At 46.6% G+C, this 115,343-nt stretch carries 119 protein-coding genes, 4 tRNA genes and 2 riboswitches (2 of these 125 cut by a window edge); of the genes, 105 read left to right on the top strand and 18 right to left on the bottom strand.

Annotated features, from left to right (window positions below; translation table 11 throughout):
* The 4 genes from BLR88_RS04145 to BLR88_RS04130 all read right to left on the bottom strand — a co-directional run.
* Positions 1-197 carry the 5' portion of an STAS domain-containing protein gene (locus BLR88_RS04145; RefSeq protein WP_162265039.1) on the bottom strand. It extends 103 nt beyond the left edge of the window, so only the first 197 of its 300 coding nucleotides appear in the window; it begins with the start codon at positions 195-197; its stop codon lies off the left edge, out of view.
* A gap of 183 nt (positions 198-380) precedes the next feature.
* The gene (locus BLR88_RS04140) at positions 381-1,745 is read right to left on the bottom strand and encodes a globin-coupled sensor protein (RefSeq protein ID WP_057899471.1); all 1,365 of its coding nucleotides are present in this window, start codon (positions 1,743-1,745) and stop codon (positions 381-383) included.
* 279 nt (positions 1,746-2,024) lie between these two features.
* The gene (locus BLR88_RS04135; protein WP_057899470.1) at positions 2,025-2,966 is read right to left on the bottom strand and encodes an AEC family transporter; all 942 of its coding nucleotides are present in this window, start codon (positions 2,964-2,966) and stop codon (positions 2,025-2,027) included.
* A 101-nt stretch (positions 2,967-3,067) separates the two neighbouring features.
* A complete protein-coding gene (locus BLR88_RS04130) occupies positions 3,068-3,781 on the bottom strand; it encodes a TenA family transcriptional regulator (protein ID WP_057899469.1) in 714 nt (237 codons plus the stop codon).
* 269 nt (positions 3,782-4,050) lie between these two features.
* Here BLR88_RS04130 and BLR88_RS19375 point away from each other — a divergent pair, with 269 nt between their 5' ends.
* From BLR88_RS19375 to BLR88_RS04115, 4 genes are all read left to right on the top strand, one after another.
* Positions 4,051-4,200, top strand: coding sequence for a hypothetical protein (locus BLR88_RS19375; RefSeq protein WP_156424078.1), 150 nt, complete (start codon positions 4,051-4,053; stop codon positions 4,198-4,200).
* Positions 4,175-5,134 carry a 6-phosphofructokinase gene (gene pfkA / locus BLR88_RS04125; RefSeq protein ID WP_057900383.1) on the top strand — a complete coding sequence of 320 codons (960 nt, stop codon included), beginning with the start codon at positions 4,175-4,177 and terminating at the stop codon, positions 5,132-5,134. The genes BLR88_RS19375 and pfkA overlap by 26 nt, the downstream gene beginning before the upstream one ends.
* Positions 5,135-5,206: 72 nt before the next feature.
* Entirely contained in the window at positions 5,207-6,526 is a 1,320-nt protein-coding gene (locus BLR88_RS04120) for a glucose-6-phosphate isomerase (protein WP_057899468.1), read from the top strand.
* Between the two features lie 241 nt (positions 6,527-6,767).
* Positions 6,768-8,507 (top strand): phospho-sugar mutase, encoded by a 1,740-nt coding sequence (locus tag BLR88_RS04115; RefSeq protein WP_057899467.1) that lies wholly within the window; start codon positions 6,768-6,770, stop codon positions 8,505-8,507.
* Positions 8,508-8,569: 62 nt separating this feature from the next.
* Here BLR88_RS04115 and BLR88_RS04110 read toward each other — a convergent pair whose 3' ends face one another.
* A complete protein-coding gene (locus tag BLR88_RS04110; RefSeq protein WP_082706061.1) occupies positions 8,570-8,923 on the bottom strand; it encodes a helix-turn-helix domain-containing protein in 354 nt (117 codons plus the stop codon).
* Positions 8,924-9,101: 178 nt separating this feature from the next.
* Here BLR88_RS04110 and BLR88_RS04105 point away from each other — a divergent pair, with 178 nt between their 5' ends.
* The 6 genes from BLR88_RS04105 (at position 9,102) to BLR88_RS04080 (ending at position 14,722) form a co-directional block, all read left to right on the top strand.
* A complete protein-coding gene (locus BLR88_RS04105; protein WP_057899465.1) occupies positions 9,102-9,326 on the top strand; it encodes a helix-turn-helix domain-containing protein in 225 nt (74 codons plus the stop codon).
* Between the two features lie 15 nt (positions 9,327-9,341).
* The gene (locus tag BLR88_RS04100; protein WP_057899464.1) at positions 9,342-10,700 is read left to right on the top strand and encodes a sodium/glutamate symporter; all 1,359 of its coding nucleotides are present in this window, start codon (positions 9,342-9,344) and stop codon (positions 10,698-10,700) included.
* A gap of 158 nt (positions 10,701-10,858) precedes the next feature.
* Entirely contained in the window at positions 10,859-11,893 is a 1,035-nt protein-coding gene (locus tag BLR88_RS04095) for an ornithine cyclodeaminase (protein ID WP_057899463.1), read from the top strand.
* A gap of 144 nt (positions 11,894-12,037) precedes the next feature.
* A complete protein-coding gene (locus BLR88_RS04090) occupies positions 12,038-12,817 on the top strand; it encodes a GDSL-type esterase/lipase family protein (RefSeq protein ID WP_057899462.1) in 780 nt (259 codons plus the stop codon).
* A gap of 11 nt (positions 12,818-12,828) precedes the next feature.
* The gene (locus tag BLR88_RS04085; RefSeq protein WP_057899461.1) at positions 12,829-13,740 is read left to right on the top strand and encodes an ABC transporter ATP-binding protein; all 912 of its coding nucleotides are present in this window, start codon (positions 12,829-12,831) and stop codon (positions 13,738-13,740) included.
* A gap of 1 nt (position 13,741) precedes the next feature.
* Positions 13,742-14,722, top strand: coding sequence for an ABC transporter permease (locus BLR88_RS04080; protein ID WP_057899460.1), 981 nt, complete (start codon positions 13,742-13,744; stop codon positions 14,720-14,722).
* A 54-nt stretch (positions 14,723-14,776) separates the two neighbouring features.
* Here the strand turns inward: BLR88_RS04080 and BLR88_RS04075 are convergent, their stop codons facing one another.
* Positions 14,777-15,709: a polysaccharide deacetylase family protein gene (locus BLR88_RS04075; RefSeq protein ID WP_139184905.1), complete on the bottom strand. Its 933-nt coding sequence runs from the start codon at positions 15,707-15,709 to the stop codon at positions 14,777-14,779.
* A gap of 336 nt (positions 15,710-16,045) precedes the next feature.
* Between BLR88_RS04075 and BLR88_RS04070 the strand changes: the two genes are divergently transcribed.
* From BLR88_RS04070 to BLR88_RS04005, 14 genes are all read left to right on the top strand, one after another.
* Entirely contained in the window at positions 16,046-16,480 is a 435-nt protein-coding gene (locus BLR88_RS04070; protein WP_057899458.1) for a BrxA/BrxB family bacilliredoxin, read from the top strand.
* A gap of 282 nt (positions 16,481-16,762) precedes the next feature.
* Positions 16,763-16,856 (top strand) — tRNA-Ser (locus BLR88_RS04065).
* Between the two features lie 8 nt (positions 16,857-16,864).
* Positions 16,865-16,956: transfer RNA gene (locus tag BLR88_RS04060), tRNA-Ser, on the top strand.
* A 20-nt stretch (positions 16,957-16,976) separates the two neighbouring features.
* Positions 16,977-17,053, top strand: a tRNA-Met gene (locus BLR88_RS04055).
* 48 nt (positions 17,054-17,101) lie between these two features.
* A tRNA-Pro gene (locus BLR88_RS04050) sits at positions 17,102-17,178 on the top strand.
* A 556-nt stretch (positions 17,179-17,734) separates the two neighbouring features.
* Positions 17,735-18,367, top strand: a complete 633-nt coding sequence (locus BLR88_RS04045; RefSeq protein WP_057899457.1) for a TetR/AcrR family transcriptional regulator — start codon at positions 17,735-17,737, stop codon at positions 18,365-18,367.
* 120 nt (positions 18,368-18,487) lie between these two features.
* Positions 18,488-19,924, top strand: coding sequence for an NAD(P)/FAD-dependent oxidoreductase (locus BLR88_RS04040; protein WP_057899456.1), 1,437 nt, complete (start codon positions 18,488-18,490; stop codon positions 19,922-19,924).
* Between the two features lie 84 nt (positions 19,925-20,008).
* Positions 20,009-20,545 (top strand): response regulator, encoded by a 537-nt coding sequence (locus tag BLR88_RS04035; protein WP_057899455.1) that lies wholly within the window; start codon positions 20,009-20,011, stop codon positions 20,543-20,545.
* A 109-nt stretch (positions 20,546-20,654) separates the two neighbouring features.
* Positions 20,655-21,650, top strand: a complete 996-nt coding sequence (locus tag BLR88_RS04030; protein ID WP_057899454.1) for a BMP family ABC transporter substrate-binding protein — start codon at positions 20,655-20,657, stop codon at positions 21,648-21,650.
* A gap of 17 nt (positions 21,651-21,667) precedes the next feature.
* On the top strand, positions 21,668-23,587 hold the full coding sequence (locus BLR88_RS04025) for a HAMP domain-containing sensor histidine kinase (protein WP_091259987.1): 1,920 nt from the start codon (positions 21,668-21,670) through the stop codon (positions 23,585-23,587).
* A gap of 31 nt (positions 23,588-23,618) precedes the next feature.
* A complete protein-coding gene (locus tag BLR88_RS04020; RefSeq protein WP_057899452.1) occupies positions 23,619-24,038 on the top strand; it encodes a response regulator in 420 nt (139 codons plus the stop codon).
* Between the two features lie 9 nt (positions 24,039-24,047).
* A complete protein-coding gene (locus BLR88_RS04015) occupies positions 24,048-24,980 on the top strand; it encodes a sensor histidine kinase (protein ID WP_057899451.1) in 933 nt (310 codons plus the stop codon).
* A 55-nt stretch (positions 24,981-25,035) separates the two neighbouring features.
* The gene (locus BLR88_RS04010; protein WP_057900382.1) at positions 25,036-25,338 is read left to right on the top strand and encodes a 4a-hydroxytetrahydrobiopterin dehydratase; all 303 of its coding nucleotides are present in this window, start codon (positions 25,036-25,038) and stop codon (positions 25,336-25,338) included.
* Positions 25,339-25,729: 391 nt separating this feature from the next.
* On the top strand, positions 25,730-26,515 hold the full coding sequence (locus tag BLR88_RS04005) for a hypothetical protein (RefSeq protein ID WP_139184904.1): 786 nt from the start codon (positions 25,730-25,732) through the stop codon (positions 26,513-26,515).
* Here BLR88_RS04005 and BLR88_RS04000 read toward each other — a convergent pair.
* Positions 26,512-28,026: a long-chain-fatty-acid--CoA ligase gene (locus BLR88_RS04000; RefSeq protein WP_204244837.1), complete on the bottom strand. Its 1,515-nt coding sequence runs from the start codon at positions 28,024-28,026 to the stop codon at positions 26,512-26,514. The two genes, BLR88_RS04005 and BLR88_RS04000, sit on opposite strands and share 4 nt — an antisense overlap.
* 146 nt (positions 28,027-28,172) lie before the next feature.
* On the opposite strand from BLR88_RS04000, the gene BLR88_RS20320 reads away from it, so the two are divergent.
* Positions 28,173-28,907: a lytic transglycosylase domain-containing protein gene (locus BLR88_RS20320; protein WP_057899449.1), complete on the top strand. Its 735-nt coding sequence runs from the start codon at positions 28,173-28,175 to the stop codon at positions 28,905-28,907.
* A gap of 23 nt (positions 28,908-28,930) precedes the next feature.
* Here the strand turns inward: BLR88_RS20320 and BLR88_RS19370 are convergent, their stop codons facing one another.
* Positions 28,931-29,077, bottom strand: coding sequence for a hypothetical protein (locus tag BLR88_RS19370; protein WP_156424077.1), 147 nt, complete (start codon positions 29,075-29,077; stop codon positions 28,931-28,933).
* An 83-nt stretch (positions 29,078-29,160) separates the two neighbouring features.
* Complete coding sequence (locus BLR88_RS03990; protein ID WP_091259986.1) at positions 29,161-29,568, bottom strand: globin domain-containing protein; 408 nt, start codon at positions 29,566-29,568, stop codon at positions 29,161-29,163.
* Positions 29,569-29,969: 401 nt separating this feature from the next.
* Here BLR88_RS03990 and BLR88_RS03985 point away from each other — a divergent pair, with 401 nt between their 5' ends.
* Together BLR88_RS03985 and BLR88_RS03980 are read left to right on the top strand one after the other, a co-directional pair.
* Positions 29,970-31,187 (top strand): hypothetical protein, encoded by a 1,218-nt coding sequence (locus BLR88_RS03985; protein ID WP_139184903.1) that lies wholly within the window; start codon positions 29,970-29,972, stop codon positions 31,185-31,187.
* A 47-nt stretch (positions 31,188-31,234) separates the two neighbouring features.
* Positions 31,235-31,735 (top strand): hypothetical protein, encoded by a 501-nt coding sequence (locus tag BLR88_RS03980; RefSeq protein WP_162265038.1) that lies wholly within the window; start codon positions 31,235-31,237, stop codon positions 31,733-31,735.
* A gap of 31 nt (positions 31,736-31,766) precedes the next feature.
* On the opposite strand, the gene BLR88_RS03975 is transcribed toward BLR88_RS03980, so the two are convergent.
* Together BLR88_RS03975 and BLR88_RS03970 are read right to left on the bottom strand one after the other, a co-directional pair.
* Positions 31,767-32,765 carry an inorganic phosphate transporter gene (locus BLR88_RS03975; RefSeq protein ID WP_057899444.1) on the bottom strand — a complete coding sequence of 333 codons (999 nt, stop codon included), beginning with the start codon at positions 32,763-32,765 and terminating at the stop codon, positions 31,767-31,769.
* Positions 32,766-32,781: 16 nt separating this feature from the next.
* On the bottom strand, positions 32,782-33,402 hold the full coding sequence (locus BLR88_RS03970; RefSeq protein ID WP_057899443.1) for a DUF47 domain-containing protein: 621 nt from the start codon (positions 33,400-33,402) through the stop codon (positions 32,782-32,784).
* A gap of 257 nt (positions 33,403-33,659) precedes the next feature.
* Here BLR88_RS03970 and BLR88_RS03965 point away from each other — a divergent pair, with 257 nt between their 5' ends.
* The 7 genes from BLR88_RS03965 (at position 33,660) to BLR88_RS03935 (ending at position 37,774) form a co-directional block, all read left to right on the top strand.
* Positions 33,660-34,529: a Rossmann-like and DUF2520 domain-containing protein gene (locus BLR88_RS03965; protein WP_057899442.1), complete on the top strand. Its 870-nt coding sequence runs from the start codon at positions 33,660-33,662 to the stop codon at positions 34,527-34,529.
* Between the two features lie 71 nt (positions 34,530-34,600).
* On the top strand, positions 34,601-35,488 hold the full coding sequence (locus tag BLR88_RS03960) for a phosphatase PAP2 family protein (protein WP_057899441.1): 888 nt from the start codon (positions 34,601-34,603) through the stop codon (positions 35,486-35,488).
* Positions 35,489-35,600: 112 nt separating this feature from the next.
* A complete protein-coding gene (locus BLR88_RS03955) occupies positions 35,601-35,825 on the top strand; it encodes a DUF1659 domain-containing protein (RefSeq protein WP_057899440.1) in 225 nt (74 codons plus the stop codon).
* 36 nt (positions 35,826-35,861) lie between these two features.
* The gene (locus tag BLR88_RS03950) at positions 35,862-36,074 is read left to right on the top strand and encodes a DUF2922 domain-containing protein (protein WP_057899439.1); all 213 of its coding nucleotides are present in this window, start codon (positions 35,862-35,864) and stop codon (positions 36,072-36,074) included.
* A gap of 11 nt (positions 36,075-36,085) precedes the next feature.
* Complete coding sequence (locus BLR88_RS03945) at positions 36,086-36,232, top strand: YvrJ family protein (protein ID WP_091259984.1); 147 nt, start codon at positions 36,086-36,088, stop codon at positions 36,230-36,232.
* A gap of 177 nt (positions 36,233-36,409) precedes the next feature.
* Positions 36,410-36,841 (top strand): DUF533 domain-containing protein, encoded by a 432-nt coding sequence (locus tag BLR88_RS03940; protein ID WP_091259982.1) that lies wholly within the window; start codon positions 36,410-36,412, stop codon positions 36,839-36,841.
* Between the two features lie 135 nt (positions 36,842-36,976).
* On the top strand, positions 36,977-37,774 hold the full coding sequence (locus BLR88_RS03935; RefSeq protein ID WP_057899437.1) for an enoyl-CoA hydratase-related protein: 798 nt from the start codon (positions 36,977-36,979) through the stop codon (positions 37,772-37,774).
* A gap of 137 nt (positions 37,775-37,911) precedes the next feature.
* On the opposite strand, the gene BLR88_RS03930 is transcribed toward BLR88_RS03935, so the two are convergent.
* Complete coding sequence (locus BLR88_RS03930) at positions 37,912-38,265, bottom strand: hypothetical protein (RefSeq protein WP_057899436.1); 354 nt, start codon at positions 38,263-38,265, stop codon at positions 37,912-37,914.
* A gap of 3 nt (positions 38,266-38,268) precedes the next feature.
* Positions 38,269-38,395, bottom strand: a riboswitch (cyclic di-AMP (ydaO/yuaA leader).
* Positions 38,396-38,565: 170 nt separating this feature from the next.
* Here BLR88_RS03930 and BLR88_RS03925 point away from each other — a divergent pair.
* The 4 genes from BLR88_RS03925 (at position 38,566) to lepB (ending at position 43,382) form a co-directional block, all read left to right on the top strand.
* The gene (locus tag BLR88_RS03925) at positions 38,566-39,753 is read left to right on the top strand and encodes a hypothetical protein (protein WP_057899435.1); all 1,188 of its coding nucleotides are present in this window, start codon (positions 38,566-38,568) and stop codon (positions 39,751-39,753) included.
* A 137-nt stretch (positions 39,754-39,890) separates the two neighbouring features.
* Positions 39,891-40,775: a DUF1444 family protein gene (locus BLR88_RS03920; RefSeq protein WP_057899434.1), complete on the top strand. Its 885-nt coding sequence runs from the start codon at positions 39,891-39,893 to the stop codon at positions 40,773-40,775.
* A gap of 225 nt (positions 40,776-41,000) precedes the next feature.
* Complete coding sequence (locus BLR88_RS03915; RefSeq protein ID WP_057899433.1) at positions 41,001-42,494, top strand: aldehyde dehydrogenase family protein; 1,494 nt, start codon at positions 41,001-41,003, stop codon at positions 42,492-42,494.
* Between the two features lie 381 nt (positions 42,495-42,875).
* Complete coding sequence (gene lepB / locus BLR88_RS03910; protein WP_139184902.1) at positions 42,876-43,382, top strand: signal peptidase I; 507 nt, start codon at positions 42,876-42,878, stop codon at positions 43,380-43,382.
* Positions 43,383-43,471: 89 nt separating this feature from the next.
* Here the strand turns inward: lepB and BLR88_RS03905 are convergent, their stop codons facing one another.
* Positions 43,472-43,921 (bottom strand): N-acetyltransferase, encoded by a 450-nt coding sequence (locus BLR88_RS03905; protein ID WP_057899431.1) that lies wholly within the window; start codon positions 43,919-43,921, stop codon positions 43,472-43,474.
* A 234-nt stretch (positions 43,922-44,155) separates the two neighbouring features.
* Between BLR88_RS03905 and surE the strand changes: the two genes are divergently transcribed.
* The 5 genes from surE to BLR88_RS03880 all read left to right on the top strand — a co-directional run bounded on the left by surE (position 44,156) and on the right by BLR88_RS03880 (position 48,802).
* Positions 44,156-44,947: a 5'/3'-nucleotidase SurE gene (surE, locus tag BLR88_RS03900; RefSeq protein ID WP_057899430.1), complete on the top strand. Its 792-nt coding sequence runs from the start codon at positions 44,156-44,158 to the stop codon at positions 44,945-44,947.
* A gap of 14 nt (positions 44,948-44,961) precedes the next feature.
* Entirely contained in the window at positions 44,962-46,044 is a 1,083-nt protein-coding gene (locus BLR88_RS03895) for a hypothetical protein (protein WP_057899429.1), read from the top strand.
* Between the two features lie 90 nt (positions 46,045-46,134).
* Complete coding sequence (locus BLR88_RS03890) at positions 46,135-46,554, top strand: MerR family transcriptional regulator (RefSeq protein ID WP_057899428.1); 420 nt, start codon at positions 46,135-46,137, stop codon at positions 46,552-46,554.
* 24 nt (positions 46,555-46,578) lie between these two features.
* Complete coding sequence (locus tag BLR88_RS03885; protein ID WP_057899427.1) at positions 46,579-47,286, top strand: zinc metallopeptidase; 708 nt, start codon at positions 46,579-46,581, stop codon at positions 47,284-47,286.
* A gap of 148 nt (positions 47,287-47,434) precedes the next feature.
* Positions 47,435-48,802 carry a hemolysin family protein gene (locus BLR88_RS03880; RefSeq protein ID WP_057899426.1) on the top strand — a complete coding sequence of 456 codons (1,368 nt, stop codon included), beginning with the start codon at positions 47,435-47,437 and terminating at the stop codon, positions 48,800-48,802.
* Positions 48,803-48,838: 36 nt separating this feature from the next.
* On the opposite strand, the gene BLR88_RS03875 is transcribed toward BLR88_RS03880, so the two are convergent.
* Complete coding sequence (locus BLR88_RS03875) at positions 48,839-49,522, bottom strand: MerR family transcriptional regulator (RefSeq protein WP_057899425.1); 684 nt, start codon at positions 49,520-49,522, stop codon at positions 48,839-48,841.
* 197 nt (positions 49,523-49,719) lie between these two features.
* Between BLR88_RS03875 and BLR88_RS03870 the strand changes: the two genes are divergently transcribed.
* The 5 genes from BLR88_RS03870 to BLR88_RS03850 all read left to right on the top strand — a co-directional run bounded on the left by BLR88_RS03870 (position 49,720) and on the right by BLR88_RS03850 (position 53,205).
* A complete protein-coding gene (locus BLR88_RS03870; RefSeq protein WP_322787644.1) occupies positions 49,720-49,914 on the top strand; it encodes a cold-shock protein in 195 nt (64 codons plus the stop codon).
* A gap of 219 nt (positions 49,915-50,133) precedes the next feature.
* Positions 50,134-50,514: a rhodanese-like domain-containing protein gene (locus BLR88_RS03865; protein ID WP_057899423.1), complete on the top strand. Its 381-nt coding sequence runs from the start codon at positions 50,134-50,136 to the stop codon at positions 50,512-50,514.
* A gap of 93 nt (positions 50,515-50,607) precedes the next feature.
* Positions 50,608-51,690 carry a putative cytokinetic ring protein SteA gene (gene steA, locus BLR88_RS03860; RefSeq protein ID WP_322787643.1) on the top strand — a complete coding sequence of 361 codons (1,083 nt, stop codon included), beginning with the start codon at positions 50,608-50,610 and terminating at the stop codon, positions 51,688-51,690.
* Positions 51,681-52,373: a glycosyltransferase family 2 protein gene (locus BLR88_RS03855; protein ID WP_236781886.1), complete on the top strand. Its 693-nt coding sequence runs from the start codon at positions 51,681-51,683 to the stop codon at positions 52,371-52,373. Before steA ends, BLR88_RS03855 begins: the two co-directional genes overlap by 10 nt.
* Position 52,374: 1 nt before the next feature.
* A complete protein-coding gene (locus BLR88_RS03850; RefSeq protein ID WP_057899421.1) occupies positions 52,375-53,205 on the top strand; it encodes a hypothetical protein in 831 nt (276 codons plus the stop codon).
* A 49-nt stretch (positions 53,206-53,254) separates the two neighbouring features.
* On the opposite strand, the gene BLR88_RS03845 is transcribed toward BLR88_RS03850, so the two are convergent.
* Positions 53,255-53,509 (bottom strand): DUF2627 domain-containing protein, encoded by a 255-nt coding sequence (locus BLR88_RS03845; RefSeq protein ID WP_057899420.1) that lies wholly within the window; start codon positions 53,507-53,509, stop codon positions 53,255-53,257.
* 138 nt (positions 53,510-53,647) lie between these two features.
* On the opposite strand from BLR88_RS03845, the gene BLR88_RS03840 reads away from it, so the two are divergent.
* The 15 genes from BLR88_RS03840 to fur all read left to right on the top strand — a co-directional run bounded on the left by BLR88_RS03840 (position 53,648) and on the right by fur (position 72,061).
* Positions 53,648-55,711 carry a sigma-54 interaction domain-containing protein gene (locus BLR88_RS03840; protein ID WP_091259976.1) on the top strand — a complete coding sequence of 688 codons (2,064 nt, stop codon included), beginning with the start codon at positions 53,648-53,650 and terminating at the stop codon, positions 55,709-55,711.
* 245 nt (positions 55,712-55,956) lie between these two features.
* The gene (gene bcd / locus BLR88_RS03835; protein WP_057899418.1) at positions 55,957-57,063 is read left to right on the top strand and encodes a branched-chain amino acid dehydrogenase; all 1,107 of its coding nucleotides are present in this window, start codon (positions 55,957-55,959) and stop codon (positions 57,061-57,063) included.
* A 21-nt stretch (positions 57,064-57,084) separates the two neighbouring features.
* Entirely contained in the window at positions 57,085-58,506 is a 1,422-nt protein-coding gene (gene lpdA / locus BLR88_RS03830; protein WP_091259974.1) for a dihydrolipoyl dehydrogenase, read from the top strand.
* Between the two features lie 42 nt (positions 58,507-58,548).
* Positions 58,549-59,541, top strand: a complete 993-nt coding sequence (locus BLR88_RS03825) for a thiamine pyrophosphate-dependent dehydrogenase E1 component subunit alpha (protein WP_091259973.1) — start codon at positions 58,549-58,551, stop codon at positions 59,539-59,541.
* A 13-nt stretch (positions 59,542-59,554) separates the two neighbouring features.
* The gene (locus BLR88_RS03820) at positions 59,555-60,538 is read left to right on the top strand and encodes an alpha-ketoacid dehydrogenase subunit beta (protein WP_057899415.1); all 984 of its coding nucleotides are present in this window, start codon (positions 59,555-59,557) and stop codon (positions 60,536-60,538) included.
* 46 nt (positions 60,539-60,584) lie between these two features.
* Positions 60,585-61,919, top strand: a complete 1,335-nt coding sequence (locus BLR88_RS03815; RefSeq protein WP_091259971.1) for a dihydrolipoamide acetyltransferase family protein — start codon at positions 60,585-60,587, stop codon at positions 61,917-61,919.
* A 183-nt stretch (positions 61,920-62,102) separates the two neighbouring features.
* Positions 62,103-63,755 (top strand): acyl-CoA mutase large subunit family protein, encoded by a 1,653-nt coding sequence (locus BLR88_RS03810; protein ID WP_091259969.1) that lies wholly within the window; start codon positions 62,103-62,105, stop codon positions 63,753-63,755.
* Between the two features lie 17 nt (positions 63,756-63,772).
* Positions 63,773-64,633 (top strand): methylmalonyl-CoA epimerase, encoded by an 861-nt coding sequence (gene mce, locus BLR88_RS03805; protein ID WP_057899412.1) that lies wholly within the window; start codon positions 63,773-63,775, stop codon positions 64,631-64,633.
* 170 nt (positions 64,634-64,803) lie between these two features.
* On the top strand, positions 64,804-66,357 hold the full coding sequence (locus BLR88_RS03800) for an acyl-CoA carboxylase subunit beta (RefSeq protein ID WP_091259967.1): 1,554 nt from the start codon (positions 64,804-64,806) through the stop codon (positions 66,355-66,357).
* A 281-nt stretch (positions 66,358-66,638) separates the two neighbouring features.
* Complete coding sequence (locus BLR88_RS03795; RefSeq protein WP_057899410.1) at positions 66,639-67,760, top strand: M20/M25/M40 family metallo-hydrolase; 1,122 nt, start codon at positions 66,639-66,641, stop codon at positions 67,758-67,760.
* An 82-nt stretch (positions 67,761-67,842) separates the two neighbouring features.
* A complete protein-coding gene (locus tag BLR88_RS03790; RefSeq protein WP_057899409.1) occupies positions 67,843-68,985 on the top strand; it encodes a DUF3866 family protein in 1,143 nt (380 codons plus the stop codon).
* 52 nt (positions 68,986-69,037) lie between these two features.
* Positions 69,038-69,565, top strand: coding sequence for an NUDIX hydrolase (locus BLR88_RS03785; protein ID WP_269465341.1), 528 nt, complete (start codon positions 69,038-69,040; stop codon positions 69,563-69,565).
* Positions 69,544-70,761 (top strand): endonuclease Q family protein, encoded by a 1,218-nt coding sequence (locus BLR88_RS03780; protein WP_254778212.1) that lies wholly within the window; start codon positions 69,544-69,546, stop codon positions 70,759-70,761. The genes BLR88_RS03785 and BLR88_RS03780 overlap by 22 nt, the downstream gene beginning before the upstream one ends.
* A gap of 70 nt (positions 70,762-70,831) precedes the next feature.
* A complete protein-coding gene (gene spoIIM, locus BLR88_RS03775; RefSeq protein WP_057899407.1) occupies positions 70,832-71,491 on the top strand; it encodes a stage II sporulation protein M in 660 nt (219 codons plus the stop codon).
* A gap of 84 nt (positions 71,492-71,575) precedes the next feature.
* Positions 71,576-72,061, top strand: a complete 486-nt coding sequence (gene fur, locus BLR88_RS03770; protein WP_156424131.1) for a ferric iron uptake transcriptional regulator — start codon at positions 71,576-71,578, stop codon at positions 72,059-72,061.
* 110 nt (positions 72,062-72,171) lie between these two features.
* On the opposite strand, the gene BLR88_RS03765 is transcribed toward fur, so the two are convergent.
* The gene (locus BLR88_RS03765; RefSeq protein WP_091259965.1) at positions 72,172-74,247 is read right to left on the bottom strand and encodes a peptidoglycan D,D-transpeptidase FtsI family protein; all 2,076 of its coding nucleotides are present in this window, start codon (positions 74,245-74,247) and stop codon (positions 72,172-72,174) included.
* Positions 74,248-74,392: 145 nt separating this feature from the next.
* Here BLR88_RS03765 and BLR88_RS03760 point away from each other — a divergent pair, with 145 nt between their 5' ends.
* The 23 genes from BLR88_RS03760 to lysA all read left to right on the top strand — a co-directional run bounded on the left by BLR88_RS03760 (position 74,393) and on the right by lysA (position 93,322).
* A complete protein-coding gene (locus BLR88_RS03760) occupies positions 74,393-74,629 on the top strand; it encodes a DUF4227 family protein (RefSeq protein WP_057899405.1) in 237 nt (78 codons plus the stop codon).
* A gap of 104 nt (positions 74,630-74,733) precedes the next feature.
* Positions 74,734-75,621, top strand: coding sequence for a site-specific tyrosine recombinase XerD (gene xerD / locus BLR88_RS03755; protein ID WP_057899404.1), 888 nt, complete (start codon positions 74,734-74,736; stop codon positions 75,619-75,621).
* A 112-nt stretch (positions 75,622-75,733) separates the two neighbouring features.
* Positions 75,734-76,915, top strand: a complete 1,182-nt coding sequence (gene deoB / locus BLR88_RS03750; RefSeq protein ID WP_057899403.1) for a phosphopentomutase — start codon at positions 75,734-75,736, stop codon at positions 76,913-76,915.
* A 23-nt stretch (positions 76,916-76,938) separates the two neighbouring features.
* The gene (locus tag BLR88_RS03745; protein ID WP_057899402.1) at positions 76,939-77,757 is read left to right on the top strand and encodes a purine-nucleoside phosphorylase; all 819 of its coding nucleotides are present in this window, start codon (positions 76,939-76,941) and stop codon (positions 77,755-77,757) included.
* 82 nt (positions 77,758-77,839) lie between these two features.
* Positions 77,840-78,667: a purine-nucleoside phosphorylase gene (locus BLR88_RS03740; RefSeq protein ID WP_091259963.1), complete on the top strand. Its 828-nt coding sequence runs from the start codon at positions 77,840-77,842 to the stop codon at positions 78,665-78,667.
* A gap of 202 nt (positions 78,668-78,869) precedes the next feature.
* Positions 78,870-79,346, top strand: a complete 477-nt coding sequence (locus tag BLR88_RS03735) for an Lrp/AsnC family transcriptional regulator (RefSeq protein ID WP_091259961.1) — start codon at positions 78,870-78,872, stop codon at positions 79,344-79,346.
* 58 nt (positions 79,347-79,404) lie between these two features.
* A complete protein-coding gene (locus BLR88_RS03730; RefSeq protein ID WP_091259959.1) occupies positions 79,405-81,054 on the top strand; it encodes a peptide ABC transporter substrate-binding protein in 1,650 nt (549 codons plus the stop codon).
* Positions 81,055-81,128: 74 nt separating this feature from the next.
* A complete protein-coding gene (locus tag BLR88_RS03725; protein WP_057899398.1) occupies positions 81,129-82,058 on the top strand; it encodes an ABC transporter permease in 930 nt (309 codons plus the stop codon).
* Positions 82,058-82,987, top strand: a complete 930-nt coding sequence (locus BLR88_RS03720) for an ABC transporter permease (protein ID WP_057899397.1) — start codon at positions 82,058-82,060, stop codon at positions 82,985-82,987. The genes BLR88_RS03725 and BLR88_RS03720 overlap by 1 nt, the downstream gene beginning before the upstream one ends.
* Before the next feature lie 23 nt (positions 82,988-83,010).
* Positions 83,011-84,021, top strand: coding sequence for an ABC transporter ATP-binding protein (locus tag BLR88_RS03715; protein ID WP_091259957.1), 1,011 nt, complete (start codon positions 83,011-83,013; stop codon positions 84,019-84,021).
* Positions 84,018-85,061, top strand: a complete 1,044-nt coding sequence (locus tag BLR88_RS03710) for an ABC transporter ATP-binding protein (RefSeq protein WP_091259955.1) — start codon at positions 84,018-84,020, stop codon at positions 85,059-85,061. Before BLR88_RS03715 ends, BLR88_RS03710 begins: the two co-directional genes overlap by 4 nt.
* A 199-nt stretch (positions 85,062-85,260) precedes the next feature.
* Entirely contained in the window at positions 85,261-85,413 is a 153-nt protein-coding gene (locus BLR88_RS20040) for a hypothetical protein (RefSeq protein WP_254778210.1), read from the top strand.
* Positions 85,358-86,503, top strand: a complete 1,146-nt coding sequence (locus BLR88_RS03705; protein ID WP_254778209.1) for a D-alanyl-D-alanine carboxypeptidase family protein — start codon at positions 85,358-85,360, stop codon at positions 86,501-86,503. Before BLR88_RS20040 ends, BLR88_RS03705 begins: the two co-directional genes overlap by 56 nt.
* Before the next feature lie 134 nt (positions 86,504-86,637).
* A complete protein-coding gene (spoIIAA, locus tag BLR88_RS03700; RefSeq protein WP_057899393.1) occupies positions 86,638-86,988 on the top strand; it encodes an anti-sigma F factor antagonist in 351 nt (116 codons plus the stop codon).
* On the top strand, positions 86,989-87,444 hold the full coding sequence (gene spoIIAB / locus BLR88_RS03695; RefSeq protein WP_057899392.1) for an anti-sigma F factor: 456 nt from the start codon (positions 86,989-86,991) through the stop codon (positions 87,442-87,444). It begins immediately after the preceding gene.
* An 11-nt stretch (positions 87,445-87,455) separates the two neighbouring features.
* Entirely contained in the window at positions 87,456-88,211 is a 756-nt protein-coding gene (gene sigF, locus BLR88_RS03690) for an RNA polymerase sporulation sigma factor SigF (RefSeq protein WP_057899391.1), read from the top strand.
* 177 nt (positions 88,212-88,388) lie between these two features.
* Positions 88,389-89,003, top strand: coding sequence for a stage V sporulation protein AA (locus BLR88_RS03685; RefSeq protein ID WP_057899390.1), 615 nt, complete (start codon positions 88,389-88,391; stop codon positions 89,001-89,003).
* Positions 89,000-89,416 (top strand): stage V sporulation protein AB, encoded by a 417-nt coding sequence (locus BLR88_RS03680; RefSeq protein WP_057899389.1) that lies wholly within the window; start codon positions 89,000-89,002, stop codon positions 89,414-89,416. Before BLR88_RS03685 ends, BLR88_RS03680 begins: the two co-directional genes overlap by 4 nt.
* A 23-nt stretch (positions 89,417-89,439) precedes the next feature.
* On the top strand, positions 89,440-89,922 hold the full coding sequence (spoVAC, locus tag BLR88_RS03675; RefSeq protein WP_057899388.1) for a stage V sporulation protein AC: 483 nt from the start codon (positions 89,440-89,442) through the stop codon (positions 89,920-89,922).
* A 12-nt stretch (positions 89,923-89,934) separates the two neighbouring features.
* On the top strand, positions 89,935-90,954 hold the full coding sequence (gene spoVAD / locus BLR88_RS03670) for a stage V sporulation protein AD (RefSeq protein WP_057899387.1): 1,020 nt from the start codon (positions 89,935-89,937) through the stop codon (positions 90,952-90,954).
* Positions 90,955-90,958: 4 nt separating this feature from the next.
* Complete coding sequence (spoVAE, locus tag BLR88_RS03665; protein WP_408863291.1) at positions 90,959-91,312, top strand: stage V sporulation protein AE; 354 nt, start codon at positions 90,959-90,961, stop codon at positions 91,310-91,312.
* Between the two features lie 3 nt (positions 91,313-91,315).
* The gene (locus BLR88_RS03660; protein ID WP_057899386.1) at positions 91,316-91,918 is read left to right on the top strand and encodes a stage V sporulation protein AE; all 603 of its coding nucleotides are present in this window, start codon (positions 91,316-91,318) and stop codon (positions 91,916-91,918) included.
* Positions 91,919-91,996: 78 nt separating this feature from the next.
* Positions 91,997-93,322, top strand: a complete 1,326-nt coding sequence (gene lysA / locus BLR88_RS03655) for a diaminopimelate decarboxylase (RefSeq protein WP_057899385.1) — start codon at positions 91,997-91,999, stop codon at positions 93,320-93,322.
* Between the two features lie 51 nt (positions 93,323-93,373).
* Here the strand turns inward: lysA and BLR88_RS03650 are convergent, their stop codons facing one another.
* Positions 93,374-93,808: an HIT family protein gene (locus tag BLR88_RS03650; protein WP_057899384.1), complete on the bottom strand. Its 435-nt coding sequence runs from the start codon at positions 93,806-93,808 to the stop codon at positions 93,374-93,376.
* Between the two features lie 326 nt (positions 93,809-94,134).
* On the opposite strand from BLR88_RS03650, the gene BLR88_RS03645 reads away from it, so the two are divergent.
* From BLR88_RS03645 to lhgO, 7 genes are all read left to right on the top strand, one after another.
* Complete coding sequence (locus BLR88_RS03645) at positions 94,135-95,853, top strand: sigma 54-interacting transcriptional regulator (protein ID WP_175493553.1); 1,719 nt, start codon at positions 94,135-94,137, stop codon at positions 95,851-95,853.
* Positions 95,850-97,178, top strand: coding sequence for a 4-aminobutyrate--2-oxoglutarate transaminase (gabT, locus tag BLR88_RS03640; protein WP_057899382.1), 1,329 nt, complete (start codon positions 95,850-95,852; stop codon positions 97,176-97,178). The genes BLR88_RS03645 and gabT overlap by 4 nt, the downstream gene beginning before the upstream one ends.
* A gap of 163 nt (positions 97,179-97,341) precedes the next feature.
* Complete coding sequence (locus tag BLR88_RS03635; RefSeq protein ID WP_082706196.1) at positions 97,342-98,685, top strand: amino acid permease; 1,344 nt, start codon at positions 97,342-97,344, stop codon at positions 98,683-98,685.
* Positions 98,686-98,827: 142 nt separating this feature from the next.
* Positions 98,828-100,273 carry an aldehyde dehydrogenase family protein gene (locus BLR88_RS03630; protein WP_057899380.1) on the top strand — a complete coding sequence of 482 codons (1,446 nt, stop codon included), beginning with the start codon at positions 98,828-98,830 and terminating at the stop codon, positions 100,271-100,273.
* Between the two features lie 93 nt (positions 100,274-100,366).
* Positions 100,367-100,708 carry a DUF3870 domain-containing protein gene (locus BLR88_RS03625; RefSeq protein ID WP_057899379.1) on the top strand — a complete coding sequence of 114 codons (342 nt, stop codon included), beginning with the start codon at positions 100,367-100,369 and terminating at the stop codon, positions 100,706-100,708.
* A 385-nt stretch (positions 100,709-101,093) separates the two neighbouring features.
* Positions 101,094-102,035, top strand: coding sequence for a glutarate dioxygenase GlaH (glaH, locus tag BLR88_RS03620; RefSeq protein ID WP_091259951.1), 942 nt, complete (start codon positions 101,094-101,096; stop codon positions 102,033-102,035).
* A gap of 120 nt (positions 102,036-102,155) precedes the next feature.
* The gene (gene lhgO, locus BLR88_RS03615; protein WP_057899377.1) at positions 102,156-103,388 is read left to right on the top strand and encodes an L-2-hydroxyglutarate oxidase; all 1,233 of its coding nucleotides are present in this window, start codon (positions 102,156-102,158) and stop codon (positions 103,386-103,388) included.
* A gap of 196 nt (positions 103,389-103,584) precedes the next feature.
* On the opposite strand, the gene BLR88_RS03610 is transcribed toward lhgO, so the two are convergent.
* On the bottom strand, positions 103,585-104,028 hold the full coding sequence (locus BLR88_RS03610) for a peptidylprolyl isomerase (RefSeq protein WP_057899376.1): 444 nt from the start codon (positions 104,026-104,028) through the stop codon (positions 103,585-103,587).
* 147 nt (positions 104,029-104,175) lie between these two features.
* Positions 104,176-104,322, top strand: a riboswitch (FMN riboswitch).
* Positions 104,323-104,789: 467 nt separating this feature from the next.
* Between BLR88_RS03610 and ribD the strand changes: the two genes are divergently transcribed.
* From ribD to nagA, 12 genes are all read left to right on the top strand, one after another.
* Positions 104,790-105,884, top strand: coding sequence for a bifunctional diaminohydroxyphosphoribosylaminopyrimidine deaminase/5-amino-6-(5-phosphoribosylamino)uracil reductase RibD (gene ribD / locus BLR88_RS03605; protein ID WP_057899374.1), 1,095 nt, complete (start codon positions 104,790-104,792; stop codon positions 105,882-105,884).
* Positions 105,885-105,888: 4 nt separating this feature from the next.
* Entirely contained in the window at positions 105,889-106,545 is a 657-nt protein-coding gene (gene ribE, locus BLR88_RS03600) for a riboflavin synthase (RefSeq protein WP_057899373.1), read from the top strand.
* Positions 106,546-106,571: 26 nt separating this feature from the next.
* Positions 106,572-107,765 carry a bifunctional 3,4-dihydroxy-2-butanone-4-phosphate synthase/GTP cyclohydrolase II gene (locus BLR88_RS03595; protein WP_057899372.1) on the top strand — a complete coding sequence of 398 codons (1,194 nt, stop codon included), beginning with the start codon at positions 106,572-106,574 and terminating at the stop codon, positions 107,763-107,765.
* Between the two features lie 51 nt (positions 107,766-107,816).
* Positions 107,817-108,284, top strand: a complete 468-nt coding sequence (ribH, locus tag BLR88_RS03590) for a 6,7-dimethyl-8-ribityllumazine synthase (RefSeq protein ID WP_057899371.1) — start codon at positions 107,817-107,819, stop codon at positions 108,282-108,284.
* Positions 108,285-108,426: 142 nt separating this feature from the next.
* Positions 108,427-109,068, top strand: a complete 642-nt coding sequence (locus BLR88_RS03585; protein WP_057899370.1) for a site-2 protease family protein — start codon at positions 108,427-108,429, stop codon at positions 109,066-109,068.
* A 15-nt stretch (positions 109,069-109,083) separates the two neighbouring features.
* Positions 109,084-109,839 (top strand): segregation and condensation protein A, encoded by a 756-nt coding sequence (locus tag BLR88_RS03580; protein WP_057899369.1) that lies wholly within the window; start codon positions 109,084-109,086, stop codon positions 109,837-109,839.
* The gene (gene scpB / locus BLR88_RS03575; RefSeq protein WP_057900377.1) at positions 109,839-110,429 is read left to right on the top strand and encodes an SMC-Scp complex subunit ScpB; all 591 of its coding nucleotides are present in this window, start codon (positions 109,839-109,841) and stop codon (positions 110,427-110,429) included. Before BLR88_RS03580 ends, scpB begins: the two co-directional genes overlap by 1 nt.
* Before the next feature lie 151 nt (positions 110,430-110,580).
* The gene (locus BLR88_RS03570) at positions 110,581-111,684 is read left to right on the top strand and encodes a D-alanyl-D-alanine carboxypeptidase family protein (RefSeq protein WP_254778208.1); all 1,104 of its coding nucleotides are present in this window, start codon (positions 110,581-110,583) and stop codon (positions 111,682-111,684) included.
* On the top strand, positions 111,685-112,269 hold the full coding sequence (locus BLR88_RS03565) for a nucleoside recognition domain-containing protein (protein WP_057899367.1): 585 nt from the start codon (positions 111,685-111,687) through the stop codon (positions 112,267-112,269).
* Positions 112,269-112,802: a spore maturation protein gene (locus BLR88_RS03560; protein ID WP_091259949.1), complete on the top strand. Its 534-nt coding sequence runs from the start codon at positions 112,269-112,271 to the stop codon at positions 112,800-112,802. Before BLR88_RS03565 ends, BLR88_RS03560 begins: the two co-directional genes overlap by 1 nt.
* Before the next feature lie 265 nt (positions 112,803-113,067).
* Positions 113,068-114,519 carry an N-acetylglucosamine-specific PTS transporter subunit IIBC gene (gene nagE, locus BLR88_RS03555; protein WP_057899365.1) on the top strand — a complete coding sequence of 484 codons (1,452 nt, stop codon included), beginning with the start codon at positions 113,068-113,070 and terminating at the stop codon, positions 114,517-114,519.
* A 70-nt stretch (positions 114,520-114,589) separates the two neighbouring features.
* Positions 114,590-115,343, top strand: the 5' portion of a protein-coding gene (gene nagA, locus BLR88_RS03550) for an N-acetylglucosamine-6-phosphate deacetylase (protein WP_062731158.1). The gene runs 371 nt beyond the window's last position; 754 of the gene's 1,125 nt are visible here — the first part of the coding sequence; the start codon lies at positions 114,590-114,592; the stop codon falls past the right edge of the window.

Below are 115,343 nucleotides of genomic sequence, written 5' to 3'. Positions count from 1 at the left end.
TGAATCCAACTGATTAAGAAGCCGATTCCCGTACTGTCGATACATCGTACTTGGCGTAAATCGATAATAAGCTGATTCGGGTATTCTGGAAGCTCTACTTCTTTTACTTTTTCTTCCATTTGTCGTACAGTTTCAAAATGGATATCCTCTTGAAAAATAAATACCACTTGATTTTCCTGTACCTTATAATCAATCATTATTTTATCCCCTTTATCTTTCTTTTTCATTATTTACTTTCTTTCAAAAATGAGGCCAGATGTTTTCTAAATTTTGTAAAATTTGAATTGTTTACTTAATTTTTATTTTTTGTTATGAGGTAATTTTTTAGATAAGGGTGACGGTACTCATTCCGTGTTCCACCTATGTTCCTTCGTAATGTCCTATTCCTGAATGTTGAATTTGCCATTTAACTGATTGCTAAGCAAGCTCAATTCTTCCGCCATCTTCGCCACCTGTTCAGAAGCGGTGGCAACTTCGCTAAATGTTTGCTGAAAATCGAGAATATATTGGCTTACATTCTGGATTTTTTCGCTGTTTGCGCGCACTTGAACGGAAGAATTATTCATAATCTCCATAATAGCGTTGTTCATCTCACGGAAACGGCTTGTTTGTTTTGTAATTTGTTCAAACGAGTCTTCAAAAGAATTTACATTGTTTTGCACCATAGAAATTTGTTCATGAATATGCTCAAGCGCTGCTTGCGTCTGCATGGCCAGATTCCGCACTTCTTTGGCAACAACAGTAAAGCCGCGCCCGTGTTCGCCAGCGCGCGCTGCTTCGATGCTCGCGTTAAGAGAAAGTACATTCGTTTTATTAGAGATCGCGTGAATAACTTGTACGATTTCGCCAATTTTATTGGCGCTTTCGATTAACTCTTTTGATTTCTCGCGCGTTTCGTCCATGATTGTTGCGATGCGGTCGATTTCTTTCAGCGCCGACGAAATTTCTGCTTTTCCTTCTTCTACATCTTTCACCATTTTTTGTGATCTTTCTTGAATGTCGCGCGTGCCTTCGAGCATTTGGGTGACATGCGCCTCTTTTTCGCAAATGGAAGCGCTGGTTTGTTCTGCGGTGGCGACAAGCATCTCCGATGATTCATTGAGGCGGTGTTGAATGTGCTCGATTTCGTTTAAGCGCATCATGGAAGCAGTATACGAATCGATATAGGTGGCAATAGCGATTTGCATATCAAGCGAACAAAGGCGCTGAAAGGAAACAAACGCTTCATACGCTTCTTCTACAGAGGGCATTTCTCTAAGAAGCACAGCAAGCACTTCGTTCTGTATAAGCGTGTAAGCACCAATATACCATTCTGGAAAGAGGTTAATGCGGTTGTGCACATTGCCAATAATTTTGCGGCGTATGATATACTCTTGGCCAATTTCGCCGGATACCATATCCATCAGGTAACGTTCCAACGTCTGGCGCAACTTATCTATGGAACTGTGATGATTAATAATCGTCATGAGGTCTGGAACTTGTGACAATTTCTCGTAAAAAGCATGTACAATGTCTTTTACATTTTTACTGAAAATAGGACGAATTGAAACAAGACGCTGCAAATCTTCCACAGTAAGCCCTACAAATTTGACTTTGGAAGCTTCTGTACTATTCATCAGTTCCTTGTAGTAGCGTGAGACGTCAACGGAAGGCGACGCTTTAGACGAAGGCGATTTTGTCCCTTTTAAAAATCCTAAAGCTTTTTTTTCGTTACCGGATAAATATTCAAACGGACGTCCTTTCATTTTTCTTCTCCTTTACACGTGATATATAAAATTCTAAATAAGTCAGCGGAAGAATAGTTAAAATCAATGAAGATTATACCATGACAGTAGGTTGTAAACTCATACTTTTATACTGAAAAAGTATAATAAATTTGTATATTTCTTAAAAACTGTTTTTTTTAATATCCATTATATGTAGGTCAAAAGGGTTGTTTTGTATGTAAATTGTTGAGGGGGAAGCAATTGCTACGACGCCAGCGTCATAGTAGGCACCAGCGTCGGTGGATTGGTGAGTTGTTCTTACTTTAATACAAGGTAGAACCCTAACATTGTCATAAAAGGAATAGTAGTAATGGAAGCCAATGTGGAGAATACGGTCATGGCTGCTCCGTATTCTTCATCGCGCGAATAACGTGCAAACAAAATAGATGCCAATGTAATCGAAGGCATTGTAGATTGCACGATAATAATCTGCGCCACTTCCTTCGGCAAAGAAAGAACATAGAGCAAAAGCGCGGTGATTACAGGAAAAATGCAGAGCTTCATCACAAGCGGCATGCTGATATGATGAAGGGTAACCGAGCTTTTTTTTCTAAGCATAGAAGGAATAAGCATCCCAATATATATCATGGCGAGCGGAGAAGCGAGACTAGCAAGCGTCTCCGTTAGTTTCATGACCCCGGAAGGCGGTGTAAATTGGAAGAATGCTACAAGCATGCCTGTAAAAATAGCCAACATCGGAATATTGATGAGCGCTTTTAATGCTTGGAAATTCAACTTTTTCTCCCTTTGCAGCATGATGACACCAAGCGTCCAGATTGTGAAATCGAGTCCGGCATCAAAGATAGCGGCCAAAAGCGCGCCTTTTGGTCCGAATAGCGCCGCACAGAGAGGGATGCCAATGAATCCAGTATTTCCGAGTCCGGATAAAAGCGCCATTTCTTTCGCCTTGTCGGGTGGGACACGCATGGCCTGTGCTGCCATCCAACCGAGGAACACACCTAGGCAGTTAATGATAATGGAACCGAGAAAAGTTAGCAAGACAAGTGAAAGGAAAAAACTGTCTATCTTTGTTTGAAAAACACCGTTTAAAATGATACATGGCATTGCCACATTAATAATGATAGCAATCAATAGTTGACGGCGTTCAGTGGTAAAGGGAATGCGGTTTGCCAATAAAGCTCCGATAAGGATCATAGCCGCCATAATTAGGATAGAAGATAAAACGGCTGAAATCTCCACCTTTCTCTCCCTCTTTCTTTCTATGTTTAAATATTTTGCCGAGAATATCATAATAAAAAGCGGCCTGTTCCGGCAATAGGAAGAGGCCACTTCCTGTTGGGTTATACGCTTTTCATACGTTCATAGAGTCCATCGTAGAAGCGCGCTTCAGAGCGGGTGATGTAAGCGCCAGCGCGGTACATCAATTCTAAATCCTGTGGTGAGGTATAACGGTTGAGTACGTTCTTGCATAATTGATAATGACGCGGTTCGTGGTGATCGGCGTGTACCGTCCAGAATGTTGTGTTCAGCTTATGTTCTTTGTTGTAATTCGGGTGTTCCAGGCCTTTGCCGATAAGTTTCATCACTTTGCCGGCGAACAGTTCGGAACCGAACCCAATGGCCGCCATCGCTTCCAGCGGAGTTGCATTGCGCAGAAAGTAGATGAATGTATCCACCGCTTCTTTCGCCGCCGGAGCAACCGGGTAGTCAGGCACGTATTTTTCATTGGTCGGCACATCAGGAGCTGCAGTAATAAGAAAAGAGTGATAGAGGCGGGAATGATAGGCTTTTGGATTGCCGCGTCCTCCTTCATCCCACAAGTTGTCGACAAGCGGTACCCACCAGTCGTCTTCAGGTTTCACCGCTGCTATCGCTGCGCCAAGAATGCGCGGGAAATTGCGGCTGTAATAGCTATATTGCAATGCGAATTCGCGCACTTGCGCCTGTGTCCATTGACCGGCCAGTAGCGTTTGCATGAATGTTCCCTGAATGATTTCTGCTTCAACGATGTCCCAAATTTTTTGTTCAATTTGCTCATAATTCTTAATCGCCATCAGACAAAACACTCCCTATATAATAATCCTTTGTTTTCAGCATTGTTCAGCAGTATATAAGTGTAACTACAGCCTTATGTATTTTACATCCTATGATTTTGTGAACATAAAAACTTACTTATTATACTCATAACTATTGCCAGAAAGTCAAGGTTGTTTTGTTTTGATTTGTCGTCTGAACGCGTGGTTGGCGAGTTTCGCTTTTATTGATAGTATTAAATAGTAAGCGTAGATTTTTAGCGTGAAATATAGTATGTCATATGTGGTGTATGAACAATGTTGTTTTTTATGGAACTCTTTTGACCAATGATGTTAAGGTGGTTGGCCTAGAAAAACCGGCGAAGATAAATTTTTCAGCTTTATCTGGCGTAGGAAAAAGAAAGGATGATGATGATGCAAAAAATAGCGGTTTTAACTAGTGGTGGAGATGCACCCGGCATGAACGCGGCCATCCGCGCCGTTGTGCGGCGCGGCATTTCATACGGGATGGAAGTGTACGGTATTTATCATGGCTACGCCGGACTGATGGAGGGACAGATCGAGCCGATGAACGTAGGTAGCGTCGGCGATATCATCCAGCGCGGCGGTACGATTCTTCACAGCAGCCGTAGCGAAAAATTTAAAACGGAGGAGGGACAGCAGGAAGCGATTGCGCAGCTTAAAGCGAAGGAAATCGAAGGGCTGGTTGTCATCGGTGGCGACGGTTCATTTCGTGGCGCACAAAATTTGGCTGATAAAGGGTTTCCAACGATTGGGATTCCTGGGACAATCGACAATGATATTCCCGGGACAGAGGTAACGCTCGGCTTCGATACTGCTGTGAACACTGTCATTGAAGCGATTGATAAAATTCGTGATACAGCCACTTCGCATGAGCGTATTTTTGTCGTCGAAGTTATGGGCCGGCACTGCGGCGATATCGCGCTTTGGGCAGGCTTAAGCGGCGGTGCGGAATCGATTTTAATACCAGAAGTTGATTTTGATATGAAAGAAGTGACTTATCGCTTGCTGGAAGGAAATAAGCGGGGGAAAAAGCATAGTATTATTATTGTAGCGGAAGGCGTGTGCCCGGCTGCGGAAATCGCTCAAATGATTAAGGAGGAAGCGGGGCTGGAAACGAGGGTTACGGTGCTTGGTCATGTGCAGCGCGGCGGTTCACCGACCGCTTTCGACCGTATGCTCGGCAGTCGTCTGGGAGCCAAAGCTGTTGATTTGCTGCGCGAGGGCCAGACCGGAAAAATGGTCGGAATTCAACGCAACCGGATTGCCGTGGTCGATTTTGCCGACGTATTTAGCGGGAAGCATAGCATTGACCTAGATATGTACGAACTCGGGAAATCACTTTCCATTTAATCTATTTTTATTGCTCTAGGAGATGCTCTCCGTGTAAAATAATGGTGTTTTGTTTAAGGAAGGAGAGCTTGAATGAAAAAGCGAGTTACATTCGATTATATACAAGCGGAGCAGTTTTTCACGGAGCGCGAATTGGAACAGATGGCTCCGCAGGTACGGAAGGCGCATGAGATGTTACATACGGGCGCTGGTCCCGGTGGCGAGTATACAGGATGGGTAGAGTGGCCACACGTGTATGACCGCGGTGAATACGGGAGATTGAAGCAGGTAAGCGCGAAGATTCGTGAAAAAGCGGATGCTTTTGTGGTAATCGGGGTCGGCGGCTCTTATCTTGGGGCACGCGCTGCGCTGGAAATGCTGAAGCCCGCGTTCTATAATCAGCTGCCTAGAGCGCAGCGCGGCGGCCCGGAGATTTATTTTGCGGGCCATCAGTTAAGCGCTTCATATACAGCACAATTGTTGCGACTTTTGCAGGATAAAGAAGTATATGTAAATGTTATTTCAAAATCGGGCACTACGTTGGAGCCGGCGCTCGCATTTCGCTTGTTTCGCGCTTTTTTGGAGAAGCGATACGGAAAGAAGGAGGCGCGAAACCGGATCATTGCAACGACGGACAAGGCAAGAGGAGCGCTGAAACAATTGGCTGATGAGGAAGGGTATGAAACGTTTGTTGTGCCCGACAGTATCGGTGGACGTTATTCCGTGCTGACGCCGGTGGGTCTTTTGCCGATGGCGGTGGCAGGACTTGATACTGACCAGATAATGGAAGGTGCCGCAGATGCAGTATCTTTGTGCAGCAAGTCTGATATTTACGCCAACCCGTCTTATCTGTACGCCGCGCTCCGTAACTTGCTTTATAATAAGGGGAAAACGATTGAACTTTTTGTCGGGTACGAGCCGTCTCTTCTTTATATGGCTGAGTGGTGGAAGCAGTTGTTCGGGGAAAGTGAAGGAAAGGGCGGCAAAGGACTGTTTCCGGCCAGCTTGAATTTTTCCACTGACCTTCATTCTCTCGGCCAGTATGTGCAAGATGGTCGGCGCGATTTATTCGCTACGACGCTTTGGATCGAAGGCACGCGCGAGCGGGTGGCCGTTCCGGAGATGGAAAATGATCTGGACGGATTGAATTATTTGGCTGGTGTCACATTGGACGAGATTAACGCGAAAGCATGCGCAGGCGCGATGTTAGCTCACACGGAAGGCGGGGTTCCGAATCTGAAGGTAGCTGTTCCAGAAGCAACACCTTATTATTTCGGACAATTGGTATATTTCTTTGAAAAAGCGTGCGGCATAAGCGGACATTTGCTTGGGGTTAATCCGTTTGATCAACCCGGTGTGGAAGCGTACAAGCGCAATATGTTTCGCCTGCTGGGAAAGCCGTCCGTAACATAGTAAATACTATACCGCCGCTCCGTTTCGGGGCGGCGGTATGGTTTGTGATGATAGAAGCTGTTTGCGCATAAATGTGTATCGTTTTACTAGAATAGAAAAAAAGAAAGGTTAACGTATGACGAAGCGAGAAAGATAGCGGCATGGATGGAATAAGCTTATCTTACGCAATGAAAGGAAATAAGTGGAGTATAATGGGAGAAACGGGAGCAACCCGCAATTTACCGAATGAGGAGAGGAAAAAATGAATTGGGAGCAAAAGGTTACCAAGTGGAGAACATATCCTGCGCTGGATGAAGAAATAAAACAAGAGCTGAACAAAATGCAAAACGACCGGAAGCAATTAGAGGACTGCTTTTATCGCACTCTTGAATTCGGAACAGGGGGCTTGCGCGGTGAAATCGGACCGGGTACGAATCGAATGAATATTTATACCGTACGCAAGGCGTCAGAAGGGCTTGCGCGCTATATGGAAGAGAAGGGAGAAGAAGCGAAGCGGCGCGGTGTGGTGATCGCGTATGATGTGCGCCGCAAATCGCGGGAATTCGCGTTCGAAGCGGCGCTGACATTGACCAGGCACGGCATTCAAACATACGTGTTCGATGATATCTGTCCTACGCCGGTATTGTCATTCGCGGTGCGCCATCTTGGAGCGTATGCCGGAATTGTCATTACAGCCAGTCACAATCCTCCGGAATATAATGGGTATAAAGTGTACGGCCCGGACGGTGGACAGTTGCCGCCTGTGACAGCGGATGCTGTGATTGCCAAAGTAAATGAAGTTGAAGACGAACTGGCAGTTGAGACAGCTGATGAGCAGGCGGCGAGAGCGGCGGGCTTGTTGCGTATCATAGGCGCGGAAATTGATGACGCATACATACGGAACGTTTGCGCGCTCAGCGTAAATCCTGAACTTATTAAACGGATGAAAGACAGGCTTAGCATTGTATTTACTCCGTTGCATGGCACTTCCAATAAGCTCGTGCGCCGCGGTCTTCGAGAACTTGGCTTTACGAATGTCACCGTCGTCAAAGAACAGGAAGCGCCGGATTCGGAGTTTTCCACAGTGGCTTCCCCGAATCCGGAGGAACATGCCGCGTTTGAAATCGCCATTCGCTACGGAAAACAGATAGACGCCGATATTTTGCTCGGAACAGATCCGGACGCGGATCGTGTTGGCGTTGCGGTGAAAAATACCCAAGGGGAATATGTCGTGCTCACTGGCAACCAGACGGGAGCGCTTCTCTTGCATTATCTGCTCAAACAAAAGTGTGACAGCGGCTCTCTGCCGAAAAATGGAGTCGTACTGAAAACGATCGTAACGTCGGAAATCGGGCGCGCCATTGCCGATTCGTTTGGCCTTCAGACCGTTGATACGCTGACAGGGTTCAAATTTATCGGAGAAAAAATCAAAGAGTTTGAAGAATCGGGCGACCATACATTTGTGTTTGGCTATGAAGAAAGTTACGGATATTTAGTAGGCGACTTCGTCCGTGACAAAGATGCGATACAAGCGTGCCTTCTAGCGGCGGAAGTGGCCGCATACTATAAATCGCGCGGGATGACCATGTATGAAGGTTTGCTTGAGCTGTTTGCAACGTATGGGTATTATCTCGAAGACCTAGCATCTATTACGCTGAAAGGAAAGGAAGGACTTGCAAAAATCAGGGCGATTCTGCAAGCGTTCAGGCAACAGCCTCCTGTAGAGCTGGCAGGGCAACAGGTTACTGTCATTGAAGATTATAGGGCGGGTTTGCGGACATTTGCCCGTGAAAAGCAGAGCGAGCGGCTGACGCTTCCTTCATCTGACGTTTTGAAATATATATTAGAAGACGGGTCATGGTTTTGCCTCCGCCCGTCCGGAACCGAACCGAAAATCAAGTTTTATTTTGGCGTAAAAAGAAACTCTATGCAAGAAAGCCGTCAATGGCTGGAACAACTAAAGGCGGAAGTGATGAAGAAAGTAAATAAAATTCTTGCATAAACAGGAGCTGAAGAAGTTCCGCATTCTGAGAGAGGGGAAGCCTCTCTTTTTTTCTTATCCCCTTACTTATCCTCTTCCTCTTCTTGCTTCATGAATTTCCAAAAACGTTGTAATTCTTCGCGTTTTTCTTTCGGTGCGCTCAAATAGTCCTTAAAAAATGTATTAATTTCAGGGTCATTGATGATAGCGGAAAAATGTTCGGCTTTATATGATAAAGGATTATTGGTACGCCCGAGTAAATAGTCTGTCGTCGTATCAAAGTAATCGGCCAATTTGCTAAGCGTTTCGTAATCAGGCTGCCTTCTGCCCGTTTCGTATGCCGTGTACGCAGGTCTGGTAATTCCCAGAAATTTAGCCATTTCCTCTTGGGTCTTCTTTTTTCTTTTTCGCATATGAAGTAAACGTTCCGCTAACATCATGATTCTCCCTTATCTTTATTTACTTATTCCTATTTTACTGTAACAATATGTTACGAATAAATATCAGTAACAAATCGCTCCATTACACGACCGAACCCCCTTGACTTGTAGCGTTTCGACACATATAATAAATGTCATGATGTGTCGAATTGTTACTTAGAAAGGAGGGGAACGGGTGAGAATATGGCTCCGGGAAAAACGGATCAGCAAAAAGATGACGCAGGAAGAAGTAGCGAAAGCAGCTAATATTCAACGCGCTTACTACACGATGATCGAGAATGGCACGAGGAACCCCAGCGTTGTTGTAGCCAAAAGAATCGGAGCGGTTTTGGGCGTTGATTGGACCTATTTTTTTAAACATAAAAGTAACGAAACGACACATTATAAAAAAACAGCATAAATAAGGAGGTGCTATATGTTTCCCACGGAAAAAATCCAATCGAGTAGTATGGAAACCATACTGTTCTACTGCGCCGTCTTGGGAATATTGCTGTTTATCGGCGTAGTGTTAAGAGTGAAAGTGAAGTTTTTTAAGAAGTTTTTTATTTCGGCTTCTCTTATTGCGGGAACATTAGGGTTGTTGTTAGGGCAGTATGGTCTGGGTGTTTTACCCGCCGAAATGACGGAAAGCTGGGGTGCTTTGCCCGGCGCACTAATTACAGTCGTTTTTGCTCCGATGTTAATGGGCGTATCCATTCCAAATCCAAAGAAAATGGGGAGACTTATCGTTCCACATCTTTTATTCGGTTATATGGGTGAATGCATACAGATAGCCTTACCCTTTATTATAACCGGTCTTGTACTGATTCCGGTATGGAATGTTAATGAAATGTTTGGGTCTATTGTAGAAATCGGCTGGTCGGGTGGACATGGAACGGCTGGAGGTATGGTTGACGTATATAATCGCCTGGACTGGTCTGATGGAGGACCATTAGGTTTAACATCGGCAACCGTAGGGCTATTGGTCGGGATTATCGTCGGTATGGTGATCATTAATTATGGTGTCCGTAAAGGGTACACGTCAGTGATTAAAAATGTTCAAGAGCTTAACGTAAACCAAAGCGAAGATATTTTACCGCGGGCAAAGCAACCGTCCGGCTCGGCGGTGACAATGAATAAAGACGTGGTGGAATCGTTAGCCTTCCACGGGTCGCTAATTTCAATCGCGATTTTGATCGGCTGGGTTTTACAGAAGTTGCTCGGCGGGCTCGTTCCGGGGCTGCCATTATTTCCGATGGCGATGGTCGGTGGTTTAGTGGTGCAATTGGTCATTTCTAAAACGAAATTTGCGGAAGCAATAGACACCGGATGTTTGCATCGAATTCAAGGGCTGGCTCTGGAGTTTCTGATTATGGCGGCGATTGCTTCGATTAAGATCCCTGTTGTTATTGAATATGCGTTTCCTCTGTCCATTCTCATGGTAGTGATGACACTCGTCATGGTCTGGTATTTCTTTTGGGCCGGACCACGATTGTTCGGTAAAGATTGGTTTGAACACGCGATTGTTAATTATGGATCGCTTACTGGTGTGACAGCGGTTGCTTTGATGTTGTTGCGCACGGTTGATCCTGAGATGAAAACCGAAGCGGGCACAGGTTATGCCCTAAGAGCGCCATTTATCAGCCCGATTATTGGGGGTGGTTTGCTTACCTCAATTCTGCCTGTGATGGCCCATAATTACGGGTCGCTAAACGTTGGTGTCGTTTTTTTGATACTATTGTTCGTGTTATACATTCTTGCCAGAAGGCTTGGTTTTTGGACAAGGACGACGTGAATGAAGGTTCGTTGCTGAGAGAGTGTGGTCTGTAATAAATCGAAGCAAAGGTAATATATACTAAAATTATAAAATACTAGGGAGAGGTGAACAACCTGTTGCTTATAGCAAGATAAATAAACTGAAAATTTCTTGTATTTTAAGTAGCAGGAATCTTTATGTCGAAATATGAGTTTCTTTATTTGTCTCAGAGTGATGTGGTTGCGTGCGGAGCTTTGGTTATGGATGATGTAATTAAAGATTTGGAGTATGTGTTTACACTTCATCATGCAAACGATTATATCTTACCTTCTAAAGTGGTGTTGCGCTGGGGAGATGCAGAAAGTGAAGGAACGCGGGGAAGGATTAATGCGATGCCTGGCTATGTTGGAGGAGGTGTGGATATTGCCGGGATCAAGTGGATTGGAAGCGCGCCGAAGAACCCTCATGAATACCGTTTGCCGCGAGCATCGGCTTTGATTGTATTAAATGACCCGGAAACGATGCTTCCTCTTGCCGTTATGGATGGTACGGTCATTAGCGCGATGCGTACGGGAGGCGTAACCGGAACGGCCGCCAAATATCTTGCCCGGCGCGATTCGAAGGTGGCGGGAATGATTGGGGCCGGCACCCAAAATAGAACACAATTAATGGCGCTTAAAGCTGCGTTACCCCAATTGTCCAAGGTGAAGGTATATGATTTGTCACTTGAGCGTGCGGAATCGTTTGCGGCAGAAGTGAGCGAAACGCTAAATGTGGAGGTTATCCCTGTTTCCAGCGGAGAAAGAGCGGTTGTTGGCGCTGATGTTGTCGTTACGGCAACGACGGCAAAAGAGCCTGTTATTAAGGCGGAATGGATCAGCGAAGGCTGCTTTTACTCTCATGTTGGAGGATATGAGGCGGAGTTTTCTGTCATTGAGAAAGCGGATAAAATCGTTGTAGATGATTGGGAAGAAATTAAACATAGAGGGGTACAAACGCTGGCGCTGATGCATGCAGAGAAACAATTCCATACCGAAAACATTTATGCTGAGCTAGGTGAAATTGTTGTAGGGCATAAGAAAGGCAGGGAAAATGCACAAGAGTTTATTTATTTTAACTCCGTCGGCATGGCGATTGACGATTTAGTTGTGGCGAAGCGAATTTATGAAAATGCGAAACAAAAAGGAGTAGGAACACCTTTAACATTGTGGGATAAACCAGTATTTGTATAATGTAAGATGAAGCAAATAAGAACATCTTCTATGATGCTTTCAGGTTGTTGACAAGGTATTAAGTCAACAGCCTTTTTTAATTTTTTTCTATTATGTATATAATGAAAAAGAATTTGAACGGAGCGGACGAGGGAGGTACAGGGGATGTCATCAAAAACATTGTGGCGGGTTTTTGTCGTTTTTGCGCTTTTTTCTACTCTGTTTTTAACCGTTGGATTTTATTTAGGGGTCAAGGATATTCTGTATCCGTCCGCGGTTTCGTGGAGTACGGATAAGGGCGCGGAAGAGAAGGCAGAGACGCAGTATGAAAGAAATGTGAAAATTGTTGCGCTGGGAGATTCGCTTACACGCGGCACTGGAGATCAAGCGGGGCTTGGCTATGTAGGAAATTTGCGTGTGAAGCTGTCAGAGGCGAACGGTAGAAATGTGTATGTACTAAATCATGGGGTGAACGGATACCGAACGGACGATCTGCTTAGTGACTTGCGGAATAAAGAAGACATACGGCGTACCATTAGGCAGGCGGACATTATTACGTTGTCTATCGGTGGCAACGATTTGTTCAACGTGCAGTCTGAAGAAGTGAACCCGGAAGCAAGCAGTGCCCGTATTCCAGGGGCTGTAGTGCGGTATGAAAAAATTGTGGAGATAATTACTTCACTAAATCCGAAAGCGAAAGTGCTATATATGGGTCTGTATAATGCGTTTGGCGATTTGCCAAACGCGAAGAAAAGCTATGACGTTGTACGGCGTTGGAACGAGGAAACGGCCCGCGTGTTATATCGATACCCGAATACGATTTTTGTTCCTACGGATGATTTGTTCCGTGTAGGCGGTACGAAATATTTATCAAGCGACCATTTCCATCCGAACCAAGCTGGATATCGTCGCATAGGTGAACGGATGGCGGAAGTTTTGAAATAGGAGGAAAGACGATGGAACGGGAAATTACGCTGGAACTTGAACACGTGGAAAAAGTAATTCGTGGTAAACGTATTATTAAGGGGATTTCATTTTGTGTTCATGCAGGTGAAGTGTTTGGCTTTCTTGGACCTAACGGCTCCGGAAAGACAACGACAATTCGGATGATGGTCGGACTTATTCGGCCAACCGCTGGCCGGATTAAGGTATGTGGTTACGATATTCAAAAGCAGCCTACAAAGGCATTGGCTAATGTCGGTTCTATCGTTGAAAATCCGGAGCTGTATCCGTACTTAACTGGAATGGAGAACTTAGAGCATTTCGCTCGCATGATTCCGGGTGTTACCAAGGAGAAGATTGACGATGTTGTACTGCGCGTCAATTTGAATGAACGCATCCATGACAAAGTAAAAGATTACTCACTTGGTATGCGGCAGCGTCTTGGCATTGCACAGGCTTTGCTTGGCGATCCGAAGCTGTTGATTTTGGATGAGCCTACCAATGGCCTTGATCCACAAGGAATAAAAGAGCTTAGGGACTTTATTCGTCAGCTGGCAAACGAAGGTTTGAGCGTTTTTGTCTCAAGTCATTTGTTAAGTGAAATCCAGCTGATGTGTGATCGGGTAGCGATTATCAATGAAGGCGAAATGATTCGGGTTGGGGAAGTAAATGAGTTACTTAAGCAGGATATGCGCCATATGGTGTGGTATGTCGAGCCGGAAGAGAAAGCGCGCCGTATACTCACTGCATTTTCACATGTCCGATTGCTTGACCGAGCGGATGAAGGAATGATAACGGAAATCGCTCCTGAGCATATTCCGCGCGTGATTGCCAGGCTTGTTGCCGGTGGAGTAGATATTTATGGCGTGGAATGGAAGAAGCTGAGTCTGGAAGACTTATTCCTCACTATGACAGGGGAAAAGTAGCATGTACAGTCTTGTGATGAATGAATCGATTAAAATGTTACGAAAAAAGAGACTTTGGGTTGTAGTGCTGATTCTGCTTGTGCTAGTGCCGATTTTTACATATGCGCAGCTTAGGGCTACGCTGAACAATCAAAAGCAACTTGGTACAACGGATTGGAAAGTGCAGGTGCGTCAGAGCATTAACGATACGACCAACCGGTTAAACAGCACGCGAATCCCAGAAGAATGGAAAAAATGGATGCGGATTCGCGTACAGCAGCTTCAATATTATCTCGACCATGATATTAACCCGACATCGCCCAACGGGGTCACGTTTACGCGCGACTTTATGAGCAATGCCGTTGCATTGTTTATTCCGCTTTTAATTGTTATCGTCTCTTCCGATATTGTTTCGGGGGAATATACGGGCGGAACAATTAAAGTATTGCTTACTAGGCCGGTGAAAAGGTGGAAAATTCTTACCAGCAAGCTAATTACCATTGTGTTGTTTGTTTCAGTCATTGTGGTGCTTACCGGGATTGTTGCTTACGCGATTTCAGGATGGGTATTCGGTTATAAAGGCTGGACATACCCTGTATTGACAGGGTTTCAAACCAAAGGGGAAGAGATTGAGACATCGGGTGTGCATGTGTTGCCGCAATGGCTTTACATGATTATGGAATATGGTTTGGCTTGGTATGCATGTCTTGCGGTGGCTTGTATTTCATTCATGGTGTCGGTGCTTGTGCGCAGTACGGCGGTCGGCATGGGGATTATGGTGTCGGCGCTCATTGCGGGCACGCTTCTTACCAATATGGCGTCGGCGTGGGAGTCAGCCAAATATTTTTTTATGGTCAATTTGCGGCTGACCGATTATCTTGCTGGCACGATTCCACCGATTCCTGGCCTGAGCCTGTCTTTTTCCGTTGTCAATCTTGCCGTGTGGAGCATTGGCTCTCTTATTATTGCGTACGTTGTCTTTATTCAGCGCGATGTTTTGTAAGAAAAACGAGGCCCGGATTGTTGCTCCGGTTTGCCTCGTTTTTGCCTGCAACAGTCATTCCGCTTTTTTGCCCGGTTCCGGTGACGGTGACGGGAGCGGAGCTATTTGATATCCTTTATTTTTCAGTAACTCAATAATTTTCGGCAGTAGTTTAACCGTTTGTTCTTTCTCATGCATGAGAATAATAGATCCTGGCTTCACTTCGCTTGCGATGTTGTTCATAATTAAATCCGGTCGTTTTCCGTATTTCCAATCCAGACTATCCACATTCCAATAGGTTAAAATTTGATTTGTTTCTTTTGATGCCAGCATCGTGTTTTGATCGACCGCGCCATACGGCGGGCGGAAATAAAAAATCGGGGCGCCTATTTTTTGAGAAATGTACTGTGTCGATTCGCGAATCATTTGTACTTGCTCATCTTTTGGCTTTTTACGCAGCGGTTGGTGATGCATCGTATGTGTACCGATAATATGACCATTAGCTATCATTTGCTTAGCTAACGCTATATGTTCGTCGGATTTCAAGTTCTCACCAATCCAGAAAAATGCGCCTTTCAGCTGATGTTCGTCTAAAATGTTGACAATGTCTTTCGTATATTTTCCTGGGCCATCATCGAATGTTAAATATACGGTGGGCCGCTTTTGCGAAATTTTGGCGATCATTTTTCCGACAGCTGGCATTGCTGGGGAAGTCGCCGCGTTAGCTGGGGATTTTTCTGGCTTAGCTGGATGCTGTTGTTTGGGTATCCTTGTTTCTTGAGGGGCTGACGGATTTGAGGATGTGTCTTTTTCCTTGTCCGGTTGTTGCCCTGTCTTCTCCTGTTCTTGTGCTGCTGGCGCTTTGCTGGACATCGAGTTTAAAAACGCGGTTGCCGATTTAACAGGTGAGCTGTCATTGAAAATCAAGTTGAGTTGTATAATGACACCGAATGACAATAAGGCAAGCCAAATTCTGTTTCTTCGTTTTCTCCTCCGGTCGTTCTCCACAACAATTCCCTTCTTTCTCTCTATAAAGCATAAACTTGGGCATAATGCCTATTTTACTATATAGACGGAAACAATGTATAGAAAGTTTCAGGAAAAATGAAGCTTTTCCAAGTCCGTGAGCTTGCTTTCGATCTTCACTATAAAATTATACATTAATAAACTTTTTTGGAAATAGGAAAAATCACTCAACCTGGCAACCTAGGCATAGCGGAATGCGCTGCGGAACTTTTCTCCTGAGAAAGAAATCGCTATAATGAAAGAAAATTATTTTTCGTTGCTGGCAATATATTAAGAGTGATGAAGAATATAAGAAATGACAACGGAGGGATTTATGTTATGATGTCGTATGACGAATATATGCGTTCGGTTATTCAGCCGATGCGCACAGAATTAACATCCGCAGGTTTTGAAGAATTACTGACACCGGAAGAGGTACAGGAGAAGTTCGAAGATATGAAAGGCACTGCTCTGGTGGTAGTGAATTCTGTGTGTGGATGCGCCGCAGGACTTGCGCGCCCGGCTGCCATTTATTCTGTACAGCACAGCGAGAAAAAGCCGGATTACCTTTACACGGTTTTCGCCGGCCAAGACAAAGAGGCAACTGCGAAAGCCAGAGAATATTTCACCGGTTATCCGCCTTCCTCTCCTTCTTTTGCCCTTATGAAAGACGGAAAGCTTGTTTATATGATGGAGCGCCATCAAATCGAAAACCGTCCTCTTGAAGTGATCGCAGCTGACTTAATGGGCGCGTTTGAAAAACATTGCGGGTAATTGGAATTTCTGAATCAGGAGCGTTGACTGACTTTTGTATTCGCTTTTTGCGAAGAAACTGTATTTGTGCGCCGCTTTGATCAAAGCGGCGCATGTAAAACATCAAAGGATGGAAACAGACTAAGGCCACTTTTTCGCTTTTGCTCATCATGCTGGTGGGAGAAAAGCCTAAGAGCGCAGACGAAGAATAGATGCAAAGCGGTCGTGTGATAAGCCTTTAAAAAACTATTGCATTCATAAAAAACTGATGATAAAATAAAGCTTGTCGCTGTTGATGAATATGGACAGGTGTCCGAGTTGGTCGAAGGAGCACGATTGGAAATCGTGTAGGCGGGGATAACTCGTCTCGTGGGTTCGAATCCCACCCTGTCCGCCATGCAATATGGAGAAGTACCCAAGAGGCTGTAAGGGGCTCCCCTGCTAAGGGAGTAGACGGGTCACACCGTGCGCGGGTTCGAATCCCGCCTTCTCCGCCATTTCACATTATTGCTATTGGGGCGGCGTAGCTCAGCTGGCTAGAGCGTACGGTTCATACCCGTGAGGTCGGGGGTTCGATCCCCTCCGCCGCTACCATATTACTTACTCTTGGTGAGTGCATTTGATGGTTTGAAATGTATGTTCCGGGAAGTGGCTCAGCTTGGTAGAGCGCCTCGTTCGGGACGAGGAGGTCGCAGGTTCAAATCCTGTCTTCCCGACCATTTTTCGTTTGGTGTCTGCATACATCGTGAATAGACAAGCCCTGATTCTTTTCTAAGGATTAGGGCTTTTTTTGTCGTATAAGTTGTATGATAAGGTATGCATCGCTTTATTACTATAAAGCGATGCATACCTTCTCTTTATAAGTAAACGAGAAAACACTCGCGAGGCGCGTGCTACGCAGGGAGAGACAGACCGGCAACGTTTATTGATTCTCCTTAATATGTAAAAAATGCTTGTAGATGTAAAGTGTAAAGAGGATTTATATTGTCTTTCGATACATAACAATAAAGGGGGGGACAAACGTTTTTCTCCTTTTTTTAAATTGTAACTTGTTTCGATGAAGAAAATGGTGGATACTGGTATTGTAGGGTTTTTTGCCTAATTATTTTAGGAATGACTATATGAATGAGGGTGTTGCAATGCTTACCATCGTTGAATAGTAAAGGCTAAATGTAATTGCGAGAACCTTGAAAATACCGGGCTTTTCATGAAGTGCAATCAGTGGAGTTTTGCAACACCCTATTTGGAACAAATAGGAAAAAAGGAGAATATAGTATGGAAAAGAAATACTCCCCACGTGTAAAAAGAACAAGAGAGAAAATCTTGCAGTCCGCAGTGGAAGTCTTTTCACAAAAAGGGTTCCAAGCTTCAACGATTCGCGAAATTGCCCGTTTGGCTGGCGTAAATGATTTAACAGTATACCGTCACTTTGAAAGCAAAGAAAAATTGTTTAATGAAATGTTTCGACGCCACAGTTTGTTTACCGAAATTAGTGAGTATATCGTTCAGGGGATAAGTGATGACTTTGAGCGCGATATTCGTTTGATTATCAGGACATTTATTACGGTATTTAAAAAAGAATTGCCGTTGATTAAACTGTTGCTGAGCGAAGCGGAAAAAATGAAAGAATGCAGGAACTATACGTTTTTATTTACAAAAAATATTATCGAAGCGCTAACTTCCTTTTTCGAATATTATAAACTCGCTGGACAAATTCGTCGGGATGTTAACAGTCACGCGGTTGCTTCGGGGTTATACAGTATTTTGTTTGCCCGTGTATACGCTTTAATTTTATACGGGGAAGGGAAGCAGAACTCTGCCACGATTACAGAAGAAGAGCTTATGGAAGGTTGGGTCGATTTATTTGTTGCGGGAACGGTAAATTCCGAATATTCGTATGCTAAATAACGAACGAAAATATATGTTTTAAAAAAAACATTCGTTTTTTGTTGATTCTTTGCAGGCCAGGAGTTATAATCATGGAGGTCTCAATTAAACAATGTACATACCTCAAGGAGGCTTTCGATCATGAAATATGATGTAGTAATTGTAGGAGCGGGGCCTGCTGGTATTTTTACCGCGTACGAACTAACGAGAAAGAATCCTCATCTGGATGTTTTATTAATAGATAAAGGGCATGATATTTTTAAACGGCGCTGTCCGATTCTGGAGAAAAAAATTAAAAAATGTCCGCCACCAGCTGGAAAAAAAGAATTTAGCGGCTGTTTGCCGGCCTGTTCCATTACAAATGGGTTTGGTGGCGCCGGTGCATATTCTGACGGTAAATTTAATATTACGACTGAGTTCGGAGGCTGGATGACAGATTATTTGCCGCCTTCTCAAGTGCTTGAGCTTATCCGCTATGTGGACGAGATTAATCTAGAGCATGGCGCAACGCGCAACATTACGGATCCGACAACGCCGGCCGTGCGCGAAATTGAGCGCAAAGCAGCGGGTGTAGGATTGAAATTGCTTCGTGCCAATGTGCGTCATCTAGGAACTGAGCAGAATCTTGAAATTCTGGAAAGTATCTACCGCGAACTGGAAAAGAAAGTTCAGATGAAGTTTAAGACGGAAGTAGCCGATATTATTGTAGAAAAAACGGCCGTTGGAATGGAAATTCGCGGTGTAGAATGCCGTAATGGCGAAACATACTTGGCTGATAAAGTGGTTATTGTTCCGGGACGGGACGGTTCGGAATGGTTTGGCAATATGTTGAAACGCCAAGGGTTGCGTCTCTTAAATAACCAGGTCGACATTGGGGTACGCGTAGAAACAACGAATGTTGTCATGGAAGAAATCAACCATCATTTGTATGAAGGAAAATTTCTGTACAGATCTTCTACAGATCAGGTTATTCGCAGCTTTTGTTCTAACCCGAGTGGATATGTAGTAGTGGAAAATCACAGCGGCGTTATGGCAGCAAATGGTCACGCTTACAAAGATGAAAAGCTTGGATCGCCGAATACGAACTTTGCACTGCTTGTGTCCCATGTATTTACAGAGCCGTTTGACAAGCCGAATGAATATGCCAAGGAAATTTGCCGTCGTGCGAACGATTTGTCCAATGGCTCAGTTATTGTGCAGCGGTACGGAGATATTAAGCGTGGCCGTCGTACAACCGAGAAGCGCTTAAAGGAAGGATTTATCGAACCGACGCTTAAAGAAGCGGTACCGGGCGACTTGGGGTTAGTGCTGCCGTACAATACGATGAAGAGCCTGATTGAAATGGTAGAAGCGCTTGATCATGTTACGCCCGGGATTGCGAGCGACCATACGCTTTTCTACGGCGTGGAAGCGAAATTTTATTCCGCACGGCCGTATTTGAATGAAAACTTCGAGACAGAGATTAAAGGGTTGTACGCAGGCGGGGATGGCGCGGGTATTACGCGCGGCTTGGCTCAAGCCGGTGCCTGTGGCGTGCACATCGCGCGCGATATTTTAACCAAAAAAAAGACTATGTAATATTTCCTAACCCCCCGTGATTCTCTATATTTCGGGCGATGATGATGATTATGATATATAATGAAAGGGAGGACGGGATAAGGATTGAAAGGAAAACCGCTTGTACTTATTGTAGATGATGATGTGGATATTTGTTTTTTAATGGCGACGGCCATTCAGTCGGAACAAGTGGAAATTATAACAACGCATTCGGGGCAAGAGGCGCTGGAGCTATACGCTCAGCGTCACCCCGAACTCGTATTGCTGGATATTCAGTTGCCGGAAATGAACGGTATAGAAGTATTGAGCAAGATGAAGGAAATGGATGAAGATTGTCAGGTTATTATGGTTACCGCCTACGCTACGATTGAAACCGCCGTACAAGCTATGAAACTCGGCGCCTTGGATTATATATGCAAGCCCTTTAAGCTCCCACATTTGCGCGAAACGGTACAGAACGCAATTGATTTTATTATGAGCGTACCGGAGCATTTGCCGACGCTTGAAGAAGTTGAGCGCAGACATATTGAAAAAGTGCTTCACGAAGTGGAGGGCAACCGGCGTCTTGCGGCTGAGAAGCTGGATATTTCTCTTCGCACATTGTATTACAAGATTAAACAGTATAATATTCAGACCCATTAAAAATCCAGAATCGTATAACTCTGGATTTTTTTTCTGCAATTTTTGCACTACAGTCCGTTAAGGTGGGACGCTTACAATAGGAATATAGCCATGAAAAAGGGTGGGCTTTATGTTAAGAAAGTTGCTTTGTTTGCCGATTTTGGTGCTGTTCGTTGGCTGTTCATTGTTACCCCAAGCCGAAAACCCGGTCAATCCGTCCGTTGAAAAGCCGTTTAAAGTGGCGCTATTAGTGGAAGGAAAAATATATGACCAAGGATGGGATAACCAGGCTTATATGGGGTTAAAAGAAATCGAGCGCAAAATGCGCGCACAAATTCTTTGTGTTCAATATGTCAATACAGAAGAAAAACAGATAGCACAGGCGGAAAGTCTTGCTAAGCAGGGATATGAACTGATATTTGGAAACGGCCGGAGTTTCGAGGCCGTTTTTAATCGGCTTGCGCCTGCTTATCCGAATACCCGCTTTGTTTTTTTTAATGGTAAAGCGCTTGCGCTGAACGTCTTGGCTGTTAACTTTACTCCAGAATCGATGGGGTATTTCTCAGGGATGGTAGCGGGATTAATGACAAAAACAAAAAAAATTGGCTTGATTCCCGCTTACAGTTCCATGAAAGAAATCGAACCTTTTATCGCTGCGGTTAAACAACAAAACAGAGAAAATAGTGTTATGATGGAAGAAGTAGGAAGCTGGAGCGACGGTGCCAAAGCGATACAGATTGCTCGGCGCATGATAGATAAGGGCGCCGATATTCTCGTGCCAATGGGAGATGGGTTTAACATTGATGTCATAATGGAGGCGCATCGTGCCAAACGGTTTGCAATTGGATACATTTCTGATCAGTCGTTTGTATCCAAAGAAACCGTATTGACCAGCACGGTGCAGAATGTAACGTCCGTTTATCTGAAAATAGCGCGCCAGCATAAATCGGGACAATTACTTGGCAATTGTCTTACGCTTGATTTTGCGGACGGTTCGCAAGATTTGGCCGCATTCGGAGCGATGGTGCCGGAAGCAGTTCGAAAGAAAGTAAGGCAAAAGCTATATGAATATAAAACGGGCGTGTGGAATTTGCCTGTACAATACCATTCTTTGCGGTGCCGGTAGAAAGCGTGGGGTAGGCGATGGGACTGTTTCAAAAATGGAATAATCTTTCGATTCATCTGAAGTTTTTTAGCGTATTTCTGGTCATTGTGTTGTTCGCCGGATGCAGCATGCTCTTGTTAAATAACCAATTGTTACACGTTGTGCGTGACAACGATAAAATCATCAATCAATCTGTTCCTAATTTAACGACACAGCTTCAGGTTAAAAGCACGATTATGCAAAGAATTAATTATGTCATGCTATATATTACTACCGGGAATGAAGAATTCCACGAAAAGTTCGAAGAGGCAAGCGAACAGGCGCGGAAGATTGAAAATCAGTTGAAACAGATGGCGCTTCCTCATGAACGAGAGGCGATGGAACAGTTTATTATTCATAGCGAAAACTGGGAGAATATTTTGCGTGATAGGGTGATACCGGTTTATCAGCGGAATAATGCGAAAGATGCTATGGAAACATTGAATTCACAAGCTCATCCTATCGCTATTAAGCTTATGAATGAAGTAGAGAAGCTGTCACAGCAGAAAGTGCTGGAAATTAATCATGATAATCAAAAAATGCTGGATGATGCTTGGTTGTCAGTAAAGATTGGGTATGCAATTGCCAGCGTTACCCTGTTGCTGGCGCTATTATTCTCTTTCTATATGTCACGCAGCATGACCAACCCCATTCTAGCATTACTAAGCGGTGTGCGTAAAATGACGAACGGAAATTTCTCGGCTAGAGTACCGGCCGAGACTAAGGATGAGTGGGGAGAGTTGGGCAAAGCGTTTAACAGGATGAGCATCAGCATTGCCAATCTCGTGGAGGAATTGCGAGCGACGAACCTTAGACTACAGGAAGAATCGCGTCGTGCTCAGGAATCCACCCGTTTGAAATCGGAGTTTTTGGCAAATATGTCCCATGAGCTGCGGACACCTTTGACGGGCATTATTGGTTTTGCCGAATTGTTACATGAGGAGACGGAAGGAAAGTTGCTACCGTCGCAAAAAAGTTTTACGCAAAACATTATAAAAGCGGGCGAACACCTTTTGACGATGATTAATGATATTCTTGACTTATCAAAAATTGAAGCCGGAAAATACGAATTGGATTTGTCTTCGTTTGATATCGTTGAACTTGTTAAGAATACGTTAACGATGCTTCAGCCGAAAGTAAAAAAGAGAGGGATTTTGCTTCAGGTGGAAACGTCGTGCCCTTCTTTGAATATCGAGGCGGACGAACTAAGGATTCGCCAAGTACTGCTTAATCTTCTCAGCAATGCGATTAAGTTTAGCCCGGACCATAGCACGGTGCGGGTAAAAATAGAACGAACCTCCCAAACCGTAACGGTTCATGTGATTGATCAGGGGATTGGTATTGAGGAAGGTAAAATCGATAAAATTTTTGAACAGTTTTACCAAAACGATGGCCGCTTGGAACGCAAATATGAAGGCACGGGTCTAGGATTGACGCTTTCGCGGCAGCTTGTAGAGTTGCATGGCGGAACGATAGATGTGGAAAGCGAACCAGGGAAAGGAAGCGTTTTCTCCTTCCATCTTCCTTATCGGTCAGCACAAAAAGCTGATTGCGGGAAAAGGGAAGCGACAGCTGAAGCGGAACCACTGCTCATTTTGTATCCAGAAGATTTTTTGCCCTTTTTTCCTTGTTTTTACAAAAGAATCCAAGAATCCTCACTTTCTTTTTTGCCTTTTATGGTAGAATCAAAACAGAGAGCTGTTGAAGTTGTTCAACGCTATCCTGGAAAAAATGCGCTTGTTGTAGCTGTATCGTTTCATCCTGCATATGTCGAATTGCTTGAGGCGATACGTGAGCATACAGATAAAAAAATATTTACTTACATCAAGCATCCGCCCCGGTTGGTGGAACGTGGGCAGATTATGAGAGTGGCTGATGCGATTCTTTCTTCTCCAGAAGACATTCTTTCAGCTAGGTAATGATTCTTGAAAAGTAAAGGGGAAGTGCAAGATGGCACAACATATATTGCTTGTAGAGGATAATCCTTCTAATCGAGAATTGTTTGTGGAAATTTTGCAATTAAAGCCAGAATATACAGTGCATGTAGCTGAGAATGGCTTAAAGGCGTTGGAAATGCTAGAAGAATTCCATCCTGACTTAATTTTAATGGATATTCATATGCCGGGAATGGATGGACTAGCTGTAACGCGGGCGATTAAATCCATCCCCCAGCTTGCGTCTATCCCTATTGTCGCGCTTTCTGCCCTCGCGATGAAATCGGACATTAAATCCGCTTTGGAAGCGGGATGCGTAGGCTATATTACGAAGCCTGTCCGGATCCGCAGTTTTCTTGAGAAGATCGAGATGTATATGACCAAGGGAAAAAACGAAGAGTCGCCATCCGTTTCTTTGTCTTGTGAGGAGGAGTAGAAAAAAGCGGTGAAAAAGAAAATTTCGTTAGGTTTTGGCATGCTGTTTTTTTTGATCATTTTTCCTTTGGTAGGATGGCTGATTTATATGCTTATCGCCGCGCCGGAACGGATTTGTAGTACAGAGTTGAGAGTCAGCGTGCTGATTATTCTTTGGCTCATTGGCTTGCTTGGCGCTTTTATCGTTAAAATGTCGCGGCAAAATAAAATGCTGGAGGAAAATAACCGGCAATTAGCTGAGCTAGATCGTCTAAAAACGGAATTTTTAGCGAATGTATCCCACGAACTACGCACGCCACTTACGGTTATTATCGGATACTCAGAGCTTTTGGCCGAGCGTCTTTCCAAAGAAGAAGGGGACGCGACCAATTTAAAGTGTATTCAGACCGTTCACCGTAAATCAGAAGATTTGCTGCTCCTTATTAACGACTTAATCGATTTTTCACGCATTGAATCTGGAAAGTTGGAGATGAAAATATCTCGTGTTCAACTGGAAGAGATTGTGAATGAGACGGTTGAAGAATTTGCGACAAGCATAGTAAAAAAAGGGCACAAAGTAGAAGTGGTTCATAAAGACACTCCGCTTTGGCTTTATGCGGACAGAGGAAAAGTCAAACAAATTATTGCTAATTTGCTTCATAACGCCATTAAATACACGCCATCCGGTGGACATATTACCATCCGCACTTATACGTTAAAAGGATATTGCCGCCTAGAAGTAGAAGATAATGGTATAGGAATTTCCGAAGATCAGATTACCCAGATTTATCAGCCTTTCAAACAAGCAGACTCTTCCTACAACAAAAAATACGAAGGCTTTGGTTTAGGGCTTGCGATTACGAAAAGCTTGGTGCGCGGCCACCAAGGAAAAATTGAGGTGCGTAGCCAACTTGGTAAAGGTTCTTTGTTTATTGTTTCCCTACCCAGGGAAAAAACAATATAGGTTATGCATAGAGTAGTAGTGGGCGAAAAATTGGGAAGAAGAAAGGGTGATGAAGATGGCTAAATTATCGCAAGAGCAAATCGAATTGAATCTTTCCAAAATCTTTGGTTGGAACCTGGAAGGCGGCGCGTATATTGAACGAAACATTACGTTCGCGAATTTCCGTGAGGCGCTTGCGTTTGTCAATCGTGTAGGTGAGTTTGCTGAAGACGCAAATCATCATCCTGACATTGACATCCGCTATAACAAGGTCAAATTACGTCTCACCACGCACGACGAAAACGGGCTAACAGGCAAAGACTTTGCGCTTGCACAAAAAATCAATCAGCTCCTCGTATCACGACCGAAAGCGATTTAATTGTACGTAAAAGGTAATTAGAATCATTACAGAAGTAGTGTATTAAACACTACTTCTTTTTTTTGGTTAAAATTCCTTTAATTGTATTGTGTTTTTTCCTCCTTTTTATTTTATTTGGGGAACTATTCTTTTTGGTCCTTAAAGTTTTTGGTATAGTCAACAATTTACTATGTTAAGTAGCGAAAGTATATAGAGATGTACTGGCCACTTCCTGGCTCAACCATATACACAGTGCAACTAAATCTTGATTTAGAGACTTTGCTAGAAGAGATTATGGTTTAAAGATTAGGGAACCATTCATTCAGTTCACTTAACCGTATAGATAGATACCGATTCCTTTTTTATCTGATGTTATATATTCTAAGCGGGTGCGCATATATACAACTAATGAATGTACGAGCGGTTTAAAGGAGCTGAAGCAGGAGTGTGGGTACGCAACATTATCTGGTGTATCTTGCTGCTTGGTATTGTTATGCTTAGCATTTTGCTTTTTTTGTTTGTGATGACTCCCATAACGGATTATCAAGATACGGCTCCTGTGCAATCAATGGAATCGGATCATGGCGAAACGCAAGCGGCAAATGAGGGAAACAAGGCGGTGGAAGGAGAAGAGGGGGGAATCATTGAAACACCCGGACAGCAGGGTGAAGCACTCCATCAGTCCTCTCCTTCCAGTAAACAAAAAACGGAGGCGAATCCCAAACAAGGAAAGACGGTCGTATTGCCTATTCAGGAAGAAAAGCCTACACAAGAGCAGGGGCCGCCTGTGGAGAAAGCCGGCGGTGAACCGGCTGATGGCAGCATGTTGTATCAGATTGGACAGGGAATTGGTTATCTTGCGGTCATTGCTGCTTTGCTTCCATATACACTATTCGCTGTGTTAAGCCGCGGCGGCCGCACAGCATATCGCCGATCTGGCCGCGCGGGCGCTCATGGTTTGTCTTTTCTTTCACAGTTGGCGGTAGCGGTCGCTGCACTCCACGGTGCGATCATGCTAAGGCTGGTAGAGAATTGGAACCGGCATATGCTTGCAGGTGTGTGGCTATTTGTGCTTATCGTTCTTTTTTTTCTGTGTATAAGCATTTATAGCCTGGCTTCTTCGCTGAGAAAAAACAATCCGTTTTCCATACTTATGATTGGAATTTTACTATTGTTTATTATTCATACGATTGGCTAGTGCGGCCGATTGCGCAATTCCTTTTTGAGAATTTTTCCAGTCGCGTTTTTTGGTAACGAATCTACGATTTCTACAAAGCGCGGCATTTTGTAAGCCGCTAGGTGAGGTTTCAGGAAATCAAGCACCGTTCTGCGGTCCAGTGTTTCTCCTTCTTTCGGTACAACGAATGCTTTAACAACCTCGCCTTTTACCGAATCCGAAACGCCAATAACAGCAGCTTCCAGTACAGCGGGATGCTTGTACAATACTTCTTCAATTTCACGTGGATATACGTTCAGTCCGCGCGTAATAATGATATCTTTCTTGCGATCGACGATAAAAATATAACCCTCTTGGTCGATATAGCCGATGTCGCCGGTATGTAGCCAGCCGTCTACAATCGTTTCACTGGTCGCTTTCGGCATATGATAATACCCTTGCATGACATTTGGGCCGCGTACGATAATTTCTCCGCTTTCTCCAGCGCCAAGCTTATTTCCCTTTTCATCCACAATGCGTACTTCCACGCCCGGAAGTGGTTTGCCGATGGAGCCTGGTTTTTTCTCACCGTGCAACGGGTTTAAGCTTACTACTGGCGATGCCTCCGTGAGCCCATATCCTTCTACAAGCGGGATTTTATACTGGTGATTAAATAGGGTAAGCACTTCTACCGGCAGCGGCGAACCACCGGAGATGGCGAAGCGCAAGTCCGGAAATTCCACTTTACCTGATCGCATTGCCTGTGCCAACACAACGTACATTGCCGGTACGCCGCAGAATACGGTTACACGGTTTTGTAGTAAAGATTGTATAATTTCTTTAGGTTGGAACGCCTCATGGATGACAATGGTTGAACCCGCGTACAGCGGAAGTAGGACGGAAGTAGTGAATCCGAACGTGTGGAACATCGGAAGCACACACATAAAGACATCATTTGCGTTCAACTCCAGTAGGCGATTGCATGACGCGGTATTTGCCAGCAAGTTTTCATGGCTCAGCATTGCACCTTTCGGTTTTCCGGTTGTACCCGACGTGTATAGAAGGGTAGATATTGCTTTCGGGTTGACTTCCGTTGCTTCGTCTGGCGTAAGCGCGGCGATGGATGCAGATGTCTCGGCATTGATGACAAATACGCTATGCAGACCAAGCGCTGTTTTTAGTTGCTCGGGAGCTACTTTCAGCTTGGCTAAAATGTTTTCATGGACAAATATCGCTTTCGTATTGGCATTTCCGATAATATATGCAATTTCTTCCATTGTAAGCGTAAGATTAAGTGGTACAACAATCGCCCCAATGTGGGCAATCGCAAAATAGCTGTAGATAAACTCTGGAGTATTGTAGCAGCTAAGCGCTACCACGTCGCCCTTTTTTATGCCGTTTTGCCGCAAATAAGCAGCGTATTGCCGGATATTTTTGTCCAGCTTTTCATAGGTAATTTTTTTATCGTGGTAAATCAAGGCTGTATCGTTGGGCTTAGAATGAGTTAAATAAAAATTTCCGAGATGCAACCCTTTAATTTCATTGATTATCAAATGTTATTCCTCCTTTACCTTTATTCAGTATACATAGGGAACAATGAAGTGTAAAATAGCGTTTTTTCTAAAATTCCTTCTTTATTTATGATGGAAAAACCGGGTAAAATAGAATAAGTATGGAGTGATACGGAAGGGGATGTAGGATGGAAATTGCTTCATCGCAGTGGTTTATGGATGGAGTCATCTTGTCGATGGCTGAGAAAAAACCAAAAATCAAACAAAAGCTAGGAGAAGAAATGCTATCCGGACAATCCGGCACGTTTGCGGATATGCTGGCAGCTGCCGTAAAGGACGAAGCGGCTCTGCTTGCGATGAATCCGGATCGAGAAAGTATGGCACCGGATTTGATAGCGGCGATGATGGCAACGTCTTCACGGGCGACGACGAACATTGGACAATCCGTGGCCGGAGAAATTGCCGGACAGCGTGAAGAATTTACGCCTTTGCCAGCAGCGCTGACAGCACGGGCCGTGCCGATAAATCCATACGGGGGATCGGCAGGACGTGCGGAAATTGAAAGGGTGATTGTTGCGGCCGCTGAGCGGCATGGAGTGCCTGCGAAATTGCTTAGGGCTGTCATCCATCAAGAAAGTGGGTTCAATCCGAATGCGCGTTCCGGGGCAGGTGCGATGGGACTTATGCAGCTTATGCCCCGGACGGCTGCGGCGCTTGGCGTAAAAAATCCGTTTGATATTGAAGAAAACGTGAACGGCGGCGCTCGTTATTTAAAATCGCTGCTGGATCGCTACAACGGTAATATTGAATTGGCGCTTGCCGCTTATAATGCTGGTCCCGGTAATGTGAAGAAGTATGGTGGCATTCCGCCGTTTAAAGAAACGCAGAATTACGTACGCAAAATCACCGCCATGCTTGTATAGTTTGCGAAAAGCAGAAAGGCTCCTTACCGTTCTGTTTCAGAATCGGAAGGGGCCTTTTCTGCTTCAGCGATTTTTAGGCGTTCGGCAAGTTTTGGACTAAACGCCGGGATAAGATAATAACCGAGCGTGATGACTGCAGCTAATCCAACAAGAAACGCTGCAAAATTCATGTACGGTTTACCCCCTTTTCCATAGACGTTTGGTGTTACTGCGGTTTGTCCCATAGCCTGCCCTGGTTTCGTAAAAATATTCATTATAGGGAAGCAAGGTGGTTTGTCGTCTCGTCATCCGGTGAATTCACCATATGATGCGCCACTTGAATCAAACGCTGGTACATATATTCCCGGGCGGGACCTTCCATTCCGATTTCATCCATTGCCCCTTTCATCAATGCAAGCCAGCGTTCCGCACGCTTCGGGGTAATCTGGAACCGCATATGGCGTGCCCGCATCATCGGATGGCCATATACGTTGCTATAGAGCGGTTCTCCGCCTAAAAATTGTGTAAGAAACATGAATTGTTTCTGTGTAGTTAGCGTCAAGTCTTCAGGAAAGATCGGACGCAACAAAGGGTCTTTGGCTACCCGCAGGTAAAAAGCATTTACCAGTTTGCGAATCGTTTCTTCGCCCCCGATGGCTTCGTAAGGAGTTTGTGATATCATCGTTTATTAATCCCTCCAGATGCTCATGCTTTTTTCATTATACATTATTTTATCTGGAACGATAGAAAAAAGCGGTGCTAGATACGATAGCTAAAAAAAGCGCCCCTGTGGCAAGACAGGGGCAAAATAGAGGAGTGGTTATAGCAACAAGATTCCGATTGGCTACGGTTTACGGCTAGCATGACCTACACCCGCTATGACAGTGCCAATAGGAGATTACACATATATTATGCCACAGATTGCATGTGAATCTTGTCATAATTTGGTATTAAATTCCAAAGGAAATGATTCTATTTTTGTCGAATTTGTCAAAAAAGAGGAAAAATAAGAATTTCTATTTTCTTATGGTACATTTATTTCGTATTACAATGGCGAAAATCAGCGGGAAAGGGGAAAGAGACATGGAGAAACAAGCTTTTGCCAAAGCGCTCGTTTCGCTGTCCGATACGGTCGCGCGCCTGTTATTCGCTTTGATGGACAAAAGCAATGTATTAGAACTTTTGTCTGGCAAATTAAGCTTAACGATAGAAAGAGAAGCGGCCAGAGCCAGCGGATGGTCGCGCAACGAATTGCTCCTAAAGCTGTTAATTCGTTTAAATCAGGCCGTGCATAATGAAAAATTATCATACATAACGAAAGAGGATTTTGTGCAAAATACAAATTTTATTGTGCAGCAAGCGATTGAGGAACTTTCGAAATCGGACAAGGAGTTCCAAGGAGAGACATTGCTTGATTTGCTTGTGTACGAAGGCGAAAAGATCGAAACGATTCGGCGCGAAGGGGAAGGAATCCAGGAGACGCTGTGCCCGGACGCGCAGAGTATCGCCATATATGTCCAGCGCCTGCTTGAACCGACGGGCAAAACGTTGCCTGCGTTTTCTGCCCAGCGTTTGCGTGAGAAGTTGCTGCCGTTTGCGCTCTATGTCGTGTTTCTTTGGAACGAGCAATTGACTTCGGAAGAAACAGAGGCTAGGATTCAGAGCTTCTTGCGTTACTGGCAGGAAAAGAAAGGAATTTATGACCACCTTCAGAAAAAAATGAGCGAGCATACGTATGCGATTGAGTTGGAAGAACGTTTGCTGGAACAGAAGACAAGTAATATGAAAGTGCTGCAGCGTCAGCTGGATCAGATCGCTGAAGAAAGAGAAAATATTAAGGCGGCGCTAATGAATCGTATACCGCATGATATTCAAAAATTTGAAGGGATTTTCGGCGGGAAAGCAAAAGTTGTTTGGAACCGGATGGTAGAGCTTGCGGAACGGAGAGAAGAAGAAAAGGATGATGCCCAAGAGGAGGAAGGCTTGCTGCGCAGCCTATGGCACCGAATTGATACGAGCATTAGCGACGCGCAGATGGAACGGGAAACGAAACGGCTTGCGGCGAAACTGGTTGAAGAGATGGTCGCCATGAAGAAGGATATTATTCGGCTTCCGGTTTATTACATGGATCGTATTAAACAAATTCATGATTGCGACGGCAAGATTCAGGAAATTCGGCGCTGGCGTTATCAATTGGAGCAGGAAGTAGAAAAGCACAGAGAAAAAATCCAGCATCATAAAGTGCATCGTTCTACGCTGGAGCAACAAATGAAGCAGTGGGAGAAAGAGCTTTTTCTATAAAAACCGAAGCGGACATGCTTCGGTTTTTTTTGTGACATAAAACCGCAATGGACAAGAATAACATGTACAAGAAGGGAAAAGAGCGGAGGGGGATTGAGTTGAAAAAGAAAATCGGAAAATATTTGATTTTGTATATGTTCATTCTTACCGTTTTTTATCTTGGATTTATGAAATATCAACAGCATGTGGCAGCAAGTTATTTAACGGAATTCCAGGCGTTGCACGGCGAAGAAGTGATTGAACAGATAAGCACTATATATAAAGATATTCTGGAGTATCAGGCAAGGTATAAGTTAACCCCTCAGGTCAGCGCTCAATTGGCACAGAATTTGTTAGTGACAGGAAAGAAGTTGAAGGATGTAGACCAGAAGCTAAAGCAGAAATATCCGCATAGACATGTTGACTTCTCATACTTGTACCAAGATTTATTTCTTGTTGTTAAGCAATTGCAAGATAAAGCGAACGACACGAAACTGGGCATTATGGTTGTGCATGCTGTTGAAGGGTTGGGGAATGTGAAAGTGCAAATATACAGTTGTAAAAAGTAAAATCCCAGCGGTTTTTTCCGCTGGGTGATTGTTATAGAAATAGCGCCACAATTTTATAGAAAATGCCGGCAAGCAGCGCGGAAATTGGCAAAGTAATAATCCACGTGATAACGATCCGTCGAGCTACCCCCCACTTTACACCTTTGACCCTTTTGGCGGCACCTACGCCCATAATAGCCGAAGAAATTACATGGGTCGTGCTAACGGGTAAATGGAGCGCAGTGAATCCAAAGATAATAAGTGCCGAAGATAAATCTGCCGCAGCCCCATTGACCGGTTGCAATTTCATAATTTTTCCGCCGACTGTTTTGATAATTTTCCAGCCGCCAATTGATGTGCCCAGCCCCATAGCGAGTGCAGCGCTAAACCGCACCCACTCCGGGATATCGGTCGTACTCTGAAATCCCCCGGCAATTAACGCTAGCGTAATAATCCCCATCGCTTTCTGTGCATCATTTGTGCCGTGCGAGTATGATTGTAGGGCAGCGGTAAAGATTTGAAAGGTTCGGAATCCCCGGTTCGTTTTGCCAAGATTGAAATTTTTAAATATGATCGCAAACAGAGACATGATGATAAAACCGACTGCTAACGCGATAAATGGCGAAATGACAAGGGATTCAATAATTTTGATAAAACCGCTATAGTTCAGGGCATCAAAACCGGCAGCCGCAATGGCTGCGCCTGCAATAGAACCAATGAGGGCGTGCGAAGAGCTGCTCGGAATTCCATACCACCATGTAATCAGGTTCCAGGCAATCGCCGCCATCAAAGCTGCCAGTACAACGGCAGAACCGTTTTCCAGCGTAAAAGGGTCTACAATTCCTTTTGTTACCGTTTTGGCGACCCCGGTGAATGTAAGCGCGCCAACGAAGTTCATCGTAGCCGCAAGAATAATTGCCACGCGTGGGGAGAGCGCACGTGTCGATACCGAAGTCGCGATTGCATTGGCCGTGTCATGAAATCCGTTAATAAAGTCGAACGCCAACGCGAGACAAACGATCGCAATGATAAGTACCAGTGTTGTATCCATAAAAAAGAGCCTCTCCTTACGCGTTTCGCATGATGATCGTTTCGAGGGTATCGGCTACGTCTTCACAGCTGTCTGAAATGCTTTCAAAGATTTCATACAGCTCTTTATATTGCATAATTTTAATCGGGTCTTTTTCTTTGATAAACAGTTCTTTAATACAGACACGGAGCAATTCGTCGCACTGAGATTCCAAATCGTTGATTTTAATCGCGTGCGGACGGATATCCATCAGTTTCTTTTTGTTCAGTAATTTGGTGGATTTAGCTACTTCCTCCGTACTTTCGAGAATTTTTTTGGTAAATTCGATCATGTAGTCATCGGCTTGTGTGATGTTATACATCTCAAAACGTGAAGCACATTGTTCCATGCCATCCAGAATGTCGTCCATCGCGTTCGCTAATTCGAGGATATCTTCTCTTTCCAGCGGGGTAATAAACGTCTTGTTGAGTGCTACAATAATTTCATGAATGTACTTGTCGCCTTTTGTTTCATATTCTTTCATCTTAGTGGCGAATTCTTTTAAATCTTCTTCGTTTTTAATTTTAAAATCAACGAAGTATTTCGCGGAGTCTCTGACATTGTCTGCGATTGTGGAAAGCATCTCCAGGAAAACATCTCGTTTTGCCGAGAAAATCATGCAACAATACCTCCAAAAATTTTTTCATACAAAGTTCATTTTAGCAAATCACGTTGGACATTGAAATCTTAATTAAAAATTTACCGAAAGACAACGTGGATCTTATAAAATTTACATAAACTTTACAAAGTAAAATATGCTTCTGCTTAGATAATAGTTTTTTTTATCAAAAATAACATGGAGATTGTCTTGTTTTTTTGCAGGGATTGCTGCATGCTATATTGAAAAGCAGGCACAATAGGAGGAGAAGAGAAAAAATGGAAACCATCGGCTTTATCGGAGCCGGGAGGCTAGGCACCGCTTTCGGCATTTATTTGGCGCGGCGCGGCAGGAGGGTCGCCGGCTATTATAGCCGCACATACGCGCATGCGCAAAAAGCTTCCGCATTTGTTAGCGAGACATGCCAGGCATTCCAAACAGTGCGTGACCTATTGGAACGCAGCGATTGGATCGCCATTACAACGAATGACGGAGCTATTGAACGTGTAACGGAAGAGATCGTCGATAGCGGAATACATATTGCAGGAAAGTTGATTTTTCATATGAGTGGAGCCGGTACTTCTGAATTATTGGCGCCGCTTACGGCCAAAGGCGCGCTAGTTGCTTCATTGCATCCTCTGCAAACGTTTGCTGATGGAGAATCGGGTGCACGAGCGATGGAGGAGGCAATGTTTAGCATAGAGGGTGAGGCGGCCGCAGTGGAAATGCTGAGCGCCTGGCTGGATGAATTGGGTCGCCGGTATTTTGTGATTGATGCCCGACAGAAGCCGCTGTATCATGCAGCTGCCAGCATCGCTTCCAATGGTCTGGTCGGTGTTATTGATTATGCATTGGAATTAATGAAGCTGGTCGGAATTGAGGAGGAACAGGCATTGCCAGCTCTTGTTCCTCTTATCAAAACGACGGTGCAAAATGTGGCTGAAAAAGGGACAGTTAGGGCACTGACAGGGCCGGTGGCGCGCGGAGATGTGGCAACGGTCGCGACGCATATCACGGCGATTCAAGGGTGCGCTTCTCATTTTGTGCCCGGTTATCGAGCGCTCGGACAGATGACGCTTTCCACAGCTAGGCGCGCGCAATTAAAAGATCAAGAAAAAATCACCGAATTGACGCGTTTATTTGAATAATTTATTTTTAGAGTTGCGCGGTAGATAGTTATAGAGAGAATGCTTAGTTAAGGTAGAAAAGGTGACATAAAATGATGATGCAACGCTTTTGGTTTGTTTTATTTATCGCGCTCCTCGTTTCGTATGAAATTGGCTTTAACAGCTTATTTATTATTTTGCTTTTTCTTCCCCTTACGGTAACGGAGCGTGACATGGAGCGGATACGATGTGCAAACCGCCATCAATGGCTTACGAACACACTTATTCTGCTGCTCATTGTTGGAATGGGCATTATTTCTACATTAATTTTCCAGGCCAATGAACCGTTGCATGCCTGGGCGCAGAAACAGCCGTTTTATTTTGACGCAAATGCATTCATGGCCTCTATTCCCTACAATGACGGATCATTTTTTTGGTTTCGGGAACCAACGGTACATGATCCATTGTATGACGTGTACGTTATTGGGTTTATCGCCGTATATCTTGTATACGCGGTGTATGCGTACATAACGGTGAATCGCCAAACCCTTGTTCGTCTTTTGTTCGTAAACTGGTTCGTGCACGGAATGATCGCCTTGCCGTTTTATTTATTTTTTAACGTGCATGAGGTGTGGTCGATCATGGGACATAACTGGGGTCACGTTCCTTATTCCGTGAAAAACTGTTTTCCGAGTCTGCATACGTCGGTCGCATTCTCTTGCTTGCTTTTGGCTTTGCGTGAGAACAGACGGTTTGCGACTCTGTGGAGCATTTATAGCGTGCTTATTATTTTTACGACGCTGTATTTGCGCATTCATTGGGTATTCGACGTGCTGGGTGGGCTTGTACTTGGCTGGGCGTTGTATCTTGTAGCCGAGCGGCTTGCACCGTTTATTATTGCGCGTTTGGAAGCAAGGGAAATGTTGCGGGCTTCACGCGCGGTAACGCGCGCCATTCCGATTCACGGAGAAAGCAAAGCTATACAGCGGATCAATCGTTAATAAAGAGGGGGCATAAGCCCTCTTTTTTTCTTTTAGATTGTCCCCGTCTGGTAAAGATGCGCGGAATTATAAAGTAGAAAGGCCGACGGGCCGAAGGGAAGGAGGGAGCAAAATGGCAGTAAAAGAAAACGTAAAGGCTATGCAGATGGTATTGTTGTTTGAAGACGGAATGGATGCCAAAGGAGACATGAAAGTAACGAAAAAAACGTATAAGAATTTGGCGCTGACCGTTAGCCAGGAAGACATCTGGGAGGTAGCCAATGCTTTAGGAGCGCTTCAAACTCTGCCACTTGTTGGTGTCTATCAGATCGTAGAGCGCGAATTGATAGAAGCGTAAATCTGGATGTCTAAAAAGGTGAAGGAGGAAGACAAAATGAAAACGCTGGAATTGACGTTCACGATGAGCGGTGGCGGCACCATGCGGATTATAATTCCTAATCCGAAACTGCCGGTAGATTCGGTGGAAGTGGCCCGGGTGATGGACCTTATTGTGGATAAACAGATGTTTGTAACAAAAGCGGGCCATGTGGTCGGAAAGAAAGCTGCACGTTTGCTTGATCAGACCGTATCCTCTATCGTGGTGTAGGAGAAAAAGTGGTGAATGAGTGGGTAGCGTTTATTTCCAATGTCGGATTTCCGGTGACAATTACGCTTTATTTGCTTGTTCGCATTGAAGCAAAATTGGAGCAACTCGCATCCTCCATCACGCAACTGACGCAGACGCTTTACTCAATAAAGGAATAGGTGAAACAAAAGCGGCCCTTCCTCGCAAGCGGCGGGGCCGTTTCTCATGTAGACAAGTCATATTTATCTGGAACGGACGTATATATGACAGAAACGTTACGATTTTCATCACAAATTATGATAAATAAAAGTGTTATAATGTTGGTAAAGCGTTTTCATAAAGGAGGATTAAAATAGATGAAAGAAATAACGGATGTGGCTAGCCATCCGAAACTATATGAAATTCGTTTATTGATTTGTGTGGCGCAAGCAGATGGATACATGGATGAAGAAGAAAAGGAAAGAATTTTTCAGCAAGTAAACCTGGATACATTTACTGTGCGTGAGCGCCAGATCTTCCATGATGATTTGGAAAACCCGAAAGATCCGAAAGCGTTAGCATTAGAGGTAAGTCCTTATCTTACTACACTGGAGAAAATGATGTTGATTCGCAAAATGTTTAAGTTGGCGTCGCTGGACAAGGAAATTGTGTCGGAAGAAATTGCTCTTATCTACTCGATAGGGCAGGCGCTTGGTCTTGCCCTGGATAAAATCAAAGAAATCGAACAGTGGGTAAGGGAAGGGATTGCTTGGATGGCGCGTTGGGAAAACATTGTGACAAACCGTTAAGGAACTTTCGTTGCAAAATATATTTGTTGTGCTATTCATATGATTAGCATTAATAATAGAAGGAAAACGCATACATTTGTCGAACTTTTACTGCAAAAGTGTATGGAAAACGATAGGAAAAGTGAGGGCAAATGCATGAATAATGAAGGAGCGGCAAAATCGAAAGTACTGATGGAAAAAGAGGGACACCTTGCATTTGTAACACTGAATCGTCCCGATGAATTGAATTGCTTTGATTATGAAACGCTCACGCAACTTGAGCAAACTCTTGATCAGATCCGCTTTGACAGGGACATCCGTGCCGTCATTTTCACTGGGGCTGGAGAGCGTTCGTTCAGCACGGGTGCGGATCTGAAAGAAAGACGGACAATGAGCGAAGCGCAGGTACGCCAGTTTATCCATAAAATTCGCTTCGTGTTCGATATGGTAGAAGAGCTTCCCCAGCCGACCATCGCCGCGATTAACGGCTTTTGTTTCGGCGGCGGCTTTGAAATGGCGCTAGCCTGCGATTTTCGTTATGCGGTCGACTCAGCGAAGCTTGGCATGACAGAAGTAAGTTGGGCGATTATTCCGGGCGCAGGCGGGACGCAGCGCCTGCCCCGCCTTATCGGAAAAGGCAAAGCAAAAGAACTGATTTTGACAGCGCGTAAAATCGATGCGGCAACAGCTGAATCGCTCGGCATTCTTAACGGAGTGACAACGCGTGAGGGACTTATTCCTAAATGCCGGGAACTGGCGGAAGAAATAATGCAGAATGGGCCGCTCGCCGTTATTCAGGCGAAATATGCTATCAACTACGGGACGGAAGTTGATTTGAAAACCGGCTTGAAAATTGAAACGAAAGCTTATGAAACGATTATTCCGACTAAAGATCGCGTGGAAGCGCTCAATGCTTTCAGCGAAAAGCGCAAGCCGCAGTTCAGAGGAGAATAGTGAGAGGATGAGAAGACAAAAAACAGACCATAGCGAGGTATCAATCTCGTTATGGTTTGTTTTCTATCAGGCGTGTTGATTAGTCAATTTTAGCAGCATTTAGTTTGACACCCTGCTGTAAAAGCAGGGTGCGTATATTATTTAGTCACAGTAATAATTTTGTTGTAGTGGCCTGGTCGCGCATAGTCCGGTTCGCAGAGAATGACTATGCTTTTGTCATCTTCATATACTGAACTCACTTCCATTGTCCCGATGCTTTGCGTATTAATATCGAGGTAGAAATGCAAGCATTGGTGTTTATTTCCCATAATTTCGGCTGATACTTTTTTTAGAATTCCTTTCATTTCTTTCTTCTCTTGGTTTGTTTCCACTGTTACAGTCACTTTTTTCCCTATCAAAGCGGACAAGCATTTTTTAGCATCAGTTTGTAGTTCTTCCAGTGACTTTGCTTTATTTTCCCTCTTCAATACACTCCTGAAAAAGCTGACCATAATTCCTCTCCTTAACTTTGCCTACGAGGTTAGCTGACGGGTTCGGACACAAGGCAATGCCCTACACCAGAGGTGATTCACCCCTATTATATGGGTCCCCCGCTCCTTTCGGATTCGGCGATTGAATCATGATTGGATTATAATAAAGCACAGGCACGATTGTTGTCAATTAGATTTTTAGCGTGCACGGATTACGTGCTTTTGATGCTTTTCGTGTCGTTTTTTTCCCAGTAAAATAGTGTAGGAAAAAAAGAAAAGCGTGTCGAATACGTTGAGGAAAAGGCAACAGGAGGATGAAGCATGGTCAGACAATTCCTGCGCAAAGTATTTGCAGGACGAAAGCAGAAAGAACACGAAAGTGAGTGCGTGGATGCGGAACGGACGGGCGAGATACCTTGGGAAGAGCTAGCGGAGGAAAGTGCTTCTCTACCTAATTCGGGGGAAAATGAACATGGTTCAAACAGAGCGTTGGAACGACGTGATGAGCCGCAAATATATGTTATTACCCGGGAAAAAATTGAGCATCACAGTTATAAACAAATCGCTCGTATAGTGGAAGACATTTTAGGACAAATTGAGCTGGGGTTACGTCGAGAAGGTCGGCTGCAACTGCGTCTCTCTCCAGAACTGATGGCAGAAGCGGATGAATTTTTAGGCAAACGCATCGGAAAATACATTGAAGGGGCGGAGAGAGAAACCTATGATGCGACCGCATTTTTTGATTGGACAGATGAGGAGACGGCACAGATTTACCGGACGTTCGTGCTTCCTTCTCACCCGGAAAAACAGCGAACGTTTATGCAGAGCCGATTTGTGATGATTTATGATACGTGCGAGGCGCTTGGATGGGATGCTCGTGAACGGGCTACAGCGTTTGCCGAAGCCATTGGCTGGGAATTGGACGAAGCGGATTGGCGCCGTTTTGAAGAATGGTTGAAGATGATGTCGGAACGTATTGCGATGGAAGAAAAGCAGGCGGAGATAGGGGGGGAACCGGAGCGCGCAGAAGAGGAAGAAGAGCTGGCAGAAGATAATGAGTTCGCCCATATTACGCCCATCCAAATTTCGCGCGAAGAGGTTGAGCAGGAGGATATTTCAAAACTGGTTACTTTTTTTGACGAAGTGTTGCAAGACAAAGAACGGATTCGCCAGAAAAAGGCAGGACTTGTGTTTTCATTTTACGGTTTTTCCGGCGAACTGGAAGATGTTATGCAGAATGAAGCGGTGAACGCCTGGGCAAGTCGCCTTGTTGAACAATATCCGTACGTGTTTTATTTTCTTAATGACGAATACGTGCCGATGACGCGATTCGTTACTTCTATGGTGGTGACTTCGAGCGTTAACGGGGATGAAATTGTATTTAACGAGGAAGAACTGGAAAAGTTTATCGCATTTATCCGTGAGGCGCTTGCTCGTTTGGCGGAATGGACGGGAGAGAACCCGAATCTCATCATTCAGGAGTTTGAACAGAAATTGTTTTGGACATAGGAATGTCGCTTTTGGAACGAAGGTGCATCTTTCACAGAAAGGCAACGTAAGAGCGGAAAGAAGAGGTGAATGTTTTATCTCGATTTTGGCGAATGAATAGCGACGGGGAAAATATAAAGTGTAAGGAAGAGATAAAGATGGAGGAAAACAGAAAGCTGGAACTAAAAAAAGAAGTGCATCAGCGAGTCGTCCGAAATTTAAGCCGCTCGCTTTCAGAAGAATGGCAAGTTATAGGTGATATAGAGCGGCTGGAGACTATAACGCTGCGCCACTCCGAAAAGCAGGGCGGTGAACTAGAAATTAGGCTCACCCCGCTATTTACGAAAGTGGAGCAGCATGAATCAGAAAAAGAACAATGGATTGAGGATTTTGTGGCTAAAGTGGTTGTAACGGCCAGCGAAGCCGTGAAGGAGCATGCGCTACACGGCAATGAGACGCGGATTTATCCGGTTATTCGCCATCCTTCTTTTGTGAAAGCGGAGAAAAATAAAGAGGTGGTATGGCGCGAACATACAGCTGAAACTGTGCTGTTGTATGCGCTCGATTTGGAAACGAGCTATTTTTTGATTACTCGGGATATGGTCGCGGAGGCGAAGATAACAAAAGATAGATTGCACGAATTAGCGCTCGCTAACCTTGCGCGGCTTGAAAGTACGCCGAAGCAGGATCGTATTGGTAATAATGTATTTTACTTTTTTACAGGTGAGGATAGTTACAGCGCTAGCCGTGTGCTAAATCCGGATTTGCTATCTTGGATGGAGCAGAAAGTAAAAGGGAAAATGGGTGTGGCGCTGCCGCATCAGGACGTCCTTATTATTGCGGATTTGGCCGACGCCAAGGGAGCGTATATACTGGCGCAGATAGCGGTCGATTTTTCCATGCGTGGGGATGTGCCGATTTCACCGATTCCGTTCATGTACGAGAATGGGGAATTGGAACCGTATATGGTCATGCGGCATCCGAAATCGCGCCATAAATATCCGAGCTTGGGCGGTAAGAGAAAACGGCCACCAGAGCGGTAAGAATCCAAGCTTTTTTATGATACAGGAAAGGATATGTTACTTTACAGTGATAAAGAAACATATCCTTTTTCTCTACGAGGAAACACTATTTGTTGAATTTTGTCGACAAAATAAATAGATAAAATATTCTGCTTTTTTTAAAAAAATATATTTATTTTGCTAACGTTTTCATATATAGTAGGAGGTGGAGTTACATTCCAAAAAAGTATAAGGAGGCATTTGTTCATGCAGTTAGCTTCCCCATCTTTACACCCGAATGTTGAAAAATTCCTCAAAGAGCCGAAAAAAATGCTTATTAATGGTCAATGGGTCGAATCGGCAAGCGGCAAAACATTCGAAACGGTCAATCCGGCAACAAAAGAAGTGCTATGCCAGGTGGCCGAGGGAGACGCTGAGGATATTAACAGAGCTGTTAAAGCGGCAAGAGAGGCTCTGAATGGCTCATGGAGCAAGATGACTCCGTCACAGCGGGGACAATTGTTGTATCGGCTGGCTGATTTGATTGAACAAAATGCGGAAGAATTAGCACAACTTGAAACGCTGGATAACGGAAAACCAATCCGCGAAACGCTGAACGCGGACGTACCGCTAACAGTTGACCATTTCCGCTATTATGCGGGGTGGGCAACCAAAATTTATGGACAGACGATTCCAGTATCCGTACCGAATTACTTTAACTATACAAAACGGGAGCCCGTAGGCGTAGTCGGGCAAATTATTCCATGGAACTTCCCGTTGCTGATGGCGGCATGGAAACTTGGAGCAGCGCTGGCCTGCGGTAATACAGTCGTACTGAAACCTGCAGAGCAGACGCCTTTGACCGCACTTCGTCTCGGGGAGTTGATTATGGAAGCTGGCTTCCCGGAAGGGGTCGTAAATATCGTGCCTGGCTTCGGCGAAACAGCAGGTCAGCCTCTGGTCGAACATCCTGATGTGGATAAGATCGCGTTCACCGGCTCAACAGAAGTAGGACGCCTGATTATGCAGAAAGCAGCGGGCACCCTGAAGAAAATTTCGCTTGAACTTGGCGGCAAGTCGCCGAACATTATTCTGCCGGACGCAGATATGTCGCGGGCGATTCCAGGTGCGCTAACAGGTATTTTCTTTAACCAAGGTCAGGTATGCTGTGCCGGTTCGCGTCTATTCGTTCACAAGAAAGTATACGATAACGTGTTAAGTGATATGGTATCGCATGCCCAGAAAATTAAAGTCGGCAATGGTTTATCCCCGGACACGGAGATGGGGCCGCTGGTGTCTGCTGAACAATTTAACCGTGTCATTGATTATATTGATATCGGACAGAGAGAAGGCGCACGCATGATAACTGCTGTGCGGGAAGAAGAAGCGTTGAAGCAGGGATATTTTGTGCAGCCGACCGTTTTCTCTGATGTGACGGACGATATGACAATTGCCCAGGAAGAAATCTTTGGTCCGGTATTGGCCGCGTTGCCGTTTGAAGACATAGATGATTTGGTTGAACGCGCGAATCGTACGATATATGGCCTTGCAGCGGGCGTATGGACACAGAATATTACCAACGCTCATAAACTGGCCGACAGAATCAAGGCAGGTACCATTTGGGTGAACTGCTACAATGTATTTGACGCCGCATCGCCGTTTGGCGGTTACAAGCAAAGTGGCATCGGACGTGAGATGGGAAGTTATGCGCTTGAACTTTACACCCAGGTCAAGAGTGTATGGGTCAACTTGCGTGGATAATATTTTAATGCAACTAAAACTCCTCGTAAAAATTACGGGGAGTTTTTCGTGTGTGCCCGGCATGAGTGTCATCTCTAGAGTTTAAGTCCCGAATGGCGAAGGTAGTAGTAGCCATTAGCTTATGGCAAGGGTGTCGACCGTGAGGTTAAATCTGAAGGAAGCCGGCGGCAACTCTTCGGCCTGAGGAACACGAATCTCATATGAGGCCAGCGTTCGTTGGATGAGCCTGCATGACAAGGCAAAGTTCGTATTGCTAAAGGCGAGCGAAGGTAAATGAGATAGCCGCAAAATAAGAAGCGATTCGACAACCTATTCCCCTGTACAGATGAAAGGAAAACAGAGAAAATAAAAGTAAAATTTTGTGCGGGGGGAAACGGGAAGGTGAAAAGGAACTTGGGAATCGTGCACTTTAGCAGGTACTTTTTGGTTCTTGCGATGTTGCTAGTGATGGTACGCATCTTCTTTTTCGCGCCATATGTAGTGGAAGGGGTCTCCATGTATCCGACTCTGGGAGACAATGAGCGTATCGTAGTTAATAAATGGATATATTATGTGCGAAACCCAAGATATGGCGATGTCATTGTTTTGCATGCGAATGATGAAGAAGATTATATTAAGCGCATTATCGGTGTCCCAGGCGATGAACTGGAATTAAAAAATGGTGTTTTGTACCGTAACGGCAAGATAGTGGATGAGCCGTACATTAACGAAGTTACGTTAGGGGAGTTTGACAAAATTAAAGTGCTGCCTAATTCGTACTTCGTGATGGGTGATAACCGGAACCGTAGTATGGATAGCAGAGAGATCGGTTTTATTTCTCGCAGCAAGGTGGTAGGAAAAGCGGAGTTTATTTTTTATCCGTTTCAAAACGTGAAATGGATAGAGTAGAAGAATGGTTTACACTGAAGTGTTTGTTAATGGTAAACACTGAAAAACTGGCGAAGCGTACCCGCCCGCGAGTTTTTCAGTGCTTTAATTTATGCTTTCGCGTATAGATGCTTCTTCATTTGTGTCCACTTCACTTTGAAAACCAATTTGCTTTTTGCTCCATATCCCATCATCCAAAACCCGTATGTTTCGTACATAAAGCTGGAAAAATGCATCTTTTGCCAGAATAGCAAATTTTCTGGTGCACTTTCAAGAATGATAACCCAGTGACGTTCTTTCGCATATTCTTTCATAATTCTAACCAGGTTAGCGCCGATATTTTTGCCGCGGTGTTTATGAGGAATGCGAATCATTCCGAGAAACATCGCTTCGTTTTTGTTATCAAAGAACAGATCAAGCATTATATTGTCAGCCGTCATGCCAGCATCCCGCATTTCCTCGTCAGTACGGTAGAGGTAGCGATATTCCCCTTTTTTTTCTGGATGATAGGGGATGCCGTGCGTTTCGAAAACACGTTGGAACTCCTCAAAAATATTCATGACTATTCCTTCCCATTTACGTTTTTGCTGATCCGAGTGTATTTTACATGATATTCCTACACCAATATACATGGATTTTATACGCATCGCACACGTTGTTTCTAAACAATTTGTGAAAAATGAAGATGCCCGGAGCAGTAAGGAGCTTTCTGGTTATTTTCTGCCTTTTCGTGATTTTTCCAGGTTGAAAGAGTAAAATGAATAAAAAAGAACATTTCATGTGGAGGATTCACAATGTATAAAATAGTAGTGACAAATGATGACGGGATTCATGCCCTTGGTATTCATAAATTGGTAAAGTCGCTGGAAGGACTTGCTGAAATTATCGTGGTGGCTCCTGATACAGAACGAAGCGCAGAAGGTCACCGTATTACTGTGCGGGAAGGATTGACCGTTAAACAGGTTGACTTCCATGGTATGAACGATGTTAAAGCATGGGCGGTAAATGGTACGCCGGCCGATTGCGTAAAAATGGCCCTTAATGTCATTTTAAAGGGACGTCCTGATCTGGTTATTTCTGGAATAAATGCTGGGGTTAATCTTGGAAAAGATATTTATTATTCCGGTACAGTAAGCGCAGCGCGTGAGGCGGTGATTTACGAAATTCCGGCGATCGCTGTTTCATATGATAACCATTTCCATAAAGATGATTTCGGAGAAGTGGAAAAACTTGTGCGTCCCGTTTGGGAAGAGATAAAAATTCATGACATCCCGGTCGATGTGCTGATCAATATGAACATTCCACATGTGAAAGCAGACGAATTGAAGGGTGTGGTTGTCACAGGACTTGACATTCACCACTATCGCGATCGCATTGATGAAAGGCCGGGTGCATTCGGTGTGCCGGAATACTGGCTGGATCGCGAATATAGTGAACTGAAGAAAATCAAAAACAATGATTACCATATGATCAAAAACAAATACATTACGATGACGCCAATTCATATCGATTCTACAGACTATAAATTTATAAAAAAAATGGAAAAGTGGAAAGTTATTAAGAAAAATTTGCTTGCGGAAGAATAGGGGAGGGCGCGGATGTGAGCGAAGCGTGGCAACGGTTAAAACCTGATATCCCTTTGCCGGAAGAACGGGTTTCGCCGGGGGAAGAAACGATGGGAGAGGTATTAAACCGCCTGGCGTTTCAGGATGTATACCATATGGTCGAAGAAGACGGAAAGCAATACTTTCCCCGATTGAATGCTAGGGGAGATGTAGAGATTGTGATTGTTTATGATGATATTGACGCGTTCGGCGAGCAAGCGGAGGCAAAGGTTTATCTGGATTTCACGCGTTATAAACAGAACTGGATCGCGGTGCTTTGGGTAGTGACTGACCCGGAAGAGCCACTCGGCTACCCGCTCCTGTTTGATGCGGTGGATGACACGATGCGGTATATGGCGGTTCGCTTTCTTGAACAGAACGCTGTTTGGGTTCATTACACAGCCCAGGCCGACTCCGGTCTTATTCACCTTTATTCAGAGGCGATTTCGTTTCCTGTGACCGAAAAGGAGAAAGCGACTACATTGTTGCTTGAAGCTTATCACTACGATCCAGGTGAAGAAGAGGATGAGGGGATGCCAGAGAAAACGGCACCAGGCCGAGAGCTTTCCTTTGAGAGACTTAGTGAAAAAGGTTTTTCGTTTTATTTTGATTATCGCTTAATGGAGAACCGTTTCGGGGAAGAGGGTGCACGGGAGCAAGCAATGGGGGCGATGTACCGGGCGCTTTGGATGATGCGGCGTCACCCGAACCCGCAGGCGCGCGAAGCTGAGATTTTGCTGTGGGTCGGTGAGAAAGTGGGAAAAAATAGAGCAGGAGAAGAAACCCGCCTGCTCGTCGTGACCATGACGCCGCAATTACTTGATGTATATCAGATCGTTAATCTGAGCGAACTGGAAGCAAACCCGTTAGCTACGATGCTAATGTCGCTTACAGAATATCAGAAATTGGAAGAGGAATACCCGCTTCAGCAGGGGTATATCCCGATTGCTGGATATGAAAACGGAACACTCTTGCATATCGAATGGGATGAGCGTTCGTTTAAACGGTTAGCTGATGCGTATGCAGGAGAATGGCCTGGTCATCAAACAAACCCTTATCAAACTATAGCGGACGCATAAAACTATCACGTTTTACTGTTTGGTTTGCAAAATATATGCTAAAATAAAAATAGAGCGGAAGGAAGTGAAACTAATGGGAAGTTCTATCGTATAGGAGAAGTAGCGGCACAAGCGCAGGTAAGCAAGCGCACGATCGATTATTACACGAATCTTGGACTTTTGAGTGCGGAGCGATCGGAAGCGAATTACCGCCTGTATCCTGAGGAGACGATCGATCGCCTGCGATTGATTGAGTGCTTAAAACGCCAGAAGCTAACGCTTGAAGAAATTAGGGAACGGATCGTTCAGTGGCAGGATGGCGAAATGACGAAAGATGTGGTAGATGTCGTACAAAGCGTGCAGGAAATCCAGGGCGAGATGCGAAACTTGGAACAACGCGTGCGGGAATTAACGCTACATCTTAGGACAATGGATGAGAGGCAGGCGCGTCTGGTCGCCAAACAACTCTCGCTACAGGGAAGTTCGCTTTTGCATACCCTTATGTTGCTTCTCGGCGACGCACCGTTTTAAGAAATCTTAAATCATACTGTTATAATGAATCAAGGAGGAGTTGCAACCGTGGTATTTACATGGATTACGCCGTTGATTTTGGCCGCTTTCGCGCTAACTATCTGGGCACAATTTAAAGTAAAAGGGAACTTCAATCAATTCGCCCAAGTAACGGCGCGGTCTGGGTTGAGCGGAGCGGAAGTGGCGCGCCGTATTCTGGATGATAATGGGTTGCATCATGTGCCGGTCGAACCAGTGCCTGGAACACTGACTGACCATTTTGACCCGATATCTAATGTGGTGCGTTTGTCAGAGCCGGTTTATTACGGAAATTCCATTGCATCCATTTCCGTTGCGGCGCACGAAGTTGGGCATGCGATTCAGCACAAGGAAGGATACAGTATGCTGGTATTGCGCCACCGCATGTTCCCGGTCGTGAATATTACCTCCGGAATTGCGCCGTTTTTGTTGCTTGCCGGGATTTTCTTTAAAATGACGAATCTTTTGCTTATCGGGATTATTTTCTTCGCTGCGGCAGTGGCCTTTCAGGTCGTAACGTTGCCGGTCGAATTTAATGCGAGTGCGCGCGCCAAGCGCCTGATGCTTGCTGAAGGGTTTGTTGCAGAGAGCGAAAAGCGTGGCGTCGATAAAGTGTTGGGCGCAGCCGCGCTGACGTATGTAGCTTCCACGCTGGTAGCCGTGCTGCAATTGCTCGAATACATTTGGATTTTTTCATCTAATGACAGAGACTAAGATGGACGGGCTGCGTGCGGTGCTCGCGGCCCGTTTATAAATTATCTATCATGTGGTATAAATAAACTATATGGGTAGATGTGCGTTTTTTGATTTTTTGAAGCGATAAGGAGGTGTATCTGTCATTCTTGCGAGTGACAGAGACTAGTTGAGTACTGATCCATTGTCTACCTTGCTTTACATTGCTGCCGTTTTCTTTTTGGTTTTTTTAAACGGTTTCTTTGTGGCAGCGGAGTTTGCACTTGTGAAGGTGCGAAGTACAAGAATTAGCCAGCTTATTATGGAAGGAAACAAGCGCGCCGGCTTGGCTAAAAAATTGATCGACAATCTGGATGCTTATCTTTCCGCGACCCAGCTTGGCATTACGCTCGCTTCACTCGGATTGGGATGGATCGGAGAACCCGCCATCGCCCAATTGCTCGGGCCGGTGATGCACGCGTTGCATGTGCCAGAACCGCTTGTTCATACGCTCTCTTTTGTGATTGCTTTTTCCATTATTACGTTTTTGCACATTGTCCTTGGAGAACTGGCGCCTAAATCCATGGCAATCCAAAAGTCGGAGTCGACGACACTATGGACAGCCGGGCCTTTGGTTTTATTTTATAAAGTTATGTACCCGTTTATTTGGGCTTTAAACAAAGCCGCATTTTTCTTCCTTAAATTCATAGGTATTCAGCCAACAACGGATCACGCTTCTGCGCATACGGAGGAAGAAATCCGAATTTTAATGCAACAAAGCCATAAGAGTGGTCTGATTGACCAGACCGAATTGACATTGGTAGACAATGTTTTTGAATTCGCGGAGCGCAATGCCCGGGAGATTATGATTCCACGTACGGATATGGTATGCGTGTTTCGGGACGATCCGTTTGAGAAAACATTAAAGACTGTCATGGAAGAAATGCATACGCGTTATCCGGTAGCGGCGGAAGATAAAGACAATATTATCGGGTTTGTCCATATTAAGGATATATATCGTCTTTACATGAGTGACAGGCAGAATGATTTGAGCACCATTATTCGTCCAGTGGAGCGCGTGCCTGAATCGATCCATATTAGCGATTTGCTGAAGCAGATGCAGCGCAACCGTTCGCAGATGGCGATCGTTATTGATGAGTACGGCGGAACAGCGGGGCTTGTGACCGTAGAAGATATTCTCGAAGAAATCGTAGGAGAAATTCAGGACGAGTTTGATGAGGAACGCCCGCATATCGAACAAAAAGGGGATACCTCCTATTCAGTTGACGGACGCTTATTAATTGAGGAAGTTAATGACCGCTTTGGTCTGGACATTGATTCGGATGACTATGATACCATCGGGGGCTGGGTGTTTTCCCAGGTGGAGTTTCCGCCACAAGTGGGGCAGACTGTATACGCTCACGGTTATGAGTTCAAAGTGACCGAGGTAGACCACCTGCGCATTGTCCGCCTATCGCTGCGTAGGCTAGAGAAAGACGAGAAAGAGGAGCTTGCGGGAGCGGCGGATGCAAAGGGTGAAAGAATGGTGTATGAGTAATAATAAGTAAAAGGCCGCGAGTCCGCGGCCTTTTACTTATGCTTTGGAAGGAATTTGGCTTTTGGCTTTCTTTTTGGAAGAGAAGCAGAAGAAATTCCAAGAGAAGCCTTTTTTCTTTTTGGTCTGCTGTTTTTGTACAGCACCGAGCATCTGGATTTCAAAGTTTATTTTGCGTATTTCAAGGCGGAGACTTTCCTGTTTTTTCTCCATTTCTTCCATTTTGCGTAGAATTTCTTTGTAATATTGTGTAAGCATCAAATCGGCCGGAGGGGTTTCTTCTTTCGGTTGGTAGGAAACGGATGCTTCGTATGCTTGCATAAATTCTTGCATGGTTTCCAATAGTTGTTGACTAAGATGGCGTTCCAGTTCATTCATCCGTTCAAACAGGCAACGTGTTGTATTGTCTTCAGGGGGACTCATTGGTTCGGTTTCTTCTTGGAATTTGTAGTTAATATCCAGGTTCTTTTTTTCGGGAAGAATTTTTTCCAGCAATAGCACTTCTTCTACTTCCTTTAGCGTTTGCACTCCAGAGTCTTTCACGCGCTTGATTTCAACAAGTAGATTAAATGCCTGCTCGCTTAAAAGAAAGTGTCCTTGGCTATTCTTTTGCAATACCATATATGAGCTGAATGTATCGATCCAGTTGCGGACAGTCCGAACGTTTACATCCAGTTTTTCCGCTACATCTTTTGACGCCATCCACATGCTATTGCTTTGCATTTTTTCCAACCTCCTCATTGGCTCGTGCTTTAAATTAAGAATACGGCATAAATAAAAAAGTTCCTACCCGCTCGACAAAGGTTATCAAAAGAAGTGTTCTTTCGCTTTTTTCGACATAAAAGCATAAAATGTACTAAGCGAGGGAAGCTATCTGTATACATTGAAGCTGAAAGGATGGATGGGGGAATATGGCTTTCATGCGAAGCAAACAGCAGATCGAGGAAATTCCATTGTACGAAATGAAGGTGTGGAGCTGTGATAATGATGAATGCAATGGTTGGATGCGGCAGGATTTTTCATTTTCCGAACAGCCGACCTGTCCTCTCTGTCAGTCGCGCATGACTCAGGAGACACGGATGTTGCCGGAGTTAGCTCACTATATTAATTCTTAGTAATATGTGACCCCTATAACGTCGAGTTACAGCGTGCTGGAAAAGAAATGCGGGAACACAGAACGAGAGTACGGATATGAAAAGCTAAGCGGATATTAGGGGGAAGGAAACCTTGTGAACGGATGGTACTCCGCATCACAAGGTTTTTTGTCGGTTGCAACAAAAAATAACCTGTAGTACGCTACCATTATAGGTATATTGAAATAAGGAGAGAGAGAAATGGATTGGCTACCTGTAGTACTGCTTGTACTTTTAGTTATCTTTATTATTATGCGTATGCTACCTCCGCGCGGTGTCAAAAGCGTCTCGGCCGATGAGTTGCAGGAAGTGCTTAAGCAACCAAAGGGCAAGCAGATCATCGACGTACGGGAACCGAACGAATACCGACGCGGCCATATTCAAGGCGCGCGTAACATTCCGCTTGGCCAGGTAAGATCCGCGGTCAGTGGTATTCCGAAGGACAAAGAGACGTATCTTATTTGCGAGAGCGGATTCCGTAGCGCGCAGGCAGCCCGCATTTTGAAAAAAGAAGGATTTAAAAATTTATACAACGTATCCGGCGGTATGAAACGCTGGAAGGGTAAAGTTGTAAGCAAATAACAGGAAAGAGAAGGAGGACGCCAGAGAGCGATTTTCCTTCTCTTTTTTTTGTATGGAACCTTTTCAACTCTTCCATACTAGAAAGTGAAGGAGATGATCGGTATTATGCTGTCGTACCTAAGAGGAAACAATCGCATAGTGAGAGGAAAGGTCAGATGCGGGCATGTGACGAAGCAGGTCGTGTCTGCACTTTGCCCTGGAGATATCGCCATCATTTCCCATACTAACATTGATGAATTAGCGGCCCGTGAACTGATTGAGCGCGGAGTGGGAGCGGTAGTGAACTGTGCTGTATCGTTTACCGGGGATTACGAAGCGCAGGGGGCGAGAGTATTGCTCGAACATTGCATTCCACTATACGATTGCCCGTCGCATCCTGACTTACTTACGCAATTGTCGAACGGTGAGAACGTTATTATTAACGGTCATTATTTGTTCCGCGAACGGGATCAATCGATGGTAACCCGTCTTGCTCCGGTTACGCCGGAACAATGGGAAGCTTTGCGTCACAACGCCGAAAAAAATATGCCTGAACAGCTTAAACGTTTTGTAGAGAATACGTTGCGCTATGCCGAGCAAGAAAAAAAACGCTTGTTTACTCCGCTTGTTTCGCTTCCCCTCCGTACGTCTATTGCTGGCCGGCCCGCACTTATTGTTTCGCGCGGCAAATATTATAAAGAAGATTTGCATGCGCTTAGCAATTATATTGTGGCACGTAGGCCGGCATTAATCGGTGTAGATGGCGGCGGGGACGCCTTACTTGAACAGGGGTGGTGTCCCGATATTATTATGGGCGATATGGACAGTGTAAGTGACAAGGCGCTGCGCGCGGCTCAGGATATTGTTGTTCATGGATATATGGATGGCAGTGCGCCGGGAGCGGAAAGAGTAAAACAACTTGGTCTTGCCTATCATGTGCTTCCAGCACCAGGCACGAGCGAGGATATGGCATTGTTGTACGCATATGACAACGGAGCTGATTTGCTGATCAGTGTGGGAGCACATTCGGCGATGGGAGATTTTTTAGAGAAAGGAAGGCAAGGGATGGCAAGCACATTGCTGGTACGCATGAAAGTGGGAGGACGGCTTGTCGATGCGAAAGGGTTACACCATTTATACCCGAAAAGCGGAAGGATGCGCCTGCCGCTTTTGCATTATTTAAAAACATGGGTGTAGGTGAAACGATGAAGCATGATACTTCGATAATTATACCGGCTTATAATGAGGCAGCCTGGATTAGAGAAACATTGCGCTCGCTTCGGGCCCATCCGTTGCTTCGCGAATGCCAGTTAATTGTGGTGGATGATGGAAGTACGGACGATACCGCTTTGCTGGCCGCCAGCTGGGCGGATCGTGTGGTGAGACTGCTTCAAAATGAAGGAAAAGGCAGTGCGCTTCGGCGTGGAATAGAAGTGGCGGAAGGCCAGCATTTTTTATTTGTGGATGCCGATCTTGGAAGTACGGCCCGGGAAATGATCCGATTGTTGGAGTTTTTGCAAAGCGAGAAGGTCGATATGGTGATCGCTTCCCCTTTGCACATTTTAAAAGGGGGATTCGGCTGGACAAAGCGTATGGCACGGCGGAAAATTTACCGGCTGACCGGCGCGCGGATCGAAGCGCCTTTGTCCGGCCAGCGGGCGCTGACACGCCGCGCGGTTGACGCGGTACGCAACTGGAATTGCGGGTTTGGCATCGAAGCGGTGATGACGCTCGATATTCTTAAAGCAGGTCTTCTTGTCTGCGAATTGCCGCTTTCATTTCGGCATCGGGAATATGGCCGCACGCTTGCTGGCTTTTGGCACCGTGGTCGGCAATACGCAGCCATTCAAAAAGCGATGACGGCCCGGGAGGTACGCTAAGGTGCTGGCTCTTGCGTTTTGGGCAGGAAGCGGGTGGCTTATCGGATGGTGGGGGATGAGAGCGATAGACTATATATTTTGCCGTTTCGGTTGGCTTGCGGCCAATTACCGTGGGGAGATGATTCCGCTTGGTTATGGACTCGTATTTTCAATGGCCCTTCTTGTCTACATCATTATTTGCGCGACTGTTGCGCAAAATGGGAGCAACGGGCAGGAGTTGCTGCTTGCCTGCGGTTTGAGCCTGGTGGTTTCTCTTGCAGGTTGGTTGGATGACCGGATAGGTCGGTATGACGTAAAAGGCATACGTGGGCATTTTAGGGCGCTTTGGTGTGAAAGACGCATCACGACCGGCGCTGCTAAAGCTGGGATGATCATGAGTTGTTCGCTCGGGATATCCTTTTTATCCGCTTCTTCTTTTGGGGAAAGGGTGGTGAATGCATTGTTGCTTGCGCTTGCGGCCAACTTTATCAATTTGCTTGATGTGCGTCCGGGGCGCGCGCTGAAAGGATTCTGGTTGATTATGCTGCTTTGTTTGGCGGCCGGCACTGTGCCGGAATCGGTGCTTCCTTTATTCGCTTATACATTGATGATTTCGTTTGCAGTGGCTCCGTACGATTTTTCAGGACGGGCGATGCTTGGGGATACGGGAGCCAATCTACTTGGCTTTTTGGGCGGAATTTTTTGCGTTTATGCCTGGAGTTTATCCGTTAAATGCATAGTTGTAACGCTGCTGCTCGGGCTTCATTTCTATGCAGAGGGGGCTTCCCTGACGGTTGCAATTGAAAAGAACCGCATTCTGCGCTGCCTGGATCAGTGGGGGCGGGTGAGGTGAAACAGAGGAACGAAATGCCGGAAGAAAAGGCAGATTGGTAGAAAAACTGCTACGGCTGCTCCTTTTTGCGAAACCGCGGTTGTACCAGATTTTTTTTGCGATCCGTATGTAAAATAAAGCCGCCAATAAATGCGATTCCCAGCACGAACAATACGAAACCTAGCATGAATTTTCCGATGAGAAAGGTATGGATAGCAGGGTCGAAGTACAAATACAGCGTATCTCGCATCATTTTAAAACCGTAGGCAGCAACCGCGCCCGGAATAATATAAACAATAAAAACGGCGACAAATCGTAAAAACATCGTACATACCTGCCTTTTTTCATTTTACGTCCTCATCTTAACCGTTTCTTCCTTGTTTGTCCACTATTGCCGTCATAGCCATACTCTGGTTAAATAAAAAGGGGCCTGCAATTTTTTTCATAGGAAAGGGGGATGTGAATGAAAGTCGTTATTGTGGGAGGTAGCCGGGACGGAATGGCATTGCTCAATGTGCTGCATCGGATGGATAGTATTGAGGTTGTCGGTGTCGTTGATATTGATGAAGGGTCTCCGGGGTTTTTGCGTGCAAAAGAGCTTTCTATTCCTGTGAGCACGCGGATTGAGTCGTTTTTCGAGCGCGGAGTGGATGTGATACTAGAAGCGACCGGCGATGAAACAATGTACCGGAAACTACAGATGATAAAGCCGGGGGATGCGGTGATTATTCCGGGAAGATTAGCTTCTGTCATCATTCGCTTGGTAGAAGAGAAGACGGCATTGGTTCGCGTGCTGCATGAGAAGCAACGGGAAATCGATACGGTGTTAAATTCGACATATGATGGCCTGGTTGCTGTTAACAAAGAAGGGCTGATTTTCATTTATAACCGTGCGGCGGAACGGATTCTCGGCATAAAAAAAGAAGATGCGCTCGGCAAATGGGCGGAGGATGTCATTCCGAATTTAAGATTACATACTGTACTTCGCACCTGTATACAGGAATTAAACCAAGAACAGGCGCTGGACGAAAGCAGACGCATTGTAATGAATCGCGTTCCGATTTTGGACCGGGACGGGCGTGTTCATGGAGCGGTGGCAGTGTTCCGAGATATTACGAAAGTGGCGACCCTGACAAATGAGATTATTACGCTGAAAGATATGCAGAGTTTACTTATGGCGATTATTCAATCGTCGGATGATGCCATTTCCGTAGTGGATACGCACGGAAATGGATTGATGATTAATCCAGCGTACACACGCCTAACCGGGCTGACGGAAGCGGACGTGATTGGCAAACCGGCCGATGTTGATATTTCAGAAGGCGAAAGCATGCATATGCAAGTGCTGAGGACGGGAAAACCGGTACGCGGCGTCCCGCTTAAAGTCGGTCCAAAAAAGCGGGATGTCGTGGTAAATGTCGCGCCTGTCGTCGTCGACGGCGTACTGAAAGGCAGTGTCGGCATTATTCATGATGTGTCGGAGATCAAGAAGCTGACGGAGGAGTTGGAGCGGGTCAAATGGCTTGTACGTAAACTGGAAGCGAGCTATACATTTGATGACATCATCGGAACGAGCGAAGAAATACTGCATGCCATCGAGCAGGGGCGGAAGGCAGCACGCACGCCTGCGACCGTGTTATTGCGGGGAGAATCTGGCACAGGCAAGGAACTGTTTGCTCATGCGATTCATAATGAAAGCGATCGGAAGTACAATCAGTTTATCCGTGTCAACTGTGCATCCATTCCGGATACGTTGCTTGAATCGGAACTGTTCGGCTATGAGGAAGGCGCGTTTACCGGAGCGAAACGCGGCGGAAAGAAAGGTCTGTTTGAAGAGGCGAGCGGCGGCACCATTTTCCTTGACGAAATCGGCGAATTATCGATGAGCACACAGGCAAAGTTGTTACGTGTGTTGCAAGAAAAAGAAATTGTACGCATCGGCGGCACGAAAGCCATTCCGGTAGATGTGCGTGTGATTGCTGCTACCCACGTTAATCTAGAGCGTGCGATTCAGGCGGGTGCGTTCCGCGAAGATTTGTATTACCGCATTAATGTATTGCCGATCGTGATTCCGCCACTTCGGTACCGAATGTGCGATATGGAGGAACTGGTTGAGCATCTTATTCATAAATATAATCAAGAGTATGGGCGGAACGTGCAGGGGGCGGCGCCGGAAACGCTGGAACGCTTAAAGCGGTATACGTGGCCCGGGAATGTCCGGGAGCTTGAAAACGTGATTAGCCGTTCCATTATCAATATGAAGTTTCAGGAGACGCTTATACAGCCGCACCATCTGCCGGAATTGTCAGCAGCCGGGCAGGCCTATACGCGGACAGAGGCAGGAGAAAGCGGGAAGCTGGAAGCGGTGGCGGATACGCGAACGTTAAATGAACGGCTGGAAGAGGTGGCAAAAGCGATAATTGCAGAAGCGCTGACACGCAACAATGGAAATAAAACAGCGACAGCCAAGCAACTTGGATTGTCGATTCGCAATTTGTATTATAAAATCGAAAAATACGGATTATGAGAAAAATATTGCCTGCATTTTTTTTCACATTATGAATTTTTTTGCAAGTGGAAGAGTGTAAAAATGTAATATTGCCAGGATATTTTTCGGAAGCGTTTACAAAGGAGGTTTTGGCATATTTTTTGCGAAACGCGATAAATGGAAAGGTAACAGGAGTTGTACTTTGCTATCTATTTCATTTCTTATTATCAAAGAACGTGTAGGTGATATGTTTACTTACCTATGCTTAGGAGGCATGAGTTTATATGAAAATCTTTGAGTATATGGAGAAATATGATTATGAACAACTGGTTTTCTGTCAGGATCAGAACTCCGGTTTAAAAGCGATTATCGCGATACATGATACAACGCTTGGTCCCGCCTTGGGAGGCACGCGCATGTGGATGTATGACACGGAAGAAGATGCGATCGAAGACGCGCTGCGGCTTGCGCGCGGGATGACGTACAAAGCGGCCGGTGCGGGCTTGAATCTGGGTGGTGGCAAAGCAGTCATTATTGGCGATCCGCGCAAGGATAAGAGTGAAGAAATGTTCCGCGCGTTTGGACGCTACATTCAGGGGCTGGGTGGCCGTTATATTACGGCGGAGGATGTGGGGACGACAGTGGCCGATATGGATATTATCCATATGGAAACTGACTATGTAACCGGTGTGTCGCCTGCGTTTGGCAGCAGCGGTAATCCTTCGCCTGTAACCGCATATGGCGTATACCGCGGCATGAAAGCGGCCGCCCGTGAAGCGTTTGGCACGGACGACTTAAGCGGGAAAACAATCGCTGTGCAGGGCGTGGGGAATGTGGCGTACAACTTATGCCGCCATTTGCACGAAGAAGGGGCAAACTTAATTGTCACAGACATTAATAAAGAAAATGTGCAACGTGCGGTCGAAGAATTCGGCGCAAAAGCGGTGGATCCGAACGACATTTACAGCCAGGAATGCGATATTTTCTCCCCGTGTGCGCTGGGTGCCATCATTAATGATCACACCATTCCGCAGCTCAAAGCAAAAGTTATTGCTGGTTCGGCCAACAACCAACTGAAAGAAGAATGCCACGGCGACATGCTGCAAGAACTGGGTATCGTGTATGCTCCCGATTACATTATTAATGCCGGAGGACTCATTAACGTGGCGGATGAGCTGCAAGGCTATAATCGCGAGCGTGCGCTGAAAAAAGTGGAAATGATTTATGATAATATTTTAAGGGTATTTGAAATCTCGAAGCGGGATAACATTCCCACGTATAAAGCGGCTGATCGGATGTGTGAAGAGCGCATCACGCGTTTGCAGCACTCGCGCAGCATGTTCCTTCAGAATGGCAAACATGAACTGTCTCGTATCCATCATAAATCATAATGAATGAGCGGGGGTGGCTTTATGTCGAATGAATATGACGTGGTTGTGCTTGGCGGAGGCACGGGCGGTTATGTAGCCGCTATCCGCGCTTCCCAGTTAGGCATGAAAGTGGCGGTAGTTGAGAAGGATAAGCTAGGCGGAACGTGCCTGCACCGCGGATGTATTCCGAGCAAAGCGCTGTTGCGAAGCGCCGAAGTATACCATACCCTAAAAAACGGCGCTTACTATGGCGTGGAAGCGAGCGATATCGGCATCAATTTCCTGCGGATGCAGGAGCGGAAACAGGAAATTGTTGATCAGCTGCACAAAGGCGTACAACATTTAATGAAGAAGGGAAAAATTGACGTATATGAAGGTACGGGCCGCATTATGGGTCCCTCTATTTTTTCGCCGCAAGCAGGAGCGATCAATGTGGAGTATACGAACGGTGAAGCGGAAATTCTTGTGCCCAAATTCGTCTTGATCGCCACCGGTTCTCGCCCTCGCACATTGCCTGGGCTTACGATTGACAAAGAGGCGGTGATCACGAGCGATGAAGCGCTGGAGCTTAAGGAACTTCCCAGGTCGGTGCTGATTATCGGCGGCGGTGTCATCGGAATTGAATGGGCGTCGTTGTTCAACGATTTAGGAGTAGATGTTGAAATTGTTGAATACGCAGATCGGATTTTGCCGTTTGAGGACGAAGACATCAGCAAGGAAATCGCGCGCCTGTTCAAAAAACGTAAAATCAAAGTACATACTGGAGCAAAAGTTCTACCCGAGACGCTCTCGCGCGGCGAAGGGAACGTTACAATTAAAGCGGAGCAAAACGGCAAAGAGCTTGCGTTTACGGCGGAGAAAATTCTTGTTTCCGTCGGGCGTCAGGCCAACGTGGAAGACATTGGCATGAATAATGTGGACGCGCGAATCGAGAACGGTGTGATTAAAGTGAATGAAATGTATCAGACGAACGAGCCGCATATTTATGCTATTGGAGATGTAATCGGAGGCTTGCAGCTTGCACACGTCGCTTCGCACGAGGGAATTGTCGCCGTCGAGCATATGGCAGGTCTGCGCCCCCGGCCGATTGATTACACAATGGTGCCGAAATGCACATACAGCCGCCCGGAAGTGGCGAGTGTCGGTCTGACAGAGACGGAAGCAAGGGCCAAAGGATACAGTGTCAAGATCGGAAAGTTCAGCTTTCGCGCGATTGGCAAAGCGCTCGTATACGGCGAATATGACGGGTTCGTGAAATTCATTGCTGATGAGAAGACGAACGATGTGCTCGGTATTCATATGATCGGCCCGCACGTAACCGATCTGATCGCCGAAGGAGCGCTTGCACGCGTGTTGGACGCGACGCCGTGGGAGATTGCGCATACCATCCATCCGCATCCGACGCTATCCGAAATTATGGGAGAAGCAGCGCTTGCGGTCGACGGAAAAGCCATTCATTCTTAGTATGTACATTATCTATTCAAATATATAAGGAGGCGAGCCGCAATGGTGGAAAATCGTCATCAGGCAGCAGGCTTAACCGACGAACAAGTTATGGATATGTATTATTACATGCTTTTGGCCCGCAAAATTGATGAGCGGATGTGGCTTTTAAATCGCGCGGGAAAAATTCCGTTCGTAATTTCTTGCCAGGGGCAGGAGGCGGCCCAGGTCGGTGCGGCGTTCGCGTTTGACCGGAAAAAAGATTACGCCTGCCCGTATTACAGGGATATGGGCGTCGTACTCGTATTCGGTATGACGGCAAAAGACATGATGCTATCCGCGTTTGCGAAAGCGGAAGATCCGAACAGCGGCGGACGTCAAATGCCAGGCCATTTCGGCAGCCGCAAGCATAACATTCTGACCGGATCTAGTCCGGTAACAACCCAGGTGCCGCACGCAGTCGGCATTGCGCTTGCGGGACGGATGGACAACAAAAATCCGGTTGTCTATACATCGTTTGGTGAAGGGTCAAGCAACCAGGGTGATTTCCATGAAGGGGCAAACTTTGCCGGTGTGCATAAACTTCCGGTCATTTTCTTCTGCGAGAACAATAAGTACGCGATTTCCGTGCCGGTTACGAAGCAGCTCGGCTGCAAAAGCGTGGCTGAGCGCGCACAGGGCTATGGGTTCCCGGGCGTATCCATCGACGGTAACGATCCGATTGAGGTGTACAAAGCGGTAAAAGAAGCTGTGGATCGCGCCCGCCGCGGCGAAGGGCCGACGTTGATCGAGGCGGTGACGTATCGGCTTGTGCCACATTCGAGCGATGACGATGATCGCTCATACCGTTCGCGCGAAGAGGTAGAAGAAGCGAAGAAGAAAGATCCGCTTCTTCGTTTTGCCTCTTATTTGCGCGAAGTCGGAGTATTGATGGAAGAAAAAGAGCAAGAAATCAACGAGCGTGTGACCCGCGAGGTGGACGAAGCGACCGAATATGCCGAAAACGCGCCGTATCCGGAGCCGGAATCCGCACTGCGGCACGTATACGCGGAATAAGGGGGTAGATGGAATGGCAGTTATTTCTTATATTGATGCGGTAACCCAGGCGCTAAGGGAAGAAATGCAGCGTGATAAGCGCGTATTTGTATTAGGAGAAGACGTAGGCGTGCGTGGAGGCGTTTTCCGCGCGACGAACGGTTTGTATGAAGAATTTGGTGAAGAGCGTGTGATTGACACGCCGCTGGCTGAATCAGCGATCGCCGGCGTGGCGATCGGCGCGGCCGCTTATGGTATGCGTCCGGTGGCGGAAATGCAGTTTGCTGATTTCATTATGCCGGCAGTGAACCAGATTGTAAGCGAAGCCGCGAAAATGCGCTACCGCTCAAACAATGACTGGCATTGCCCGCTCGTTATCCGCGCCCCTTACGGCGGCGGTGTGCATGGCGCGCTGTACCATTCTCAGAGCGTAGAAGCGATGTTCAACAGTGTTCCGGGTTTGAAAATAGTGGCCCCTTCGACTCCGTATGATGTAAAAGGGTTACTAAAAGCAGCGATTCGTGATGATGATCCGGTTCTCTTTTTTGAACATAAACGTTGTTATCGACTGATTAAGGGCGAAGTGCCGGACACGGACTACACGGTACCGATCGGCAAAGCCGATGTGAAGCGCGAAGGAGAGGACCTTACGGTTATCAGCTACGGCCTTACGTTGCACTTCGCTTTACAGGCAGCGGAAAAGCTGGCCGAGGAAGGAATCAGTGCGCATATTCTTGACCTGCGCACGCTTTATCCGCTCGATAAGGAGAGCATCGTAGAGGCGGCGCGTAAAACCGGAAAAGTGCTTATCATTCATGAAGATAATAAGGAAGGCGGCATTGGTGGGGAAGTGGCGGCAATTATTGCCGAAGAATGCTTGTTCGACTTGGACGCGCCGATTAAGCGCCTAGCTGGTCCGGATATTCCGGCGATGCCATACAGCCCGCCGCTGGAGAAATTCTTCATGCTCAATCCAGAGAAAGTGATGGTCGCAATGCGCGATTTGGCCGAGTTTTAACATAGTAAATGTATAGTATAGAAGCAAAAAGGAGGCAGTACGCGTTATGGCAACCGAAGTGCTTATGCCCCAGCTAGGCGAGTCTGTCACGGAAGGCACGATCAGCAAATGGCTGGTAAAACCGGGAGATAAGGTGAAAAAATACGAACCGTTGTGTGAAGTGACGACAGATAAAGTGAACGCTGAAGTTCCGTCAACGGTGGAAGGGGTCGTCAAAGAGCTGGTGGCGAACGAAGGCGACACGCTTGCCGTCGGAAAATTAATTTGTTATATCGAAACGGAAGATAAAGAACCTATCGCAACCCAGATGGCTGACATCCCGGAGTCTGAAGCGCCGAAGCAATCGGCTTCTGCCGGTTCCGCTTCCGGTGTGAGCATGGCAGCAGCAAAAGCGGCTGGCAAACGTTTTTCACCGGCAGTGATGCGTCTTGCCCAAGAACATAGCATTGATTTAAGCCAGATTGAGGGTACAGGAAGAGAGGGACGGATTACGCGCAAGGATGTGCTAGCCGTGATTGAGAGAAAAGGCACAACACAGGAAAAGCAGCCGGAAGCGGCGCGGGAGAGCGCTTCGCAGGCAGAGCAGTTATCCGTGCAGCAACAGCTAACAGAACGGCAGCCTAAGACCGCGCCGTCCCCGACTGTACGCCCTGCCGTAAGCACGTCAGAAGTGGCGGTTTATCCGGGCGATACGGAAATTTCGGTTACAAGCGTGCGCAAAACAATCGCGAATCGTATGGTCCAGAGCAAACATGAGATGCCGCATGCCTGGACGATGGTTGAAGTCGATATGACCAACCTCGTCAAATTGCGCAACAGCCTAAAGGCTGAGTTCAAGGCCAAAGAAGGGTTCAACCTTACGTTTCTGCCCTTTTTTATCAAAGCGGTTGTGGAATCCATTAAGGAATTCCCGATCATGAATTCCGTCTGGGCGGGCGACAAAATCATCATGCGCAAAAATATTAATATTTCTATCGCTGTAGCGACCGATGATGCATTGTTCGTTCCGGTCATTAAAGACGCTGATCAGAAAAGCATTTACGGATTGGCGCGTGCGGTAGACGAACTGGCCGCAAAGACGCGCCAGGGTAAGCTAACGGTGGACGACATGTCAGGAGGCACGTTTACTGTCAACAATACAGGTTCGTTTGGCTCCGTGCTTTCCGCGCCGATTATTAACTATCCGCAGGCTGCGATCATCAGCATGGAATCGATTGTCAAGCGTCCGGTTGTCATCGACGATATGATCGCCATTCGTGACATAGCGAATGTGTGCCTATCGCTTGACCACCGCGTGCTCGATGGTCTGGTGTGCGGACGCTTTTTGCAAAGCGTCAAACAAAAGCTTGAAGCGTATGGTTCGCATACAAGCATATATTAAGTGGATGCTAAGATGGAGAACCGGGAGCCCCGGTCTCCTTTTTTCGTATACAAAATTTTGCCGAAGGAGGGCAGGAATTTACGAAAAAAAGAAGAATATGTAGAAAGATTGGAACAATTCCTTTGTTTCAAAATAGAAAAAGAAAGAGAAACAATATGGAGTGTTCTATGAGGAGGGAAAACCATGGGTAAAAACAAAGCAAAGAAAGCGCTTCAGGCGTGGGAAGAAAAAGTAAAAGAACGCCTCGCCAAAGTACCGGAGCGCAAGGAGAAGTTCGAAACTTCATCAGGCATTGAAGTGGAACGGGTTTATTTGCCGGAAGAACTCACCGACGAATATATGAAAAAGGTAGGCTTGCCTGGCGAATATCCATACACGCGCGGCGTACAGCCGACGATGTACCGCGGACGTTTTTGGACGATGCGCCAGTACGCCGGTTTCGGCTCCGCGGAAGAAACGAACAAACGCTTTAAATATTTGCTTGAGCAGGGTCAGACTGGCCTGAGCTGCGCCTTTGACCTTCCGACGCAAATCGGCTACGATTCTGACGATCCGATGTCGACAGGCGAAGTCGGAAAAGTGGGCGTGGCCATTGATTCGCTTGAAGATATGGAAATTCTGCTGGATGGCATTCCGCTTGACAGGGTGAGCACCTCCATGACAATTAACGCTCCAGCGGCGGTGCTGCTCGCGATGTACATCGCCGTAGCTGAGAAGCAGGGCGTGCCCTCTGAGAAGCTATCCGGCACGATTCAGAACGATATTTTAAAAGAATATATCGCGCGTGGTACATACATTTTCCCACCAAAACCGTCCATGCGCCTTATCACTGACATTTTCGCATATTGTGCAAAGCATGTGCCGAAATGGAATACGATTAGCATTAGCGGTTATCATATCCGCGAAGCGGGCTCAACCGCAGTGCAAGAGGTCGCCTTTACGCTGGCGGACGCTATTGCATACGTCGAAGCCGCACTGGAAGCAGGACTTGATATTGACGAATTTGCGCCACAATTGTCTTTCTTTTTTAACGGTCATAACCATTTCTTTGAAGAAATCGCGAAATTCCGCGCGGCTCGCCGCATTTGGGCCCGCCTCATGAAAGAAAAGTATGGTGCAAAAAATCCGAAATCCTGGCAATTTCGTGTTCATACGCAAACGGGCGGTTCCACGCTGACCGCGCAACAGCCTGACAACAATATCGTGCGCGTGACCATTCAGGCGCTGGCGGCCGTTCTTGGTGGTACGCAGAGCCTGCATACTAATTCGCGCGATGAGGCGCTGGCGCTGCCGACGGAAGAATCAGCCCGCATCGCGTTGCGCACACAGCAAATTATTGCGTATGAAACGGGTGTGACCGACACGGTGGACCCGCTGGCAGGTTCGTATTATGTAGAAAGCTTGACTGATCAGATTGAGGCTCAGGTGCTCGATTACCTGAAAAAAATTGAGGATATGGGCGGTGCGGTAGCCGCGGTTGAGCAGGGATACATGCAGCGTGAAATTCATGAGAAAGCGTACGAATTCCAGAAGAAAGTCGAGTCCGGCGAAGAGGTCGTTGTCGGGGTGAATCGCTTCCGCATTGAAGACGAGAAGCAGCCGGAGCTTTTACGGGTTGATCCGAACCTTGGTAAAATTCAGCGTGAGAAGCTTGAAAAATTGCGGATGCGTCGCGATAACGATAGGGTGAAGCAGACGCTGGAAGCGCTGCGTAAGGGTGCACAAGGCACGGATAATCTAATGCCGCTCATTTTGGATGCTGTCCGCGCGTATGCGACGATTGGCGAAATCTGTGGCGTGCTTCGTGAAGAATTTGGCGAATACCGTCCAGTTTAAGGGGGAGGATGAGAGAGATGGAGAGAAAAATACGCGTATTAGTAGCGAAACCAGGACTTGACGGCCATGACAGGGGCGCGCTCGTTATCGCACAAGCGTTGCGTGACGAAGGAATGGAAGTGGTGTATACCGGCCTGCGCCAGACCCCGGCGCAAATTGTAGCGAGCGCGATTCAGGAGGACGTAGACGTGATCGGTCTTTCCTGCCTGTCCGGCGCACACAATGAACTGTTCCCGGAAGTTGTTCGCTTGCTGAAAGAACAGGGGGCAGATGATATTATTGTAATTGGAGGCGGCGTCATACCGGATGAAGATATTCCATTTTTGGAAAGCCAGGGTATCGCCAAGGTGTTTACGCCGGGAACGAATACGAAAGATACAGCCGATTTTATTCGCCATAAAGTGATGGAAAGGAATGGCGGGAGCGAACCATTGATGAACGCTCCTGAAAAGATCGAACATATCGGGATCGCGGTGAAAAACCTCGATGAATCTGTAAAATTTTATACCCAGATGCTCGGATTAAAGCTGGTTGGATTTGAAACGGTGGAGAGCGAGAAAGTACGGGTCGCTTTCCTTGAGATCGGCGAAACGTATATTGAATTGCTTGAACCGACAAGCGAAGAAAGCGCAATTGCCAAATTTATCGCCAAAAAAGGCGAAGGTATCCACCATATTGCGTTCAAGGTCGACAATCAGCAAGAGCGTCTGAACAAGCTGAAAGAAGCAGGTGTGCAGCTTATCAGTGATACACCGAAGCTAGGGGCGCACAACAATATGGTCGCGTTTTTGCATCCGAAAGCGACGCACGGCGTGCTGCTGGAGCTTTGCCAGAAAGCGGAGAGCGCAGAACCTGCTGGACATGAGGATAAACATTAAAATATAAAGAAAGGAAAAACGCGGAACATAGGGGATGTTTTGTGTGCGGACGCGGTGCGAAAGAGCCAGCGTCCGCTTGTCCTGAATCCCGGCCGTTATAGAAAAGAAGCGAGATAACGGCACGGATTTGTTTCCGCGGAGCGTCAAGGATAGGAGGGCTATACTAACATATGAGCACCATGTATGAAAAAATTGATGAAATGTATGAGCGGCGCCGTAAGGTCGAATTGGGTGGCGGAGACAAAAAAATCGACGCGCAGCACGACCGCGGTAAATTGACGGCACGCGAACGCCTTGATTTGCTGCTGGATGAAGATTCGTTTGTAGAACTTAACCCGTTTATTGAGCACCGGGCGACCAACTTCGGCATGGATAAGATCGAAGGACCAGGTGAAGGGGTCGTTACCGGCTACGGCAAAATCAATGGCCGCCTCGTATTTGTATTTTCCCAAGATTTTACCGTGTTCGGCGGCGCGCTTGGAGAGATGCATGCCCTGAAAATCGCGCGGATTATGGATCTGGCGGCAAAGACAGGAGCTCCTGTCATCGGTTTGAACGATTCGGGCGGTGCCCGCATTCAGGAAGGTGTAGAATCGCTGGACGGCTACGGCCATATTTTCTATCGCAATTCGATTTATTCTGGCGTCATTCCACAAATTTCCGTTATTATGGGGCCATGTGCCGGCGGGGCGGTATATTCCCCGGCGATTACAGATTTTGTCTGCATGGTCGAAAAAACAAGCCAGATGTTTATCACCGGTCCGAAAGTAATCGAAGCGGTGACCGGCGAAAAAATTTCGTCTGAAGATTTAGGAGGGGCGAAGGTACACGCCTCTGTCAGCGGCAATGCGCATTTCACTGCTCCGTCCGAGCCGGAGATGCTGGAGCAGGTGCGCCGCCTGTTGAGTTTTTTGCCGCAAAATAACAAAGAACAACCGCCTTTCGTACCTCCTAAGGAGAAGGATGACGGCTGGGATGACGACCTGGCGGAAATTGTGCCGATCGCGCCGACCAAGGTGTATGATGTACGCAAAGTCATTTATAAGATTGTTGACGGCGGCGACTTCATGGAGGTTCAGCCGGATTTTGCGAAAAACGTTGTGATTGGATTTGGCCGCATCGACGGATATAGCGTCGGTATCGTGGCAAACCAGCCGAAATTTATGGCGGGCGGGCTTGACATTAATTCATCCGACAAATTGTCGCGTTTCGTTCGCTTCTGCGATTCGTTTAATATTCCGCTTATTACGTTTGAGGATGTATCCGGCTTCTTTCCGGGCGTTAATCAGGAACACGGCGGCATTATTCGGCATGGCGCCAAAATTTTGTACGCATATTCCGAGGCGACGGTACCGAAGATTACCGTCATTTTGCGCAAGGCGTTCGGCGGTGCGTACGTGGCTCTGAATTCAAAAGCGATCGGCGCGGATATTGTATATGCGTGGCCGAATGCGGAAATCGCGGTGATGGGCGCGGAAGGTGCAGCCAACATTATTTTTGCGAAGGAGATCGAGAACAGCGAGAATCCGACCGCGACGAGGCAGGCAAAAATCCAAGAATACCGCGAACGTTTTGCCAACCCTTATGTTGCTGCCAGCCGCGGTATGGTCGATGATGTTATTGACCCGCGCGAGACGCGTAAAAAGTTGCGCGAAGCGCTGGAAATGTTGCGCAACAAGAAAGAGGAACGACCGGCGAAAAAGCACGGCAATATTCCATTATAATAGCGAAAACCGGGGATTTCCCCGGTTTTTTTACTAGTCCAACAGCCTAAGCGCTGCGTGCACAAACATTTTACCCTGTTTTCCAAAGCGTCTTCATCAATCTTATGGGATGTACCGCCAACAAATCTTATAACAGAAATGACAAAGCTACCAAGCGGATTCATGTTTCTTGAAACGATATACTGCTAAAGGGGAAGGGCACATCATTTATTGAATTTCATCAAAAATTGGTAAAGAATAAGAATGTATAAAATATATAGAGAATAGGTGGGAACAGGACGATGATTCAGCAAGATCGAATGGTTGCAGAGTTTATGGAACTTGTCCGCGTCGATAGCGAAACGAAGCACGAACGCATCATCTGCGATGTACTGAAAGAGAAGTTTACCGCGCTCGGTCTTGAAGTGAGCGAAGATGACGCGGCGGAAAAAACGGAACATGCAGCCGGAAATTTAGTCGCGACATTGAAGGGAACGATTAAAGACTGCCCGGTTATTTATTTTACGTCTCATATGGATACGGTTGTGCCGGGCAAAGGCATTCGGCCGAGCATACGGGACGGCTACATCGTCTCCGATGGAACAACCATTCTCGGCAGCGACGACAAGGCTGGCATCGCGGCGATGCTGGAGGCAATCCGTGTGCTGAAAGAGCAAAACAGGCCGCACGGCACGGTGCAATTTTTGATTACGGTCGGTGAAGAATCTGGCCTTATGGGAGCGAAAGTGTTTGATCCTTCGTTGCTTCAGGCTGAATACGGATTTGCGCTCGACAGTGATGGCAAAGTGGGAGATATTATTATCGCTGCGCCGTATCAGGCGAGAATCTCAGCTACTATCCGGGGCCGCTCCGCTCATGCCGGAGTGAATCCAGAAGCGGGTATCAGCGCGATTCAGGTGGCGAGTAAAGCGATCTCCCGCATGCCGCTTGGCCGTATCGATGAAGAGACAACAGCGAATATTGGCAGCTTCCAAGGCAGCGGCCCGACTAACATTGTTTGCGATCAGGTCGAAATTATGGCCGAGGCACGTAGCCTGGTGGAAGAAAAACTGAACGCGCAGACGGAAAAGATGAAGCGCGCATTTGAGGAAGCGGCGGCGGAATTTAGAGCTACAGCTGAAGTTGCGATTGCGCTTGCATATCCTGGATTTGCATTCAAGGAGGACGATCCGGTCGTGCAGCAAGCAATCGCCGGAGTAAAAGCGATCGGGCGTGAGCCGCGGCTTCTTGCGAGCGGCGGTGGCAGTGACGCCAATATTCTGTCCGGCCATGGCATTCCGACGGTCAATCTTGCCATCGGCTATGAAGACATCCATACAACAAACGAAAAAATTCCAGTGGAGGAGCTGGTGAAAGCGGCTGAACTTGTCGTGGCGCTTTGCGAACAAGCGGTAAAGCGATAAGAATAAGATATTATCCTATCTACTTTTTTGTCCTTTCCTGCTCTCTACATGCATATTCTTCCTGTAGAAAAGGAGGGATTGCATGATTGCATGGTCATACGGCACGGTCATGCGGATCGTGCGGGACGAGGAAGCGTTACAGGAGCTTGAGGTTCGACTTGTGAATGAAGAGGTGGCGTTGGCGCTTAACTATCCTGAGCTGACGGGGCGCGCAAGCCCAGAAGAGTGTGTCATTGTCAATACGACCGCTGTGGAACTTGGATTGGACAGCGGCGGCAAACACTTTGTCACAGCGAGACTAAGCCCGGAGGGGACGCCGTTATCAGGCAGAGGAGAGGTTCGGCGCGAAGGGCACATCGTGAAAATGCGCTATACCCCTTTTCAGCATACCGTACAATCAGTAGAAGAGAAGGAAAGCGAATACCACGAAATTTTCCAGAAGGTAGAGGGTAAAACATTAGGGAGGATTCCGGTCGTTATCGGCGAGGTTCATAGCATGCTCCCGGCGTTTGTGCTTTCGCTATGGCATTTGTGGCGCCGGGCGGGAGAAAGTAAAATGCCGCGTGTCTGCTATATCATGAGCGAAGGAGGAGCGCTGCCGCTCGCGCTCAGCGACCATGTTCGTTATTTGCAGTCTGCCAGCATGTTAACTGGTACGCTCACATACGGTCATGCTTTCGGGGGACAGACAGAATGCGTAAACTTGTACACAGCGCTTTTGGCGGCCAAATATGTATGGAAAGCAGATGTTATTGTCGTGGCACCAGGGCCGGGTGTGGCTGGCACAGGGACGAAATTCGGATTTAGCGGAATGGAACAGATTACGATTATTGAAGCGGCTCATAAGCTGGGCGGACTTCCTGTGCTAATTCCAAGAGTTAGTTTCGCTGACGGGCGCGAGCGTCATACAGGTATTAGTCATCATACGCTTACGGTGCTTCGTTTTGTTCCGGAAGTACCGCTTGTGCTGAATGTTGAACATCACCCAAAACTAATTGGACAATTGCAAGATCAATCCGTACGGCATACGATCGTATTTCATGAACCGAAAGATATGGAAATATGGCGGAATATAACTGAATCGTATCCTGTTCCGCTCGTGTCTATGGGCCGTACGATAGAAGATGATCCTGCATTTTTTGCCCATATGTATTATGCTGCACGCTTCATATGGATGAGGTGCTTGAAACGGGAAGAGATGAAAAAAATGGATTTGTTCTCCTGAATATGCTTCAATAGAGGGGAAGATCATACCGGAAAGGATGAACACAGAAGTTATGATGGAAAAAACCGTAGCAAGCCAAACCATTTATGATGGAAAAATTATCAAAGTAAAAGTCGATGACGTGCAGTTGCCGAACGGAAAAACCGCCAAGCGCGAAATCGTTAATCACCCGGGGGCGGTCGCGGTGATGGTGATAACCGATGACAATAGAATGGTGATGGTGCGTCAGTTTCGGAAGCCGCTGGAGCGGATGCTTGTGGAAATCCCGGCCGGAAAGTTGGAGCCGGGAGAAAATCCAGAAGCGTGCGCGCGCCGGGAATTGCAGGAGGAAACGGGATATACGTGCGCCTCGCTCCGCCATGTGGCTTCTTTTTATACCTCGCCGGGCTTTGCTGACGAAATTGTTCATCTGTACCGCGCGGAAGGGGCAAAACCGGGGACGGCACAGCCGGATGAGGACGAGTTTGTAGAAGTAATGTACGTCACGCCTGAGGAAGCGCAGCGGTTGATCGCTAGCGGCGACATTCGCGACGCGAAGACCATTCTTGCTGTCTATGCTTGGCAGTTGAATGCAAAATGACAGCGTATATGAACGAGTGTTTCGCTGACCTGCACATTCATATCGGCCGCACGATGCGGGATCGCCCGGTGAAAATTACGGCTTCGCGCAGCTTGACGCTTACGGCTATCGTGGAGGAGGCTGTAAAACGGAAAGGAATGCATATGATCGGCGTCATCGATTGCCATTCTCCAGAGGTACAGGAAGAAATCGACACTCATATCAGAGTGGGCCGTATGCAGGAATTGCCGGGTGGCGGTTATGTGTACCGGATACCGGAAGGGGAAGTCACGCTGATTGCCGGCGTGGAAGTGGAGCTTAAAGTCGGAGCTGGGCTGGCGCATTTTCTTGTTTATTTGCCGGATCGCGCCGCGTTTGCTGCGTTTCGTGGTTGGTATCACACCAAAGTAAAAAATATTCACTTGAGCACTCAACGTGTGTATGCGGACCTGGATGAGCTCGTGACGCACGTGGATTCGCTGGGCGGTATTGTAATCCCGGCGCACGCCTTTACGCCACATAAGAGCGTATACGGGGCCTGTGTTGATCGGCTGTCATCCGTTATCGATGTGAATCGATTTGCTGCGATTGAGCTAGGTTTAAGTTCCGACTCGAATTTGGCAGATGGCATACAGGAGCTTAGCGGTCTTACATTTGTGACAAATTCGGACGCTCATTCCGTAGGGAAAATCGCTCGCGAATACCAGGACTTGCGCGTTCAGCGCCCGGATTTTTCCGAGTTGTGTCTGGCGCTCAGGCGACGGGATGGAAGAGGTGTGCGCACAAATTATGGTTTGCATCCGCAGTTGGGGAAATACTACCGCACGCGCTGTACGAACTGCGAAGAATTGATTGCGCAATCCGATGCGCTGCGCTGCCCGCATTGCGGCAAGGAAGGAAAAAAGGTCATTACGCGAGGCGTATACGAACGCTTTTTGCAGATCTCAACACAGGCGGCCGGTACGCATCCAGCGCACCGGCCGCCGTACCGCTACCATATTCCGCTGGAGTTCGTCCCGGGCCTTGGCCCAGGACGCATGCAAAGGTTGCTGAACGCTTTTGGAACAGAAATGCGAATTTTACACCATGCAACGGTGGAGCAACTGGCTAACGTCGTGGGTACGGCTGTCGCGGAGAACATTGACCGCAGCCGACGCGGCGAAGTGATGTTTCTGGAAGGTGGCGCCGGGATTTACGGAAAAATCGCGCTTGAGTAATACGTCTAGTAATACGTCTCCCCTGTCTTTCATATATATCGTGATAAGAGACGGACAGGGGGGATTCCCATTGGTAAGGAGTAAAATTGGACAAACATTACAGCAGAATGTGCGAGAGAATTCATCGCTCTATTTGTTTACCATTGTGCTGTTCATTATGGGGGTTGGCTTTGGCGCCGTCGTCGTCAATTCGCTCGGCATGACGCAAAAGCAGGAGTTGTTCATGTATGTCAGCCAGTTTTTCCATGAGCTCACAAACGATGATATTACCGACCCGCTGCGCAGCTTTCAAAGTTCGCTCGGCCATTACCTGAAGTATATAGGTTTTATGTGGATTCTCGGACTTTCTATTATCGGTCTTCCGCTCATTCTCATAATGGTGTTTCTAAAGGGTGTCGTAGTCGGGTTTACGGTCGGTTTTTTGGTGAACCAGTTGCAGTGGAAGGGGCTATATTTCGCCGCGGTTTCTGTGTTGCCGCAAAACCTGCTGGTCATTCCGGCGATGATTATTGTAGCGACGGCAGGTATTTCGTTTTCTCTGCATCTTATCCAATCGCGTTTTATGAAGAAAGGCGGTGCATTGTATCCCCGCTTTTTTGTATACAGCGCGCTGATCTTAATTATGGGTGGTGTGATGACGGTGGCAGCCGGGTTTGAGGCGTTTGTTTCTCCTGCGCTGATGAAGCATGCGAGCGCGATGCTTTTAAAATTTATAATAATTATTATTTAAGAAGAGTTTTATTTGACTCCCTATTTACGCTCCACTATAATGAGAATGTAGGAAGCTGCTCGGGGAGGTCTTTGTATTATGGAAATAGAAGAAAGAATTGATAAAATTAGACAGCAATTGCATGCCCATAGCTACAAGCTGACACCGCAGCGCGAAGCGACGCTTCGTGTTCTATTGGAAAATGAAGAAGATCATTTATCCGCAGAAGATGTTTATTTGCTCGTCAAGGAGAAAGCCCCTGAAATCGGTCTGGCTACCGTATATCGTACACTTGAATTGATGAGTGATTTGCATATTTTGCAAAAGATTAATTTCGGCGACGGGGTAGCCCGTTATGAGTTTCGTAATGAAAATGCCGAGCACCATCACCATCATTTGATTTGTGTCATGTGCGGCATCGTAGATGAGATACATGAAGACCTTCTGGGCGAAGTTGAGCAAGCGGTTAGCGATAAATTTAAATTCCATATTCTTGATCATCGTTTGTCTTTCCACGGCATTTGCCATCGTTGCATTGACAAAGTGGATAAGAATGAACTTGCGAATGTAAGAAGCAATATTCCAGGCTGAAAAAGCAGTGGTACCTTTCCGGGCCCTGCTTTTTTTCGTAGTGAAGGAGAATGATCCGCAAAAGTAAAAAAGCATGCTGTTCCGCCCGGACAGCATGCTTTTTATGAAGTTTACTCAGTTTTTTTGTCTTTCGGCACGGCTGTTTTCGGATCGTATGGCTTATCCGTAGGGCCAAGGCCAATGTATTTGTCATATGCTTCATAAATGGCACGGGCGATGCGACCAGCGGATTGAGAGCCATAGCCCCCTTCTGGAACGATAACAGCAACAGCCAGTTTCGGATCCTCAACCGGAGCAAAGGAAACAAAGACCCCATTATTTATTTCTTTATACTTGCGCCAGTTTACCTTCTTCGTAAAATCTGTTGAATCAGGCACATAAATATCTTGTTGCGATGTTCCTGTTTTTGCTGCTACGCGATAAGGAAACCCGGCAAATGCGCTGGTCGCGGTACCGCCTTGGGTAACCATTGCCATGCCTTGATGTATTGTACGCCAATTAATATCCGATTCTTTTATTACATTTAGCACTTCTGTTTTATACGGACGAACAACATTTCCTTTAGCATCCACAATGCGATCCACCAGTTGCGGGCGCAAGCGCACGCCTTTATTCGCAATCGTGGCAACGTATTGTGCCAGCTGCATAGCCGTATAGCGGCCCTGCTGGCCGAAGGAAGCCTGCACCATCGCAGCGAGAGGGCCATAGCGCTTATTCATGACGAGAAAATCTTCGTTGCCGGCCGATTCTCCCGGCAAATCGACGCCTGTTTTCACGCCGAGACCGAAGGCGTGATAGTACTTCTGATAGACGGTAACGGAATTTTTTCCATGCTTTTCGCTCATAAGCTTACCAATGCGCGCCATATACGTGTTGGCTGATTTTTGAATCGCCGTTCTGGGCGTCAGCATGCCATAATTATGACCGCTGTCGTTGCGTACGACGTCGGAAGCGCCACCATAGTGGTACGCACCTGGGTCAGCCCAATAATCATACGGTGTAATTAAGCCTTCCGACAATCCCATTAGCACGGTGAGCGGCTTCACGACAGAACCGGCCGGTACGATGGAAGCTGGATGTTTATAGTTCTCCATCTCCGCAGCTTTTCCGGTTTTGGGGCGCACATCATACGGTGCGCTGCGGATTGTCCCGTTTGTAAAGGAATACTTATTTTGTTCGTATGTTTCTTTGTCAGGGCCGGATGTCCAAATGTTCGGGTCGTATTCCGGGTAGCTGACCATCGCAACAATTTTACCTGTCTTTACTTCCATAGCCACCGCGTACGCTGTTTTTGCGTAGGAGGCGTTACGACCTGTGGCCCGCAGTTTGGGCAGGAAACTCTTAATGAAGTCGCGCGTTTCAAGTTGCACGCGCTGGTCAATTGTTAGATACAAATTGTTGCCGCGCTTTGGCGGAACTTCCTTGATCTGTTTTAGGATGTTTTGATGGGCATCCACCTGATACAGACGGTAACCATTCTCGCCGCGCAGTTCTTCTTCATAGCTGCGCTCAATTCCGTCATAACCGACCGTTTGGTTCGGCAAATAATCGTCCTTTCGCTGTCGATAGTATTCGATGCCCTGATTATCCGCAACGTTAAACGGGCGCACATATCCGATGGTTTGCACGGCCACCTGTTTCGGATCGTATTCGCGGATCGGTTTCGTGATGACGGCTACACCATCCAATTCATTGCGGTGCTCTGATAGGTAGGCGATTTCTTTTTGGGATAGGTCGTGTTTCAAGTCTTTTTCCAAAAATTTTTGGGTCATGCGCGGGGATTTGACGACATTTCCGTTTTTATACTCGTATCCGACATCCATTTTTTTGAGCAAATCCTCTTTAGTCGTGCCTTCCAGAATTTTTTCCAGCTTGGTGGCTAGCTGGATGTAATAATCCTTGTCCATATATTCTTTTTCCTGGAAGACGGCAGTAAAGGAGCCACGACTATGCACGATTAGGTTGCCGTGCCGGTCGTATATGTTGCCGCGCATCGCCGGAATTGGCACTTTCTTGTCCGATTTGGACACCGCTTCTGCCTGATACTCCTCCCCTTTTACAACCTGCACGTAGGCCAGTCGGAAAATGATAAGGGCGAATATGAGGAACACGAGCAAAAGCAGCAGGTTCAAACGGTTGAACACTTGCTTGAGCCGGCTATTTTCTTTTTCTTGTTGATTGTACATCGGTTTGACCACACCTTGCCGATAATTGTTAATCACAAAAATAAATTGTATCATGCAAAACATAAATTGAAAACGAGCGAAAGGTATAAAATTGCTTGGAAATGAATAGGATGGGATAAAAACGTGTGCGGAAGGAGAAAGGTGCATGTTTATTCCGTATAATAGAATCGCGGAAATGCTGCGTTTGCTTGCCATTTTTGTATTTTGTACATTTATATTTTATTGTATTATCTCTTACCTAAACGATGCGATTAGGCCGGCGCAGCCGTACAAAGAACCGCAGGGGAAAGCGGTGAAAGTTATGAACGATGTTCCTTCTTTGAAAAAAACGTATCAAGAAATGAAGCAGCGATTGTTTGCGTTTTATTGGTACGGTGAATAAATTTTTGTTATCGGGCAGGAAACAAGGAACCCTTGTGGAATAAAATAATAAAGGACATGCTTATCTAACAGATAGAGGAGATCGGATGTTAAGGAGATTCGCAAATGAATGAATTAATCACCCAATTTATCCATTACTTAACAGTGGAAAGAGGGTTAGCAAAAAACACGCTTGAATCGTATCGCAGAGATTTGATAAGCTATTGTGCGTATTTAGAACGAGAGGGATTCAAGGACATAAGCGAAACAAGCCGCACGCAGATTATGGGCTATCTGCTCTATCTTCAAGAACAGGGACGGGCGACGGCGACGCTGTCGCGCAACCTTGCTTCCATCCGCGCATTTTACCAGTTCTTATTGCGGGAAAAGTTTATTGATAAAGATCCAAGCGTTAATCTTGAATCACCAAAAATTGAAAAAAAGCTTCCGCAGGTGCTTTCGGTGGCGGAAGTGGAAATGTTGCTGAACGGACCGGACACCCGCTTTCCGTCCGGCATGCGGGACAAAGCGATGCTAGAGCTTTTGTACGCGACCGGCATTCGCGTATCTGAGCTCGTATCGCTTAATTTATCAGACGTGAATCTGAATATGGGTTTTATTAAATGTTTTGGAAAAGGTTCAAAGGAGCGCATAATTCCGCTTGGACGTTTGGCTATTGTGAACGTACAGACGTACCTTGAACGCGGCCGCCCGTTTTTAAAGAAACGAGGACAGGAAGAAGCGTTATTTTTGAATCATCATGGCCGCCGCTTGTCGCGTCAAGGATTCTGGAAAATTATCAAGAAATACGCCCAGCTGGCGAACAGTCACAAAGAAATTACCCCGCATACGTTACGTCACTCGTTCGCGACACATCTGCTTGAGAATGGGGCGGATTTGCGCTCTGTGCAGGAGATGCTCGGACACGCCGATATCTCAACTACGCAAATTTATACGCATGTTACGCGTTCACGGTTGAAGGAAGTGTACGCAAAAGCCCATCCTCGGGCATAAAACAGGGTACTTCGGGGAAAAGTGTGAAGTGCCTTCCTTATTTTACGCATGATTTTCATGCGCTGGCTAAGAGGCTTGTCCCGCTGAATTGAAACGAGGAGGAGACAGCTGTATGAAGCGATTTAAACGCGTATTTCTTATCGTGCTTGATAGCGTCGGCATCGGCGAATTGCCAGATGCGAAAGACTATAACGACGAAGGGGCGCATACGCTCGGTCATATCGCCGAAAGAATGAATGGCTTGAACGTGCCGAATCTGTCGCGCCTTGGACTCGGACATATCGAGAAGTTGGAAGGCGTTTCTGCGGATGCTCCGCCTGAGGCCGCTTTCGGTAAAATGAAAGAAATTTCGATAGGGAAAGATACAACAACCGGTCACTGGGAAATTATGGGTCTTCGCATTGAGACACCGTTCAAAACGTGGCCGAACGGGTTCCCTGATAGTCTAATCAAGCCGTTCTCTGAGCGGATTGGCCGCGGCGTGCTCGGAAACAAACCGGCTTCCGGTACGGAAATTATTGCTGAATTGGGCGAAGAACATATGAGAACCGGTGACGTTATTGTTTATACTTCGGCGGACAGCGTGTTCCAGGTGGCAGCCCACGAAGAAATTGTGCCGCTTGAAGAGCTGTATGAAATTTGCAAGGTTGCGCGTGAACTTACGCTTGATGATGAACATTCCGTCGTGCGTGTGATTGCCCGTCCGTTTGTTGGTGAACCAGGCCACTTTACCCGCACGGCGAATCGTCGTGATTTCTCTGTATCGCCGCCGGGCAAAACGGTGATGAATGAGTTGCAGGAAGCAGGATTTACTTCCATCGCCATTGGTAAAATCTCTGATATCTACGCGGGCGAAGGCATAACGGAAGCGCTGAAAACAAAATCGAATATGGACGGTGTCGATAAACTGCTGGAAACGATGCGAAAAGATTTTACCGGACTTTCGTTCGTAAATCTCGTAGACTTTGATGCTATGTACGGGCATCGTCGTGATCCGATTGGCTATGGCAAAGCGCTTGAGGAATTTGATCGCCGTCTTCCAGAAATTCTGGGTGCGCTCGGCGAAGATGACCTGCTCATCATTACGGCGGATCACGGAAACGATCCGATTCATCACGGAACGGATCATACGCGAGAATACGTGCCGTTGCTTGTGTATTACATAGGCATGAAAGGCGGCCAACCGCTTGGCGTGCGCGAAACGTTCGCCGACGTCGGCGCAACCATCGCCGACAACTTTCAGGTGACAAAGCCCAGCATTGGTACGAGCTTTTTGCGACAGATTACTGAATAAAGAGGATAAGGGAGGCAGAGGGGATGTCGCTTACAGCAAACATTGCAGAAGTGAAAGCTTATATTGAAAGCATAACGGATATCAAACCGGAGATTGGCTTAATTCTTGGCTCTGGTCTTGGGGTACTGGCCGATGAAATTGAAAATCCGGCTGTTATTCCATATAAGGAGATTCCGCATTTTCCTGTATCTACGGTAGAAGGACATAAAGGCCAGCTTGTCATCGGCACGCTGAAAGGAAAGAACGTTGTGGCGATGCAGGGACGCTTTCACTATTACGAAGGGTATGGACTGGACGCAGTAACGTTTCCCGTACGTGTCATGAGAGCGATCGGGGTGGACAGGATGATCGTGACCAACGCGGCTGGAGGCGTAAACGAAAGTTATGCGCCGGGCGACTTGATGTTGATTAAAGACCATATTAATTTTACGGGGCGCAATCCGCTTATTGGGCCGAACGATGAAAAGTTGGGGGTACGTTTCCCGGATATGTCGACCGCATATTGCCCTGACTTGCGCGCACTTGCACACAAGGTAGCTAATGCGCACGGAATTAAGGTGCAGGAAGGTGTGTATGTGGGCCTATTGGGACCGAGCTATGAAACGCCGGCGGAAATCCGCATGCTGCGCATTCTGGGCGGGGATGCGGTCGGTATGTCTACGGTTCCGGAGGTTATTGTAGCGCGTCATGCAGGCATTCGCGTGCTCGGCATTTCTTGCATCAGCAACATGGCCGCAGGCATTTTGCCGCAGCCGCTGTCACACGAAGAAGTAATGGAAACAACAGAAAAAGTTAAAAGCGCATTTTTAACGCTAGTAAAAGCAATCATAAAAGAGATATAGGGCATGTAATCAAAAAGTCTGGAGCAAAAGATACGCTGTTTGTTTCAGGCTTTTTATTATAAGTATAAGAGGAGGTTTTTTCATGAGAGATTATGTTGCCAACTTGAAAGACGCAGCAGAATACATTCAAAGCCACATTTCTGTGAAACCAGAAATCGGTTTGATTCTCGGTTCCGGTCTTGGCGTGTTGGCGGATGAGATAGAAGATACGGTGTGCCTCAGTTATCATAAAATTCCGCATTTTCCTGTATCTACGGTAGAAGGACATAAAGGCCAGCTTGTCATCGGCACGCTGGAAGGAAAGAACGTTGTGGCGATGCAGGGACGTTTTCACTACTATGAGGGCTACAGCATGAAACAGGTTACCTTTCCGGTTTATGTAATGAAGTTGCTCGGCGTCCATTCGGTTGTTATTACAAACGCATGCGGCGGCATGAACCGCACTTTTGCGCCGGGCGACTTAATGATTATTGAAGACCATATTAATTTTACGGGTGATCATCCGCTTATTGGCCCGAATATAGAAGAGTTTGGCCCGCGTTTCCCGGATATGTCGGAAGCGTATGCGAAAGAATACATTCATCTCGCACAGGAAACGGCCAAAGAGCTGGGAATTTCCATACAGCGAGGGGTATATGTTGGAATTAGCGGGCCGTCGTATATGACGCCAGCAGAATTGACAATACTGGCTCGATTAGGTGGAGATGCGGTCGGCATGTCCACCGTTCCAGAAGTCATTGTGGCGCGCCACGCTAGTTTAAAGGTGCTGGGAATTTCCTGTGTAACCGATATGGCGATCGGTGAAGAACTGGAACCTTTGACACATGAGCAAGTAGTGGAAGTAGCGAACCGTACCCGTCCAAAGCTTATTTCTCTCCTTAAAGCTGTACTTCCAAAATTGAACGGATAATAGGAAAAACGTATAAATTCATAAATAATTTTACGAATTTAATAAAAATATTATTTACATTAATTGTATATCGTTTTATATTTATATTATGATGTATTAAGAAAATTGATTTACGAAAAACATAGATTTTTGGTGAAATTATGCCGCAATCGTAAGTCGAATTTTCTGAATGATTATTTTTTTTAGGAAAGGAGGGGGGTGGGTGAGAAAGTTGGATTTGCTTGATTTTCAGATTCTTCAAATCCTTCAGGAAGATGCTCGGAAATCATATACGGAGATGGGACATTTGCTTGGAGTAAGCGAAGGCACGGTTCGTTCGCGTATCAACAGGATGATTGAAGATAAAATTTTTTATTTTATCGTACATACTGACCCTATAAAAGTCGGTTTAAATGTGCAGGCTATCATCGGTATGTCCACCAGGCTCGGCTACCAGGAGAAAGTTGCCGAAGAGCTGGGAAAACTGCGGGCGGTGCGTTTTATTGGCGCGTTTTCCGGGCGCAATGATTTAATCATTCAGGCGTATTTTCGCTCGAATGAAGATCTGGTTACATTTGTGAACAAAGATTTAGCCAATGTTGAAGGGATTGTTTCGGCCGAAGTTTCAATTGAACTGAAGCAATATAAAGATTCATTTTCGTATGTGACGTTGGATGGGTTAGAGGACAACGCGGGCTAATGAATGGCCGTGTGGAAACGTCCTTTATAGGAAACATGATTTGAAACTAAGGGGGTTGATGACTGTGAAGAAAAGTTTCTCGATTTTCTTAAGTTTTGTTCTCTTATTTATATTAGCGCTTACAGGTTGTGGCGGCGGAGAAAAATCGGCCGGAGGCGAAAAGGCCGGAGAAAAAATCCTTCGCGTCAATAACTCTACTGAGCCTGGCTCCCTGCATCCTGCGAGAGCGCAAGGTACGCATGATAGTTGGCCGATGCGTCATTTATTTGTTGGTCTGACGATGAAAGAAGAGGGCGGGAAAATTGTGCCGGCGATGGCCGAGAAGTGGGATATAAGCCCAGATAAGAAAAAATACACTTTCCATCTGCGTGACGGACTTAAATGGTCCAACGGTGATCCGCTGACAGCCCATGACTTTGAATACGCGTGGAAATATGTGCTGAACCCTTCTACACCTTCGGATTATGCTTGGATTTTATATTACATCGACGGAGCCCAGCAGTACAATGAGTCGAAAGAAAAGGATCCACAAAAATTGAAAGCGCTTGAAGACAAAGTGGGTGTAAAAGCGCTTGACGACAAAACGCTTGAAGTCAAACTGAAAAATCCGACCCCGTTCTTTGAAGAACTCGTATCTTTCTATACGTATTTTCCAATCGATAAAAAGGTGCAGGAACAAAATCCGAATTGGGCAAACGATGCTAAAACATTCGTTTCCAACGGACCGTTCAAATTGGTCGAATGGCAGCATAAAAGTCATTTGAAAATGGCGAAAAATGAAAATTATTTTGAGAAAGACCGCATTAAATTAGATGGCATACATTGGACGATGGTAGAAGATGAAAATACGGCATGGCAGTCTTTCCGCTCCGGCGATTACGATTTGCTTTATCCGCTGCCGAGCGATGTGATTGGACAGCTTAAGTCTAGCAATTCGCCTGAGTTTAAATCGGCGATTCAATTCGCTACGTATTTTTACCGTTTCAATACGACAAAGAAACCGTTCAATAACAAAAAGGTACGTTTGGCCTTAACGCTGGCGATTGACCGCAATACCATTACACAAAATGTCACGCAAGGCGGGGAGAAGCCTGCGTTTGGTTATGTCGGACCGGGTGCGAAAGAACCGAGCGGCAAAGAGTTTCAAGAAGTGAGCGGCAATTTCTTTAAAGAAGATGTAGCGCTGGCGAAGCGCCTGCTGGCGGAAGGTCTTAAGGAAGAAGGCATGACCAGCATGCCGAAATTTACGATTTTGTATAACACGCTTGATGCACACAAACGTATCGCGGAAGCGATTCAGGAAATGTGGCGCAAAAATCTTGGACTTAAAGTCGGACTAGAAAACGTGGAATTCCAGGTGAAAATCGATCGTGAGCATAAGCTTGATTACGATGTAAGCCGGTCCGGCTGGATCGCCGACTATACAGATCCGATGACCATGCTGGAAATGTTCACTTCCTATAGCAAACAAAATGACACGGGCTGGAAAAACAAAGAATATGATGCGCTGATTGATCAGGCTCAGAAAGCGGCTGACCAGGCAAAACGCATGGAACTCATGCATAAAGCGGAAAAAATTTTGATGGATGAGATGCCGATTATGCCCATTTACTTCTATGCGATGCCGTATGCGGTGAAAGAAAATGTAACCGGCGTTTATACGGTGCCGGATGAGTATCCGGTCATGAAATATGCGGACAAAAAGTAGTGCGCATAAATCAGGGGGTACCCGGCTTCTGGGTATCTCCTATTTCCTAAACATGAAGGAATGGAGGGGATAAGGTGTTACGATATACTTTGCAACGCTTGGGGTGGGCTCTCGTAACGCTGTGGGTGGTGATTACGCTAACGTTTGGTTTAATGCATGTAATTCCAGGTGACCCATTTGCAAAAGAAGGAAACATGCCGCCCGGTGTATACGAAAATTTACGAGCTTACTACAATCTGGATAAACCGTTAATTGTTCAGTACGGATTATATTTAAAATCGTTGTTACAACTTGATTTTGGTCCATCATTAAAATCGAGTGCGATCACAGTCAACGATTATATTGCGCAAGGATTTCCCATTTCGTTTTATCTTGGTTTACAGGCGCTGGCGATCGGGGTTACGCTTGGCTTAATTTTTGGGGTCATTGCCGCTTTATATCACAATAAATGGCCTGATTATTTGTCGATGATTCTTGCCATCGTCGGACTTTCTGTGCCGAGCTTTTTTTTGGCAACGGTTTTCATTAACTATATTGCTGTAGAAATGAACATTTTTCCGCCATCCGGCTGGGGAACATGGCAACATACCGTTTTGCCTTCGCTGGCGTTGGCGGCGATGCCGATGGCATTTATTGCGCGTCTTATGCGTTCCAGCATGCTGGAAGTGTTAGGGCAGGATTATATTAAGACGGCAAAATCAAAAGGTTTGACACGCAATATTGTTATTATTAAACATACGTTACGAAATGCAATTTTACCGGTTGTTACCGTGCTTGGTATTATCACAGCGAATCTTGTAACAGGAAGTTTTGTGGTTGAGCATATTTTCGGTATCCCCGGAATGGGCGAAATGTTTGTGAAAGGTATTTTTAATCGTGACTATCCGGTGATTTTAGGTTCTACCGTTTTTTATAGCGCCATTCTTATTTTTTTGATTTTCGTTGTGGATGTACTTTACACGTGGATTGATCCACGCATTAAGGTTGCAGGGGGGAGTAAGTAATGCAGCATGAATCGCAATTGACCGCTGATATGTTCCGACCTGTAACAGATCACTTTAAAGATGCGGAAAAAATCGAGCGCCCCAGCGTCTCCTATTGGGCGGATGTATGGCGCCGTTTGAAGATGAATAAATTGGCGATGATCGGTCTTTTGATGATTATCGCGCTTGTCATTATGGCCATTATCGGACCGATGATTAGCGGTTATACGTATTATAAACAAGATTTTAGTATAAAAAACATGCGACCAAGTGCCGAGCATTGGTTCGGTACCGATTCTTCCGGGCGTGACATTTTTACCCGAGTCTGGTACGGTGCGCGTATTTCTTTGTTTATCGGTGTCATGGCGGCTTTTATCGATTTTGTGATCGGTGTACTGTATGGCGGTATTTCCGGTTTGAAAGGCGGGCGCATCGACAATATTATGATGCGAATTGCTGAAGTGTTGTATGGTATACCGTATTTATTAATGGTTATCCTGCTTATGGTTGTTATGGGGCAGGGATTGTGGACGATCATTATTGCGATGACAATCACAGGGTGGATTCCGATGGCCCGCCTTGTGCGCGGACAGGTATTGCAGCTCAAAGAGCAGGAATATGTTCAGGCAGCGATGGTTCTCGGCGCTGATACGAAGTGGATTTTGCGCAAGCATATGATTCCGAATATGATGGGGCCGATTCTTGTAAATGTGACCCTGACGGTTCCAACTGCGATCTTTGCCGAAGCGACGCTCAGCTTTCTCGGTCTTGGCATTCCAGCGCCGCAGGCCAGCTGGGGTACGATGGTGAATGATGCGCTCGTAAGTTTGCTTGTCGGAAACGTCTATCAGCTGTTCATTCCGGGCTTCTTTATTTCGCTCACGATGTTCGCCTTTAACGTGTTAGGCGACGGTTTGCGTGATGCGCTTGACCCGAGAATGCGCAAATAACGTAAGCAAAGGGTGAAAAACCTATGGAAAATATACTTGAAGTGCGTGACCTGCATGTTTCGTTCCATACGTATGCGGGCGAAGTGAAAGCTGTGCGCGGCGTAACCTTTCATGTAAAAAAAGCCGAAACGGTCGGTATCGTAGGCGAGTCTGGCTGCGGAAAAAGCGTAACCGCTCAGTCGATTATGAAGCTTCTGCCGCATCCTCCGGTCAAGTATAAGAAAGGAAGCATTTTATTTAATGGAGAGGACTTGCTGAAAAAAAGTGAAAAAGAAATGCAAAAAGTGCGGGGAAACGATATTGGGATGATTTTTCAGGATCCGATGACGTCCTTAAACCCGACGATGAAGATCGGGCAACAAATTACGGAAAGCCTGATCAAACACCAGGGAATGTCGGCTGGAGAAGCGCACAAGCAAGCGATCGAATTATTAAAGATGGTCGGCATTCCACAGCCGGATAAGCGAGTGAACCAATATCCGCATGAATTTTCCGGTGGGATGCGGCAGCGCGCCATGATTGCTATTGCGCTGGCCTGCCGGCCGAAACTGCTGATCGCTGATGAACCGACGACAGCGCTGGACGTAACGATTCAGGCGCAGATTTTAGAGTTGATGAAAAAGCTTCAGGCCAAAACGAAAACATCGATCATTTTAATTACGCACGATCTCGGAGTGGTGGCCGATATGTGTGATCGTGTTGTCGTCATGTACGCAGGTGAGATTGTGGAGACAGGAACGGTCGATCAAATCTTTTATGAACCGCAACACCCGTATACAAAAGGGCTCTTGCAGTCGGTGCCACGCCTTGATATGAAAAAAGACGAGCCGCTCAACCCTATTATCGGTACGCCGCCGGACCTTTTGCGTCCGCCTGCCGGTTGCCCGTTCTTTGCTCGTTGTGCCTATGCAATGGAAGTATGCCGTAACCATAAGCCCGCGCTTGAAGAAATGGACAGTAATCATCAAGCGGCTTGTTGGTTGCACCATCCATTGGCCAGACAGGTGAACCGGAAGGAGGGATTTGCGCAATGAGTACGGTTGTAACAGAAACTTCGGTACAAAACGATAAAAAGCAGGAGATTCTGCTGGAAGTGCGCAATCTGCAAAAATACTTCAATGTCGGAGGCGGTGTAGTAAAGGCCGTCAGCGACGTAACGTTTGATGTAAAACGCGGTGAAACGCTCGGCGTTGTAGGAGAATCCGGGTGTGGAAAATCGACGATGGGCCGCACCATTCTTCGTCTGTATGAAGCAACCGGAGGCGAGGTGCTGTTCGAAGGAAAAGATGTGCACCGAGCGAATCCGCGGGAGTTGAAAAAGCTGCGCCGTGATATGCAGATGATTTTCCAGGATCCGTATGCGTCTTTAAATCCGCGGATGACGGTGGCCGATATTATTGGCGAAGCGCTTGATCTGCATAGATTGGCGACCGGAGCGAAGCGCAGGGAACGCATTCAGGAATTGCTTCATCTGGTCGGATTGAAGTCTGACCATATGAACCGGTTCCCGCATGAGTTTTCCGGCGGTCAGCGTCAGCGGATTGGTATCGCCCGCGCGCTCGCGGTAGAGCCGAAGTTTATTGTCTGTGACGAGCCGATTTCTGCGCTGGACGTATCTATCCAGGCGCAGGTCGTGAATTTGCTGGGCGAATTGCAAGACAAAATGGGGCTGACATATTTGTTCATCGCCCATGATCTGTCGATGGTAAAGCATATTAGCGATCGGGTGGCAGTCATGTATCTGGGCAAAATCGCTGAACTCGCCGAAGGCGAGACGCTGTATGCGAATCCTTTGCATCCGTATACACAAGCGCTGCTATCTGCGATTCCGATTCCGGACCCGGAAGTGGAGCGCAAACGCCAGCGTATCGTATTGAAAGGTGATGTACCGAGCCCGATGAATCCGCCGAGCGGGTGCCATTTCCGTACCCGTTGTCCGCATGCCATGGAAGCATGCGCCAAAGTTGAGCCTGTTTGGCGGGAAGCGGAACCCGGACACTTCGTCGCTTGCCATCTTTACGATAGAAATGTGATGGGGGCCAGTGTAAGGAAAATGAATCATTTGAAGCATTAAATCATTGCCAGGAAATGCGCGCGTATTTGTGAAGTGTGCGGCCGTATATGTTTACGTTGCACAGAAGAATGCAGAGCTTTTGCCATGGCGTAAGTTTTGAAGGATAGGATCGAAACATTAAAGACGATGTATATCGATAAAAAAGCAGGGTGAGTGATGTGCGATCATCCTGCTTTTTTATGTTCAATGGAGGTATATAATGTCAAACTTCATGGCGAAAATAGATACTATTATGATTGGAGGGGACAAGTTTGATGAAGAAGCTGCCTATTGTATTGCTTTGCATATTTCTGATAATGTCACTGTTCAGCGGGCCTGTATCCGCAGAAGAAAAGACAAAGCAAACTACTGACCAGCAGCAAGGCGTAGACCTTACACCGAATGCGGTTTCGGCCGTGTTGATGGATCGTGACACAGGGGCGGTTCTGTACGAGAAAAACGGACATAAACCCCTACCGCCCGCCAGTATCACGAAAGTTATGACGATGCTCCTCATCATGGAAGCGCTTGATCGCGGCGAGATTAAGCTGACGGATAAAGTGCGGACAAGCGATTATGCGGCTTCTATGGGAGGTTCGCAAATCTTCCTTGAGCCGGGCGAGGAAATGACCGTGGATGAAATGCTGAAGGGTATTGCGCTCGCTTCTGGCAACGATGCGTCCGTCGCGATGGCGGAACATCTCGCCGGCACGGAACAAGCATTCGTTGAGAAAATGAACAAGCGCGCGAAAGAACTGGGCATGGACGACACATTATTTAAAAACTCCAATGGATTGCCGGTGGAGGGACATGTCTCTTCCGCCCACGATATTGCGCTCATGTCACGTGAACTCTTAAAGCATGAAAAAATTACAAAATATACGGGCCTTTATCAGGACTATTTGCGCAAGGACACGAAAAAGCCGTTCTGGCTGGTAAACACGAACAGGCTTGTCCGCTTCTATCCCGGCGCGGATGGCTTGAAAACCGGCTACACGTCTGAGGCAAAGTATTGTTTAACCGCGACTGCAAAGCGCGGCAATATGCGCGTAATCGCGGTAGTGATGGGCGCACCTGATTCCAAAACACGCAACCAGGAAATTGCCGCGATGATGGACTATGCGTTTAACCAGTATGACAGCCAGCCGCTTTACAAGGAAAACCAGGTGGTGAAAACCGTGCCGGTTGAAAAAGGCATGCAAGAAACGGTCGACATTATTGTGCCGTATCATTTTAGTATGCTGGTGAAAAAAGGGGAAAAAGCTTCTCAGTATGAAAAAGTGATTGCCATTCAATCGGAGTTGAAAGCGCCGATTAAAAAAGGGGTAAAAATCGGTGAGATAGTAATTAAAAAAGACGGCAAAACCGTCAGCACCGTTGATCTGGTTGCCGCAAGCAACGTGGAAAAAGCCGGATGGTGGAAGTTGTTTAAACGAGCGGCCCGCAAAATGTTCGGCGGATAACAGGTGCGAAAAATCGGGAAAAAGGAGAAAAATGCCACATTTCCCCGGTTTTTTTCTAGTTTTGTCGGGTGGCAGGAATCGTGACCGGCTTCGTAGAATCTCCCAGTATCACTTAAGCGAAGGAGTGGCTCTGCGTGAGTTTACGAGTTGATATGGAAACAGTTCATGGTGTTTTGATCGTCCGACTGGAAGGAGAGCTGGATCACCATACAGCGGATATGTTGCGCACAAACATCGAGAAGAAACTCGCGGAAGAACCTGTCCAGCATATTTTATTAAGCCTTGCTCATTTGCATTTTATGGATAGTTCCGGCTTGGGCGTTATTCTCGGGCGTTACAAGAAGATTTCTGCCCGTGGCGGGGATATGGTCATTTGTTCGATCAATCCGGTCATTTACCGTCTGTTTGAACTATCTGGTTTGTTCAAGATTCTAAAAATCAAGGAGTCTGAACAGGAAGCGCTCCTTGTGCTGGGGGTGGCGTAAATGGAAAACAAAACCGGTCACAATTTCATGCGATTAGAATTTGCGGCACGTAGCGAGAATGAAGGATTTGCTAGAATCGCGGTCGCTTCGTTTTTATCCAGGCTTGATATTACGCTGGAAGAAATGGAGGAAATCAAAACGGTCGTATCCGAGGCGGTTACAAATGCCATTATTCACGGATACGAAGGTGACGAGAACGGAACCGTGATGATTATGACGACGTATACGCCATCTTTCATTGAAATTATTGTGGAAGACCACGGCATTGGCATCGCTAACCTGGAAGAGGCACGGCAGCCGCTTTTTACGACAAAGCCGGAACTGGAACGTTCTGGAATGGGCTTTACAATTATGGAAAACTTTATGGATCAAATGGAAGTTGAAACGGAAATTAACCGGGGTACACGCATTCGGTTGGTGAAGAACCTGATAAAAAACGAAGCGCTATGTAATTAGGAGACATGCCGATGGAGACCAATGTAAGGAATGCCAATCACGCTTATCTATCCGACAAGGAAGTAAAAGAATTACTTGCGCAAAGTCAGGCGGGAGATACGACAGCACGAGATACATTGGTGAACTGCAACATTCGTCTGGTATGGTCGGTCGTTCAGCGCTTTTTGAACCGTGGTTATGAAGCGGACGATTTGTTTCAAATCGGTTGCATCGGCCTGCTAAAAGCGATTGATAAGTTTGATTTGACGTTTGACGTGAAGTTTTCAACATATGCAGTGCCAATGATTATTGGCGAAATTCAGCGGTTTTTGCGCGATGATGGTACGGTGAAAGTGAGCCGTTCGCTGAAAGAAATTGCCCATAAAGTCCGGCGGGTCAAGGATGAGCTGTCGAAAGATCTTGGGCGTCTGCCCACGGTAAAAGAAATCGCGGAAGTGCTTGGGATTACGCCGGAAGAAGTGATTTATGCGCAGGAAGCAAACCGGGCCCCGTCTTCCATTCATGAGACCGTATTTGAAAATGACGGCGACCCGATTACGCTTATGGATCAAATTTCGGACAGAGACGAAGACAAGTGGTTTGACAAAATTGCTTTAAAAGAAGCGATCGGCAAGCTTTCTGAGCGGGAGCGGCTTATTGTGTATCTTAGGTATTATAAAGATCAGACGCAGTCCGAAGTCGCGGAACGGCTCGGAATTTCCCAGGTGCAGGTGTCGCGTTTGGAAAAGAAAATCCTCCGCATTATGAAGGAACAAATTGAAAAGTAAAAGCAAACGGCGCGAAGGAAGTGCAATTTCCTTCGCGCTTATTCGTTTTTTATGCATTTTTTTCCTTGTTGATTTCAATCGAGCTGTACAAGAAGCGAGACGGAGCGCGCAGCGGTCTTCATCAGCATAGCCTTCTTTCGTCAGACAAATACTATTTGGTGTAAGGAGGGATGGTGCATGGCCGATCCAGTCCGCGTGTATGTGAAATTAAAAGGAAAAGTGCAGCTTCCGCCAGGGGCAGTCGTTCGTGTGAAAGATGTAGCGGAATTGGTGACAAACAGCCCTGCTGAAACAGCGATTCGAGAGCAGGTGCTTCATGTACTGAAGCCCGGGGACGGGAACCGCTATGTTGTCGATATGATTCAAATCATTGAAACGCTTCAGCGCGCATATCCCGAATTGTTCGTGCATAACATCGGAGCGGAACAAATGATCATCGAAGTCCAATTGCCGAAGAAAAAAATTAGCCTGCTGCTTGTTGCATTTGTCTGGATTGTGCTTTTTATCGGCTCAGGACTTGCGATTATGAACTTTCATACTGATGTCAGCATGCCGGAAGTGCACCAGCGCATTTATGAACTGGTCACCGGGAAAAAGAATCCGCATCCGCTCATTATTCAAATCCCGTATTCGCTCGGTGTCGGTGCAGGCATGATTTTATTTTTCAACCATATTTTTCGTAAAAAGTTTAATGAAGAACCGAGTCCGCTTGAATTGGAGATGTTTTTGTATGAGCAAAATGTGGACGAGTATGTATTAGCGCATGAAGCGCCCGGAGCAAAGAAAAAATGATCATTTCTTTGTTTCTGGCTCTTGTGGGTTTAAGCGGAGGGCTGATTGTTGGCGGAGGCATTGTCGCTCTCATTACGGTGCTTGACTTAATTCCTCGTTTTGTCCAGATTACAAAAACCGATCAGTATCTTTTACATTTTCAATGGGCTGTCGTTTTTGGTGCATTTTTCTTCACAGTGTTTGACTTTTTTTCTGCTCCTTTGTATTTGCCTGTTTTCCTGCTGGGTATTGTTGGTGCGTTTATGGGGATTTTTGTCGGATTTCTTGGGGCCGCACTGACGGAAGTGCTGAATGTTATTCCCATTTTATCGAAGCGCATGCAGGTATATGACTATCTTCATTGGTTTATCATAGCGCTGGCGTTCGGCAAGATCGTCGGCTCTTTATTTCACTGGATGATTTATTTGAAATGACGTGAAAGGAGTATGAAACGTTTATGGCTTCTTCTGTAAAAAAGTGGAATCAAAACAGACTTATGAAAGCGCAACAAGCCTATAGCGAACGCGCAGCTAAATACAAGCCGAAACCACCCTATTTAGCAAACTGTGTAAAGGCGTTTTGGGTCGGTGGCGCAATTTGTGCGTTTGGCCAGCTAGTATCCAACTTTTATATTCGTTTTTTTAATTTCACTAAAGAAACGGCGGGCGACCCGACAGTGGCAACGCTTATTTTTATCTCTGTATTGCTTACTGGATTTGGCGTATATGATAAGCTCGGGCAGTATGCAGGAGCGGGATCGGCTGTGCCTGTCACCGGATTTGCCAATTCGATGTCATCGGCGGCGATCGAACATCGTGCGGAAGGATGGGTGCTTGGTGTCGGCGGAAACATGTTTAAACTGGCGGGGGGAGTTATCGTATACGGAGTCGTAGCCGCGCTTGTCGTTTCGCTGATCAAATGGCTCATTATCAAAGTGTAAGGATGTGAAAGGATGAAAGCAAGGCATCGATGTGGAAGCCAGACGTGGCGTTTTGTGAACGACATCCGTATACTGGGCAGCGCTGTTTCCGTCGGACCGCTCGAGGGGGAAGGACCGCTTGCGGCGGAATTCGACCATATCCATTCTGATATGTATGCAGGACAGGCTTCATGGGAAAAAGCGGAGCAGTTTATGATGTACGAGGCGGTGCAGACGGCGATTAAAAAGAGCGATTTGCTGGAAAGCGAGATTGATATTATTCTGGCAGGAGATTTACTGAACCAGACGATTTCCTCCAATTTTATGGCAAGTCAGTTAAATATTCCGCTTATCGGAATGTTCGGTGCTTGTTCGACTTCGATGGAAACGCTTTCGGTCGGTTCGGCGCTGGTGGATGCCGGATACGCATCGTACATTGTCGCTACCTGTAGCAGCCATAATTGTACGGCGGAAAAACAATTCCGTTATCCGACAGAATACGGCGGACAAAAACCGGAATATGCTCAATGCACGGTAACCGGAGCGGGAGCGGCGGTTGTCGGATGCGGCCGAAGCGGCCCGCGCATCACGTATGCAACCATCGGAAAGGTAGTAGATATGGGAATCAAAGATCCGTTTGATATGGGGAGCGCGATGGCACCGGCTGCGGTCGATACGCTTTCTACGCATTTCCGTGATACGGATCGGATGCCATCCGATTATGATTTGATTGTTACTGGCGATTTGGGCAAAGTCGGATACGCGATTTTAAAGGATGAAATGAAAGACCTTTCATATGACATGACCCCGGTGTATAACGACTGTGGCTTAATGATTTACAGTCCGGACCAACAGGTATTTTCCGGTGGAAGCGGCTGTGCGTCCAGTGCCGTGGTTACTTACAGTTATATTTTGAATCGGCTAAGAGAAGGAAGCATTAAGCGGGTGCTGATTTGCGCGACCGGCGCGCTGTTCAGTCCGGTCAGTTATCAGCAGGGTGAAAGCATTCCATGTATCGCGCATGCCGTGGCGCTTGAAGCGGAGGAGGTATAACAGCATGGGACAGGTGATGATCGCTTTTTTTGTCGGAGGATTGATTTGTGTCATAGGTCAGCTTTTATTGGATATAGCCAGGTTGACGCCCGCCCATGTGATGAGTATTCTTGTCGCCACCGGTGCGGTGTTGGATGGGCTTGGGTTATACGATCCGCTCATTGAATTTGCGGGTGCCGGAGCCACTGTGCCGATTACGAGCTTTGGGCACGCTTTATATCATGGTGCATGGCAGAAAGCGGAACAGACCGGGATTATCGGTCTGATTGCCGGAATTTTTGAAGTTCCGAGTGCTGGCATTTCGGCTGCCATCGCGTTCAGTTTTTTTGCTGCGCTTATTTTTAAGCCGAAAGGATAGGCCATGCAGCGCAGAAAACGGAGAATCATTATTATTACGGATGGGGATTTTGTGGCTCGCAGTACAGTAGAAGAAGTGGCGCGGCGAATCGGTGGCCGCTGCATCTCCCGTTCGGCTGGAAACCCGACGCCATTGAACGGTCCGCAGATCGTTTCCTTGATCAAAAAGGCCAAACATGATCCGGTACTGGTTATGTTTGACGACAACGGTGATGTTCACATGGGAAAAGGGGAAGAAGCGTTGTATTATGTATCTACCCACCCTGATATTGAGGTGCTGGGCGCTATCGCCGTTGCATCGCGAACGAAAGGCGCACTTGGTGTAAAAGTAGATATTTGCATAGATAGATACGGCCGAAAAGTCAGGCGTCCGGTAAATAAAAATGGGTTTGTGGAAGCCGGAAGTGAAGCATATATTATAGGTGATACAGTAGATGTTTTGAACATGTTGCAGATCCCGGTTATCGTCGGAATCGGAGATATCGGCAAAATGAAAGGACGCGATGAGACATGCGTGGGTTGCCCAGTGACACTGGCAGCGGTCAAATTTATTTTGCAGAAGAGCGGTTATTTCCCTAAATATTCGCGAAAATTGCGAAAGAAGTAAAATGTCTAGTTGTCATACTTTCGCAAGGTATGGTACTGTATAAGATATTTATAGGGTATAAAATGAGGAGGAAGCCGAGTGTTTTTACATGGAACGAGCAGAGTAAACGGGAGAGGGCATTTGGAAATCGGCGGCTGCGACACGACGGAACTGGCCCACACATACGGTACGCCACTTTATATATATGATGAGGCGCTCATAAGGGAGAAGTGCCGCGCTTATGTTAAAGCGTTCGAGGAAAGTGGATTCCGCTTTCAGGTAGCGTACGCCAGCAAAGCGTTTATGTGTATAGCGATGTGCCAGTTGATCGCCGAGGAAAATATGTCGCTGGATGTTGTATCAAGCGGCGAGTTATATACGGCGCTTAAGGCAGGATTTCCGGCAGAACGCATTCATTTCCACGGCAATAATAAAACGGAAGATGAGTTAAAGATGGCGCTTGACGCCGGTATCGGCTGCTTTGTCGTCGACAACTTTTTCGAGCTTGAGCTTTTGCATGACTTGGCGCAAAAAGAGGAACGAATTGTGTCGATTCTGCTTCGTCTAACGCCGGGAATTGAAGCGCACACGCACGAGTACATTTCCACCGGTCAGGATGATTCGAAGTTCGGTTTTGGCGTCGCCAGTGGACAGGCGCTGCAAGCGGTGAAGCGCGCGCTCGATAAGCCTTTCTACAAGCTGCTTGGCATTCACTCCCATATCGGTTCGCAAATTTTCGAGACGACCGGCTTTATCGGGGCGATTGAAGTGCTGGGCGAATTTCTGGAACAGGTACGCACTGAGACGAAATACGAGATCGAGGTTCTGAATCTGGGCGGAGGTTTTGGCATCCGCTATACGGCAGAAGACGATCCGCTGCCGGTAAGTAAATACGTACAGGTTATTACGGAAGAAGTGCGCCGTCAGTTTACGGCGCGCAATTATCCATTGCCGGAGATCTGGATTGAGCCGGGCCGAAGCATCGTGGGCGAAGCTGGCACCACACTTTATACGGTCGGAGCGATTAAGGATATCCCTGGCATCCGTAAATACGTGGCGATTGACGGCGGTATGTCTGATAACATTCGTCCTGCATTATATCAAGCAAAATACGAGGCAATGCTTGCGAATCGCGCAGATGAGCCGGCTGCCGAGGTTGTTTCGATCGCTGGGAAATGCTGTGAGAGCGGCGATATGTTAATTTGGGATTATGCACTTCCAAAGGCGGAGCCCGGCGACTTGCTCGCTGTTTCTTGTACGGGCGCGTACGGATATTCCATGGCGAATAATTATAACCGAATTCGCCGCCCTGCTGTCGTGTTTGTCAAAGACGGGCGCGCCGATGTGGCGGTGAAAAGAGAATCGTATGAAGACCTTGTGAGAAATGACCGCGTTATCGTATGCGCGTTAAGTCAGTCGGTGTAAACGATAAAGAAAGGAGCGAACGATTGGTTCGCTCCTTTATGTATACATGCCCTATGACTCGATGCCAGCGGCGATATGAGCAGCGATTTCTTGCAGATCGCTAGGTGTATACTGGGCGTTGTTCTCCTGTAATGTTGGATGGAATCCGTCTTCTTTGCCATAGCGCGGCAGGATGTGCAGATGGTAATGGAATACTGTTTGTCCCGCTACTTTACCGCTGTTATTGAGCAGGTTCACCCCTTCTATGTTAAACTGCTTTTTCATGGCGTTTGCGATCTTCGGCACGCATGCGAATAGATTGGAAGCGATGTCCGGTGTTAATTCGAAAATGTCTTGCTTGTGGGTTTTCGGAATAACAAGCGTATGGCCTTTCGTTGCCTGGCTGATGTCAAGAAACGCGACGACATGTTCATTTTCGTATACTTTGGCTGACGGGATTTCCCCTTTGATGATTTTGCAGAAAATGCAGGTATTGTTCAGTGCCATCGTATCATCCTTTCCATTTTCTTTTTATTCTATCATTATCACCTTCTCTGATTAAGCGGAAATGTACATAAAATTTTTAAATGCTATATAGCATTATATTGATGCAAATTAGCATTAAAAATAAATACAAAGTTATAAATAATACATAGGTTATAATTATTCAGTATATTAAAATAGATTTGAATGCGAAATTGCATTAATATTCTCTCCCTTCTTTTATAAGAATTCCTCAGAAATAAAGTTTTTAATTTTGGCATAGTATTTGCTATTTAGAAAATGTGCAGGGAAGAAAAATGAGAAGGGAGACGAGGAAGCAGGTGAGGGTTTTGGAAACGTATGCTGCACCGGATATTGACAAGCTGTGGATGCAGATGCCGTACGGCATGCTTGCCCTGTCTCCAGATGGATTTATTATTCATTGGAAGGGCAAGATGGAGAATTGGTTTATCTTTAAAGAAACGGACGTAGTACGCAAGCATCTGTCTGATGTCTTACCTCTTGTTTTTTCTTCCTATGAATCGTTTTGCCGGGTTGGACAGGACTTTTGGGAGACGCAGATTAAAACTCCTTCTTTTTCTTTGCGCGGGGAATGGAAGCGGTGTTACGAAGGTGGTATTCATACGGCGGATTTTCTTGTCCTGCGGCGCGATGATCAGTACTTTGAGCTGGAAAATATCTTTGATACGTCGTTTGATGAGATTTTGGTGACGGACGGAGAAGGAAGAATTTTGCGCGCTGGGCCGAAAAGTGAGCAGTTGTACGGAAGGCCCATTGGTGAATTACTGGGAAAAAAAACGACGGAACTTGCCGCAGAAGGCGTATTTACGCCGAGCATTACGCCGGAAATTATCAGAAAGCGGACAAAAGTGTCCGGCGTTCAGGTGACGGTAAATGGAAAAAAGCTGCACGTAATCGGAAACCCGGTATTCAACCCGGACGGCAGCCTCCATCGAATTATCTTTAACTCACGAGAGTACGAAGAAGTCGAGATGCTGCGCCAGCGTCTGGAAACGACGGAAAGCTTGCTGGATGCTTACCGTCTTGAATTGGAGAAGCTGAAGCAAAGCAAAGATGAACCTCAGGACGACATGGTGGTGCTTTCGCCGGAAATGCAGCAAATTTACCAGCTGGCCGAACGGGTGGCTCACGTTGACTCCACCATTTTAATTATGGGGGAATCTGGAGTTGGGAAAGGGATGATTGCGCAACGTGTGCATCGGGCGAGTCACCGCCGTACGAAAAACTTTGTCCATATCAACTGTGGGGCCATCCCGGACACATTGATTGAATCGGAATTGTTTGGATACGAAAAAGGGGCGTTTACCGGAGCGAATACGTCGAAAAAAGGTGTGCTGGAAATCGCGGACGGCGGTACCGTGTTTCTTGACGAAATCGGCGAAATTCCGTTAAGCGTGCAGGTGAAACTTTTGCAATTCTTGCAGGATAATACGTTCCGTCGGCTTGGCGGAAATCAGTTGCTAACGGTAAATACGCGTATTATTGCTGCGACCAATCAAGATTTACACAAGCTGATTGCAGAAGGTCGTTTTCGTGAAGATTTGTTTTACCGTTTGCACGTTATTCCGATCTCAGTTCCTCCGCTTCGCCAGCGTAAAGAAGAAATTCCAGCTCTTATTCAACACTTTATCGCTCGTTTTACAAAAAAATACGGGTTGTACAAGCAGTTCCATGAAGACACAATCGAGATTTTGAGCGCTTATGACTGGCCCGGCAATGTGCGAGAACTGGAAAATATGGTGGAACGCTTGATTGTAACAAGCGAAGGGACAGAAGTATTACCACACCATTTGCCGGCGAGTCTTTGGGAAGACAGCAAGAATTACCAGGCGGCCTGGGCAATAAAAATAAAAGGATTATGTCCACTGAAGCAAGCCGTCGAAGAAGTGGAAAAGCAATTGATTTCTATGGCCTACCAAAAATACGAAAATACGTACCGTTGTGCTGAGGCGCTAAAAGTCAACCAATCTACGATTGTGCGAAAGATGAACAAATATTTAGGAAAAGGAAAGGAAGAGAACAGATGACGACAAACGCACAAACATCACAAGGTCCAAAATCTGCAAAATTACATGCTCGCCGTCAAGAGGCGGTTCCTGTAGGTCCGTATCATGTAACTCCGCTATATATACAATCGGCGCAAGGAGCCATCGTTACTGATGTAGATGGCAATGAATTGATTGATTTTGCTGGTGGTATCGGTATGCAGAATATTGGTCACTGTCATCCGAAAGTGGTAAAAGCCATTCAAGAGCAGGCGGCGGCTTCTATTCATAGCTGTTTTCATGTTATGCCGTACGAAAGCTATATTGAGCTTGCAGAAAAATTGAACGAAAAAACGCCGGGCGATTTTAAAAAGAAAACCATGTTTGCGAACAGCGGCGCGGAAGCGGTGGAGAACGCTGTGAAAATCGCCCGGAAAGCGACCGGTCGCAGCGCTGTTGTTTCGTTTGAACGCGGCTACCATGGCCGTACCTTAATGACCATGTCTTTAACAAGCAAAGTAAATCCGTATAAACATGGCTTCGGACCGTTTGCCCCGGAAACATATAAATTGCCTTACCCTTATTATTATCGTGCACCGCAAGGAATGTTGCCAGAGGAACTGGACGAGCAAGTTTTACATCATTTTGAACAATTCTTCCTCGGTGAAGTGGGAGCAGATCATATCGCTGCTATTATCATGGAGCCAGTACAGGGCGAAGGTGGATTCATTGTTCCTTCCACTACTTTTGTACAGGGCGTACGCCGCATTTGTGACAAGTACGGCATTCTTATGATTGCGGATGAAATCCAAACCGGTTTTGCCCGTACAGGGAAATTGTTTGCGATGGAAAACTACGGGGTAGCGGCGGACATTACTACAATGTCCAAATCCATTGCAGCAGGTATGCCGCTTAGTGCCATTACAGGACGCGCTGAATTGATGGATGCACCTGGAGCTGGACAGCTTGGTGGCACATTCGCTGGAAGCCCAGTGGCATGTGCGGCAGGCCTTGCGGTGCTTGATGTTATTGAAGAAGAGAATTTGGTAGAACGTGCGCAAGTCATCGGCGATCGCATGATGAATGCCTTCCGCAGTTGGCAGGAGAAATACGATCTTATCGGAGATGTACGTGGGCTTGGTGCAATGGTTGCGCTTGAATTAGTAAGGGATCGCGTAACGAAAGAGCCGGCGAAAGAAGAGACAGGCAAAATCGTGACAGAATGCTGGAACAACGGCTTAATCGGTTTAAGTGCGGGTATCTTCGGCAATGTGCTTCGTTTCTTGCCACCGCTTGTGATTACAGATGAACACTTAGAAAAAGGGTTGCACATTTTAGAACAAGCGATTGCAAAAGCTTCTAAATAAGTAAATATGGGCGGATACCATTACATTTCATGTTGGTCGATTTTAGTGGTATTCCGCTCCTATTTAGCACTTTCTCAGGACAAAAATAAACAAATTTGTAAAGGCGGTGGAGCTTTTGGAACAGCAGGCACTACACAAAGATCTGAAAAAACGGCATATAACAATGATTTCTATCGGTGGAGTTATCGGCGCTGGCTTATTTGTAGGGAGCGGCGCCATCATTACCTCGGCAGGCCCCGGTGCTCTTCTATCCTATATAATTGGAGGCTTGATCGTAGTTCTTGTTATGCGTATGCTTGGAGAGATGGCTGTTTTGAATCCTGATAGCGGTTCTTTTGCTACGTATGCACATCAAGCGCTTGGGCCATGGGCCGGATATATGATTGGCTGGTTATACTGGTTTAACTGGGTGATCATTGTCGCAATTGAAGCCACGTTAGTAGGGGCTATGATTCATCAATGGCTCCCTTCCATACCTGCGTGGATAGGAAGTCTAGCTTTGACTGTTTTGATGACGCTTACCAATATCTATTCAGTCAAAACATATGGAGAATTTGAATACTGGTTAGCTTTTATTAAAGTAGTTGCTATTATTGCGTTTTTATGCCTGGGAACAGCGATGATCTTTGGTTTCGTACCGGGCATTGAATCACCGGGTCTTTCTAACCTTACCGGAAACGGTGGATTTTTCCCGAACGGATTTCTCCCGGTTCTTCTCAGCGTTGTCTTTATTACATTCTCCTTAGTGGGAAGTGAGGTCGCAGCCATTGCGGCGGGGGAATCGGAAAACCCGGAAAAGAACGTTATGAAAGCCATAAACAGTGTGGTTTGGCGCATTCTTGTGTTCTTTATTGGTTCAGTCGCTGTGCTGGTTACTGTTCTGCCGTGGAATGCTAAAGACTTGCTCAAAACTCCATATGCGAGTGTATTTGATATGGCGGGCCTGCCAGCTGCGGCTCAAATTATGAATATCGTTGTTTTCATCTCTTTGCTTTCTGTCTTGAATTCAGGGCTTTATACAAGCTCACGTATGCTGTATTCTCTTGCGCAAAAAGGAGAGGCGCACCGTATATTTTTACAGGTAAATAAGAGAGGGGTACCGGTTTGGGCGGTACTGGCAAGCACATGCTTTGCTTATATTTGTGCAATATTCAAATTTGTGTCCCCTGATAAATTGTTTGCTTTTTTGGCAAATAGCTCGGGTGGCGTTTCGATGCTTGTGTATATATTTATCGCTCTTTCACATATACGTATGCGGAGAAAGATCGAAAAAGAAAATCCGGGAGCCCTTAAGGTAAAAATGTGGTTGTTTCCCTACTTAACCTATGCGACTATTATCATCTTGTTAGGTATTTTTGTTGCACAAGCTTTTATTGAGGACATGTGTTTGCAATTCTATCTTACTTCACTTATCGCAGTTCTTGTTATTGCTTCCTATTTTGTATTTTATCGTAAGAAGCAACCGTCTTCGGGCTTCGAAGAAAGGCAAATCGAAAAAGTGATATAATCAAAAGACACTGACAAATGCAATTTTGTTAACTTAGGATTTCGTTTACATTTAACGCAGGCAGAAGATCGAAAAAGGAAGCACAAGGTAAAAATTTGCAATTTTTAAAATAGGTGTTTTAAAATAGGTGGTGGACAATAACATGCGTTATTTAAACTATATCAACGGTGAATGGAAAAAACCTGTGAGCGGCGAATATATCGAAAATCGTAACCCGCACAACTGGGAAGAAGTGCTAGGCGAGTTTCCGATGAGCGCAGCGGAAGATGTGTATGAAGCGGTCCAAGCAGCGAAAAAAGCGTTTGCGGTATGGAAAAAGCTTTCTTTTCAGCAGCGTGCATCCTACTTGCTAAAGGCGGCTGAATATTTAAAGGCAAATTTGGAAGAAGTAGGCCGCGATCTAACGCTAGAAGAAGGGAAAACGCTGGTGGAGGGAATCGGAGAAACACAGCGGGCCATCAGCATTCTCGAATACTATGCGGCGGAAGGACGGCAGCCGGTCGGTGAAGTGGTTCCTTCGGCGAACGCGGAAACGTTTCTTTATACGACCCGTGTGCCAGTGGGGCCGATCGGTCTGATTACGCCGTGGAACTTCCCGATTGCCATTCCTGTGTGGAAAATGGCTCCGGCGCTTATCTATGGCAATACCGTGGTCATTAAACCTGCCGAAATTACGCCGAAATCTGTGTACCATGTAATGAAAGCGTTTGAAGCAGCGGGCCTTCCTGCGGGTGTTGTTAACTGCGTGTTTGGCAGCGGTTCGGTTGTCGGGTCAGAGATCGTTGAACATCCGGATATTAAAGCAGTGTCTTTCACCGGCTCAAATACGGTTGGCCTGCGCATTCAAGAGCGCGCAACTGCAAAAGGAAAAAAAGTGCAGCTGGAGATGGGCGGTAAAAACCCGCTTATCGTGCTGGCTGACGCCGATCTGAACAAAGCGGTGAATATCGCTATTAGCGGCGCGTTCCGTTCCACAGGACAAAAGTGTACGGCCACAAGCCGTGTGATTGTGGAAGAAGGAATTTATGATGCGTTTCGTGACTTGCTTGTTGAGCGTACGAAAGCGCTCAAAGTGGGCAATCCTCTGGAAAAAGACACGTTTATGGGCCCGGCTGTTTCTAAAACACAGCGCGATGGTATTATGGCGATGATTGAGGCAGGAAAACAAGAAGCGACGCTGCTTTGCGGCGGTGAGGCGCCGGCCGATCCGGAACTTGCGAACGGCTTCTATGTGCTGCCGACGATTTTTGAAAACGTAAGCCGCGACGCCCGTATCGCGCGCGAGGAAATTTTTGGGCCGGTTATCGCGCTTTTTAAAGTAAAGAACTACGAAGAAGCAGTTGGACTGGCGAACGATACAGAATATGGCCTCAGCTCCGCGATTTGCACGAATAACCTTACCTTGGCGCAACGGTTCGTGGATGATATTGAAGCGGGCATTGTGCACGTGAATTCAGAAACAGCGGGAGCGGAGCCGCAAGTGCCGTTTGGCGGCTGCAAAAACTCCAGCACTGGATCCCGTGAACAAGGGAAAGCAGCGATTGAATTTTATACCCAAGTGAAAACGGTATACATGGATCGGATGTGACATTTTGTATTTCATCATAAAAAATTGACACCTGCAAATATGCAGGGGTATGATCAGGAGAAAGAAAATCTCCCGGAAAGTGGTGTTGTGGTTATGTTCACAGGCAAGACGTATTTTATCGCAGGCCATGCTCGTTTGCCGCAGGGAATGGCGGCACGCAGCATTTTTGATACGTTGACGATTACGGTTGAAGCGGATGCGAAATACCACGTGATTCTGGAAGCGTCCTGTACGCTTGCGACCGAACACGGCCGGGATTTTATCGGTCAATTGCTGCGCGGTTGCAGCCTGCAGGATGGCATTGAAGCGCTGAGCCGGCGCATCATAGACTTTTATCAAGGTAAAGCCCAGAATGCACTTGTCGCTGCTCTTCGTGATCTGCATAACCAGTATTTACTTTATAAAAATAGCGAAAATAGTAAAAAAAATGATTGACAAAAATTTAAGATTACGATACCATTAAAATATAAATGCAGTAGCAAATGACAGAACCTTGCAGAGAGGTTTTCCCTACTCGCATACCGGTTTCTGTCAAGCCTGTGAATGAATTGTTTTATAAGAATTGCATACATGAAACTGTCTAATTTACTGCCCTTCAAGTAATTGGAGAGGTTTCGTAAATGAGAGCCAGTTATACTTCAACCCTTGTTTTTGGGGAGAAGTGTAACTGGCTCTTTGTTTTTATGCGCAACAGGTTCACCCTTCATCCGTCGCGCATAAATAACCCCAAAGGCTGACAGGCCGGACTTGGTCGGACACCGACACGATCTTTTCAGCTGTATGACTCACGTTTTTTATCAAATGGAGGAGGAACGAAACGATGACAATGGCTACCGAGACAAAAAGAGAGATGAAATTTGTGCAAAAACAACCAGGCTATGAAATTATGCCGCATCCTGCCCACAAAAGGCTATATCACATTCAGTTAGATGACCGATTGCTTGAAACGTTTTTTGCCGGCTGCAAAGAGCACAGCGAACAATCCTTGCGCTATGTTCCGTATTCCCGGCAAGTGCTGGCGCACCAGTTCAGAGAATTGTTCGGTCAATCGTTCATGGATAATATCCGCGAAATTCTTCAGGATCGCGAATCAGGCGGCTTCACTATCAGTGTGCAGGGCAAAACGGAAGATGTAGAAGATTTTGTAAAATTTGGGACAGCTTTAACGCACCTGATCGGCATCCCGAACTTTGACGCGATGACCGGAACATTCTATGCGCGTTTTACAGTGAAAGATACAGACAACAGCGACTCTTATTTGCGTCAAGCGTATCGCCTGTTCACACTTCATACGGATGGCACATTCGTAGATGAGCCGACAGACTGGTTGCTCATGATGAAAATGGACGAGAAAAATGCGGTTGGCGGTGAATCTCGTTTGCTGCATCTCGATGACTGGGAAGATCTTGAAAAGTTCAGCAAGCATCCGCTCGCGAATGTGAAAATTACGTATAAAGCACCACCGAGCAAAAATGTGGAGCAAGTTGTGCATCGCGCTACTTTTTATGAAATCAATAACAAGCCTTGCATCTGCTTTATCGACCAATTCGCGTATCCGGAAACGATCGAACAGGCTCTTTATTTGAAAGAGTTATCTGAATCCCTGGAAAATTCTCCGGCAGTGCATGCGTTAAAACTTCCGGTAGGCGATTTGGTGATTCTGAACAATAGCTTCTGGATGCATGGTCGTGCCCCGTTTGAAAAACATCCGGAATTGTACCGTGAGCTGATGCGCCAGCGCGGGTATTTTGCCCGTGTATAAAAGGATTACAGGCAGGCCTCTCTTCTTGCAGGCCTGCCTTATATGGCATATAAATATAAATAATAAAAATAGACAAATACTAGCAGCATCCCATAAATGGGGATAGAGGAGGAACATAGCATGTATGATTTTGCGATTGTCGGCGGAGGGATCGTAGGCTTATCGACAGGGATGGCGCTCATGAAGCGGTTTCCGGGTGCAAAGATCGTCATGATTGAAAAAGAAGCCGATTGGGCCCGGCACCAGACGGGACACAATAGCGGTGTTATTCATTCCGGGATTTATTATAAGCCTGGCAGTTTTAAAGCGCGTTTTGCACGGGAAGGGAATGCAGCGATGGTGAAGTTCTGTGAAGAACACGGCATTGCATATGAAGTGTGCGGCAAGGTGATTGTAGCAACAGAGCCGGAAGAGTTGCCGCTGATGGACAATTTATATAAGCGCGGTTTGCAGAATCAATTGAACGTAACGAAAATTGGCCCGGAAGAATTGAAAGAGATTGAACCGCATGTGCGCGGCCTTGGCGCGATTCGTGTGCCGAGTTGCGGGATCGCGGACTATAAAGGAGTTGCTCGCACGTTTGCGCGAATGATTGAAGAGGGTGGCGGTGACTTGCGCCTGTCCACCAAAGTGGAGAATATTGCCGAGGAAAAAGGCGGCGTCACAGTTGAAACAAATCGCGGCACGATTAAAGCACGCTTCCTGATTAACTGTGCCGGCTTGCACAGTGACCGGGTAGCCAAAATGGCCGATATGCACACCGGGATGAAAATCGTGCCATTCCGTGGTGAATACTATGAATTGATTCCTGAAAAACGCCATCTCGTAAAACATTTAATTTATCCGGTGCCTAACCCGAACTTTCCCTTCCTCGGTGTTCATTTTACTCGTATGATTAATGGGGAAGTTCACGCTGGGCCGAACGCAGTATTAGCCTTCAAGCGTGAAGGTTACACCAAAAAGGATATCAGTTTGAAGGATCTGTTTGAGGTGTTAACCTATTCAGGCTTCTGGAAAATGGCAATGCCAAATATGAAGGAAGGTATCAACGAAATGGTTCGCTCTTTCAGCAAACAGGCGTTTCTGCGCAGTTTGCAACGTCTGATTCCAGAATTGACTGAGAAAGATATTGTCCCGACCCATGCCGGGGTGCGGGCACAGGCGATCATGCACGATGGAAGCATGGTGGACGATTTCGCCATTTTTTCAGGTAAACGCTCGATGCATGTATGCAATGCCCCTTCACCAGCAGCCACAGCCTCTATCAAAATCGGTGAAGAGATCGCAAATCGTGTGCCGGATCATATGATAGACAATATAAAGAAAACGATAGCCCCGGCCGTTCTGGTATAGTTCGATGAATACGGCCACGATGTCAATTCATTGCCACTGTACCTGTCCTCTCGTATCGCGCCCGAATCTGAGATTTTATCGTCCCTGCGGGAGTAATGGTACATTTGATAAAAATATCTACATATAAACCCGAAAGGCAAAAAGCCGGAAATCGGGCGCGCAGGAAGTTTATCCTTTGCGCCCGCTGGTGCATACATTATTCTTCATCCCATACTTTTACCGCAACCATTTTATCACCGTTGCGTAGATTTTTTGCGTGCTCAAGCCCTTCGATAACTTGCCCGAATACAGTATGCACGCCGTCGAGGTGCGGCTGTGCTTCATGCACGATGAAGAACTGGCTGCCGCCGGTGTCTCGTCCTGCGTGTGCCATGGAAACAGCGCCTGGGATGTGTTTATGTGGATTCCCTTCTGTTTCGCATTTGATCGTATAGCCCGGGCCGCCTGTTCCTGTGCCGTACGGGCATCCTCCCTGGCTTACGAAGCCTGGAATGACACGGTGGAACGTAAGTCCGTTATAGAAGCCGGAATTGGCGAGCTTTTCAAAGTTTGCAACCGTACCCGGAGCGGCTTCAGGAAAAAATTCGATCGTAATTTTGTTGCCGTTTTCAAGTTCAATGCTACCTTTTTTCTTTGCCATGTTTGTTCCTCCTTATTGGTTCGTTCGCTCTATTCTATCATAGGACGTTTTAAAGCCTCAATGTGCGTATGCTTGTTTCACATTATAAAATTTTCGTGTGGACAGCGGAATATCAATTGGCTATACTAAAAATACAACTGAATTATACAAATCCTTCGGGGCAGGGTGAAATTCCCGACCGGCGGTGATAGAGGCTACGAGCCTCTTCAGTCCGTGAGCTGCGGCTTTTTTGGCCAATGCTGACCCGGTGCAAGTCCGGGACCGACAGTATAGTCTGGATGGGAGAAGGATGGATCAGAGCACGCCAGGTGTTGCTTTCTTGTAGTTTTTTGTATGCATTTTATTTGCTGCTGTATTGCCTTTGCTTCGTGGAGCAAGGCGAAGATGCTGCGGTACAAATGTCAAAGTATTCAAGGTGATGTATACAGCTTTCCTTTTACAAGTTTGCTGTATCTGACTAAAGAAAACAAAGATTGTTCCTGGCCTAGACTAGATCTACCTTTTTGTGAAAAAGCCCTGAAAACGGTTGAACCGTCTTTCAGGGCTTTCTATATGTATGGCTTTTTCGAGGAAAAAGGACGAGGCATAAGTACGCGAGTTGCTCACAGTATGGCAACGGGAGAATTCAGATAAGTCAAAACGCTTTTGTTGCATAGATAAGGCAAGCAGAGCGCGCAATCCATCTCTCTTTTCTTACCCCAGGGAAATTCCGTGAAAAGAGATGGTATTGTGCGTTTTTGTTTTTGATGGAAGGAGAAGCGATGATGGAACACAGAGAGTACATGGAGCTTGCGCTTAAACTTGCGGCGGCGGCACGCGGGCAGACAAGCCCGAATCCCATGGTCGGTTGTGTGCTTGTAAAAAACGGGGAAGTCGTTGGTATGGGTGCCCATTTAAGGGCTGGGGAAGCGCACGCGGAAGTGCAGGCGCTGCGCATGGCGGGCACGAAAGCGAAAGGCGCCACTGCCTACGTAACGCTGGAACCGTGCAGCCATTATGGACGAACCCCTCCCTGCGCGGATGCGCTTATTGAACATGGTGTGCAGACGGTGGTTGTCGCCATGCTGGACCCGAACCCGCTGGTGGCGGGCAGAGGAGTAGCCAAACTTAAGGAAGCAGGAGTAAACGTCCTGACGGGTATATGTGAAGCGGAAGCGAAACGGCTGAACGAAGTGTTTATTACCTTTATTACAACAGGCCGGCCGTTTGTTACCGTGAAAACTGCGATGACGCTTGACGGAAAGGTGGCGACATATTCCGGAAGCAGCCGCTGGATTACAGGTGAGGAAGCGCGTCGGGAAGTGCACCGTATGCGACACGAGCACGACGCAATTCTTGTAGGAGTTAATACGGTGCTAGCCGATAACCCGCAGCTTACAACCCGGCTTTCACCTGGCGGCAAAAATCCGATTCGTGTCATCGTTGACACGACGCTGCGCATTCCGATGGATGCAAACGTGTTAACGGACGGACAGGCTCCGACCTGGATTTTTACGACGGAACACGCGGACAGGACGAAGCGGGCGCAGCTTGAAGAGAAGAGGATCCGCGTTTTCTCCACCGGGGACGGCCCGAAAGTCGACATTGACTGCTTGCTTGCGACCCTCGGCGAACAGCAGGTTTCTTCGTTGCTGGTTGAAGGCGGCAGCCAGATAAACAGCGCGTTCTTACACGCGCGGGCGATCAATAAAGTCGTTGCCTACGTCGCGCCGAAGCTGGTAGCGGGCCAGAATGCTCCCACGCCGTTCGGCGGCCTGGGAATTGAAGAAATGGCGGATGCCATTTCACTTATGGATGTCTCGTTCGAAAAAGTGGGGAACGATATGAAAATTTCTGGATATCCGGTCTGGAGGTAAGCGTATGTTTACTGGGATTATTGAAGAAATTGGAACCATTCGCCGCATTCAAAGAGGGAACCGTTCCGCCGTCCTGGAAATTGCGGCTGAAAAAGTGCTGACAGATGTGAAATTGGGTGACAGCATTGCTGTGAATGGTATTTGCTTAACGGTTGTTGAGTTTTCTGGCCGCCATTTTACGGTGGATGTAATGCCGGAGACGCTTGACAGGACAAGCTTATCCGCTCTTGGCCCGGGTTCTCCGGTCAATCTAGAACGGGCGCTGGCCGTAGGGGATAGACTTGGCGGCCATTTCGTCTCCGGTCATGTTGACGGGACAGGCGTTATTGTCGACAAGCGTCCATACGATAATGCCATGTTGTTTGAGGTGCGGACTGGAGAGGAGCTTTTGTGGTATATTATTCCAAAAGGTTCCATTGCTATTGACGGGATTAGTTTAACCGTCGTTGATGTAGCGGGAGATGGCTTTACGGTATCCATTATTCCGCACACGCTGGAGGAAACGATCTTGCAATACAAAGGAAAGGGCGACCTCGTCAATTTGGAATGTGATATGCTTGGCAAATACATTGAACGGTTCATCGCTCGGCGCGACTTGCGTGATCGGGAAAAACAACCGACGCTTACGAAGGATTTTCTCGTCGAACATGGGTTTTGTTGATTGAGCGCTGGAAAGGAGTGGGGAATATGTTTCATTCAATTGAAGAAGCGATTCAAGATTTGAAAAACGGCAAACCGGTAATCGTCGTGGATGACGAAGATCGCGAGAATGAAGGCGACTTTATTGCGCTGGCGGAAAAAACAGACGCCGCGATGATTAATTTCATGGTTACGTACGGTCGCGGTCTTGTGTGCGTGCCGATTACAGAAGAGCGCGCCGCTGAGTTGAAACTTGAGCTGATGGTAGACAGGAATACGGATGCGTACGGGACCGCGTTTACCGTCTCCATCGATGAGAAAACAACCACTACTGGCATTTCCGCGCATGAGCGGGCACAGACGGTGCAGGCGCTGCTTGACCCGGCCAGCAAACCGGAAGATTTTCGCCGTCCCGGCCACATTTTCCCGCTTATTGCAAGAAAAGGCGGCGTATTGCGTCGGGCCGGCCACACGGAAGCGGCTGTTGATTTGGCGCGTTTATGCGGCGCGTATCCGGCCGGTGTTATCTGCGAGATTATGAACGAGGACGGAACGATGGCGCGGGTGCCTGATCTGGTGCGGATCGCTGCAAAGCACGGACTCAAAATGATTACGATTGAAGAATTAATCCGTTATCGCATGCGTTTCGACAAGCTCGTAAGGCGTGAAGTCGAAGTGGAGCTGCCCTCTGAATACGGACATTTTCGCATGGTAGCATATACGAACGATACAGATGATAAAGAACATGTGGCACTGGTTAAAGGAGACATCCATCCAGATATACCGACGCTTGTAAGGGTGCATTCCGAATGTCTCACTGGCGATGTGTTCGGTTCGTTCCGTTGCGATTGCGGTCCACAACTTCATGCGGCGCTCAGACAGATCGAAGAAGAAGGGCGCGGCGTGCTGTTATATATGCGCCAGGAAGGGCGCGGCATTGGCCTTATTAACAAACTGAAGGCGTATAAACTGCAGGAGCAAGGGCTTGACACGGTGGAAGCAAACGAAAAGCTGGGTTTTCCCGCCGACTTGCGGGAGTACGGCATTGGCGCGCAGATTCTTGCCGATTTGGGGCTGGGACAAATCCGCCTTCTGACTAATAATCCCCGCAAAATTAAAGGCATTGAAGGCTATGGCCTGTGTGTAGTGGAGCGCGTGCCGCTGCAGATGGAGGTGGTGGAAGCGAACGAACGGTATTTGCGCACGAAGAAAAGCAAGCTCGGCCATTTATTGAATTTATAATCGCTTTGCATTTGAACCATAAAGATATAGTAGAAAAATGGAGGAATGATGATGGCAAAAGTATACGAAGGAAATCTTGTGGGAACAGGGCTTAAAATTGGCATTGTCGTTGGACGCTTTAACGAGTTTATTACAAGCAAGCTTTTGACCGGCGCATTGGATGCGCTGAAGCGTCATGGTGTGGCTGAAGACGATGTGGAAGTTGCTTGGGTACCGGGAGCTTTTGAAATTCCGCTCATTGTCAAAAAAATGGCAGAATCCAGCAGGTATGATGCTGTCATTGCGCTTGGCACGGTGATTCGCGGCGCTACACCACACTTTGATTATGTATGCAACGAAGCAGCGAAAGGCATTGCGTCCATCGGACTGACCACTGGCGTACCTGCGATTTTTGGTGTGCTGACGACCGATACGATTGAGCAGGCGATCGAGCGCGCTGGCACAAAAGCAGGCAACAAAGGTTGGGAGGCGGCGGCCACAGCGATTGAGATGGCCAACCTGACAAAAGCTTTTGCATAATGCGGATAGCTAAATAATGTGCCCCTGTTTTCGCAACGGAAAGCAGGGGTTTTTTCACGAAAACGGGAAAACGGCAGAATTGTGCAGATGACAGGCATATGGTAGAATGAGTTGCAGCTTGATACGGTAAGGGGGAGCGGCGTTGTTTTATTTTGACTGGGATTCGTTGCTTTATCGAGTGATTGCGTTTGTGATCGCGTTTTCTGTTCATGAGTGGGCGCACGCGTATGTTGCTTATAAATTGGGAGATCGTACGGCAAAAAACGAAGGACGTCTGACGCTCAATCCAATTAGCCATGTTGATCCGTTCGGGATGCTGCTGATTCTATTCGGGCCGTTTGGTTGGGCGCGTCCGGTGCCGGTAAACATGTTTCATTTCCGCGGCAACCGCCGTTTAGGCATGGTATATGTAGCGGTCGCGGGACCGTTGACCAACTTGATTTTAGCGTTTTTGTTTTTGCAGCTACATGTATATTTGCTTACGAGTGGTGTGATGAATACGTGGCCGACATGGGCTGAAACGCTTGCGGTAAACACGGTCGCTTGGAGCTTTACTATTAATGTAGCTTTGTTTGTGTTTAATATGCTCCCGTTTGCTCCGTTGGACGGTTCGAAATTTTTGCGTTATATTATGCCGCGTCGCTATGATGCTTTCTTTGAGCGAATGGAGCCGTACGGCATGTTTGTTCTGCTCCTGCTTATTTTTATTCCTGGTCTTGGCTCGATCATTTTGTACACACCATTTGAATGGGTGCGAAACATGCTGGTTTCCTTTGTACAGTAGAAAGGTGGACGATCGGTGGGAGTCGATATCAAACTTGATACGTTTGAAGGGCCGCTGGATTTGCTGCTTCATTTAATTGAACGGGCGGAAGTCGATATTTACGATATTCCGGTTGTAGAAATTACCGATCAGTATATGGAGCATTTATATATTATGCAGGAGTTGCAGCTTGATATCGCGAGTGAATTTCTTGTTATGGCGGCGACGCTGCTCGCGATTAAAAGCAAAATGCTTTTGCCTCGTCGCGAAGAACCGGTGTTTGATGAATGGGGCGCGGAGGTTTATGAAGAGGAAGGCGACCCACGGGAAGAGTTGGTGCAGCGCCTTTTGGAGTATAAAAAATACAAAAAAATCGCGGAAACATTCCGTGATCGGGAAAAAGAGCGGAGCCGTGTGTATACGCGACCGGCGGAAGATTTATCTCGATTCATTCCGGAAGATGAGAACCCGATCGCCAACGTGACGATTTACGATCTGGTAGATGCGCTTCAGAAAGCGCTAAAGCGAGTGAGCCGCAAGGAGCGTGCGGTGAAAGTGCAACGCGACGAGATTTCGTTGCGCGATCGCATAGAGGAAATCGAGCGGTTGCTTGCGGTAGCTGGCGGAAAAATATACTTCTCTCAACTTTTAGAAAAAGGAAACTCCAAAATCGAGATCGTAACGACATTTCTTGCGATCTTGGAAATGATGAAGAAGCGAATCGTTGTTTGCGAGCAGGACGGATTATTTGAAGATATTACAGTATCGCGGATGCAGGAGGATGCGGTATGATTGACATAGAACGGTTGAAGGCGATTGTGGAAGGGCTCCTGTTCGTAGCCGGGGACGAAGGAATTGAAGCAAAGCAGCTTGCTTCGATTCTCGATCTGGAAATCCATGAAGTAGTTGCCCTTATGGATGAAATGAAAAAAGACTATAAAGAACAGAATCGCGGTTTGCAAATTGTCGAGATTGCACAGGCGTACCAGTTTACGACGCGTCCGGAATTCGCGGAGTATTTTGAGAAACTGGCGCATACGCCGTCACACGCAACGCTTTCGCAAGCGGCGCTTGAGACGCTGGCGATCATCGCGTACAAGCAGCCGATTACGCGTCTGGAGCTGGAGGAAATCCGGGGGGTAAAATGCGAGAGCGCAATTAATCGCCTAACGAGTAAAAATTTAATTAAAGAAGTGGGCCGGGCTGATACAATAGGCCGTCCGATTTTGTACGGTACAACCAAAGAGTTTCTTGAATATTTTGGCCTGCGCAGTCTGGATGAACTGCCGCCTCCACCCGAATTCCCTGCGGAAGGCTCCGAAGTCGAAGAAGAAGAAGCGTATCTTTTCTATCAGAAAAATAAAGCAGAACCTACACCCTAAGCGGATACAGAGCGCTTAGGGTTTTATTATTAGTGGTTGCGGGTGATAAGAAGCTAAAATTTGTTTGAACGCTCATAATCTCCTGGATGAGCCATATACATGTACATAGATGGGACAGGACAAACTGTGCAAATGGCAAAGGGGGATCGGAGTGAAAAAGCTCGTTTTTATACTCATTGCTTTTCTGATGATGCTGCCGCAACCGACGATCGCTGCCGGGCCCGCGCTTCCGCCCGTGTCTGCGGAAACCGCCGCACTTATTGACGTCGCCACCGGACGCATTCTCGCGGAAAAGCAAGCGGACAGACGAATGCGTATTGCCAGCCTGACAAAAATTATGACAGCTATTGTTGCGCTTGAAGAAGGGAATAGTCAGGATATTGTCACAACGCCGAATAGCGCATACGGCAAAGAGGGCTCTTCCATTTATTTGAAGCGTGGCGAAAAAATGAAAATGGAAGATATGTTGTACGGCTTGATGCTGCGTTCGGGTAATGACGCTGCCGTGGCGATTGCCGAACATGTGGGGGGCTCTATCGAAGGCTTTGCTCGTCTTATGAACGAAAAAGCGGAATATATTGGCATGCACTCCAGCCATTTTACGAATCCACATGGACTTGATGATAGCGACAATCACTATTCTACAGCGCGGGATATGGCGTTGTTGACCGCGTATGCCCTGCGCAACCCGGAATTCCGCAAAATCGTTTCCACACAAGTAAAATACATTCCGTGGGAAGGAGAGCAATGGGATCGCAAACTGGTGAACAAAAATAAAATGCTCCGCCTGTATAAAGGAGCAGACGGGGTAAAAACGGGATACACAAAACTGGCGAAACGGTGCCTATCTTCTTCCGCTACCCGGAACGGACAACAGCTTGCTGTCGTAGTATTAAATGCGCCGCAGGATTGGGAAGACTCCATGAAATGGTTGGATTACGGATTCAGCCAGTTTTCGCGCACGGAGGTTATACGCGCGGGCGAACGGGTAGGCGAAGATAAGCGGGAAGATGGCGTACTTGCCTATTATACCAAGCAAGCATTCTCCTATCCGCTGTCGCAAGAGGAGAAATCGCGGATAGAAAAGCAATTGGTTCGCAATATTCGAGGGCCGTTCCTTGAGATTAGGCTTGATGGTAAACTCATTGGGCGGGTAGCGCTTACGATCGAACAGGAAACAGTGGCACAGGCGATCGGGAACCGCTTTACATCGAATCTGGAATCGTTCTTCAGGACGATGCTGGAGGGGATGTAGATGGTAAATTATATTTGGGCGGGTATGATTTTTATCGGAATTGTGACCGCGTTTGTAACAGGAAATGTGGACGCGGTCAACAAGGCGGTGTTCGAAGGAGCCAAAACCGGCGTGACTGTTACGTTTGGGTTAATCAGTATTCTTATTTTCTGGATGGGTGTGATGAAAGTGGCGGAAGAAGCGGGCCTGCTGGACAAAATGGCTCGCCTGCTTGGGCCGCTCGCCCGCTGGTTATTTCCTACCGTACCGAAAGATCATCCTGCTTTTGGCTACATTCTTTCAAATATGACGGCCAATCTCTTTGGTCTTGGAAATGCGGCGACGCCGATGGGGATAAAAGCGATGCAGGAGCTGCAAAAGCTAAATCCTGATCCGAAGACCGCCACCCCAGCGATGTGTACGTTGCTTGCTTTAAATACCGCTAGTATGACGCTGATTCCCACTACGATTATCGCGATCCGCATGAATTACAATTCGGCCAATCCGGCGGAAATCGTCGGAACGACCCTTCTTGCCACGTTTATCGCTACTACAGGTGCTATTCTGATCGATCGCTGGTACCAGAGAAAGGAGTGGAAGCGGTAATGTATGCCCTTGTTACACAATTGTCCGTCTGGGCGATTCCGTTCCTTCTTTCATACGTACTTGTATACGCGCTCTATAAAAAGGTACCGGTCTATGACACGTTCATCTTAGGCGCGAAGTCCGGTTTTGGAACTGCCATACGCATTATGCCCCACCTGGTTGGAATGATGGTAGCAATTACGATTTTTCGTGAATCGGGTGCGCTTGATGTGCTGCTTAGGCTGCTCCGTCCTGTGCTTGATCTTGTACATTTTCCAGCGGAGGTTCTGCCGCTCTCGCTTCTGCGTCCCATTACCGGTTCGGGATCGCTTGCGATTACAACTGATCTGATCGCGCAGTATGGTCCAGATTCATATATTGGTCGCCTGGCGAGTACGATTCAGGGAAGCACAGATACGACATTGTACGTGCTTACGGTGTACTTCGGCGCGGTGGCGGTGCGTAACACAAAGTATGCGCTGAAAGTCGGACTCATGTCCGATTTTATTGGCGTGATCGCTTCGCTTCTTGTCGTTTGGTTTGTGTTTGGATAAGTTATATCTTTTCCGGAGCGGGGGTAGTGTAAAGAGATAGCGCTACCCCGCTCCAAAATATACGGGTATAAGAAAGCGCATTCATCACATGCTTGACAAAAGGCCCCCTTATTCATTATATTTTACTTAAGTTATATTTTGCTTAAATCTTCCATCAAGCATGTTACCTTAAGTGGGCATAAGCTTGAGAAGCTAATTTTTTGCTTCTTAAGCTTATGCCCACTTTTATTTTTTTTGAATTTTAAAAATAAAGGGAGGAAATAGGATGATGAATGTATTAAGTGCATTACAAAAAATCGGTCGCTTACTTATGATGCCGATTGCGGTCTTGCCGGCAGCCGCAATTCTTTTGGGAATCGGTGCCATGAAATTTCAAAATCCATTCATGGCACACCTGGCCAAAATTTTTTCGGCAGGCGGAGGGGCGATACTTGGAAATCTGCCGATGTTGTTTGCCATTGGCGTTGCCATCGGTTTGACGGATGGAGCCGGTGTTGCCGGGCTGGCTGCGACGCTTGGTTATTTTGTTCTAACCAATGTGTTGAATGTTTTTGATGTTATTGGGCCGAATGGAGAAAAGATTGTTCATTTAGATATGGGGGTAATAGGGGGGATTATTACTGGTGCTGTGACAGCTTTTTTGTATAGACGATACAAAGACATTCGACTGCCGCAAGCGCTTGGCTTTTTTAGCGGAAGCCGATTTGTTCCGATTGTTACTGCGCTGGTGATGGTTGTTTTTGGTGTGGTGATGGGCTATGTATGGTTGCCGGTGCAAAATGGTATTCATGCACTGGGAATGTGGATTGTTTCGGCAGGTGGAATCGGCATGTTTTTATACGGCTTGTTAAATCGCTTGCTAATCCCATTTGGCTTGCATCATATTTTGAATTCAATTACATGGTTTCAAATCGGGGAATTTACCAATGTAGCAGGGGATGTTTTTCATGGCGATTTATCCAGATATTTTGCGGGCGATAAGACGGCAGGGATGTTTATGACAGGGTTTTTCCCGATCATGATGTTTGGGCTTCCGGCCGCTTGCATAGCTATGGTCAAGGAAGCCAAACCGGAAAAAAGAGCTTTCGTTTCATCCGTATTGCTATCGGCCGCTTTCGCTTCGTTTTTGACAGGGGTTACGGAGCCGATTGAATTTTCGTTTATGTTTTTAGCGCCGCTATTATTTATCATACACGCGATTTTAACGGGTCTTTTTATGGCTTTCACGTATTTGTCAGGGATGCATTTGGGGTTTGGTTTTTCGGCAGGTTTCATCGACTATGTTCTTAACTGGCATTTGGCTACCAAACCGTGGTTGCTGATACCGTTTGGAGCCGCTTGCTTTATCGTGTATTATTTTGTATTCCGGTTTTTCATTCGCATGTTTGATTTGAAGACGCCGGGACGGGATGAGGTTCCGACTGAATCGGGAACAACGTTCAAAGAAGAGGGCAATGCTTTAGAAATGAAGGAAAGGGCGATGTCTATTCTTCCGTTGATTGGCGGAGTCGAGAACATCAGGAATATTGATGCGTGCATTACCCGTTTGCGGCTAATCGTAGGTGATGATTCCCTTGTGAAAGACGAGGAGTTAAAAAAGTTGGGCGCAGCCGGCGTTATGCGTTTAGGAAAAGGAAATGTACAAATTGTATTTGGAACAGAATCGGAACTTATTAAAGAAGAGATAAAATCACTACTGAATCAAAGCGCAAGCTAAAAATTTTTTATGAAATTTATACCATAAACTTTTGAAGTTAAGCATGAAATGGATAGGGGAGGTTGTTGTGGTGAAGACAGTAGTATCCGGAATTCTAAACCAAGAACGCCAGCAGATTTTAATTGAGGATGGAATAATTACAGCAACCGGGCAACTTTCGAAGACAGATTTGGAAGGCGCTACATTGATTGAGACAAATGGAGAGTTGTATCCGGGTTTTATCGATATTCATGTGCATGGCGGCGGGGGAGCAGATACGATGGATGCCTCGCCTGAGGCATTCCAAACGATTGCCAAAACGCATGCGGCACATGGTACAACAGGTCTCTATTTAACGACTATGACCGAAAGTCCGGAGCGTATTCAGCGAGTGATGGAAACATTGGAGCCTACCTTTCAATCTGAAGGAGCTCAGGTGTTAGGGTTTCATCTGGAAGGCCCGTTTATTAATCCCGATTATCCGGGAGCGCATGCACAGCAACATATTATAGAGCCGAATATTGAACTTCTTGCAGAATGGATCGAACGATCGCGACATCAAGTGAAGATTATAACAGTTGCTCCGGAGCTTCCGGGGGCGGAGGCATTGATTCGCTTTGCCACTGAACAGGGAATCGTAGTATCGATGGGCCACAGTGCCGCTGACCTTTCTGATGCGCAGCAAGGAAAAGCATGGGGGGCACAGAGTGTTACTCATCTTTTTAATGCAATGAGTAGATTTCACCATCGCGAACCGGGGCTTGCTGGATTTGGTTTATCGGATGAGGAGATTTATGTTGAGTTGATTGTCGATTATCGGCATGTCCATCCGTTTGTAGTCAAAG

Origin of the sequence: Aneurinibacillus thermoaerophilus (assembly GCF_900099925.1) — a bacterium.
GTDB lineage: Bacteria > Bacillota > Bacilli > Aneurinibacillales > Aneurinibacillaceae > Aneurinibacillus > Aneurinibacillus thermoaerophilus.
Note: the sequence above shows the minus strand (reverse complement) of the source record. Positions and strands in the feature narration are given on the sequence as shown.

What these genes read in the sequence shown, in the direction of transcription:
- BLR88_RS04140 (WP_057899471.1), bottom strand. Translation starts at nt 1,745, where the DNA reads ATGAAAGGACGTCCGTTTGAATATTTATCCGGTAACGAAAAAAAAGCT.
- BLR88_RS04130 (WP_057899469.1), bottom strand. Translation starts at nt 3,781, where the DNA reads ATGGCGATTAAGAATTATGAGCAAATTGAACAAAAAATTTGGGACATC.
- BLR88_RS19375 (WP_156424078.1), top strand. Translation starts at nt 4,051, where the DNA reads ATGAACAATGTTGTTTTTTATGGAACTCTTTTGACCAATGATGTTAAG.
- pfkA (WP_057900383.1), top strand. Translation starts at nt 4,175, where the DNA reads ATGCAAAAAATAGCGGTTTTAACTAGTGGTGGAGATGCACCCGGCATG.
- BLR88_RS04120 (WP_057899468.1), top strand. Translation starts at nt 5,207, where the DNA reads ATGAAAAAGCGAGTTACATTCGATTATATACAAGCGGAGCAGTTTTTC.
- BLR88_RS04115 (WP_057899467.1), top strand. Translation starts at nt 6,768, where the DNA reads ATGAATTGGGAGCAAAAGGTTACCAAGTGGAGAACATATCCTGCGCTG.
- BLR88_RS04110 (WP_082706061.1), bottom strand. Translation starts at nt 8,923, where the DNA reads ATGTTAGCGGAACGTTTACTTCATATGCGAAAAAGAAAAAAGAAGACC.
- BLR88_RS04100 (WP_057899464.1), top strand. Translation starts at nt 9,342, where the DNA reads ATGTTTCCCACGGAAAAAATCCAATCGAGTAGTATGGAAACCATACTG.
- BLR88_RS04095 (WP_057899463.1), top strand. Translation starts at nt 10,859, where the DNA reads ATGTCGAAATATGAGTTTCTTTATTTGTCTCAGAGTGATGTGGTTGCG.
- BLR88_RS04090 (WP_057899462.1), top strand. Translation starts at nt 12,038, where the DNA reads ATGTCATCAAAAACATTGTGGCGGGTTTTTGTCGTTTTTGCGCTTTTT.
- BLR88_RS04085 (WP_057899461.1), top strand. Translation starts at nt 12,829, where the DNA reads ATGGAACGGGAAATTACGCTGGAACTTGAACACGTGGAAAAAGTAATT.
- BLR88_RS04080 (WP_057899460.1), top strand. Translation starts at nt 13,742, where the DNA reads ATGTACAGTCTTGTGATGAATGAATCGATTAAAATGTTACGAAAAAAG.
- BLR88_RS04070 (WP_057899458.1), top strand. Translation starts at nt 16,046, where the DNA reads ATGATGTCGTATGACGAATATATGCGTTCGGTTATTCAGCCGATGCGC.
- BLR88_RS04045 (WP_057899457.1), top strand. Translation starts at nt 17,735, where the DNA reads ATGGAAAAGAAATACTCCCCACGTGTAAAAAGAACAAGAGAGAAAATC.
- BLR88_RS04040 (WP_057899456.1), top strand. Translation starts at nt 18,488, where the DNA reads ATGAAATATGATGTAGTAATTGTAGGAGCGGGGCCTGCTGGTATTTTT.
- BLR88_RS04030 (WP_057899454.1), top strand. Translation starts at nt 20,655, where the DNA reads ATGTTAAGAAAGTTGCTTTGTTTGCCGATTTTGGTGCTGTTCGTTGGC.
- BLR88_RS04025 (WP_091259987.1), top strand. Translation starts at nt 21,668, where the DNA reads ATGGGACTGTTTCAAAAATGGAATAATCTTTCGATTCATCTGAAGTTT.
- BLR88_RS04020 (WP_057899452.1), top strand. Translation starts at nt 23,619, where the DNA reads ATGGCACAACATATATTGCTTGTAGAGGATAATCCTTCTAATCGAGAA.
- BLR88_RS04010 (WP_057900382.1), top strand. Translation starts at nt 25,036, where the DNA reads ATGGCTAAATTATCGCAAGAGCAAATCGAATTGAATCTTTCCAAAATC.
- BLR88_RS04005 (WP_139184904.1), top strand. Translation starts at nt 25,730, where the DNA reads ATGTACGAGCGGTTTAAAGGAGCTGAAGCAGGAGTGTGGGTACGCAAC.
- BLR88_RS20320 (WP_057899449.1), top strand. Translation starts at nt 28,173, where the DNA reads ATGGAAATTGCTTCATCGCAGTGGTTTATGGATGGAGTCATCTTGTCG.
- BLR88_RS19370 (WP_156424077.1), bottom strand. Translation starts at nt 29,077, where the DNA reads ATGAATTTTGCAGCGTTTCTTGTTGGATTAGCTGCAGTCATCACGCTC.
- BLR88_RS03990 (WP_091259986.1), bottom strand. Translation starts at nt 29,568, where the DNA reads ATGATATCACAAACTCCTTACGAAGCCATCGGGGGCGAAGAAACGATT.
- BLR88_RS03985 (WP_139184903.1), top strand. Translation starts at nt 29,970, where the DNA reads ATGGAGAAACAAGCTTTTGCCAAAGCGCTCGTTTCGCTGTCCGATACG.
- BLR88_RS03980 (WP_162265038.1), top strand. Translation starts at nt 31,235, where the DNA reads ATGGACAAGAATAACATGTACAAGAAGGGAAAAGAGCGGAGGGGGATT.
- BLR88_RS03975 (WP_057899444.1), bottom strand. Translation starts at nt 32,765, where the DNA reads ATGGATACAACACTGGTACTTATCATTGCGATCGTTTGTCTCGCGTTG.
- BLR88_RS03970 (WP_057899443.1), bottom strand. Translation starts at nt 33,402, where the DNA reads ATGATTTTCTCGGCAAAACGAGATGTTTTCCTGGAGATGCTTTCCACA.
- BLR88_RS03965 (WP_057899442.1), top strand. Translation starts at nt 33,660, where the DNA reads ATGGAAACCATCGGCTTTATCGGAGCCGGGAGGCTAGGCACCGCTTTC.
- BLR88_RS03960 (WP_057899441.1), top strand. Translation starts at nt 34,601, where the DNA reads ATGATGATGCAACGCTTTTGGTTTGTTTTATTTATCGCGCTCCTCGTT.
- BLR88_RS03955 (WP_057899440.1), top strand. Translation starts at nt 35,601, where the DNA reads ATGGCAGTAAAAGAAAACGTAAAGGCTATGCAGATGGTATTGTTGTTT.
- BLR88_RS03950 (WP_057899439.1), top strand. Translation starts at nt 35,862, where the DNA reads ATGAAAACGCTGGAATTGACGTTCACGATGAGCGGTGGCGGCACCATG.
- BLR88_RS03940 (WP_091259982.1), top strand. Translation starts at nt 36,410, where the DNA reads ATGAAAGAAATAACGGATGTGGCTAGCCATCCGAAACTATATGAAATT.
- BLR88_RS03935 (WP_057899437.1), top strand. Translation starts at nt 36,977, where the DNA reads ATGAATAATGAAGGAGCGGCAAAATCGAAAGTACTGATGGAAAAAGAG.
- BLR88_RS03930 (WP_057899436.1), bottom strand. Translation starts at nt 38,265, where the DNA reads ATGGTCAGCTTTTTCAGGAGTGTATTGAAGAGGGAAAATAAAGCAAAG.
- BLR88_RS03925 (WP_057899435.1), top strand. Translation starts at nt 38,566, where the DNA reads ATGGTCAGACAATTCCTGCGCAAAGTATTTGCAGGACGAAAGCAGAAA.
- BLR88_RS03920 (WP_057899434.1), top strand. Translation starts at nt 39,891, where the DNA reads ATGGAGGAAAACAGAAAGCTGGAACTAAAAAAAGAAGTGCATCAGCGA.
- BLR88_RS03915 (WP_057899433.1), top strand. Translation starts at nt 41,001, where the DNA reads ATGCAGTTAGCTTCCCCATCTTTACACCCGAATGTTGAAAAATTCCTC.
- BLR88_RS03905 (WP_057899431.1), bottom strand. Translation starts at nt 43,921, where the DNA reads ATGAATATTTTTGAGGAGTTCCAACGTGTTTTCGAAACGCACGGCATC.
- surE (WP_057899430.1), top strand. Translation starts at nt 44,156, where the DNA reads ATGTATAAAATAGTAGTGACAAATGATGACGGGATTCATGCCCTTGGT.
- BLR88_RS03885 (WP_057899427.1), top strand. Translation starts at nt 46,579, where the DNA reads ATGAATCAAGGAGGAGTTGCAACCGTGGTATTTACATGGATTACGCCG.
- BLR88_RS03875 (WP_057899425.1), bottom strand. Translation starts at nt 49,522, where the DNA reads ATGCAAAGCAATAGCATGTGGATGGCGTCAAAAGATGTAGCGGAAAAA.
- BLR88_RS03870 (WP_322787644.1), top strand. Translation starts at nt 49,720, where the DNA reads ATGCGAAGCAAACAGCAGATCGAGGAAATTCCATTGTACGAAATGAAG.
- BLR88_RS03865 (WP_057899423.1), top strand. Translation starts at nt 50,134, where the DNA reads ATGGATTGGCTACCTGTAGTACTGCTTGTACTTTTAGTTATCTTTATT.
- steA (WP_322787643.1), top strand. Translation starts at nt 50,608, where the DNA reads ATGATCGGTATTATGCTGTCGTACCTAAGAGGAAACAATCGCATAGTG.
- BLR88_RS03855 (WP_236781886.1), top strand. Translation starts at nt 51,681, where the DNA reads ATGGGTGTAGGTGAAACGATGAAGCATGATACTTCGATAATTATACCG.
- BLR88_RS03845 (WP_057899420.1), bottom strand. Translation starts at nt 53,509, where the DNA reads ATGTTTTTACGATTTGTCGCCGTTTTTATTGTTTATATTATTCCGGGC.
- BLR88_RS03840 (WP_091259976.1), top strand. Translation starts at nt 53,648, where the DNA reads ATGAAAGTCGTTATTGTGGGAGGTAGCCGGGACGGAATGGCATTGCTC.
- bcd (WP_057899418.1), top strand. Translation starts at nt 55,957, where the DNA reads ATGAAAATCTTTGAGTATATGGAGAAATATGATTATGAACAACTGGTT.
- lpdA (WP_091259974.1), top strand. Translation starts at nt 57,085, where the DNA reads ATGTCGAATGAATATGACGTGGTTGTGCTTGGCGGAGGCACGGGCGGT.
- BLR88_RS03825 (WP_091259973.1), top strand. Translation starts at nt 58,549, where the DNA reads ATGGTGGAAAATCGTCATCAGGCAGCAGGCTTAACCGACGAACAAGTT.
- BLR88_RS03820 (WP_057899415.1), top strand. Translation starts at nt 59,555, where the DNA reads ATGGCAGTTATTTCTTATATTGATGCGGTAACCCAGGCGCTAAGGGAA.
- BLR88_RS03815 (WP_091259971.1), top strand. Translation starts at nt 60,585, where the DNA reads ATGGCAACCGAAGTGCTTATGCCCCAGCTAGGCGAGTCTGTCACGGAA.
- BLR88_RS03810 (WP_091259969.1), top strand. Translation starts at nt 62,103, where the DNA reads ATGGGTAAAAACAAAGCAAAGAAAGCGCTTCAGGCGTGGGAAGAAAAA.
- mce (WP_057899412.1), top strand. Translation starts at nt 63,773, where the DNA reads ATGGAGAGAAAAATACGCGTATTAGTAGCGAAACCAGGACTTGACGGC.
- BLR88_RS03800 (WP_091259967.1), top strand. Translation starts at nt 64,804, where the DNA reads ATGAGCACCATGTATGAAAAAATTGATGAAATGTATGAGCGGCGCCGT.
- BLR88_RS03795 (WP_057899410.1), top strand. Translation starts at nt 66,639, where the DNA reads ATGATTCAGCAAGATCGAATGGTTGCAGAGTTTATGGAACTTGTCCGC.
- BLR88_RS03790 (WP_057899409.1), top strand. Translation starts at nt 67,843, where the DNA reads ATGATTGCATGGTCATACGGCACGGTCATGCGGATCGTGCGGGACGAG.
- BLR88_RS03785 (WP_269465341.1), top strand. Translation starts at nt 69,038, where the DNA reads ATGATGGAAAAAACCGTAGCAAGCCAAACCATTTATGATGGAAAAATT.
- BLR88_RS03765 (WP_091259965.1), bottom strand. Translation starts at nt 74,247, where the DNA reads ATGTACAATCAACAAGAAAAAGAAAATAGCCGGCTCAAGCAAGTGTTC.
- BLR88_RS03760 (WP_057899405.1), top strand. Translation starts at nt 74,393, where the DNA reads ATGTTTATTCCGTATAATAGAATCGCGGAAATGCTGCGTTTGCTTGCC.
- xerD (WP_057899404.1), top strand. Translation starts at nt 74,734, where the DNA reads ATGAATGAATTAATCACCCAATTTATCCATTACTTAACAGTGGAAAGA.
- deoB (WP_057899403.1), top strand. Translation starts at nt 75,734, where the DNA reads ATGAAGCGATTTAAACGCGTATTTCTTATCGTGCTTGATAGCGTCGGC.
- BLR88_RS03745 (WP_057899402.1), top strand. Translation starts at nt 76,939, where the DNA reads ATGTCGCTTACAGCAAACATTGCAGAAGTGAAAGCTTATATTGAAAGC.
- BLR88_RS03740 (WP_091259963.1), top strand. Translation starts at nt 77,840, where the DNA reads ATGAGAGATTATGTTGCCAACTTGAAAGACGCAGCAGAATACATTCAA.
- BLR88_RS03730 (WP_091259959.1), top strand. Translation starts at nt 79,405, where the DNA reads ATGACTGTGAAGAAAAGTTTCTCGATTTTCTTAAGTTTTGTTCTCTTA.
- BLR88_RS03720 (WP_057899397.1), top strand. Translation starts at nt 82,058, where the DNA reads ATGCAGCATGAATCGCAATTGACCGCTGATATGTTCCGACCTGTAACA.
- BLR88_RS03715 (WP_091259957.1), top strand. Translation starts at nt 83,011, where the DNA reads ATGGAAAATATACTTGAAGTGCGTGACCTGCATGTTTCGTTCCATACG.
- BLR88_RS03710 (WP_091259955.1), top strand. Translation starts at nt 84,018, where the DNA reads ATGAGTACGGTTGTAACAGAAACTTCGGTACAAAACGATAAAAAGCAG.
- BLR88_RS20040 (WP_254778210.1), top strand. Translation starts at nt 85,261, where the DNA reads ATGTCAAACTTCATGGCGAAAATAGATACTATTATGATTGGAGGGGAC.
- BLR88_RS03705 (WP_254778209.1), top strand. Translation starts at nt 85,358, where the DNA reads ATGTCACTGTTCAGCGGGCCTGTATCCGCAGAAGAAAAGACAAAGCAA.
- spoIIAB (WP_057899392.1), top strand. Translation starts at nt 86,989, where the DNA reads ATGGAAAACAAAACCGGTCACAATTTCATGCGATTAGAATTTGCGGCA.
- sigF (WP_057899391.1), top strand. Translation starts at nt 87,456, where the DNA reads ATGGAGACCAATGTAAGGAATGCCAATCACGCTTATCTATCCGACAAG.
- BLR88_RS03685 (WP_057899390.1), top strand. Translation starts at nt 88,389, where the DNA reads ATGGCCGATCCAGTCCGCGTGTATGTGAAATTAAAAGGAAAAGTGCAG.
- BLR88_RS03680 (WP_057899389.1), top strand. Translation starts at nt 89,000, where the DNA reads ATGATCATTTCTTTGTTTCTGGCTCTTGTGGGTTTAAGCGGAGGGCTG.
- spoVAC (WP_057899388.1), top strand. Translation starts at nt 89,440, where the DNA reads ATGGCTTCTTCTGTAAAAAAGTGGAATCAAAACAGACTTATGAAAGCG.
- spoVAD (WP_057899387.1), top strand. Translation starts at nt 89,935, where the DNA reads ATGAAAGCAAGGCATCGATGTGGAAGCCAGACGTGGCGTTTTGTGAAC.
- spoVAE (WP_408863291.1), top strand. Translation starts at nt 90,959, where the DNA reads ATGGGACAGGTGATGATCGCTTTTTTTGTCGGAGGATTGATTTGTGTC.
- BLR88_RS03660 (WP_057899386.1), top strand. Translation starts at nt 91,316, where the DNA reads ATGCAGCGCAGAAAACGGAGAATCATTATTATTACGGATGGGGATTTT.
- BLR88_RS03650 (WP_057899384.1), bottom strand. Translation starts at nt 93,808, where the DNA reads ATGGCACTGAACAATACCTGCATTTTCTGCAAAATCATCAAAGGGGAA.
- gabT (WP_057899382.1), top strand. Translation starts at nt 95,850, where the DNA reads ATGACGACAAACGCACAAACATCACAAGGTCCAAAATCTGCAAAATTA.
- BLR88_RS03635 (WP_082706196.1), top strand. Translation starts at nt 97,342, where the DNA reads ATGATTTCTATCGGTGGAGTTATCGGCGCTGGCTTATTTGTAGGGAGC.
- BLR88_RS03630 (WP_057899380.1), top strand. Translation starts at nt 98,828, where the DNA reads ATGCGTTATTTAAACTATATCAACGGTGAATGGAAAAAACCTGTGAGC.
- BLR88_RS03625 (WP_057899379.1), top strand. Translation starts at nt 100,367, where the DNA reads ATGTTCACAGGCAAGACGTATTTTATCGCAGGCCATGCTCGTTTGCCG.
- glaH (WP_091259951.1), top strand. Translation starts at nt 101,094, where the DNA reads ATGACAATGGCTACCGAGACAAAAAGAGAGATGAAATTTGTGCAAAAA.
- lhgO (WP_057899377.1), top strand. Translation starts at nt 102,156, where the DNA reads ATGTATGATTTTGCGATTGTCGGCGGAGGGATCGTAGGCTTATCGACA.
- BLR88_RS03610 (WP_057899376.1), bottom strand. Translation starts at nt 104,028, where the DNA reads ATGGCAAAGAAAAAAGGTAGCATTGAACTTGAAAACGGCAACAAAATT.
- ribD (WP_057899374.1), top strand. Translation starts at nt 104,790, where the DNA reads ATGATGGAACACAGAGAGTACATGGAGCTTGCGCTTAAACTTGCGGCG.
- ribE (WP_057899373.1), top strand. Translation starts at nt 105,889, where the DNA reads ATGTTTACTGGGATTATTGAAGAAATTGGAACCATTCGCCGCATTCAA.
- BLR88_RS03595 (WP_057899372.1), top strand. Translation starts at nt 106,572, where the DNA reads ATGTTTCATTCAATTGAAGAAGCGATTCAAGATTTGAAAAACGGCAAA.
- ribH (WP_057899371.1), top strand. Translation starts at nt 107,817, where the DNA reads ATGGCAAAAGTATACGAAGGAAATCTTGTGGGAACAGGGCTTAAAATT.
- BLR88_RS03565 (WP_057899367.1), top strand. Translation starts at nt 111,685, where the DNA reads ATGGTAAATTATATTTGGGCGGGTATGATTTTTATCGGAATTGTGACC.
- BLR88_RS03560 (WP_091259949.1), top strand. Translation starts at nt 112,269, where the DNA reads ATGTATGCCCTTGTTACACAATTGTCCGTCTGGGCGATTCCGTTCCTT.
- nagE (WP_057899365.1), top strand. Translation starts at nt 113,068, where the DNA reads ATGATGAATGTATTAAGTGCATTACAAAAAATCGGTCGCTTACTTATG.